This is a genomic window from Streptomyces sp. f51, from assembly GCF_037940415.1.
GTDB lineage: Bacteria > Actinomycetota > Actinomycetes > Streptomycetales > Streptomycetaceae > Streptomyces.
Genome location: NZ_CP149798.1, coordinates 684461 through 796620, shown reverse-complemented (window position 1 = coordinate 796620; position 112160 = coordinate 684461). Strand labels below are relative to the sequence as shown.

106 protein-coding genes and 1 riboswitch (2 of these 107 running past the window's edge) are annotated in these 112160 nt (G+C 71.8%); of the genes, 35 read left to right on the top strand and 71 right to left on the bottom strand.

Annotated elements, in window-relative coordinates:
- The 3 genes from purB to WJM95_RS03550 all read right to left on the bottom strand — a co-directional run.
- On the bottom strand, window positions 1–995 hold the 5' portion of the coding sequence (gene purB / locus WJM95_RS03560; protein ID WP_339127989.1) for an adenylosuccinate lyase. 448 nt of this gene lie to the left of the window's left edge; 995 of the gene's 1443 nt are visible here — the first part of the coding sequence; the start codon lies at window positions 993–995; its stop codon lies off the left edge, out of view.
- 286 nt (window positions 996–1281) lie between these two features.
- Entirely contained in the window at window positions 1282–1653 is a 372-nt protein-coding gene (locus tag WJM95_RS03555; RefSeq protein ID WP_339127988.1) for a hypothetical protein, read from the bottom strand.
- A gap of 210 nt (window positions 1654–1863) precedes the next feature.
- The gene (locus WJM95_RS03550; RefSeq protein ID WP_339127987.1) at window positions 1864–2331 is read right to left on the bottom strand and encodes a transcriptional regulator; all 468 of its coding nucleotides are present in this window, start codon (window positions 2329–2331) and stop codon (window positions 1864–1866) included.
- A 430-nt stretch (window positions 2332–2761) separates the two neighbouring features.
- Between WJM95_RS03550 and WJM95_RS03545 the strand changes: the two genes are divergently transcribed.
- Entirely contained in the window at window positions 2762–3343 is a 582-nt protein-coding gene (locus WJM95_RS03545; protein ID WP_339127986.1) for a sigma-70 family RNA polymerase sigma factor, read from the top strand.
- Window positions 3340–4857, top strand: coding sequence for a BN159_2729 family protein (locus WJM95_RS03540; RefSeq protein ID WP_339127985.1), 1518 nt, complete (start codon window positions 3340–3342; stop codon window positions 4855–4857). The genes WJM95_RS03545 and WJM95_RS03540 overlap by 4 nt, the downstream gene beginning before the upstream one ends.
- 685 nt (window positions 4858–5542) lie before the next feature.
- On the opposite strand, the gene WJM95_RS03535 is transcribed toward WJM95_RS03540, so the two are convergent.
- From WJM95_RS03535 to WJM95_RS03505, 7 genes are all read right to left on the bottom strand, one after another.
- Complete coding sequence (locus WJM95_RS03535; RefSeq protein WP_339127984.1) at window positions 5543–6340, bottom strand: SGNH/GDSL hydrolase family protein; 798 nt, start codon at window positions 6338–6340, stop codon at window positions 5543–5545.
- Window positions 6341–6795: 455 nt separating this feature from the next.
- Window positions 6796–7809, bottom strand: a complete 1014-nt coding sequence (locus WJM95_RS03530) for a hemolysin family protein (protein WP_339127983.1) — start codon at window positions 7807–7809, stop codon at window positions 6796–6798.
- Window positions 7806–9131, bottom strand: a complete 1326-nt coding sequence (locus tag WJM95_RS03525; protein WP_339127982.1) for a hemolysin family protein — start codon at window positions 9129–9131, stop codon at window positions 7806–7808. The genes WJM95_RS03530 and WJM95_RS03525 overlap by 4 nt, the downstream gene beginning before the upstream one ends.
- A gap of 222 nt (window positions 9132–9353) precedes the next feature.
- Complete coding sequence (locus WJM95_RS03520) at window positions 9354–9779, bottom strand: GNAT family N-acetyltransferase (RefSeq protein WP_339127981.1); 426 nt, start codon at window positions 9777–9779, stop codon at window positions 9354–9356.
- A gap of 57 nt (window positions 9780–9836) precedes the next feature.
- On the bottom strand, window positions 9837–10757 hold the full coding sequence (locus tag WJM95_RS03515; protein WP_339127980.1) for a TIGR03621 family F420-dependent LLM class oxidoreductase: 921 nt from the start codon (window positions 10755–10757) through the stop codon (window positions 9837–9839).
- 96 nt (window positions 10758–10853) lie between these two features.
- Window positions 10854–13418: an ABC transporter permease gene (locus WJM95_RS03510; RefSeq protein WP_339127979.1), complete on the bottom strand. Its 2565-nt coding sequence runs from the start codon at window positions 13416–13418 to the stop codon at window positions 10854–10856.
- Between the two features lie 7 nt (window positions 13419–13425).
- Window positions 13426–14373, bottom strand: a complete 948-nt coding sequence (locus WJM95_RS03505) for an ABC transporter ATP-binding protein (protein WP_339127978.1) — start codon at window positions 14371–14373, stop codon at window positions 13426–13428.
- 233 nt (window positions 14374–14606) lie between these two features.
- Here WJM95_RS03505 and WJM95_RS03500 point away from each other — a divergent pair, with 233 nt between their 5' ends.
- Together WJM95_RS03500 and WJM95_RS03495 are read left to right on the top strand one after the other, a co-directional pair.
- Window positions 14607–14846, top strand: coding sequence for a toxin-antitoxin system HicB family antitoxin (locus WJM95_RS03500; protein ID WP_339127977.1), 240 nt, complete (start codon window positions 14607–14609; stop codon window positions 14844–14846).
- A gap of 4 nt (window positions 14847–14850) precedes the next feature.
- Window positions 14851–15225 (top strand): fic family toxin-antitoxin system, toxin component, encoded by a 375-nt coding sequence (locus WJM95_RS03495; protein ID WP_339127976.1) that lies wholly within the window; start codon window positions 14851–14853, stop codon window positions 15223–15225.
- Window positions 15226–15257: 32 nt separating this feature from the next.
- Here the strand turns inward: WJM95_RS03495 and WJM95_RS03490 are convergent, their stop codons facing one another.
- From WJM95_RS03490 to bioB, 4 genes are all read right to left on the bottom strand, one after another.
- A complete protein-coding gene (locus WJM95_RS03490) occupies window positions 15258–15947 on the bottom strand; it encodes a class I SAM-dependent methyltransferase (RefSeq protein WP_339127975.1) in 690 nt (229 codons plus the stop codon).
- A gap of 205 nt (window positions 15948–16152) precedes the next feature.
- The gene (gene bioD, locus WJM95_RS03485) at window positions 16153–16869 is read right to left on the bottom strand and encodes a dethiobiotin synthase (protein ID WP_339127974.1); all 717 of its coding nucleotides are present in this window, start codon (window positions 16867–16869) and stop codon (window positions 16153–16155) included.
- Between the two features lies 1 nt (window position 16870).
- Window positions 16871–18151 carry an adenosylmethionine--8-amino-7-oxononanoate transaminase gene (locus WJM95_RS03480; RefSeq protein ID WP_339127973.1) on the bottom strand — a complete coding sequence of 427 codons (1281 nt, stop codon included), beginning with the start codon at window positions 18149–18151 and terminating at the stop codon, window positions 16871–16873.
- Window positions 18144–19394: a biotin synthase BioB gene (bioB, locus tag WJM95_RS03475; RefSeq protein ID WP_339127972.1), complete on the bottom strand. Its 1251-nt coding sequence runs from the start codon at window positions 19392–19394 to the stop codon at window positions 18144–18146. Before bioB ends, WJM95_RS03480 begins: the two co-directional genes overlap by 8 nt.
- A 170-nt stretch (window positions 19395–19564) precedes the next feature.
- On the opposite strand from bioB, the gene WJM95_RS03470 reads away from it, so the two are divergent.
- Window positions 19565–20689: an 8-amino-7-oxononanoate synthase gene (locus WJM95_RS03470; RefSeq protein ID WP_339127971.1), complete on the top strand. Its 1125-nt coding sequence runs from the start codon at window positions 19565–19567 to the stop codon at window positions 20687–20689.
- Between the two features lie 123 nt (window positions 20690–20812).
- On the opposite strand, the gene WJM95_RS03465 is transcribed toward WJM95_RS03470, so the two are convergent.
- Window positions 20813–21037: a DUF397 domain-containing protein gene (locus tag WJM95_RS03465; protein ID WP_339127970.1), complete on the bottom strand. Its 225-nt coding sequence runs from the start codon at window positions 21035–21037 to the stop codon at window positions 20813–20815.
- Between the two features lie 11 nt (window positions 21038–21048).
- Window positions 21049–21906 (bottom strand): helix-turn-helix transcriptional regulator, encoded by an 858-nt coding sequence (locus WJM95_RS03460; protein WP_339127969.1) that lies wholly within the window; start codon window positions 21904–21906, stop codon window positions 21049–21051.
- 212 nt (window positions 21907–22118) lie between these two features.
- On the opposite strand from WJM95_RS03460, the gene WJM95_RS03455 reads away from it, so the two are divergent.
- Complete coding sequence (locus tag WJM95_RS03455; RefSeq protein WP_339127968.1) at window positions 22119–22577, top strand: ATP-binding protein; 459 nt, start codon at window positions 22119–22121, stop codon at window positions 22575–22577.
- Window positions 22578–23012: 435 nt separating this feature from the next.
- Here WJM95_RS03455 and WJM95_RS03450 read toward each other — a convergent pair whose 3' ends face one another.
- The 3 genes from WJM95_RS03450 to WJM95_RS03440 form a co-directional block, all read right to left on the bottom strand.
- Entirely contained in the window at window positions 23013–23486 is a 474-nt protein-coding gene (locus tag WJM95_RS03450; RefSeq protein ID WP_339127967.1) for a C40 family peptidase, read from the bottom strand.
- Window positions 23487–23489: 3 nt separating this feature from the next.
- Window positions 23490–23686: riboswitch (cyclic di-AMP (ydaO/yuaA leader) on the bottom strand.
- A 336-nt stretch (window positions 23687–24022) separates the two neighbouring features.
- The gene (locus WJM95_RS03445; protein ID WP_037616621.1) at window positions 24023–24328 is read right to left on the bottom strand and encodes a hypothetical protein; all 306 of its coding nucleotides are present in this window, start codon (window positions 24326–24328) and stop codon (window positions 24023–24025) included.
- A 7-nt stretch (window positions 24329–24335) separates the two neighbouring features.
- Window positions 24336–24971 (bottom strand): ATP-dependent Clp protease proteolytic subunit, encoded by a 636-nt coding sequence (locus tag WJM95_RS03440; RefSeq protein ID WP_339127966.1) that lies wholly within the window; start codon window positions 24969–24971, stop codon window positions 24336–24338.
- Window positions 24972–25157: 186 nt separating this feature from the next.
- Between WJM95_RS03440 and WJM95_RS03435 the strand changes: the two genes are divergently transcribed.
- The 8 genes from WJM95_RS03435 (at window position 25158) to WJM95_RS03400 (ending at window position 32500) form a co-directional block, all read left to right on the top strand.
- Window positions 25158–25436, top strand: a complete 279-nt coding sequence (locus WJM95_RS03435; protein ID WP_339127965.1) for a type II toxin-antitoxin system Phd/YefM family antitoxin — start codon at window positions 25158–25160, stop codon at window positions 25434–25436.
- 317 nt (window positions 25437–25753) lie between these two features.
- The gene (locus WJM95_RS03430; RefSeq protein WP_103550668.1) at window positions 25754–26056 is read left to right on the top strand and encodes an urease subunit gamma; all 303 of its coding nucleotides are present in this window, start codon (window positions 25754–25756) and stop codon (window positions 26054–26056) included.
- Window positions 26057–26070: 14 nt separating this feature from the next.
- On the top strand, window positions 26071–26382 hold the full coding sequence (locus WJM95_RS03425; RefSeq protein ID WP_339127964.1) for an urease subunit beta: 312 nt from the start codon (window positions 26071–26073) through the stop codon (window positions 26380–26382).
- Window positions 26375–28096, top strand: a complete 1722-nt coding sequence (locus WJM95_RS03420) for an urease subunit alpha (RefSeq protein ID WP_339127963.1) — start codon at window positions 26375–26377, stop codon at window positions 28094–28096. Before WJM95_RS03425 ends, WJM95_RS03420 begins: the two co-directional genes overlap by 8 nt.
- Window positions 28096–28770: an urease accessory UreF family protein gene (locus tag WJM95_RS03415; protein WP_339127962.1), complete on the top strand. Its 675-nt coding sequence runs from the start codon at window positions 28096–28098 to the stop codon at window positions 28768–28770. The genes WJM95_RS03420 and WJM95_RS03415 overlap by 1 nt, the downstream gene beginning before the upstream one ends.
- A gap of 519 nt (window positions 28771–29289) precedes the next feature.
- Window positions 29290–29967 (top strand): urease accessory protein UreG, encoded by a 678-nt coding sequence (gene ureG / locus WJM95_RS03410; RefSeq protein WP_339127961.1) that lies wholly within the window; start codon window positions 29290–29292, stop codon window positions 29965–29967.
- Complete coding sequence (locus WJM95_RS03405) at window positions 29955–30722, top strand: urease accessory protein UreD (protein WP_339127960.1); 768 nt, start codon at window positions 29955–29957, stop codon at window positions 30720–30722. Before ureG ends, WJM95_RS03405 begins: the two co-directional genes overlap by 13 nt.
- 167 nt (window positions 30723–30889) lie before the next feature.
- Entirely contained in the window at window positions 30890–32500 is a 1611-nt protein-coding gene (locus WJM95_RS03400) for an alpha/beta hydrolase (RefSeq protein WP_339127959.1), read from the top strand.
- Between the two features lie 80 nt (window positions 32501–32580).
- Here WJM95_RS03400 and WJM95_RS03395 read toward each other — a convergent pair whose 3' ends face one another.
- From WJM95_RS03395 to WJM95_RS03380, 4 genes are all read right to left on the bottom strand, one after another.
- Window positions 32581–33306 (bottom strand): lysophospholipid acyltransferase family protein, encoded by a 726-nt coding sequence (locus WJM95_RS03395; protein ID WP_339127958.1) that lies wholly within the window; start codon window positions 33304–33306, stop codon window positions 32581–32583.
- 100 nt (window positions 33307–33406) lie between these two features.
- The gene (rocD, locus tag WJM95_RS03390; RefSeq protein WP_339127957.1) at window positions 33407–34657 is read right to left on the bottom strand and encodes an ornithine--oxo-acid transaminase; all 1251 of its coding nucleotides are present in this window, start codon (window positions 34655–34657) and stop codon (window positions 33407–33409) included.
- Complete coding sequence (ddaH, locus tag WJM95_RS03385; RefSeq protein ID WP_339127956.1) at window positions 34654–35466, bottom strand: dimethylargininase; 813 nt, start codon at window positions 35464–35466, stop codon at window positions 34654–34656. The genes rocD and ddaH overlap by 4 nt, the downstream gene beginning before the upstream one ends.
- Before the next feature lie 125 nt (window positions 35467–35591).
- Window positions 35592–36095 (bottom strand): Lrp/AsnC family transcriptional regulator, encoded by a 504-nt coding sequence (locus WJM95_RS03380; protein ID WP_151470518.1) that lies wholly within the window; start codon window positions 36093–36095, stop codon window positions 35592–35594.
- A 98-nt stretch (window positions 36096–36193) separates the two neighbouring features.
- On the opposite strand from WJM95_RS03380, the gene WJM95_RS03375 reads away from it, so the two are divergent.
- From WJM95_RS03375 to WJM95_RS03360, 4 genes are read left to right on the top strand one after another with little or no spacing between them, the layout of a single operon-like run.
- A complete protein-coding gene (locus WJM95_RS03375; RefSeq protein ID WP_339127955.1) occupies window positions 36194–36949 on the top strand; it encodes a response regulator transcription factor in 756 nt (251 codons plus the stop codon).
- Between the two features lie 10 nt (window positions 36950–36959).
- Window positions 36960–37316 (top strand): hypothetical protein, encoded by a 357-nt coding sequence (locus WJM95_RS03370; protein WP_339127954.1) that lies wholly within the window; start codon window positions 36960–36962, stop codon window positions 37314–37316.
- 3 nt (window positions 37317–37319) lie between these two features.
- Complete coding sequence (locus WJM95_RS03365) at window positions 37320–39080, top strand: cation acetate symporter (RefSeq protein WP_339127953.1); 1761 nt, start codon at window positions 37320–37322, stop codon at window positions 39078–39080.
- Between the two features lie 4 nt (window positions 39081–39084).
- Window positions 39085–40290, top strand: coding sequence for a histidine kinase (locus tag WJM95_RS03360; protein WP_339127952.1), 1206 nt, complete (start codon window positions 39085–39087; stop codon window positions 40288–40290).
- A gap of 59 nt (window positions 40291–40349) precedes the next feature.
- Here the strand turns inward: WJM95_RS03360 and WJM95_RS03355 are convergent, their stop codons facing one another.
- The 5 genes from WJM95_RS03355 to WJM95_RS03335 all read right to left on the bottom strand — a co-directional run bounded on the left by WJM95_RS03355 (window position 40350) and on the right by WJM95_RS03335 (window position 45011).
- The gene (locus WJM95_RS03355; protein WP_339127951.1) at window positions 40350–40508 is read right to left on the bottom strand and encodes a hypothetical protein; all 159 of its coding nucleotides are present in this window, start codon (window positions 40506–40508) and stop codon (window positions 40350–40352) included.
- A 125-nt stretch (window positions 40509–40633) separates the two neighbouring features.
- Entirely contained in the window at window positions 40634–41587 is a 954-nt protein-coding gene (locus tag WJM95_RS03350) for a cytochrome c oxidase assembly protein (protein ID WP_339127950.1), read from the bottom strand.
- A 138-nt stretch (window positions 41588–41725) separates the two neighbouring features.
- The gene (locus WJM95_RS03345; protein ID WP_339127949.1) at window positions 41726–42751 is read right to left on the bottom strand and encodes a 6-phosphofructokinase; all 1026 of its coding nucleotides are present in this window, start codon (window positions 42749–42751) and stop codon (window positions 41726–41728) included.
- Window positions 42752–43024: 273 nt separating this feature from the next.
- Complete coding sequence (locus WJM95_RS03340) at window positions 43025–43753, bottom strand: glutamine amidotransferase (RefSeq protein WP_339127948.1); 729 nt, start codon at window positions 43751–43753, stop codon at window positions 43025–43027.
- A 19-nt stretch (window positions 43754–43772) separates the two neighbouring features.
- Window positions 43773–45011, bottom strand: coding sequence for a MurT ligase domain-containing protein (locus WJM95_RS03335; protein ID WP_339127947.1), 1239 nt, complete (start codon window positions 45009–45011; stop codon window positions 43773–43775).
- A 153-nt stretch (window positions 45012–45164) separates the two neighbouring features.
- Between WJM95_RS03335 and def the strand changes: the two genes are divergently transcribed.
- Window positions 45165–45704, top strand: coding sequence for a peptide deformylase (def, locus tag WJM95_RS03330; RefSeq protein ID WP_339127946.1), 540 nt, complete (start codon window positions 45165–45167; stop codon window positions 45702–45704).
- 184 nt (window positions 45705–45888) lie between these two features.
- Here the strand turns inward: def and WJM95_RS03325 are convergent, their stop codons facing one another.
- Window positions 45889–46533 carry a TetR family transcriptional regulator gene (locus WJM95_RS03325; RefSeq protein ID WP_328556921.1) on the bottom strand — a complete coding sequence of 215 codons (645 nt, stop codon included), beginning with the start codon at window positions 46531–46533 and terminating at the stop codon, window positions 45889–45891.
- A 169-nt stretch (window positions 46534–46702) separates the two neighbouring features.
- Between WJM95_RS03325 and WJM95_RS03320 the strand changes: the two genes are divergently transcribed.
- Window positions 46703–47932 carry an acyl-CoA dehydrogenase family protein gene (locus tag WJM95_RS03320; RefSeq protein WP_339127945.1) on the top strand — a complete coding sequence of 410 codons (1230 nt, stop codon included), beginning with the start codon at window positions 46703–46705 and terminating at the stop codon, window positions 47930–47932.
- 196 nt (window positions 47933–48128) lie between these two features.
- Entirely contained in the window at window positions 48129–48824 is a 696-nt protein-coding gene (locus tag WJM95_RS03315) for a transcriptional regulator (protein ID WP_339127944.1), read from the top strand.
- 64 nt (window positions 48825–48888) lie between these two features.
- Here WJM95_RS03315 and WJM95_RS03310 read toward each other — a convergent pair whose 3' ends face one another.
- The 5 genes from WJM95_RS03310 to WJM95_RS03290 form a co-directional block, all read right to left on the bottom strand.
- Window positions 48889–49128 carry a DUF6213 family protein gene (locus WJM95_RS03310; RefSeq protein ID WP_151470505.1) on the bottom strand — a complete coding sequence of 80 codons (240 nt, stop codon included), beginning with the start codon at window positions 49126–49128 and terminating at the stop codon, window positions 48889–48891.
- Between the two features lie 25 nt (window positions 49129–49153).
- Window positions 49154–50545, bottom strand: a complete 1392-nt coding sequence (locus WJM95_RS03305; RefSeq protein WP_339127943.1) for an NADP-dependent succinic semialdehyde dehydrogenase — start codon at window positions 50543–50545, stop codon at window positions 49154–49156.
- 113 nt (window positions 50546–50658) lie between these two features.
- On the bottom strand, window positions 50659–51135 hold the full coding sequence (locus tag WJM95_RS03300; protein WP_339127942.1) for an NUDIX domain-containing protein: 477 nt from the start codon (window positions 51133–51135) through the stop codon (window positions 50659–50661).
- Window positions 51132–52670 (bottom strand): ATP-dependent DNA ligase, encoded by a 1539-nt coding sequence (locus tag WJM95_RS03295; protein WP_339127941.1) that lies wholly within the window; start codon window positions 52668–52670, stop codon window positions 51132–51134. The genes WJM95_RS03300 and WJM95_RS03295 overlap by 4 nt, the downstream gene beginning before the upstream one ends.
- A gap of 73 nt (window positions 52671–52743) precedes the next feature.
- Window positions 52744–53724: an NAD(P)/FAD-dependent oxidoreductase gene (locus WJM95_RS03290; RefSeq protein WP_339127940.1), complete on the bottom strand. Its 981-nt coding sequence runs from the start codon at window positions 53722–53724 to the stop codon at window positions 52744–52746.
- 137 nt (window positions 53725–53861) lie between these two features.
- Here WJM95_RS03290 and WJM95_RS03285 point away from each other — a divergent pair, with 137 nt between their 5' ends.
- The 5 genes from WJM95_RS03285 (at window position 53862) to WJM95_RS03265 (ending at window position 58311) form a co-directional block, all read left to right on the top strand.
- On the top strand, window positions 53862–54446 hold the full coding sequence (locus WJM95_RS03285; protein ID WP_339135334.1) for an XRE family transcriptional regulator: 585 nt from the start codon (window positions 53862–53864) through the stop codon (window positions 54444–54446).
- 175 nt (window positions 54447–54621) lie between these two features.
- Complete coding sequence (locus WJM95_RS03280) at window positions 54622–55599, top strand: NADPH:quinone oxidoreductase family protein (protein WP_339127939.1); 978 nt, start codon at window positions 54622–54624, stop codon at window positions 55597–55599.
- Window positions 55596–56786 carry an acyl-CoA dehydrogenase family protein gene (locus WJM95_RS03275; RefSeq protein WP_339127938.1) on the top strand — a complete coding sequence of 397 codons (1191 nt, stop codon included), beginning with the start codon at window positions 55596–55598 and terminating at the stop codon, window positions 56784–56786. Before WJM95_RS03280 ends, WJM95_RS03275 begins: the two co-directional genes overlap by 4 nt.
- A complete protein-coding gene (locus tag WJM95_RS03270) occupies window positions 56765–57889 on the top strand; it encodes an acyl-CoA dehydrogenase family protein (protein ID WP_339127937.1) in 1125 nt (374 codons plus the stop codon). The genes WJM95_RS03275 and WJM95_RS03270 overlap by 22 nt, the downstream gene beginning before the upstream one ends.
- A gap of 227 nt (window positions 57890–58116) precedes the next feature.
- The gene (locus tag WJM95_RS03265; RefSeq protein ID WP_339127936.1) at window positions 58117–58311 is read left to right on the top strand and encodes a hypothetical protein; all 195 of its coding nucleotides are present in this window, start codon (window positions 58117–58119) and stop codon (window positions 58309–58311) included.
- 93 nt (window positions 58312–58404) lie between these two features.
- On the opposite strand, the gene WJM95_RS03260 is transcribed toward WJM95_RS03265, so the two are convergent.
- From WJM95_RS03260 to WJM95_RS03225, 8 genes are all read right to left on the bottom strand, one after another.
- Complete coding sequence (locus WJM95_RS03260; protein WP_339127935.1) at window positions 58405–59634, bottom strand: phosphodiester glycosidase family protein; 1230 nt, start codon at window positions 59632–59634, stop codon at window positions 58405–58407.
- Between the two features lie 75 nt (window positions 59635–59709).
- Window positions 59710–60066, bottom strand: coding sequence for a DUF779 domain-containing protein (locus WJM95_RS03255; protein ID WP_339127934.1), 357 nt, complete (start codon window positions 60064–60066; stop codon window positions 59710–59712).
- 192 nt (window positions 60067–60258) lie between these two features.
- A complete protein-coding gene (gene hypE, locus WJM95_RS03250; RefSeq protein WP_339127933.1) occupies window positions 60259–61329 on the bottom strand; it encodes a hydrogenase expression/formation protein HypE in 1071 nt (356 codons plus the stop codon).
- The gene (gene hypD / locus WJM95_RS03245; RefSeq protein ID WP_339127932.1) at window positions 61322–62440 is read right to left on the bottom strand and encodes a hydrogenase formation protein HypD; all 1119 of its coding nucleotides are present in this window, start codon (window positions 62438–62440) and stop codon (window positions 61322–61324) included. The genes hypE and hypD overlap by 8 nt, the downstream gene beginning before the upstream one ends.
- Window positions 62437–62775 (bottom strand): HypC/HybG/HupF family hydrogenase formation chaperone, encoded by a 339-nt coding sequence (locus WJM95_RS03240; RefSeq protein WP_339127931.1) that lies wholly within the window; start codon window positions 62773–62775, stop codon window positions 62437–62439. The genes hypD and WJM95_RS03240 overlap by 4 nt, the downstream gene beginning before the upstream one ends.
- Window positions 62776–62810: 35 nt before the next feature.
- Window positions 62811–65171, bottom strand: coding sequence for a carbamoyltransferase HypF (gene hypF / locus WJM95_RS03235; RefSeq protein WP_339127930.1), 2361 nt, complete (start codon window positions 65169–65171; stop codon window positions 62811–62813).
- Window positions 65168–66067, bottom strand: coding sequence for a hydrogenase nickel incorporation protein HypB (gene hypB / locus WJM95_RS03230; RefSeq protein WP_339127929.1), 900 nt, complete (start codon window positions 66065–66067; stop codon window positions 65168–65170). The genes hypF and hypB overlap by 4 nt, the downstream gene beginning before the upstream one ends.
- Window positions 66051–66440, bottom strand: a complete 390-nt coding sequence (locus tag WJM95_RS03225) for a hydrogenase maturation nickel metallochaperone HypA (RefSeq protein WP_339127928.1) — start codon at window positions 66438–66440, stop codon at window positions 66051–66053. Before WJM95_RS03225 ends, hypB begins: the two co-directional genes overlap by 17 nt.
- Window positions 66441–66528: 88 nt before the next feature.
- On the opposite strand from WJM95_RS03225, the gene WJM95_RS03220 reads away from it, so the two are divergent.
- Window positions 66529–66984 (top strand): helix-turn-helix transcriptional regulator, encoded by a 456-nt coding sequence (locus WJM95_RS03220; protein WP_339127927.1) that lies wholly within the window; start codon window positions 66529–66531, stop codon window positions 66982–66984.
- Window positions 66985–67081: 97 nt separating this feature from the next.
- Here WJM95_RS03220 and WJM95_RS03215 read toward each other — a convergent pair whose 3' ends face one another.
- The 7 genes from WJM95_RS03215 to WJM95_RS03185 form a co-directional block, all read right to left on the bottom strand.
- On the bottom strand, window positions 67082–67642 hold the full coding sequence (locus tag WJM95_RS03215; protein ID WP_339127926.1) for a hydrogenase maturation protease: 561 nt from the start codon (window positions 67640–67642) through the stop codon (window positions 67082–67084).
- Window positions 67639–69075, bottom strand: coding sequence for a hypothetical protein (locus WJM95_RS03210; RefSeq protein WP_339127925.1), 1437 nt, complete (start codon window positions 69073–69075; stop codon window positions 67639–67641). Before WJM95_RS03210 ends, WJM95_RS03215 begins: the two co-directional genes overlap by 4 nt.
- Before the next feature lies 1 nt (window position 69076).
- Window positions 69077–69730 (bottom strand): DUF6084 family protein, encoded by a 654-nt coding sequence (locus WJM95_RS03205; RefSeq protein WP_339127924.1) that lies wholly within the window; start codon window positions 69728–69730, stop codon window positions 69077–69079.
- Complete coding sequence (locus WJM95_RS03200; protein ID WP_339127923.1) at window positions 69727–70416, bottom strand: DUF5947 family protein; 690 nt, start codon at window positions 70414–70416, stop codon at window positions 69727–69729. Before WJM95_RS03200 ends, WJM95_RS03205 begins: the two co-directional genes overlap by 4 nt.
- The gene (locus WJM95_RS03195; RefSeq protein WP_339127922.1) at window positions 70413–71351 is read right to left on the bottom strand and encodes a NifU family protein; all 939 of its coding nucleotides are present in this window, start codon (window positions 71349–71351) and stop codon (window positions 70413–70415) included. The genes WJM95_RS03200 and WJM95_RS03195 overlap by 4 nt, the downstream gene beginning before the upstream one ends.
- 90 nt (window positions 71352–71441) lie before the next feature.
- Window positions 71442–73223 carry a nickel-dependent hydrogenase large subunit gene (locus WJM95_RS03190; protein ID WP_339127921.1) on the bottom strand — a complete coding sequence of 594 codons (1782 nt, stop codon included), beginning with the start codon at window positions 73221–73223 and terminating at the stop codon, window positions 71442–71444.
- Between the two features lie 49 nt (window positions 73224–73272).
- Window positions 73273–74355 carry a hydrogenase expression protein HypE gene (locus WJM95_RS03185; protein WP_339127920.1) on the bottom strand — a complete coding sequence of 361 codons (1083 nt, stop codon included), beginning with the start codon at window positions 74353–74355 and terminating at the stop codon, window positions 73273–73275.
- A gap of 337 nt (window positions 74356–74692) precedes the next feature.
- Here WJM95_RS03185 and WJM95_RS03180 point away from each other — a divergent pair, with 337 nt between their 5' ends.
- Complete coding sequence (locus WJM95_RS03180; RefSeq protein WP_339127919.1) at window positions 74693–76399, top strand: subtype B tannase; 1707 nt, start codon at window positions 74693–74695, stop codon at window positions 76397–76399.
- Here WJM95_RS03180 and WJM95_RS03175 read toward each other — a convergent pair.
- Window positions 76344–78404, bottom strand: a complete 2061-nt coding sequence (locus WJM95_RS03175; RefSeq protein WP_339127918.1) for an SMI1/KNR4 family protein — start codon at window positions 78402–78404, stop codon at window positions 76344–76346. The two genes, WJM95_RS03180 and WJM95_RS03175, sit on opposite strands and share 56 nt — an antisense overlap.
- A 386-nt stretch (window positions 78405–78790) precedes the next feature.
- Between WJM95_RS03175 and WJM95_RS03170 the strand changes: the two genes are divergently transcribed.
- Entirely contained in the window at window positions 78791–80029 is a 1239-nt protein-coding gene (locus WJM95_RS03170; protein ID WP_339127917.1) for a glycoside hydrolase family 16 protein, read from the top strand.
- Between the two features lie 117 nt (window positions 80030–80146).
- Here the strand turns inward: WJM95_RS03170 and WJM95_RS03165 are convergent, their stop codons facing one another.
- The 3 genes from WJM95_RS03165 to WJM95_RS03155 all read right to left on the bottom strand — a co-directional run bounded on the left by WJM95_RS03165 (window position 80147) and on the right by WJM95_RS03155 (window position 83826).
- Window positions 80147–81124 (bottom strand): UDP-glucuronic acid decarboxylase family protein, encoded by a 978-nt coding sequence (locus WJM95_RS03165; protein WP_339127916.1) that lies wholly within the window; start codon window positions 81122–81124, stop codon window positions 80147–80149.
- Between the two features lie 17 nt (window positions 81125–81141).
- On the bottom strand, window positions 81142–82461 hold the full coding sequence (locus WJM95_RS03160) for a UDP-glucose/GDP-mannose dehydrogenase family protein (protein ID WP_339127915.1): 1320 nt from the start codon (window positions 82459–82461) through the stop codon (window positions 81142–81144).
- Window positions 82462–82593: 132 nt separating this feature from the next.
- Window positions 82594–83826: an ATP-grasp domain-containing protein gene (locus tag WJM95_RS03155; RefSeq protein ID WP_339127914.1), complete on the bottom strand. Its 1233-nt coding sequence runs from the start codon at window positions 83824–83826 to the stop codon at window positions 82594–82596.
- 140 nt (window positions 83827–83966) lie between these two features.
- On the opposite strand from WJM95_RS03155, the gene WJM95_RS03150 reads away from it, so the two are divergent.
- The 3 genes from WJM95_RS03150 (at window position 83967) to WJM95_RS03140 (ending at window position 87158) form a co-directional block, all read left to right on the top strand.
- On the top strand, window positions 83967–85022 hold the full coding sequence (locus WJM95_RS03150) for an aminoglycoside phosphotransferase family protein (RefSeq protein ID WP_339127913.1): 1056 nt from the start codon (window positions 83967–83969) through the stop codon (window positions 85020–85022).
- A gap of 109 nt (window positions 85023–85131) precedes the next feature.
- On the top strand, window positions 85132–86340 hold the full coding sequence (locus tag WJM95_RS03145; protein ID WP_339135332.1) for an FAD-dependent oxidoreductase: 1209 nt from the start codon (window positions 85132–85134) through the stop codon (window positions 86338–86340).
- Between the two features lie 23 nt (window positions 86341–86363).
- Window positions 86364–87158: a glycoside hydrolase family 16 protein gene (locus tag WJM95_RS03140; RefSeq protein ID WP_339127912.1), complete on the top strand. Its 795-nt coding sequence runs from the start codon at window positions 86364–86366 to the stop codon at window positions 87156–87158.
- A 42-nt stretch (window positions 87159–87200) separates the two neighbouring features.
- On the opposite strand, the gene WJM95_RS03135 is transcribed toward WJM95_RS03140, so the two are convergent.
- The 7 genes from WJM95_RS03135 to WJM95_RS03105 form a co-directional block, all read right to left on the bottom strand.
- Window positions 87201–88016, bottom strand: a complete 816-nt coding sequence (locus WJM95_RS03135) for a polysaccharide deacetylase family protein (RefSeq protein ID WP_339127911.1) — start codon at window positions 88014–88016, stop codon at window positions 87201–87203.
- On the bottom strand, window positions 88013–89020 hold the full coding sequence (locus tag WJM95_RS03130) for a glycosyltransferase family 2 protein (RefSeq protein ID WP_339127910.1): 1008 nt from the start codon (window positions 89018–89020) through the stop codon (window positions 88013–88015). The genes WJM95_RS03135 and WJM95_RS03130 overlap by 4 nt, the downstream gene beginning before the upstream one ends.
- Entirely contained in the window at window positions 89017–90312 is a 1296-nt protein-coding gene (locus WJM95_RS03125) for a hypothetical protein (RefSeq protein WP_339127909.1), read from the bottom strand. The genes WJM95_RS03130 and WJM95_RS03125 overlap by 4 nt, the downstream gene beginning before the upstream one ends.
- Window positions 90313–90370: 58 nt before the next feature.
- Window positions 90371–91651, bottom strand: coding sequence for a glycosyltransferase (locus tag WJM95_RS03120; protein ID WP_339127908.1), 1281 nt, complete (start codon window positions 91649–91651; stop codon window positions 90371–90373).
- On the bottom strand, window positions 91648–92430 hold the full coding sequence (locus WJM95_RS03115) for a glycosyltransferase family 2 protein (protein WP_339127907.1): 783 nt from the start codon (window positions 92428–92430) through the stop codon (window positions 91648–91650). The genes WJM95_RS03120 and WJM95_RS03115 overlap by 4 nt, the downstream gene beginning before the upstream one ends.
- Before the next feature lie 210 nt (window positions 92431–92640).
- Window positions 92641–93069, bottom strand: a complete 429-nt coding sequence (locus WJM95_RS03110) for a hypothetical protein (RefSeq protein WP_339127906.1) — start codon at window positions 93067–93069, stop codon at window positions 92641–92643.
- A gap of 7 nt (window positions 93070–93076) precedes the next feature.
- The gene (locus WJM95_RS03105; RefSeq protein WP_339127905.1) at window positions 93077–94951 is read right to left on the bottom strand and encodes a glycosyltransferase; all 1875 of its coding nucleotides are present in this window, start codon (window positions 94949–94951) and stop codon (window positions 93077–93079) included.
- Between the two features lie 515 nt (window positions 94952–95466).
- Here WJM95_RS03105 and WJM95_RS03100 point away from each other — a divergent pair.
- The gene (locus tag WJM95_RS03100; RefSeq protein ID WP_339127904.1) at window positions 95467–96186 is read left to right on the top strand and encodes an alkaline phosphatase family protein; all 720 of its coding nucleotides are present in this window, start codon (window positions 95467–95469) and stop codon (window positions 96184–96186) included.
- Between the two features lie 67 nt (window positions 96187–96253).
- On the opposite strand, the gene WJM95_RS03095 is transcribed toward WJM95_RS03100, so the two are convergent.
- Together WJM95_RS03095 and WJM95_RS03090 are read right to left on the bottom strand one after the other, a co-directional pair.
- A complete protein-coding gene (locus tag WJM95_RS03095) occupies window positions 96254–97336 on the bottom strand; it encodes a GNAT family N-acetyltransferase (protein ID WP_339127903.1) in 1083 nt (360 codons plus the stop codon).
- Window positions 97337–97557: 221 nt separating this feature from the next.
- Window positions 97558–98589: a GNAT family N-acetyltransferase gene (locus WJM95_RS03090; RefSeq protein WP_339127902.1), complete on the bottom strand. Its 1032-nt coding sequence runs from the start codon at window positions 98587–98589 to the stop codon at window positions 97558–97560.
- 310 nt (window positions 98590–98899) lie between these two features.
- On the opposite strand from WJM95_RS03090, the gene WJM95_RS03085 reads away from it, so the two are divergent.
- Window positions 98900–99637: a hypothetical protein gene (locus WJM95_RS03085; RefSeq protein WP_339127901.1), complete on the top strand. Its 738-nt coding sequence runs from the start codon at window positions 98900–98902 to the stop codon at window positions 99635–99637.
- Window positions 99638–99646: 9 nt separating this feature from the next.
- Here WJM95_RS03085 and WJM95_RS03080 read toward each other — a convergent pair whose 3' ends face one another.
- The 9 genes from WJM95_RS03080 to xylB all read right to left on the bottom strand — a co-directional run bounded on the left by WJM95_RS03080 (window position 99647) and on the right by xylB (window position 110961).
- Entirely contained in the window at window positions 99647–100867 is a 1221-nt protein-coding gene (locus WJM95_RS03080) for a metallophosphoesterase (RefSeq protein WP_339127900.1), read from the bottom strand.
- A 188-nt stretch (window positions 100868–101055) separates the two neighbouring features.
- The gene (locus WJM95_RS03075) at window positions 101056–101277 is read right to left on the bottom strand and encodes a hypothetical protein (protein ID WP_339127899.1); all 222 of its coding nucleotides are present in this window, start codon (window positions 101275–101277) and stop codon (window positions 101056–101058) included.
- A 202-nt stretch (window positions 101278–101479) separates the two neighbouring features.
- Complete coding sequence (locus WJM95_RS03070; protein WP_339127898.1) at window positions 101480–103003, bottom strand: aldehyde dehydrogenase family protein; 1524 nt, start codon at window positions 103001–103003, stop codon at window positions 101480–101482.
- A 143-nt stretch (window positions 103004–103146) separates the two neighbouring features.
- Window positions 103147–104484 carry a GAF domain-containing protein gene (locus WJM95_RS03065; protein WP_339127897.1) on the bottom strand — a complete coding sequence of 446 codons (1338 nt, stop codon included), beginning with the start codon at window positions 104482–104484 and terminating at the stop codon, window positions 103147–103149.
- Between the two features lie 97 nt (window positions 104485–104581).
- Complete coding sequence (locus WJM95_RS03060) at window positions 104582–105181, bottom strand: N-acetylmuramoyl-L-alanine amidase (RefSeq protein ID WP_339127896.1); 600 nt, start codon at window positions 105179–105181, stop codon at window positions 104582–104584.
- Between the two features lie 128 nt (window positions 105182–105309).
- A complete protein-coding gene (locus tag WJM95_RS03055; RefSeq protein ID WP_339127895.1) occupies window positions 105310–106323 on the bottom strand; it encodes an acetamidase/formamidase family protein in 1014 nt (337 codons plus the stop codon).
- A complete protein-coding gene (locus tag WJM95_RS03050) occupies window positions 106320–107804 on the bottom strand; it encodes an APC family permease (protein ID WP_339127894.1) in 1485 nt (494 codons plus the stop codon). Before WJM95_RS03050 ends, WJM95_RS03055 begins: the two co-directional genes overlap by 4 nt.
- Before the next feature lie 319 nt (window positions 107805–108123).
- Entirely contained in the window at window positions 108124–109332 is a 1209-nt protein-coding gene (locus WJM95_RS03045) for an ROK family transcriptional regulator (RefSeq protein WP_339127893.1), read from the bottom strand.
- 183 nt (window positions 109333–109515) lie between these two features.
- A complete protein-coding gene (gene xylB, locus WJM95_RS03040) occupies window positions 109516–110961 on the bottom strand; it encodes a xylulokinase (RefSeq protein ID WP_339127892.1) in 1446 nt (481 codons plus the stop codon).
- A 198-nt stretch (window positions 110962–111159) separates the two neighbouring features.
- On the opposite strand from xylB, the gene xylA reads away from it, so the two are divergent.
- Window positions 111160–112160, top strand: the 5' portion of a protein-coding gene (gene xylA, locus WJM95_RS03035) for a xylose isomerase (RefSeq protein WP_339127891.1). The gene runs 166 nt beyond the window's last position; only the first 1001 of its 1167 coding nucleotides appear in the window; its start codon is at window positions 111160–111162; the stop codon falls past the right edge of the window.

The window sequence follows — 112160 nt, the reverse complement described above, 5'->3', positions numbered from 1 at the left end:
CGGACCACCGAGCACGACACGTCGCCCTCGTTCCACTGGTCGCCGGCCAGCTCGCCGGTCATCGACGCGTAGCCGCGCAGGATGACCATCAGGCCGTTGACACGCTCGCAGGAGCGGGTGTTCATCTTGTGCGGCATCGCGGAGGAGCCGACCTGGCCGGGCTTGAAGCCCTCGGTGACCAGCTCGTGCCCGGCCATGAGCCGGATCGTCTTGGCCGTCGAGGAGGGGGCGGCCGCCAGCTGCACCAGCGCGGTCACGACGTCGTAGTCCAGGGAGCGCGGGTAGACCTGGCCGACGGAGGTGAAGGCACGCGAGAAGCCGAGGTGACCGGCGATCCGCTGCTCCAGGTCCTCCAGCTTGGCCGCGTCGCCGCCCAGCAGGTCGAGCATGTCCTGGGCCGTGCCGACCGGGCCCTTGATCCCGCGCAGTGGGTAACGGCCGAGCAGCTCCTCCAGGCGGCCGTACGCGACGAGCATCTCGTCGGCGGCGGTCGCGAAGCGCTTGCCGAGGGTGGTGGCCTGGGCGGCCACGTTGTGCGAGCGGCCGGCCATGACCAGCTCGGCGTACTCGCCGGCGAGCTTGGCCAGCCGGGCGAGGACCGCCACCGTGCGGTCACGCATCAGTTCCAGGGAGAGCCGGATCTGGAGCTGCTCGACGTTCTCGGTGAGGTCGCGGGAGGTCATGCCCTTGTGCACGTGCTCGTGCCCGGCGAGGTCGTTGAACTCCTCGATCCGTGCCTTCACGTCGTGCCGGGTGACCTTCTCGCGCTCGGCGATCGAGGCGAGGTCGACCTGGTCGAGGACACGCTCGTAGTCGGCGATCGCGGCGTCCGGTACCTCGATCCCGAGGTCCTTCTGCGCCCGCAGCACGGCGAGCCAGAGCTGACGCTCCAGTTTGACCTTCTGCTCGGGGGACCAGAGCGTGGCGAGCTCGGCGGAGGCGTAGCGTCCGGCGAGAACGTTCGGGATACGGGGCTTTGCAGGCGCGGCTGTCACGTGTACGGAGCATACCGGCTGTCCGACGAGGGTTCCGTTCTGTCCGCCGCGTCCCGGATGCGCAGGTCAGGGCGGAGCGGCACCCCCCGGCGGACCGGGGTGTGCGTGAGAGGTGCGGGGACGTGGGAGAGGTGTCGCGCTCGGCGCGCACCACAGATCACGTCGTCGCTCCTGCCGACCGCCGGTGCTCTCGGCGGATTGACGCTCAACTCCTTTGAACAGAAGGGAGTTGTTCACCGTATTGATGGGCGGATGCCGTGGTGGAACGTTTTCGCAGGGTTCGTGCTCAGGATCCCGACCGCGGGGGACGGCTTCCGTAGCCTGCCTGGGCGTGCGGATCCGGGCGGGACTGTTCGCTGCCGACCACAGCGCGCAGGGCCCCGTAGGTCTTGGAGGTGAACCGGTCGTGGGCGAGCGTGAGCTCGGCCATGATCAGCTGGTTGCGCTCGTCGTTGACTTCCTCGATCTCCTGCATGAGCCGGGAGTTCTTGGCGCGCAGTGCCGTGTTCGCGTTCCGCGCGTCGTCGAGGGCTCTGGCATGGCTGCCGAGTCTGATGGCGGTGATGGTGGCCCTGCGGGCCATGGCTTTCTCTCGTTGGGCCAGGTCCAGCTCGCGCCTGTGCATGTCCAGCTCAAGACGTCGTCGGTGCTCTGCCATGACGCTGAGATCATGCCGTGTTCGGGCGTCGGCCTGGCTCACCGTGTGGCGGAGCAGAGCAGCAAGTGCCCCGGCCACGCCCATGGTTAACAGGCCGATCCCGACTGTCGCCAACTCCCATGTATGGTGCCAGACGCCTACGCCCACGAATGTCCAGCCGGCTGTGCAGCTGGCGGCGGACGCGAATGCCAGTCTGTACGCCACGTCTTGTTACCCCCTTGCAGTGGCCCCCCGGCTGTCGTCGGCATCGAGATCCTTTTGGAGCTCGATCGCTTGGACGATGTTCCCGCTGAGCATTGTGCGGATTCTGAGATCAGTGATTCCCCATGCGTCCATGGCCTCCTCCGGGGTGAGTGTTGCTGAGGCTACCCTCCGTACCGCGGGCTGAGGCCCGTGTTCCGGCGGAAGCATGCCGCTGTTCACCAACATCTCTCGCTGGTCGAGGCCGAGTACTGACGCCCATGTCGTCAGTTGCGAGGGAAGGGGGAGGGTCTTTCCTTCCAGCGTCCTGCTGATCGTCGTGAGGCTCACTCCAATCGAGGTGGCCAGCTGAACCCGGCCGCCTGCTCGTGGGCGGACGTCGTACCCGGCCGCTGTCGCAGCGTTCGTGAGGTACTCGCCCACCCTCCTTGCGAGAGCTTGTCGCTCGTCGCGGGACTCGTGGGGGGACTCTTCCATGCTCCGCATGGTCCGGAGACTAGCGCGCGTGTATGCAACTTGCACGCGACTTGCATGCGTGCATCTTCGCAGGTCAATTGGTGTATGAGTGTCATGGCAGGCCAAGAGGGACGGCTCGCACGCCAGTTCCCAGCAAAAAGTCTCGCCGTGATACCGGCGAAGCAACTTGCGTGCATGTACGCAAGTTGCATATGTTGCATGACTGTGAGTTAGTCGCACGTATGCAAGTCCCTTTGAGGGGACCCTATTTGCACCGCCTCGGCATCGGCTCGAACAGGCACCGGAGCTGCGAGGCATCCGCGGGGGGACGCCTCGAAACGTTCGGACGCGACGACCCGGTCACCGGCGCCCGGGCCCGGCGGCCACGGCCTGAGCGGTCCGTCGCAGCACCTGCCCACCACAGTTCATCCACTCATGAACGGAGTAGGCCTTGATCGCCGAGGCTAACGCCGCCACACCGCGGTTCGACACCAGAGAACCGGCCCTTATCGCCCGCGCGCTCGCGGGAGACCGGGACGCGTTCGGGGAGCTCTACGCACTGCACCACCCCGCGGTCCTGGCCTACGTGCAGCGCCGCGTACGCAATCGGCAGGTCGCCGAGGACATCACCGGCGAGACCTTTCTCAACGCCTGGATGAAACGCGGGACTTTCACCTATCGAGGTATCGGGTTCGTGGGGTGGCTGATCACCATCGCCAGGAACAAGGTCATCGACCATTGCAAGAGTGCCCAGCGCCGCGAGTTCGTCGTCGAGGACATGCTCGGCTTCGACGAGGATCTCACGGTCAGTACCGAGGACACCGTACTGATCAGTCTGGACGAGGAGTTGCTCCGCAGGGCGCTGGAACAACTGCGGCCACCGCAACGCGAGGTCCTCACGCGCAGGTTCTTGATGGAGTTCTCGGTGCTGGAGACCGCGCGCCAGATGGAACGGTCCGAAGGCGCCGTGAAGACCTTGCAGTTCAGAGCGCTGGCCAAGCTGCGCAGTGAGTATCTGGGGGTGGCGGCATGACCACCGTGCCTGGGATGCGTTCGGCCGTCGAAGCTCATCTCGCCGAGCAACTCAGCGCCTTCGCGCGGGAGTTCGTCGCCGATCTGGAAGCGCAGGGGCGTCTGGTGGAGGCGGGCGGCGCCGGCGTCCTCGAACGGCTGCGGACGCAGGTCGAGGCCGGGCAGAACTGCCCGGAGGCCTATCACGCGGCGGTCGACACCATCGTCGAGGACTGCGGCTACCCGAGCGAGGTCGCCATGCGGATCGCCACCGCGCTCAACCGCAAGGGGCTGATCCCGGGCGACGAGGTCGAGCCGCGGCACGACGGCGAGCGGGCGTCCGCGCCGGACCGCGAGGAGCGGGACCCCGGTGCCGACGGCTCGGAACCCCGGCACGACCGCGCTCCCGCACCCGGGACGGACCACGAGGAAACCGCTCCGCGTGGCGAGGGACCCGAGCCGCGCCGCGATCACGGCCCCGCGTCCGTGCCCGAGCTCTTGGGGCCGGTTTCCGTGCGCGAGGGGGTCGAGTCCCGGCGTGATCACGGTCCGGCGTCCGTGCCCGAGCTCTTGGGGCCGGTTTCCCTGCGTGAGGGGGCCGAGGTTCGGAGTGATCACGGCCCCGCTTCCGTGCCCGACCTCGTGGGGTCCCGTTCCGGTGCTGGAGGCCCCGAGCCGCGGCGCGATCACTCACCCGCGTCCGTCCCGGAGCTCATGGGCCCGGCGTCCGGCGGCGACGCGCCCGAGTCCCGGCGCGACCATGCCGCCGCCGCGGTGCTGGACGGCACGGGACCGGGTTCCGGAGCCGAAGGCCCCGAGCCGCGGCACGACCGGACCTCTGTGGGCGCACCGCTCGTGCCGCCCGCGCGCGGTGCGATCGTCCTGCATCTCGCGGACCGCGGCGCAGGCCGGATCATGGCGGAGCACGGTGCTTCGCCGGTGCCCAAGCGCGTCGACGGCCAGGTCCCGCGGGTCCGGCCGGCCGCCGCGCGGTCGCGCGTGGTCGGCTGGGGCAGCGCCTCCGCCCGGGCGGTCTCCGTCGCCGCGAGCCTCCAGTCGGACCACCTCGCACGCCTGGAGGCCATGCAGATCACGGCGGACGGCGAGCGGGTGACGGTGGCCATCAAGGCCACGTGCCTGGACGACTGGGAGTACTGGCTCGACGCGATCGGGGCCCCCCGCAACGTGCGGACCAGGACGGCCGGACACGCGCAGGTGGCCGCGGGAACGCTCGACGGGGTCGCCGTCCACCTCACCGCGCACGGTGTCCCCGACCTCCTCCAGGAGGCGAGCGACGCGGCCTTCGATCCCTTCTACCTCTGGGGGCGGATCTACGACCTCGGGATGGGGCAGGTCGACCGGACCGACCGCATCTGGCTGTCCCTCGGCCGGCGCCAGGACGAACGCGGGATGCCTCTGCTGATCCTGCGCGGCACCGACGGTCCCCCCTACCCGCTCGCCTCGATCGTCATGGCGCACGGCCCGCTGACGGCGACACCTCTGCCCACCGGCGGAATGGCCGGGGACAGCGCCTGACCGTCGGCGGTGCGCCGCCGCGGCTGGCTGTTTCTCACGCGTGGCACCCCACCCCTCTGCATGAGGCGAACCGGGCACGCATGTCCACTTCCGGTCACGTTCCGTGTACTGCACCTGGCGCAGAGCGATATCGGCCTGTGGCAGGCGTGGTCGCGTGACGTGGCTGGTTTCCCACCTTGCCGACGGCCCGCCGCAACGGTGCCGATGGGGCACATCGGCCCTGATCGGTCCAGCGGTGGCGTGTCGGTGCCAAAAGGTACGCACCCGTCTTTGCCCCGGCCACACCGCTGAAAGGCGGAGGCAAGTTCCTCCCACGGCGCTTCGGCGCGTACTTCTCAGGCCCACGCATGAGTGCTTTGATGTTGATTCCAGCTGTAACTCGCGGCTGGCCTGTTACTTGTCATCCCGTCCAGGGTGACGAGACGGCTCCTCTCCATGCTCCGCAAAGCTGGAGGGGCCGTCGGCGGGGCCCGGCGTACGCGCCGGGCCCGGCCGTACTTCCGGGGCGTGTGCGAGCGCGGCAACGGCACTCTCGCGCTGTCGAGCGCCCCCCGTGCGCCCTGTGGCGGACGAGGGGGAACCGGTAGCGTCTGCTTCATGCGGAGCATGGGCCGCCGTGTCACTCGAGAGAGCGACACGGCGGAAGCCGTCCGGCGGGCTTCCGCCCGGCCCCGCGGCCACCAGATCAGGCGCCGCGACCGTCCGTGACCGGACCCTTGTAGGGCAGGAGCTCGGGCCGCTTCGCGGGCAGTCCGTCGCCGGACGAGCGCCCCGTCAGCCGACGCCCGATCCACGGCAGGAGATGCTGCCGGGCGAAGCGTGCGTCGGCGGTGCGCCGGGAGACCCAGCCGGGCGGCGGAGTGGGCGCCGACGGGACGTGCCAGTCCGCGTCCTCCGCCTCGTATCCGAGGGTCTGCCACACGGCCTCCGCGACGCGGCGGTGTCCGTCGGCGGTGAGGTGCAGCCGGTCCACGTCCCAGGAGCGCGGGTCGGCGAGCGAGGGCGCTCCGTAGAGGTCGACCACCAGGGCGCCGTGCCGCTTCGCGAGCTCGTCGACGACGGTGAACAGCTCCTCCATGCGGGGACGGAAGCGTTCCAGGACGGGACCGTTGCGGCCGGGGCTGCGCATCAGGACGAGCTGCTCGCAGGCCGGGGCGAGACGCTCCACGGCCTCTTCCAGCAGGCCGCGGACGCGTCCCATGTCGACCTTGGGCCGCAGGGTGTCGTTGAGACCGCCGACCAAGGTGATGACATCGGGCCGCATCGCGGCGGCCACGTCCACCTGTTCGTCGACGATCTGCCCGATCAGTTTGCCGCGCACCGCGAGATTGGCGTAGCGGAAACCGGGTGCGCGGGCCGCCATCCGGCCCGCGAGGAGGTCGGCCCATCCTCGGTAGGAGCCGTCGGGCAAGAGGTCCGACATGCCCTCGGTGAAGGAGTCGCCGACCGCGACGAGGCTGGTGTAGGAGGCATTCATCTGCATGGCGAGAAAGATGGTAACCCGAACACATACCCATCGGTCTGTCGGACCGTCCTGACCCGGGGTCCGGCCCCGGCCGGGACCCCCGAGCGACCGCCCGGACCCGGGGTCCGGCCCCGGCCGGGACCCCCGAGCGACCGCCCGGACCCGGGGTCCGGCCCCGGCCGGGACCCCCGAGCGACCGCCCGGACCCGGGGTCCGGCCCCGGCCGGGACCCCCGAGCGACCGCCCGGACCCGGGGTCCGGCCCCGGCCGGGACCCCCGAGCGACCGCCCGGACCCGGGGTCCGGCCCCGGCCGGGACCCCCGAGCGACCGCCCGGACCCGGGGTCCGGCCCCGGCCGGGACCCCCGAGCGACCGCCCGGACCCGGGGTCCGGCCCCGGCCGGGACCCCCGAGCGACCGCCCGGACCCGAGGTCCGGCCCCGGCCGGGACCCCGAAGCGGTCCCCTCCCGCGCCTACGCCGGCTGTCCGAACAGCTCTCGCAGGACGTCCTCCATCGTCACCAGTCCCGTGAGCCGGCCGTCGCTGCCCATGACCCCGGCGAGATGGGTACGGCTGCGGCGCATCGCGGTCAGCACGTCGTCCAGGGGCGTGCTCTCCCGGACACGAGCGATGGGCCGCATGTCCTCGACACGGAACGGCAGCTCCCGAGGAGCCGCGTCCAGGGCGTCCTTGACGTGCAGATACCCGACGATCCGGCGTCCGTCGTCGACGACGGGGAAGCGGGAGAACCCCGACTCGGCCGACAGCCGCTCCAGCTCCTCCGGAGTGACGCCCACGCGCGCGTAGACGACGCGTTCGACCGGGAGGACCACGTCGTGCACGGGCCGGCGGCCCAGCTCCAGGGCGTCACGCAGCCGCTCCTGGGCACGGTGGTCGATGAGCCCCGCCGCACTGGAGTCCTTCACCAGACGGGAGAGTTCGTCGTCGGAGAACGTCGCCGCGACCTCGTCCTTCGTCTCGACCCGCAGCAGCTTCAGCAGCCCGTTGGCGAAGGCGTTGACCGCGAAGATCACCGGGCGCAGCGCGCGGGACAGCGCCACCAGTGGCGGTCCGAGCACCAGCGCCGTCCGTACGGGCTCCGCGAGCGCCACGTTCTTCGGCACCATCTCGCCGAGCAGCATGTGCAGATACGTCGCCAGGGTGAGCGCGATGACGAAGGAGACGGCGTGGCCCGCGCCCGAGGGGACGCCCACCGCGTGGAACACCGGCTCCAGCAGGTGAGCGATGGCGGGTTCGGCCACGATGCCGAGCACCAGGGTGCACAGCGTGATGCCGAGCTGCGCGGTCGCGAGCAGCGCCGAGACGTGTTCGAGGCCCCAGAGCACACTGCGTGCCCGCCGGTCGCCGCGTTCGGCGTGCGGTTCGATCTGGCTGCGGCGCACCGAGATCAGTCCGAACTCGGCGCCGACGAAGAAGCCGTTCACGACGAGGGTCGCGAATCCGATCAGCAGTTGTACGGCGGTCATCGCGCGCTCTCCTCGGCGTCGTGCGGGGCGTGCAGCAGCACCCGTGCGGCCCGCCGTCCCGAGGCGTCCACGACGTCGAGCCGCCAGTCGTCGGCCTCGACGGTGTCCCCCTCGGCGGGGATGCGGCCGAGCTCGGCCGCGATGAATCCGGCCAGCGTCTCGTACGGTCCGTCCGGCACGCGCAGTCCGACCCTGGCGAGCTGGTCGGTACGGGCGAACCCGTCGGCCGAGTACAGCGCCCGGCCGTCGGCGTCCGTGCCGACCGGGGCGAGGTCGGGGGTCTCGTGCGGGTCGTGCTCGTCGCGGACCTCGCCGACGACCTCCTCCACGATGTCCTCCAGCGTGGCCACGCCGGCCGTGCCGCCGTACTCGTCGATGACCACGGCCATCGTGCGCCGGCCCGCCAGCCGGTCCAGGAGCCGGTCGACGGTCAGCGACTCCGGTACGAGCAGCGGCTCGCGCATGATCTGCGAGACGGGCGTCTGGGTGCGGTTCGCGGCGTGCACCGTCAGCACGTCCCTGATGTGCGCGACCCCGACGACCTCGTCCAGGGTCTCGTGGTAGACCGGGAACCGGGACAGGCCGGTCGCCCGGGTCGCGTTCGCCACGTCCTCGCAGGTCGCCTGGACGTCGAGCGCCATGACCTGGACGCGGGGTGTCATCACGTTCTCCGCGGTCAGGTCGGCGAGGTTCAGGGTGCGCACGAACAGTTCGGCGGTGTCCGCCTCCAGCGCGCCCTCCTTGGCGGAGTGCCGGGCCAGCGCCGCCAGCTCCTGGGGTCCACGGGCGGAGGCCAGCTCCTCGGCCGGTTCGAGGCCGAAGCGGCGTACGACGTGGTTCGCACTGTTGTTGAGATGGGCGATGAACGGGCGGAACGCGGCGCTGAACCAGCGCTGCGGGGTCGCCACCCGCTTGGCCACGGCCAGCGGTGAGGAGATCGCCCAGTTCTTGGGCACCAGTTCGCCGACGACCATCAGGAAGAGCGTCGACAGCGCCGTACCGATGACCAGGGCCACCGAGCGCGAGGCGGAGGCCGGGACGCCCAGCGACTCCAGCGGGCCCGCGATGAGCTTGGCGATCGAGGACTCGGAGAGCATGCCGACCACGAGGTTCGTCACGGTGATGCCGAGCTGGGCGCCGGACAGCTGGAACGTGAGGTTCCGTACGGCTTTCAGGGCTCCGGAGGCGCCCCGCTCGCCGCGCTCCACGGCGCGTTCCAGTTCGCTGCGCTCGACCGTGGTCAGCGAGAACTCCGCGGCCACGAAGCCGCCGCACGCCAGCGACAGCAGAACTGCGACCAGCAGGAGCAACACTTCGGTCATCGGGTCACCTCCGTCCCATGATCGGCCAGGGACGGGGGGATCGCGCGATGTCCGCTGTCGCCGTGGGAATCACGGCCGCGGGGACTGGGAGGCTCGCCCATGGGCGGACGCTCACACCTTTCGTCGGAGGGAGTACGGTCCAACAAGGGTAAAGGACAGGCAAAGCGACGCTCGCCGGTGACCGCCGCCCGCCCTCGGAGCCTCTGTCCGCGCCGGGACGGCCTATTCGGTCAGCGGCTTCACCCAGCGTCGCCAGTGCTCCTCCGGCGTGTACCCAGCGGCACGCCAGGCATGGTGGGCGGTCTCGTTCCGCTTCAGCACCATGGCGTCCCCGCGCCGCCCGCCGAGGCGTACGAACCGTTCCTCCGCCGCGGCCAGCAGCGCCGACCCGATCCCCAGGCGCCGTCGGTCCGGACGGACCGCCAGCCGGTACAGATGACAGCGCCAGCCGTCGAAGCCGGCGATCACCGTGCCCACCAGTTCCCCGTCGCGCTCCGCGAGCAGCAGGGCCCCGGGGTCCCGGGCGACGAGCCCCTCCACGCCGCCGCGGTCGTCACTGATGCTGGTGCCCTCCGCGGCCGCCTTCCAGAAGGCGAGCACGGCGTCGAGGTCCTCGGGCCGAGCGGCCCGTACGCGCAAGTCGGTCATGGTCCGATCCCACCACGGGGCCCGAACGCCGGAACGGTATTTCCGCCATGCGGACGCTCACCGGCCGCGCAGTGCGCCGACCACGGGAGCGAAGGTCTCCAGGTTCGGCTCCAGCACCGTCAGATACGAGAAGCCATGGCGCTCCCGCAGATCACGGACCTGATCGACCAGCTGCTCCACCGTCCCGATCAGGACCACCGGCAGATCGAGCGCCTCCCGCTCGGTCAGCCCGTGGAGGCGGGGCAGCCACGGCCGGACGGCGGCACTCCGGTCGTCGGTGACGGAGACGATCTGGATCAGCAGATTCAGTTCGGCCGGCTCCTCGCGGCCGACGGACGCCTTCCGGTGGAGCTCGACGCGCGCGTCGAGCTCGGTGGCCGTGAGCGGTTCCAGGGTGCCGTTCCGCCCGGTGCGCGCGCCCGTGAAGGCCACGGTGTCCGCGTGCTCCGCGGCGATGCGGAGCATCCGGTCCCCGTTGGCCCCGATCAGCAGGGGTACCCGCGGCGGCCCGCCGGACCCGGACTCGGGAGCCTTCCCTCCCGGCCACGGAGTGCCGTCCCGGAGCGATCCGTCCGGGCCGAGGAGACGCTTCAACTCCTCGACCGTGCGCAGGAGATGGTCGACGCGCTCGCGCGCCGTGCCCCAGGGCAGGCCCGCCGTCGCGTGCTCGGCCGCCATGTACCCGGTGCCCAGGCCGAGTTCGAGACGGCCGCCCGTCAGTGCGGCGGTGGTGGCCACCTCGCGCGCCAGCAACGCGGGATTCCAGAAACCCGCGTTGAGCACGAAGGTGCCGAGCCGGGGCCGCTCGGTCGCCGCCGCGGCGGCGACCAGCGAGGGGAAGGGAGCGGGCATGCCCAGATGGTCCGCCACGGTGATCACGTCGTAGCCGAGCGCCTCGGCGCGGCGGCACCTGGCGGCCCACTCGGCCGCGGTCGCCGGGGCGATCAGGCTCACACCGAAACGGAACGGGCGCGGCATCGGACATCCCTTCCTCGCTGATCCCCGGGCCCTCGGCGGACCGGGGAGAAGTGGCAGGTCACGCCCCGGGCCGGGCGGCCCGGGGCGATCTCGGGGTCACTCGTGCGCGATCGCCGCCAGCACGTTCATCCGGGACGCGCGCAGGGCCGGGAGCAGCGCCGCGACGATGCCGACGACGGCCGAGCCGATCACGACCGCGACGATCGTCGTCCACGGGATGGCCAGCGCCTTCATGCCCTGGAGCGCGAGCACCTGCTGCACGCAGACACCCCAGACGATCCCCAGCGCCAGGCCGAGGACCGCGCCGAACACGGCGATCACCACGGACTCCAGACGGATCATCCGGCGCAGCTGGCGCCGGCCGAGGCCGATGGCGCGCAGCAGCCCGATCTCACGGGTGCGCTCCACGACCGACAGGGCGAGGGTGTTCACCACACCGAGCACGGCGATGACGATGGCGAGCCCGAGCAGGGCGTACACGAGGTAGAGCAGCACGGCGATCTGGTCGTGGACGAGCTTCTTGTAGTCGGCCTGGTCGCGGACCTGGACCTGTGGATACGGCTCCAGGGTCTTCTCCAGCCGGGGGCGCAGCTTCTCCGGGGACGTGCCCGGGGCCGCGTTCACGTACAGAGCCGAGTCCTGCCCGCCGGGCACGTACTTCTCGATCGTGCCGAAGCCGAAGACGAGTCCGCCCTGTGTCCCGAACCCGCCGCCGCCCTGATCGGTGAGCGCGCCCACCGTCAGTTCGGCCGTGCGGCCCGCGGGGAACTCGACCGGAATCGTGCTGCCGATCCGCACGTCGTGGTCGTTCGCGAACTTCACGTCCATGGCGATGCGGCCCTCGCCCAGCGCCGCGGCGGTGTCGCCCCGCGTGTACGTGACGTGGGCGACGTCGTCGAGCCGCGGGTCGTAGGCCGCGGCCGTCGTCTCCACCCGCTTGCCGTCGGGCAGCTTGACCGCGACCGGCGTGAACCGCTGCCGGACGACCAGCCCGACACCGTCGGTGGCGCGCACCTTGTCCGTGACCTCGTGCGAGAACGGCACGAAGTTGGCGTTCTGGAGCACGAAGTCGGCGCCGAGCGTCCTGTCGATCTGCTGGTCGAAGGACTTGCTCATGGACGCGCTGGCCACGGACATCCCGCCGACCAGGGCGAGTCCGACCATCAGGGCGGCGGCGGTGGCGCCGGTGCGCCGCGGATTGCGCAGCGCGTTGCGCTGGCTCATCCGGCCCACCGGACCGAAGATCGCCGGGAACGCGCCGCCGAGGACCCGGATCACCGGACGGACCAGCAGCGGTCCGGCGATCACCGTCGCGATCAGTGTCAGGACGACACCGAGCCCCAGCAGCGAGGCCGCCGTCGAGGTCTTCGTCGAGGCCGCGCAGCCCGCGAGAGCCGCGGCGCCGGCCGCGCCGACGACTCCGCCCACCACGGCCCGTACCCGCAACGGCCGTCCCACGCCCGCGACTTCGGCGTCCGAGAGAGCCGCCATGGGGGAGACGCCCGCCGCGCGCCTGGCCGGCAGATAGGCCGCGATGTACGTGACGCCGACCCCGACGACGTACGCCGCCACGGGAGTCGGCCAACCGATCACCATTTCTGTCGACTTGAGGTTCATGCCGAAGGCGGTCATCAGCTTGATCAGCCCGACCGCCAGCCCGATCCCGGCCGCGAGGCCGAGCGTCGAGCCGACCAGGCCGAGGAGCAGGGCCTCGGTGAGCACCGACCGGCGCACCTGACGGCGGTCGGCGCCGAGCGCCCGCAGCAGCCCGAGTTCGCGGGTGCGCTGGGCGATCAGCATGGAGAAGGTGTTGACGATGAGGAATATCCCGACGAGCACCGCGATCCCGGCGAAGCCGAGCATCACGTACTTGATGACGTCGAGGAATCCGCCGAGTTGCTCGGCGGACGACTTCGCCTGCTCCTGCGCGGTCTTCACGTCGTAGGTGCTGTTGCCGAGTTCGGCCGAGACGCGTCGCTTGAGCTGGGCGTTGTCGACGCCCTTGGCGGCGTCCACGGAGATGCTCGTGGCGAGACCGGGGCGGCCGAGCAGCTTGGTCTGCGCGGTCGGGGTGTCCAGGAAGATCAGCGCGGCACCGGGGTTGGTGGTGGTGAAGGTGGCGATCCCGACGATCCGGACCGCGAAGGAGCCGGGCTGCGCCTGCACGGTGAGGGTGTCGCCGATGCCGAGGTGCTTCTTGTCGGCGGTGTCCGCGTCGAGCAGCGCCTCGCCGTCGCCGCTTGGCGCGTGCCCTGAGGTCAGCTTCACCGGACTGCGCTCGGTGATCTGCCAGTTGGTGACGATGGTGGGCGCGCCCGTCGTCGGCCCGACCGACTTGTTCGCGCTGTCGACGACCGGGGCGTTCTCCACGGAGGCGTCCACGTGGGTGGCGGCGACCCCCTCGACCCTCGCGAGCCGGCCGGCGAGGGAGGCCGGGACCGTTTCCGTCGCTCCAGTGGGCAGTTGGGACTTCAGGTCGTTCCTGGGTTCCACGGTCACATCGGCCGCGGTGGAGGCGAAGAGCCGGTCGAACGTACGGGTCACCGTGTCCGAGAAGATCAGGCTTCCCGCGACGAAGGCCACGGACAGCACGATGGCCAGCGCCGACAGCAGCAGCCGCCCCTTGTGCGCGAGAAAGCTACGCAGTGTCGCCTTGAGCACGACCGCCTCAGTCCTTGTCGGGGGTTACGTCGCCGGAGCCGCCGCCGGGAGAGGCGTCGCCGGAGCCGGAGCCGGAGCCGGAGCCGGAGCCGGAGCCGGAGCCGGAGCCGGAGCCGGAGTCGGAGTGGGCCGGGGCGGCGGCGGCCTTCCCGGGCACCTCCCGTCCGGCCTCGAAGGTCACCCGGGCCGTGTCGAAACGCTTCATCCGTTCCAGCACGGCTTCCGCGGAGGGACGTTCCATCTGGTCCACGATCCGCCCGTCCGCGAGGAAGAGGACCAGGTCGGAGTGGGCGGCCGCGCCGGGGTCGTGCGTGACCATGACGACGGTCTGGCCCAGCTCGTCCACGGCCTCGCGCAGGAATCCGAGGACTTCGAGGCCCGCCCGCGAGTCCAGGTTCCCGGTCGGCTCGTCGGCGAAGATCAGCTCGGGCCGGGAGGCGAGCGCCCGGGCGCAGGCGACGCGCTGCTGCTGGCCGCCGGAGAGCTGGGCGGGCCGGTGCTTGAGCCGCTCGCGCAGTCCGAGGGTGTCGATGACCTGGTCGAGCCACTTCTGGTCGGGCTTCTGGCCCGCGATGTCCATGGGCAGCGTGATGTTCTCGGCCGCGTTGAGGGTGGGGATCAGGTTGAACGACTGGAACATGAAGCCGATCCGGTCGCGCCGCAGGCGGGTCAGCTCACGGTCCTTCAGCCCGGTGATCTCGGTGTCGCCGAGCCACACCTGTCCGGCGGAGACCGTGTCCAGGCCCGCGAGACAGTGCATCAGGGTGGACTTCCCGGAGCCCGAGGGGCCCATGACGGCGGTGAACCGGCCGCGCGCGATGTCCACGTCGACCGAGTCGAGGGCCAGCACCGCGGTCTCGCCGGAACCGTACGCCTTGGTCAGGCCGCGGGCGCGGGCGGCGGTCCCGTCCCCCTCCGCGCGGCCGGGAATCTGCTCGGCAGCAGCTGTGGACAAGACCGCCTCCTCTGGAATGGATGGTCCGGACTCCTCGTCCGGCCCGAGCGTAGTGTGATCGGACGCACACCCGGTATCCCTCGTAGGTGCTGCACGGTCTCCACCCCAGGGTGTGGCCCCGATATGGATGTAAGGGGCAATCTCCACCGCGCTTCTCCACCGTGGTTCTTCATCGCGCTTCTCCGCCCCGGCTCCTCTTGCCCGCGCTAGCGATTTCGCGCTAGCTTCGAAGGATGGCGAAGACTCAGCTGAACGTCCGCGTGGACGAGGGCACCGCGAGAGCGGCCCGGGAGCGAGCCCTGGAGCGGGGGATGAGCGTGAACCGCTACATCGAGGAACTGGTCCGGCAGGACACCGGGGAAGTGGGCCACACCTTCGTGGAGGCCGCGGCCGACTTCATGAAGCAGTACGAGTCCGTCTTCGCCGAGGAGTTCGGCGCGGAGCGCGAAGGCACCAGCGAAGGTCGTCGTTGATCCCTTGAGCAGTATCAGAGTCGATCTTGCCTGGCTCCTCATGATCGCCGAACAGAAGACACCCGGAGACCCGCAGGTCACCGACTGGGGGGCGCTCGTCGCCGCGGTCAGCCGGCACGAGGCGGAGATCCTCGGCATCCCCGTCTACGACAGCCCGCACGCCCGCGCCGCCGCACTGCTCCAGCTCCTGCTGCACGTCCCGGCGCTCGAACGCTCCAACGCGATGTTCGCCTCGGCCGTCGCCTACGCCTACCTGGTCGCCAGCGGCCTGAAGGTCGTCACCTCGCCCGAACAGGTGAGGGAACTGGCCCGCCTGGTCAAGACCGGCGAGGCCACCGTGCACGACATCGCCCACGAACTGCGCCGCTGGAGTCTGTGACACCCCGGCGCGAGGTGCCGGGGGTCCACCCGTCAGTCGAGCGGCCGGCGGGCGGTGCCGAGAACGCAGTACGAGGTGGGCAGCCGCGGTCCCTTCTCGGGCAGCAACAGCCGCCGGTACGGGCCCAGTTCGAACCCCGCCTCGCGCAGCACGGCGATCGGGTCGCGGCCCACGTGGCAGCCGCCGCACAGCCGGGGCCACACCGTGGCGTCCAGGCCCCGCTGGACGGAGCGCATGACGCGCCCGCCGCCCCTGCCGTGCTCCAGGAACCGGACCGTGCCGCCGGGGCGCAGCACCCGCCGCACCTCGGCGAGTGCTCGCGGCACGTCCCGCACGCTGCACAGCACCAGGGAGAGCACCGCGGCGTCGTACGCCTCGCTCTTGACCGGCAGCGCCTCGGCGGCGCCCGGCGCCACGTCGACGGGCACCTCGCAGCGCATGGCCGCCTCCAGCGCCAACTGCCGCAGCAGCCGCTCTGGTTCGATGGCGACGACCTCCGAGACCGTGCCCGGGTAGTGGGCGAAGTTCAGGCCGTTGCCCGCGCCGATCTCGATCACCCGGCCGGACAGCCCGGCGAGCAGCCGCTCGCGCAGGCGGCCGATCCCCATGCGGGTCTCGGCCCTGGTGCTGAAGCGGGCGTAGGAGCGGGCGAACACCGGATGCTGCGCGGTCTTCGCGGGGACCTTGCCGGAGTCGGCCGGCCGGAGCGGCTTGAACGGCATCGCGGACCTCCCGGGAGACGGGCCTCACCGGAAGTGTCCCCCGGGGAGACCCGCCGCACGCGCCGAAGGCGCGGGGCCGTGCGGGGCCGTGCGGAGCGGCGGCCCGGGCCCGGACGCGTACGGCCCTCGGTGTCAGGCCGTGTGCGGCGGCTGCTGTCAGGCCGTGCGCGGAAGCCGCCGCGCAGGGCCTGTACAGCCGTCGGCGTCAGGCCGTGTGCGCCGCCGTGAAGACGCCGGCGTTCCAGCGGCCGCCCAGACGGTGGTCAAGCCAACTCGGTGACCCCGCACGGAAGTCCGCCGGGGACAGGGCCCCCGCGCCCGCCGGGACCGCGCCCAGCAGGGGCGCCCCGGAGACCGCCGGGAGGTCCGCGAGATTGCACCGCATCGCCAGATCCGGGGAGTCCGGCCAGCTGCCGATCACGACCCCCGCGAACTCCAGTTCCCGCAGCCGCAGTTGACGTGCCGTCAGTTCCGTGGTGTTGAGTGTTCCCAGTCCCGCCGAGGCGACCACCAGTACCGGCGCGTCCAGCAGTCGGGCCGCGTCCGCGAGCGTCCCGCCCTCGTCGTCGAACCGGACGAGCAGACCGCCGGCGCCCTCGACCAGCACCAGATCGTGCTCGGTCGCGAGCTTCGCCGCCGCCTCCGCCGCCGCCACCGGGGACACCGCCGCGAGACCGGCCCGCCGTGCGGCCGTCCCGGGCGCCAACGGCTCCGGATAGCGTCCCAGTTCGAGGGTCGTGACGGCACCGGCGAGCCGGGCCACCTCGTCGGCGTCGCCGCGCTCGTGCGGTCCCACACCCGTCTGCGCGGGCTTCAGGACGGCCACGGACCGTCCGGCCGCGAGGGCCGTGGCGGCGACGGCGGCCGTGACGACCGTCTTGCCCACCTCGGTGCCCGTACCCGTGATCACCAGTACCGTCATCTCAGCCCTCCCGAGCCGCCGCGCACACCGCGCGGGCGATCCGCGCCAGGTCCGTGTCCCCGGTGACGTACGGCGGCATCGTGTACACGAGGTCGCGGAACGGCCGCAGCCACACGCCCTCGCGCACCGCGGCCGCCGTCGCCGCCCTCATGTCCACCTCGTGGTCGAGCTGGACTACTCCGATCGCGCCGAGCACGCGCACGTCCCGGACGCCCGGCAGCCCGGCCGCCTCCGCGAGCCCGTCCCGCAGGCCGGTCTCGATCCGCTTCACCTCGGTCCGCCAGTCCTGCGCGAGCAACAGGTCCACCGAGGCGCAGGCGACCGCGGCGGCCAGCGGATTGCCCATGAAGGTCGGGCCGTGCGCCAGTACCGGGACGTCGCCGCGCGAGATGCCGTCGGCCACCCGCGCGGTGCACAGCGTCGCCGCCATCGTCAGATAACCGCCGGTCAGCGCCTTGCCGACACACATCACATCGGGGGTCACGCCCGCGTGGTCCGCCGCGAACAGCTCGCCCGTCCGGCCGAAACCCGTCGCGATCTCGTCGAAGACCAGCAGGACGTCGTGCTCGTCGCACGCCTCGCGCAGGACCCGCAGATACGCGGGGGAGTGGAAGCGCATCCCGCCCGCGCCCTGCACCACCGGCTCCACGATGACCGCGGCGAGCTCGTCGGCGTGCCGCCCGATCAGCTCGCGCAGCCCCTCCGCGTACGACTCCTCGTAGGCGGCCGGCGGAGCGTCGGCGAACACCTGGCGCTGGAGCACGCCCTGCCACAGCTCGTGCATCCCGCCCTCGGGGTCGCACACCGACATGGGCTGCCAGGTGTCCCCGTGGTAGCCGCCCCGCCAGGTGAGCAGCCGCTGCTTGCCCGGACGGCCGAGCGAACGCCAGTACTGGAGGCACATCTTGACCGCGACCTCGACCGACACCGAGCCGGAGTCGGCGAGGAAGACGTGCTCCAGACCCTCGGGCGAGATGTCGACCAGCCGCTTCGCCAGCCGGACGGCGGGCTCGTGGGTGAGCCCGCCGAACATCACATGGCTCATCCGGTCCAGCTGGCCGCGGGCCGCGTCGTTCAGGACGGGGTGGTTGTAGCCGTGGATGGCCGACCACCAGGACGACATCCCGTCGATCAGCTCGCCCGTGCCGTCGGCCATCCGCAGCCGGACCCCGCTCGCCGACTCCACGACCAGCGGCTCCTGGCGGCCGGGCATGGGCCCGTACGGATGCCAGACGTGCCGCCGGTCGAGGTCGAGCAGGTCCCGCACGGACAGCTCAGGCATTGGGCGCGAGGTCCGTTCCGGCACCACGGCGACGCACGGAGACCAGGTCCGTACGGGCGTCCGCGGGCGCCTCGGCCGGAGCCTCAGGCGCGGAACCGCACACACCGCCGCCCTCCTGGGACCCGCAGCCCGACCCGGCGTGGGAGCCGCATCCGGCGGCGCCGTGCGAGCCGCACCCTTCCTGCGCGTGCGAGTCGCAGCCCGCCTCGGCGTGGGAGCCGCAGCCGCCGTCGGACGGCGCGCGGTGCTCGGGCAGGGTCACCTCGCCCGCGTTCTCCACCTCGAAGCCGGCGTCCGCGATCATCTCCAGGTCGGCCTTGCCCGCCTGGCCCTCGCTGGTGAGGTAGTCACCCAGGAAGATCGAGTTGGCGAGGTGCAGGGCGAGCGGCTGGAGGGTGCGCAGATGCACCTCGCGGCCGCCGGCGATACGGACCTCGACGTCGGGGCAGACGAAGCGGACCATCGCGAGGATGCGCAGACAGCGCTGCGGGGTGAGGTTCCACTCCTTGGCCAGGGGGGTTCCCTCGAACGGGATCAGGAAGTTCACCGGAACGGAGTCGGGGTCGAGCTCGCGCAGCGCGAACACGACGTCCACGAGGTCCTCGTCCGACTCGCCCATGCCCGCGATCAGACCCGAGCAGGCGGACAGCCCCGCCGCGTGCGCCTTCTGGACCGTGTCCACCCGGTCGGCGTACGTGTGGGTGGTCGTGATCTCCCCGTACGTCCCCTCGGACGTGTTCAGGTTGTGGTTGTAGGCGTCCGCGCCCGCCTCGCGCAGCCGCTCGGCCTGACCGTCGGAGAGCAGACCGAGGCAGGCGCACACCTCGACGTTCTCGTTCTGGTCCTTGATCGCCTTGATCGTGTCGGAGACCCGGTCCACGTCACGGTCGCTCGGACCGCGCCCGCTGGCCACCAGACAGACCCGCTTGGCACCGCCGGCCAGCCCGGCCGCCGCGGCCTTGGAGGCCTCCTCGGGCTTGAGCCAGCTGTACTTGAGGATGCCGGCCGTGGAGCCGAGACGCTGCGAGCAGTACGAGCAGTCCTCCGGGCACAGGCCCGACTTCAGGTTGACGAGATAGTTCAGTTTCACCCGTCGGCCGAACCAGTGTCGGCGTACCTTTCCGGCCGCGGCCACGACGTCCAGTACATCGTCGTCGGAGGTGGCCAGTACGGCCAGCGCCTCGTCGCGGGTCGGCAGCTCGCGCCGAAGCCCCTTGTCCACCAGCGTGTTCAGCAGGTCCATGAGGTCCGATCCTGGACCATGCGACCGCTCCCGGCCAAGGAGAGTTTGCACAACAGAGATGGTTCGACGTGTGGGTATTGCCACATCATGCGCCGCCGGAGCGCCCGCTAGGGTCTGTGCACAGCCTACAAATCACCGACACCGCAGGCGTGGCGAGACCCGGAGGACACATGGCGTTCGGCTGGATCGACGAACAGGCCGAGGCGCGCCGCCGGGCCGGACTCGTGCGTACGCTGCGGCCCCGTCCCGCCCACTCGCCCCTCCTCGATCTAGCGAGCAACGACTACCTCGGGCTCGCCCGCCATCCGGAGGTCATCGAGGGAGCGGCCGAGGCCGCGCGCCGGTGGGGCGGCGGTGCGACCGGCTCGCGGCTCGTCACCGGCACCACCGAACTCCACACCGAGCTGGAACGCGAACTGGCCGACTTCTGCGGTTTCGAGTCCGCGCTCGTCCTGTCCTCGGGCTACGCGGCCAACCTCGCCGCCGTCACCGCGCTCGCGCCGCACGGCTCGCTGGTCGTCTCGGACGCCGGGAACCACGCCTCCCTGATCGACGGCTGCCGGCTCGCCCGCGGCACCACACAGGTCGTCTCCCACACGGACCCCGAGGCCGTGCGCAAGGCGCTCGGCACCCACGAAGGACCGGCCGTCACCGTCTCCGACACGGTCTTCTCGGTGGACGGCGACGCGGCCCCGCTCGCCGAACTCGCCCTCGCCTGCCGGGAGTACGGCGCCGGGCTGATCGTGGACGACGCGCACGGACTCGGTGTCCTCGGCGACGGCGGCAGGGGCGCTCCGTACGCCGCGGGGCTCGCGGGGGACCCGGACGTCGTCGTGACCGTCACGCTCTCGAAGTCGCTCGGGAGCCAGGGCGGCGCCGTCCTCGGCCCGGCCGCGGTCATCGACCATCTGATCAACGCCGCGCGCACCTTCATCTTCGACACCGGTCTGGCGCCCGCGGCGGCGGGCGCGGCGCTGTCGGCGCTGCGGCTGCTGCGCCGTGAGCCCGGGCGGGCGGCACGGGCGCGCGAGGTGGCCACGGCTCTGCACACGCGGCTGACGGCGGAGGGTCTGTCCGCGGTACGGCCGGACGCGGCGGTGGTCTCCGTGCGGGCACCGTCCCCCGAACGGGCGGTGCGATGGGCGGCCGACTGTCGCGAGGCGGGCCTCGCGGTCGGCTGTTTCCGTCCCCCGTCGGTGCCCGACGGTGTTTCGCGGCTGCGGCTGACGGCCCGCGCGGACCTCACCGAGGAGCAGATCGAGCACGCGGTGGACGTGATCAGCCGGAACCGGTGAACCGGTGAACCGGTGAATCAGTGAATCAGTGGAGCGATGGTTCGACGAGCGGGTCGAGCGCGCGGCCGGTCGTGTGCAGGGGTGGCCGGCCGGTGAGGCGGTGGAGCGGTGAACCGTGCGGGGTCAGTTCAGCCCGGTGATGAACCCCTCCCAGACGGCCGGGGTGAACAGCAGGGCGGGTCCCGCGGTGTTCTTGGAATCGCGCACGGCGACCATTCCGGACCAGGGTCCGGTGCTCGGGCGCGCGGTCTCGACGCAGTTGTTCATCCCGGTACTGCGGCTGCTGCGCAGCCATCGCACATGGCGCAGTGAAGTGCTGGAAGGTACGTACCGAGGCATTGCGGGCATGACGTGCCTCCTTACGCGGCGTCACCTATCGCGGCGATGTAGTCCGACGAGTCCTCGGGCGAAAGTGCGTGGAACTGAAGGGCGTTGAAGGCCTCGGTGTAGGCCTGGAGGTCTTCTTTCCGTTCGAGATAGAGGCTACTCGTCAAGTGGTCGAGAACAACCACATCCAGATCGGTTGTGTTCGGAAATGAGAAAATAACGAAAGGGCCGGTTACTCCGATGTGCGCCCCGGCGGCGAACGGCAGTACCTGGAGCCGTACTTGGGGCAGCGCGGCGGCCTCCCGCAGTCGGCGCAGCTGGCGTGCCATGACATCGGGACCGCCGACCTCCCGCCGCAGCACCGCCTCGTCCAGGACGGCGGACAGTTCGAGCGGCGGGTCGGCGCGCAGGACGTCCTGCCGGGCCAGACGTACCTCGACCAGGGCGTCGAGCTTGCTCTCCTCCAGGCCGTCCACCGCGGCCCGCGTCACCGCGCGGGCGTACTCCGGCGTCTGGAGCAGCCCGGGTACGACGGAGGTCTCCAGCGTGCGCATGGCGCAGGCTCCCGACTCCAGGCTGATGAAGTCGCGGTAGGCCTGGGGGAGCACGCCGCGGTAGGCGTGCCACCAGTGGTGACGGCCGTTGCCGTCGGATCCCGCCAACACGACCAGAAGCTCGCGCAGTTGCGGGTCCTCGACACCGTATGCGTGCAACAGGCGTTCCACATCGGCCGGTTTCACCCCGCTGGTGCCGGTCTCGATGCGGCTCACCTTCGACTGGTGCCAGCCGAGCAGACGGGCCGCCTCGCCGCTCGTGAGACCCGTCCCCGCGCGCAGCGCGCGCAGTTCGGCACCGAGCTTGCGGCGGCGCACCGCGGGACCGTGCTGCATGTTCGTTCTCCTTACTCCTTCCAAGTCGCCCGAATACGCTCTGTCGACGCAGAGTTCACCGCATCGAGCGACAGATATATGCATTACTCGGTGGATCGCACCCGCGACCGGCCCGGTAATGGCAGTCTGGCGCAAGCACCAGTCCGGGACCGTACTCGAACCATCCGCTCGGTGTCGGGCTCCGGTCCCGTGGGAAAGGGACGAACGTCGCCATGGCAGACCATCAGGAAGCATCCGTCACCCTGCCGAGCGAACCGGCCTCGGTTTCCGTGGCCCGGAAATTCGTCGCCGAAGTACTGACCGAATGGGGTCTGCCGCGCGACGCGGAAGTCGCCGACACCGTCCGTCTGATCGTGTCCGAACTGGCCACCAACGCCGTGCAGCACACGTTCGGGCAGTCACCCACCTTCACGGTAGGGGTACGTCTCGAACGGGAGGAGCGGCTGAACATCGGCGTCACCGACAGCCACCCCCGCTTTCCGAAGCGGCTGCCCGCGGCCGTCCAGCAGGACAACGGGCGGGGCATGGTGATCATCCGCTGGCTGACCGCCGAGTGCGGAGGCAGGCTCACCGTGCTGCCGACCCGGGAGGGCGGCAAGACGGTCTCCATCGAGCTTCCGTGGACGGTCCCGGTCCGGCCGGTGCCGGCGGGGTGGCCTCAGGAACCCTGAGAGACGCCGTCGGGGCGCCCCGCGACATCCGGTCGTCCACCGGCCTGCCGTGAGCGGCCCGGAGGGGCCGAGAGGGCGCCCCAGGGGCCGTGAGAGGCCCGCGCCGGGACCCGAAGGCGGCCGCGCCGGGGCCGGAGGGCACCCGCGCAGGGATCGGAAGGCGGCCGCGCCGGGCCGGGAAAGGCGTCCGCGCCGGGCCGGGAAAGGCGTCCGCGCCGGGCCGGGAAGGGCGTCCGCGCCGGGCCGGGAAGGGCGTCCGCGCCGGGCCGGGAAGGGCGTCCGCGCCGGGCCGGGAAGGGCGTCCGCGCCGGGCCGGGAAGGGCGTCCGCGCCGGGCCGGGAAGGGCGTCCGCGCCGGGCCGGGAAGGGCGTCCGCGCCGGGCCGGGAAAGGCGTCCGCGCTGGGGCGGCGAGGTCTTCGCCGCCCCAGGGGTGGATCAGCCGACCCTGCCGTACCAGACGCTCCTGGTCCAGATCCTCTCGAGCTTCACCACTTCCCCGGTCTTCGGGGAGTGCCAGATCTTGCCCTTACCGGCGTAGATGCCGACGTGGTAGACGTTCCGGCCCGAGTGGAAGAACACGAGGTCACCGGCCTTGCGGTGCGAGGCCGAGACATGGTGCGTCTTGTTGTACTGGGCCGCGGCCGTACGAGGCAGCGTCTTGCCCGCCTTCTTGTACGAGTAGAGCGTGAGCCCCGAACAGTCGAAGCGGTGCGGTCCGGTGGCGCCCCACTGGTAGGGGGAGCCGTGCTTCGACGCCGCGACCTGGAGTGCCCGCGTCGCGAGCGTGGCCGCCTCGGCGTCGGGTGCGACACCGGGGACCACGAGGCTGCCGCCCACCGCGGCAAGGGTGAGGGCCGAGGCCGTACCGGCCCTGGTCCACAGCGACGGGACACGATTGAGCGCAGTCATGCGCAACCCTTCGTCAGCCGCCTGTGAAGGATGACCTGTCGGATTCGGGCTGGCGAAGTTGCCCGGCCGCGGCTGCGGCTTCACCCCAAGGACCGCCCGGAACTGTTCCGGCGGCCCGTCTAGCTGGGTCCTCCACTCCTGCCGATGCACTCCTGTCGACCGGGCATCCGGGCGGCGGCAGGACTCGGCGTCCGCCCGGACCGCCCCGCCGCTGTGGCGGGGGCTTGTCGTCGGAAGGGATCTTCACTCATCAGAGTCGGAAAATCCGAGCGGAAACGGTGTTTTGTGGGCTTACTCACCAATCAGCCGTTCGAGTGAACACCCCTCTGTTCGACCACGTGTTGGGGACGCCGATGAGGCCCGCACCTGCGGGGACAGGTCTCATCCGGCCTTCGGAACCCGCGTGTTGCGCAACTCGGAGGGGTCCTGGAGAGGACCCAGGAATACGCCATCGGGGGGTACACCATCCGGTCCGTTTGAGTCGCGCGCTGGACGTCATGCCGCTTCGGCGCGCACGGCTCGTCCGTGCCGGTCCGTCAACTTCCCGATTCGGGCGGCACGGTGACCCGGGCGGCCCGCCGCTCACCGCCGAGCACGCGCAGCGCCTGGGCCAGCGTCGGGGCGTGCACCTCGCTCTCGCCCCGCTGGTGCATGAGCGCCAGGGCGTCCCGCAGGGCCTCCGCCTTGCCGACCAGCGCCTGAGCCGCCCTCAGGCCGCGATAGGTGTCTCCGGGGCGGGACGGGTTGATGCGGCCGACCAGGTCGACCACGTCGAGATAGCGGTCGATCAGCTCGGCCTCGGCGCGGGTCAGCGCGGGCAGCGGGGGCAGGTCCGGGATCATCGGCCGCTCACCTCGCGCCGGGCGTCGGGTGCGCGGACCTGCGGCCCGGGACGATCCGGTCGATCAGTCCGTAGTCCCGCGCCGCCGTGGCGTCGAGGATCCTGTCGCGCTCGATGTCCGCCGCGACGCGCTCCGGGCTCTGGCCCGTGTGGCCCGCGAGCATCTCCTCCAGGATCCCGCGGGTGCGGACCAATTCCGCGGCCCGGATGGCCACATCGCTGGTCTGCCCCTGGACCGGCTCCGTGATCGACGGCTGGCGCAGGACGACGCGCGCCCCCGGCAGGGAGAGCCGCTTGCCCGGAGTCCCTGCGGCCAGCAGCACCGCCGCGGCCGACTCCGCCCGGCCGAGGCAGATCGTCTCGACGTCGCAGGTCACGAACCGCATCGTGTCGTAGATCGCGGTCATCGCGCCGAAGGAGCCGCCGGGGGAGTTGATGTACAGCGAGATGTCCCGCTCGGGCGCCTGGTGTTCGAGGTACATGAACTGCGCCGTCACGTCGTTCGCCGCGGTCGCGTCGATCGGTGTTCCGAGGAACACGATCCGCTCGGCGAGCAGCTTCGCGTACGGATCCAGGGTCCGCATTCCCGTGCTCGTGCGTTCGGTGAACTCGGGCAGGACATGGCGGGCGGACGGGCTGTCCATGGCGCGCCTCCTCAGGTCGACGTCTGTAAAAAATGTACAGGACGTACGTCACGAGGGAAGGGGGTCATGCCCAGAGCGAAACGGCGGCCTCCCCGGACGACGGGCGGCCGAGGCGCGCCGGGTACGGCCGGCCGGGGGAATCTCGCGCCCCGCGGAGTGCCGGAGGCCCGGTCTAAGCTGGACGTCATGGCCTACGAGATTCCGGTGACGCAAGCCAGGGCTGAGCTCGCCGAACTGATCAACCGCGTCGTGTACGGCGGTGAGCGCGTCGTCGTGACGCGGCACGGGAAGCCACTCGTCGCCCTCGTCTCGGCCGCCGACCTGGAGCGCCTCGAAGACCTCCCGGAGCCCGCCGACGACCAGGTGGTCAGCTCGCTGTCCAGCGTCCGTGACGTGGCCTCCGCGCCCCGCGAGCGCCAGCGTTTCGGCATCGCCGCGGAACACCGGGGGCCCAGCGCCTCCTAGCCGCGCGCGCGAGCGGCCCGGGCTTCCCTCCGTGAGGGGGCTCCCGTGACGCGCGCCGTCCTCCGTATACGGTCCGTGCCCCGACGGCCGCACCGCGTCCCGGTGCGTCGCCGAGGCCCGCTCGGGCGGAACCGGGCAAGCGGGACGCCGTCGTGGGCCCCGACCGCTCCTCCGGGACGGCCCGGAATCGACCACGGGCCGGTTAACGTCCTCGAAACTCCGGCCAACTAGCGTGCCCATCCATGCCACCAGGGCTTTCGGTGGCCGCGGCCACCGGGCCCCGCACGGCCCGGAGCGAGGATGTGAGGTGGGACGTCGTGCAACTGACCCCGCACGAGCAGGAGAGGCTGCTGATCCACGTGGCGGCCGATGTCGCCGAGAAGCGCCGGGCCCGCGGGCTGAGACTGAACCACCCCGAGGCGGTCGCCCTGATCACCTCGCACATCCTCGAAGGCGCCCGTGACGGCCGTACCGTCGCCGAACTGATGTCCTCCGGGCGCAAGATCCTCACCCGGGACGACGTCATGACGGGCATCCCCGAGATGATCCACGACGTCCAGGTCGAGGCGACCTTCCCGGACGGCACCAAGCTGGTCACCGTCCACGACCCGATCGTCTGACGGGGGAGAACACCGTGATTCCGGGAGAGATCCTCTTCGCCGACGGGCCCGTCGTGTTCAACGAGGGCCGCGAGACCACCCGTCTGACCGTCCTGAATGCCGCCGACCGGCCCGTTCAGGTCGGCTCCCACTACCACTTCGCCGAGGCCAACCCCGGTCTGGACTTCGACCGCGGCGCCGCGCGCGGCAGGCGGCTCAACGTCGCCGCCGGCACCGCCGTGCGCTTCGAGCCCGGGATCCCCGTCGAGGTCGAACTCGTCCCGATCGCCGGCGCCCGTGTGGTGCCCGGACTGCGCGGGGAGACCGGGGGTGCCCTCGATGCCTGAGATCTCGCGTGCCGCGTACGCCGATCTGTTCGGACCGACCACCGGCGACCGGATCCGGCTCGCCGACACGGACCTCCTGATCGAGATCGAGGAGGACCGCTGCGGCGGGCCCGGTCTCGCCGGTGACGAGGCGGTCTTCGGCGGCGGCAAGGTCATCCGGGAATCCATGGGCCAGGCTCGCGCCACCCGCGCGGAGGGCACCCCGGACACGGTCGTCACCGGTGTCGTCATCGTCGACCACTGGGGGATCGTCAAGGCCGATGTCGGCATCCGCGACGGGCGGATCTCGGGCATCGGCAAGGCCGGCAACCCGGACACCATGGACGGGGTCCATCCCGACCTGGTGATCGGCCCCGAGACAGAGATCATCGCGGGCAACGGGCGGATCATGACCGCGGGCGCCATCGACGCCCACGTCCATCTGATCTGTCCGCAGATCGCCGACGAGGCCCTCGCCTCCGGCATCACCACGCTCGTCGGCGGCGGCACCGGTCCCGCCGAGGGCTCCAAGGCCACCACCGTCACTCCGGGCCCCTGGCATCTGGCCCGGATGCTGGAGGCGATGGAGGGGTATCCGGTCAACTTCGGTCTGCTCGGCAAGGGCAACACCGTCTCGCACGAGGCGATGTTCTCGCAGATCCGGGGCGGTGCCCTCGGGCTGAAGATCCACGAGGACTGGGGCTCGACGCCCGCCGCCATCGACGCCGCGCTCACCGTCGCCGACCGCACCGGCATCCAGGTCGCCATCCACACCGACACCCTGAACGAGGCCGGGTTCGTCGCCGACACCCTCGCGGCCATCGCCGGACGCGGGATCCACGCCTACCACACGGAGGGTGCGGGCGGCGGCCACGCGCCGGACATCATGTCCGTCGTCTCCGAGCCCTACGTCCTGCCCAGTTCGACCAATCCGACCCGGCCCTACACCGTCAACACCGCCGAGGAACACCTCGACATGCTGATGGTCTGCCACCACCTGAACCCGGCCGTGCCCGAGGACCTGGCCTTCGCCGAGTCCCGTATCCGGCCGTCCACCATCGGGGCCGAGGACATACTCCACGACCTCGGAGCCATCTCGATCATCTCCTCGGACTCCCAGGCGATGGGCCGCGTAGGCGAGGTCGTCATGCGGACCTGGCAGACCGCCCATGTCATGAAGCGACGCCGGGGCGCCCTGCCGGGCGACGGCCGCGCGGACAACCACCGGGTACGTCGCTATGTCGCCAAATACACGATCAACCCGGCGCTCGCGCAGGGGCTCGCCCGTGAGATCGGCTCGGTGGAGACCGGCAAGCTCGCCGACCTGGTGCTGTGGGAGCCCGCGTTCTTCGGGGTCAAACCGCACCTGGTCGTGAAGGGCGGAATGATCGCGTACGCGCAGATGGGCGACGCCAACGCCTCCATCCCGACACCCCAACCGGTGCTGCCCCGGCCGATGTTCGGGGCGATCGGGCGGGCCCCGGCCTCGAACTCCTTCAACTTCGTGGCACCGCTGGCGATTGAGGACGGGCTGCCGGAACGGCTCTCGCTCGGGAAGCGGTTCGTCGCCATCGAGTCCACGCGGGCGGTGACCAAGGCCGACATGCGGGAGAACGACGCGCGGCCCGAGGTGCGGATCGACCCCGACAGCTTCGCCGTGCACATCGACGGGGAGCTCGTCGAGGCGACTCCCGCCGCCGAACTGCCCATGGCCCAGCGTTACTTCCTCTTCTGATGTCCCGGGCGGCGCTTCTCGTGCTGGCCGACGGCCGGTTTCCCGCCGGAGGGCACGCGCACTCCGGCGGGGCCGAGGCGGCGGTCAGGGCCGGGCGGATCACCGACGGGGCGAGTCTGGAGGCCTTCTGCCGGGGGCGGTTGCACACGAGCGGACTCGTGTCGGCCTCGCTGGCCGCCGCCGGCGCGCTCGGGGCCGCTCCGGTGGCCCTGGACGCGGCTGCCGACGCCCGCACGCCCTCGCTCGCCCTGCGGGTGGCCGCGCGGCGCCTGGGCCGGCAGCTCGTCCGGGCGGCCAGGGCGACGTGGCCCTGTGCCGAACTCGACGCGCTGGCACGGGAGTTCCCCAAGGGGGCGCATCAGCCGGTCGTGCTGGGCGTGACCGCGCGGGCCGCCGGGCTCGGGCCCGTGGACGCCGCGTACTGCTCGGTGTACGAGTGTGTCAGCGGGCCCGCGTCGGCGACGGTGCGGTTGCTGAGCCTCGACCCGTTCGACGCGACGGCCGTGCTGGCACGGATCGCGCCGGAGCTGGACGTCGTCGCCCACGCGGCGGCGAGCGTGGCGCGGCGGTCCCTCGACGAGGGGGTCGGCATACTTCCCGCGGCGTCGGCGCCCCTGCTGGAGATCGGGGCCGAGGCGCATGCGGCCTGGCCGGTACGCCTCTTCGCGTCCTAACGGCCGCACACTCCCGGCCCCGCTCGCGGCGGGCCGCCGGCAACAGCCGACCGGCGGACCGGCAACCGGCGGGCGCCGACCCGCTGGAAGCATCAGCACCCGGGCCTGAACCCGGGCCTGAACCCGGGCCTGAACCCGGGCCTGAACCCGGGCCTGAACCCGGGCCTGAACCCGGGCTTGGTCCCGGGCCTGGTCCCGGGTCCGGTCCCGAGCCTGAACCCGGGCCTGGTCCCGACCCCGGGCCTGGTCCCGACCCCGGGCCTGGTCCCGACCCCGGGCCTGGTCCCGACCCCGGGCCTGGTCCCGACCCCGGGCCCGGTCCCGACCCGGACCCCGGATCCGGTCCCGACCCGGACCCCGGATCCGGTCCCGACCCGGACCCCGGATCCGGTCCCGACCCGGACCCCGGGATCGGCCGCGGCCCCGGCCCGGCGCCATCCCGACCTCGGCCACCGCCGTGGCCCCCGCACCCCATCGACCCCGCTCCCCACCCCGACCCCCACCGAATCTGGAGTCAGCGTGCATCTCGATCATCCTCATGGCGGGCCGTCCGCGGTCAGTGCCGATGCCAGGCGGCCCGACGGCAGGCGTCGTGCCCTGCGCATCGGGCTCGGCGGTCCCGTCGGTTCCGGGAAGACCGCCACCGTCGCCGCGCTCTGCCGGGCGCTGCGCGACGAACTGTCCCTCGCCGTCGTCACCAACGACATCTACACCCGCGAGGACGCCGAGTTCCTGCTGCGGGAGGCGGTCCTGCCCCCCGAACGGATCACCGCGGTGGAGACGGGGGCGTGCCCGCACACCGCGATCCGGGACGACATCTCCGCCAACCTCGAAGCCGTCGAGGACCTGGAGGACGAGGTCGGGCCGCTCGATCTCATCCTCGTGGAGTCCGGCGGCGACAACCTCACCGCCACCTTCTCCAAGGGGCTCGTCGACGCCCAGATCTTCGTGATCGACGTCGCGGGCGGCGACGACATCCCGCGCAAGGGCGGACCCGGGGTCACCACGGCCGACCTGCTCGTCGTGAACAAGACGGACCTCGCGCCGTACGTGGGCTCCGACCTGGCCCGGATGGAGGACGACGCCAAGACGCAGCGGGCCGGACTCCCCGTGGTCTTCCAGTCGTTGCGCAGCGAGCCGGGTGTCGCGGCGGTCGCCGGCTGGGTGCGGGAGCAGCTCGCGGCGTGGACCGCGTGACGACGGCGGGGGTGCGCGCGACCGCCCGCATCGAGGCCACGGCCGACGGCCGGGGCGGCACCTCGCTGCCGGTGCTGGACGGGGAGGGACCGCTGGCCCTGCGGCGTGTCCGCGGCAGCGGGCCCGAGGCGCGCGTGATGCTGGTCGGAGCGATGAGCGGACCGCTCGGCGGTGACCACCTCGCCGTCGAGGCCCGGGTCGGACCGGGCGCGCGGCTGAGGGTCGGCTCGGCCGCGGCCACCATCGCGCTGCCCGGACAGAACAAGGGGGAAGCCCGCTACGACGTGCGTCTCCACGTCGCCGACGGAGGCGAACTGTGCTGGCTGCCCGAGCAGTTGATCTCCGCCGGAGGCAGTGAACTGACCGTCTCCTCGTGCGTCGACCTCACGGGCGGTGCCCGGCTCGTCCTGCGTGAGGAGCAGGTGCTCGGGCGCGTCGGAGAGGAACCCGGACGCCTCACCAGCCGTCTCACCGTGCGCCACGACGGACGGGCCCTGCTCGACCAGGAGTTGGCCTGCGGCCCCGGTGCCCCCGGCGGCTGGGACGGGCCCGCTGTCCTGGCGGGCCACCGGGCGCTCGGGCAACTCGTCGTCGTACGACCGGAGTTCGAGGAGGACGTACCGGCGGCGCGGCCGATCGGGGAGTACGCGGCCCTCACCCCGCTCGCCGGGCCCGCCGTGCTCGTGACCGCGCTCGCCCCCGACGCGCTCCGGCTGCGACGCGTACTGGACGAGGCCCTGGGCGAACTCACATGACGTCAATTATCTTGCGGGGAACGTCACTTCACATCGCCGCACCGCTCACCGGAACACGGCATACCGGCTATCGGATTGGTAAAGAACACCGGTCGCGTCTGTTCTCAGGCACCTCACAGCCGAAAGGATCCCCGTACCAATCGCAATGATGTACGGGGAGGTCACACTTGAGGTCCAAGAGACCGACGAAACGAGTGGCAGCGTTCGGTTCGGCCGGCGTGCTCGTCACCGCGACCCTGATAGCCGGAGCCGTCGCGGCGCCGTCGGCCACCGCCGACTCGCGGCACGGACAGGGCTACGGGCAGAGCCGCGAGCAGCGCGGAGCGGCCGTCGCCGCCGAGCGTGCCGCCAAGGCCGGGATCGACTGGCAGGACTGCCCGGCCGACTGGGGCTTCGAGAAGCCGATCCAGTGCGGCTGGGTGAGCGTGCCGCTGGACTACGCGCACCCCTACGGCAAGCAGCTCAAGCTGGCCGTCGACCGCATCGGCAGCACCGGTACCAAGGAGGAGCGCCAGGGCGCGCTCGTCTACAACCCCGGCGGTCCCGGTGGCTCCGGCATGCGCTTCCCGCGCCGTGTCACGACCAAGAGCCCCCTGTGGGTGAACACCGCCAAGGCGTACGACTTCGTGGGCTTCGACCCGCGCGGTGTGGGCCACTCGGCGCCCATCTCCTGCATCGACCCGCAGGAGTTCGTCAAGGCGCCCAAGGCGGACCCGGTCCCGGACTCCGTGGCCGACAAGCTGGCCCAGCGCAAGCTGGCCGCCGAGTACGCCGACGGCTGCGCCGAGCGCACCGGCAAGGCCGTGCTGGCGCAGATGACCACGCCCAACACGGCGCGCGACCTCGACGTCATCCGGGCCGCGCTCGGTGAGAAGAAGCTCAACTACCTGGGCGTCTCGTACGGCACCTACCTGGGAGCCGTCTACGGCACGCTCTTCCCGGGTCACGTGCGCCGCATGATCGTCGACAGCGTCGTGAACCCGTCGCGCTCGAACATCTGGTACCAGGCCAACCTGGAGCAGGACATCGCGTTCGAGGGCCGCTGGAAGGACTGGGAGGACTGGGTCGCCAAGAACGACGCGTCCTTCCACCTCGGCGACACCCGCGCCAAGGTGCAGGACCAGTGGCTGAAGCTGCGCGCCACCGCGAAGAAGAGCCCGCTGGGCGGCGTCGTCGGCCCCGCCGAGCTGATCTCCTTCTTCCAGAGCGCCCCGTACTACGACTCCTCGTGGGTGCCGGTCGCCTCGGTGTTCAGCAAGTACGTCGCCGGTGACACCCAGGCGCTCGTGGACGCCGCGTCCCCCGACCTGTCGGACACCGCGGGCAACATCTCCTCGGAGAACGGCAACGCCGTCTACACGGCCGTCGAGTGCACCGACGCGCAGTGGCCCACCAGCTGGAAGAAGTGGGACCGGGACAACACGCGGCTCAACGCCCAGTACCCGTTCATGACCTGGGCCAACGCGTGGATGAACCTGCCGTGCGCGACCTGGCCGGTCAAGCAGCAGTCCCCGGTCGAGGTGAAGACCGGCAAGGGCCTGCCCGCCGTCCTCATCGTGCAGTCCACCAACGACGCCGCCACCCCGTACCCGGGCGCCGTCGAATTGCACAAGCGCTTCAAGGGCTCCCGCCTGATCACCGAGCAGGGCGCGGGCTCGCACGGAGTGACCGGTCTGGTCAACCCGTGCATCAACGGGCGGGTGGACACCTACCTGCTCACCGGCAAGACGGACGCCGCCGACGTGACGTGCACGCCGCACGCCACTCCGCAGCCGTAGTCCCGAACGTACGAGGGGGCGGCCGGTATACCGGCCGCCCCCTTCGCCGCGCACGGCGCGGGCGTCTGTGACGCGGCCCCTCAGCTCATCGGCATCTTGGGGAACCTGCGCCCCGACTCGGCCTTCCGCGCGGCCTCCTCGGCCTTGACGACGGCCGCGTACCGGTCGACGTACTCCTGCTCGGACAGGGACAGGATCGCGTACATGATCTCGTCCGTGATGGCCCGCAGAATCGCCTTCTCGCCCTCCATCCCGGCATAGCGGGAGAAGTCGAGGGGCTTGCCGAAGCGGATCACCACGGGGTGGATCCGCGGCAGCTTGCGGCCCGGCGGCTGGGCCTCGAAGGTGCCGATCATCGCGCAGGGAATCACCGGGGCCTGGGCCCGCAGCGCCATCACCGCGACGCCGACCTTGCCCTTGTAGAGCCGCCCGTCGTGCGAACGGGTGCCCTCGGGATAGATGCCGAGCAGCTCGTCCTTGCGCAGCACCCCGAGCCCCTCGCGGATCGCGGCCTGTCCCGCCTCCTTGCCGGAGCGGTCCACCGGGATCTGCCCGATGCTGCGGAAGAAGGCGGCCGTCAGCCGCCCCTTGATGCCGGGGCCGGTGAAGTACTCGGCCTTCGCGAGGAAGGTGATCCGGCGCTTCAGGATGGCGGGCATCAGGAAGTGGTCCGCGAAGGACAGATGGTTGCCCGCCACGATGGCGGGACCCGACGACGGTATGTGCTCAAGGCCCTCGATCCGAGGCCGGAAGACCAGCCTCAACAGCGGACCCAGAAGCACATATTTGAGCACGGTATAGAACACTGGGGCGCTCCTCTTTTCCCCTGGGGAGCGATCAGTGTAGGCGCGGCCGTCGCCGGGCGTAACCGCTGCGGTGTCACTCTCTGTGGCCTCTTGGCCGGTATCAGACCCCTTGCGTCAGAACTTTCTCCAGAGACCCGAGAGCCGACCGGAGTTCCTCGGCCGTGATCGTCAGCGGCGGCGCGAGGCGGATGGTCGAGCCGTGGGTGTCCTTGACCAGAATGCCCTCCTCCATCAGGCCGCGGCTGATCTCCCGTCCCGTGCCGATGGACGGGTCGATGTCGACACCCGCCCACAGGCCCCGGGACCGGAAGCCCTCGACGCCCCGGCCCACCAGAGCCGTCAGCCCCTCCCGCAGGACCACGCCGAGCTCGGCCGCCCGCCGCTGGTACTCCCCGGTCTCCAGCAGGCCCACGACCGCCGAGCCGACCGCCGCGGCCAGCGGATTGCCGCCGAACGTCGAGCCGTGCTCACCGGGCCGCAGCACTTCGAGGACGTCCCGGCGTCCGACGACCGCGGAGACCGGCACGATGCCGCCGCCGAGCGCCTTGCCGAGCAGCAGCAGGTCGGGCACGACCGACTCGTGCTCCACCGCCAGGGTGGTTCCGGTGCGGCCGAGGCCGGACTGGATCTCGTCCGCGATGAACAGGCAGCCGCCGCGCCGGGTCAGTTCGCGGACGCCGGCGAGATAGCCGTCGTCCGGGATGATCACGCCCGCCTCGCCCTGGATGGGCTCGATCAGCACGGCGGCCGTCGTCTCGTCGATCGCCGCCTCCAGCGCGGCCAGGTCGTTGTACGGCACGACCCGGAAACCGGGGGTGAAGGGCCCGAAGCCCGTCCGGGCCGTCTCGTCGGTGGAGAAGCTGACGATCGTGGTCGTCCGGCCGTGGAAGTTGTCGGCCGCCACCACGATCGTGGCCCGGTCGGGCTCGACGCCCTTCACCTCGTACGCCCATTTGCGGGCCACCTTGACGGCGCTCTCCACCGCCTCGGCGCCCGTGTTCATCGGCAGGACCATGTCCAGGCCCGTCAACGCGGCCAGGGACTCGGCGAATCCGGCCAGCTGGTCGTTGTGGAACGCTCGCGAGGTCAGGGTGAGCCGGTCGAGCTGGCGGTGGGCCGCCTCGATCAGCACCGGGTTGCGGTGGCCGAAGTTGAGGGCCGAGTAGCCCGCCAGCATGTCGAGGTAGCGGCGCCCCTCGACGTCCTCGACCCAGGTGCCCTCGGCGTGCGTGACGACCACCGGCAGCGGGTGGTAGTTGTGCGCCAGGACGGGGCCCTCGGCCCGGATCAGTTCCTCGGAGCTGCGCGCACCGGCGCCGGCGGACGCGGTCGTACGGGCGGGAGCGGTCATGAACGGATCTCCTGTGTGCAGCACTTGATGCCGCCGCCGGCCTTGTGGAACTCCGACAGGTCGACGGGGACGGGGACGTAGCCGTGGGTCACGAGCTGGTCGGCGAGGGCCTCGGCGCGGGGCGCGATGAAGACATGGCGGCCGTCCGAGACGGAGTTGAGGCCGAAGGCCAGGGCGTCCTCGCGGGTGGCGAGCACCGCGTCCGGGAACAGCCGGCCGAGCACCTCGCGGCTGCCGGGCGAGAACGCCTCCGGGTAGTACGCGATGTTGTCGTCGTCGAGGACGAACAGGGCGGTGTCCAGGTGGTAGAAGTGCGGGTCCACCAGGCGCAGGCCGATCACCGGGACGCCGAAGAACTCCTGGACCTCGCGATGGGCCTCGGGCGTGGTGCGAAAGCCCGTGCCGGCCAGGATGTGGCGGCGCGTCGGGACGAGGTCGCCCTCGCCCTCGCACACCGACTCCGGACGGTAGACGTCGAAACCGGCCGTCTTGAACCAGGTCTCGTACGCGGTGGACTCGGGGCGGCGCTCGGGCGCGTGGAAGGACGAGCCGAAGACCCGGCCCTCCAGGACGAGCGCGCAGTTCGCGGCGAAGACCATGTCGGGCAGGCCGGCGACCGGCTCGACGGTCTCGACGGAGTGGCCGTGGGCGCGATAGGCGCTCATCAGGGCCTGCCACTGGGCGCCCGCGAGATCGACGTCCACCGGGGTGTCGGGACGCATCCACGGGTTGATCGCGTACTGCACGGCGAAGTGTCTGGGTTCGCAGACGAGAAAGCGCCGGGGGCGCGGCACACGGCTTTCGGACACAGAGAGGTTCCTCCGCTTCCTGCGGTGTCATCTGGTGGGATGTCTCAACGGTAAGAAGCGGGGGACACGGCGGACAAGCGACAAGAGCTGCGCGTATACGCAGCACTGCTGCGTGATCGGCAGGGTCAGCGCACGTTTCCTGCGTCATCCGGGGCGGCGTGGGTCGCCCCGGCCTCCGGGGCCTCGGGCAGCAGATGGGACAGCACCATGTAGCTGATCGTCTTCCGGATGAACGGCTCCACCCGGATGCGTTCGAGCACCTCCTCGAAGTGCTCCACATCGACGGCCCGCACGTGCAGCAGCGCGTCCGCGCCCCCGGTCACCGTCATCGCCGCGGTGATCTCCGGATGGTTGCGCACCACCTCGGCGAGCCGCCGGGGAGGCGCCGCGCCCTCGCAGTACACCTCCACGTACGCCTCCGTGCGCCAGCCGAGCGCCGCGGGCTTCACCGTGGCCGTGAACCCGGTGATCACCCCCGTCTCGCGCAGCCGGTCGACCCGGCGCTTGACCGCCGTCGCGGACAGCCCGATCGCCGCGCCGATCTCCGCGAAGCTCGTCCGGGCATTGGCCATCAGGGCTGTGATGATCTTGCGGTCGAGCTCGTCGAACATGGCGGGCTTGCTGTTCATGGCCGCACTGTATCCAGCGGCGAGGCCCGGCCGGCCGGGCGCGACGGCCGTGTCCGGCACATGTCCAGCCGCGCGAATCACTCCTACACTCCACTCTCATGCTGCGCGCGCTCGCCGTCGACGACGAACAACCCTCCCTCGAAGAGCTGCTGTACCTCCTGAACGCCGACCCGCGGATCGGCAGCGCCGAGGGCGCGAGCGACGCGACCGAGGCGCTGCGCCGGCTCAACCGGGCCCTGGAGAGCGGCCCCGGGGGACCCGAGGCCATCGACGTCGTCTTCCTCGACATCCACATGCCGGGCCTCGACGGACTCGACCTGGCCCGGCTGCTCGGCGGGTTCGCCCGGCCGCCGCTCGTCGTGTTCGTCACCGCCCACGAGGGCTTCGCCGTACAGGCCTTCGACCTCAAGGCCCTGGACTACGTCCTGAAGCCCGTACGCCGCGAACGGCTCGCCGAGGCGGTCCGGCGGGCCGCCCAACTGCGCGACACCGCACCCCTGATCCCCGTCCACGAGCCGGACCCCGACCACATATCCGTCGAACTCGGCGGAGTGACACGGTTCGTGGCCGTCGAGGACATCACCCACGCCGAGGCCCACGGCGACTACGCGCGGCTGCACACCGCGCAGGGCAGCCATCTGGTGCGCATCCCGCTGTCCACCCTGGAGGAGCGCTGGCGCTCCCGCGGCTTCGTCCGCATCCACCGCCGCCATCTCGTCGCCCTGCGCCACATCGGCGAACTCCGCCTGGACGCCGGTACGGTGAGCGTCCTCGTCGACTCCGTCGAACTCCAGGTCAGCCGCCGGCACGCCCGCCAACTGCGCGATCTGCTGCTGCGCCGGACCACGAGCTGAGGAGCGCGGCGTGCCGCAGGACCCCACCGAACGCCGTGTGGTCGTCACCGGAGTGCCCAGGCGCACCCGCAGGACCGGCCACCACCGCCCGAGGGCCGAGATCGACGAACAGACCACACTCGGCCACACCTACGTCCGCTCCCTGATGCGCAGTCAACTCCGTGCCGCCTGCTCGACGTTCGCCGTGCTGATCCTGCTCGTCGGACCGCTGCCGCTGGTCTTCGCCGCGATGCCCGAGGGCGCCACCCTGGAATGGGCCGTCCTCGGCTTCTGCCTCTACCCGCCGCTGGTGCTGCTGGCCCGCTGGTACGTGCGGCGGGCGGAACGCAACGAGAAGGACCTCGTGCGCCTGGTCGAGGACCGCTGAGCCGTGAACGAGAACTACTCCGTTCCCGCCGTCGCGCTCGTCGTCGTCGCGACCGTCCTGGTCGGCGCGTTCGGGCTGCGTATCTCCCGTACCACCTCCGACTTCTACGTCGCCTCGCGCACCGTCGGGCCCCGGCTCAACGCGGCCGCGATCAGCGGCGAATACCTCTCCGCCGCCTCCTTCCTCGGCATCGCGGGCCTGGTGCTCGTCCAGGGACCCGACATGCTCTGGTACCCGGTCGGCTACACCGCCGGCTATCTCGTGCTGCTCCTCTTCGTCGCGGCCCCGCTGCGCCGCTCCGGCGCCTACACCCTGCCCGACTTCGCGGAGGCCCGGCTCGGCTCCCAGGCCGTCCGACGGCTCGCCGGGGCCTTCGTCGTCGGCGTCGGCTGGCTTTATCTTCTGCCCCAACTCCAGGGCGCGGGACTGACGCTGGCGGTGCTGACCAACGCGCCCGACTGGTTCGGCGGGGTCCTCGTGGCCGTCGTCGTCGTGGCCACCGTCGCCGCGGGCGGCATGCGCAGCATCACCTTCGTCCAGGCCTTCCAGTACTGGCTCAAGCTCACCGCCCTGCTCGTCCCCGCGCTCTTCCTGGTCCTCGCCTGGCAGGCGCACGGCGCACCCCGCGACGCCTTCGGGGAACCCCCGGCCTTCCGCGAACAGCGCCTCGTCCGGGTCGGCTCCACACTCGACCTGAGGCTGTCCGGGCCGCTCACCGTCACCGCCACGGGCACCGTCGACGGACGGCGCTACGAGGGCGAGCGCGTCCGGCTCCCGGGCGGCACCCACCGCATCGCCGGCGGCACCCGGCTGACCTTCGACCGGGGCGCCCGGGTCCCGGCCGCGGAACGGGGCGGCGACGACACCCTGTCGACCTCCCCGTCCGCCGGGAACGGGGAACGCCCGCTCTACGCCACCTACGGACTGATCCTCGCCACGTTCCTCGGCACGATGGGCCTGCCGCACGTCGTCGTCCGCTTCTACACCAGCCCGCACGGAGTCGCCGCCCGCCGCACCACCGTCGCCGTGCTCGGCCTGATCGGCGTCTTCTACCTCCTGCCGCCCGTCTACGGGGCGCTGGGCCGGCTGTACGCCCCCGAACTCAGCCTCACCGGCGACGCGGACGCCGCCGTGCTCCTGCTGCCCGACAGGATGATCGGCGGAGTCGGCGGCGACCTGCTCGGGGCGCTCGTCGCGGGCGGCGCCTTCGCCGCGTTCCTCTCGACGGCGTCGGGACTGACCATGGCCGTCGCCGGCGTGCTCACCCAGGACGTGCTGCCCTCCCGGGGCGTACGGCACTTCCGGCTCGGCACCGTCCTGGCCATGGCCGTGCCCCTCGCCGCGAGCGTGCTGGTCGGCGGGCTGCCCGTCGCCGACGCCGTGGGGCTCGCGTTCGCCGTGTCCGCGTCCTCCTTCTGCCCGCTGCTGGTCCTCGGCATCTGGTGGCGGCGGCTCACCCCGCCCGGGGCGGCCGCAGGGATGCTCGGCGGCGGGGGCGCGGCCCTCGTGGCCGTCGGCGCGACCATGGCCGGCTACCCGGGCACGAGCGGCCCCCTGCGCACCCTGCTCGCCTGGCCGGCGCTGTGGTCGGTGCCGCTCGGCTTCGTGACGATGGTGCTGGTGTCACTGGCCACCGCCGCTCGCGTACCGGCCGGGACGGCGGCGATCCTCGCCCGCTTCCATCTGCCGGAGGAACTCACCGACGACCAGGTCAGGGCCGCGGCGGGCGGAACCGCGGGCACGGCGTCGGGGACGGGACGGTGAGGGCGTGAGCGGGTTCGTCGCCGGGCTGTGCGTGGCCGTCCTCCCGCTGCTGGCGGCGGGATTCTGGCTCGGCCGGCGCACCGCGCGGCCCGGGAGCTCGGGAGGACTCGGCACCCCGGTCGAGCACGCCACCTTCCAGACCCTGCACACCGCCTCGCTCGCCGCGCCCCCGCTGCGCGCAGGACTGACCGAGGAGACGGCCCGCCGGTCCGCCCGGCGGCTGCGCACCCTGCTCGGCACGGACGCCCTGTGCCTCACCGACCAGGAGACGGTCCTCGCCTGGGACGGCGTCGGCGACCACCACCGTGACGAGATCATGGAACGCCTGGGCGGCCCGCTGGAGACCGGACGCGGTGAGGCCTTCCGGCTGGTGTGCGACGAGCCCGACTGCCCACTGCGCTGGGCCGTCGTGGCACCGCTCACCGTCGAGGAACGCGTGCACGGAGCGATCGTGGCCTGCGCGCCCCGCGAGTCCGCGGTCCTCGTGCGCGCCGTCGGCGAGGTGGCGCGCTGGGTCTCCGTACAGCTGGAACTGGCCGACCTCGACCGGTCGAGGACCCGGCTGATCGAGGCCGAGATCAAGGCGCTGCGAGCGCAGATATCCCCGCATTTCATCTTCAACTCGCTCGCCGTGATCGCCTCGTTCGTCCGGACCGATCCGGAGCGGGCCAGGGAGCTCCTGCTGGAGTTCGCCGACTTCACCCGCTACTCGTTCCGCAGGCACGGCGACTTCACCACCCTCGCCGACGAGCTGCACGCCATCGACCACTACCTGGCGCTCGTGCGCGCCCGCTTCGGCGAACGGCTGTCGGTCACCCTCCAGATCGCCCCCGAGGTGCTGCCGGTCGCGCTGCCCTTCCTCTGCCTCCAGCCCCTGGTGGAGAACGCCGTCAAACACGGTCTGGAGGGCAAGACCGACAAGAGCCACATCAGCATCACGGCCCGGGACGCGGGCGCCGAGGCGCTCGTGGTGATCGAGGACAACGGCGTCGGCATGGATCCCGGGCGGCTGCGCCGCATCCTGGCGGGGGAGGTCGGCCCCTCCGGGGGCATCGGCCTGTCCAACGTCGACGAGCGGCTGCGTCAGGTGTACGGCGACGATCACGGCCTGGTCATCGAGACCGCCGTGGGAGCGGGCATGAAGATCACGGCCCGGCTCCCCAAGTACCAGCCGGGCGTCCACTCCGCCGCCGGGCGCCCCCGGCAGTGAGACGCCCCGGAACAGCGCCGCAGTCGGCCGGGCCCTCCGGGGGGTCCCGCGGGCCGGGGTCAGGCGCTGCTGGAGGCCACCATCCCCAGCGTGATCAGACCGAGCACGACCCAGCCGAACCACAGCCAGCCGTTGCTGCCCAGTGCCACCGTGTAGGCCGTCACCACGACGAGCCCGCCCACGGTGAGCACCCCCATCGCCTTCGTCGAACCGGGCATCGCAGCACCCTCCTCCAGGCGGGTCCGCGACGCGGGCCGTGGCCTCTGGGGCCATTTTCACCCGGAGGGAGTCACATCGCCAGGGCCGTGCCGGTCACCGGGTCCGCCGAGAGCGGCGGCGGCCGTCAGCGGCCGCGTGTGTTGAGGGAGGCCAGATAGGCGTTGTAGGCCTCCAGCTCCTTGTCGCCGTCCCGGTCCGCGGCGCGGTCCAGACGCCTGGCCTGCCGCTGCTCGGAGTTGTACCACTGGAAGAGCAGCGCGAGCAGGACGAGGACCGAGGGGATCTCGCTGAACGCCCAGGCGATCCCGCCGGCGGCGGTCTGGTCGGCGAGGGCGTCGATGCCCAGGGAGGCCGGCGGGTTCTTGTACGACTCGACCATCGGCCCCGAGGCCATCATCAGCGAGATGCCGAAGAACGCGTGGAACGGCATCCCCGCGAACAGCTCAAGCATCCGCATCAGATAGCCGGGGCGGTGCGGGCCCGGGTCCACGCCCATGATCGGCCAGAAGAAGAACAGGCCGACGAGGAGGAAGTGGCACATCATCACGATGTGGCCGGTGGTGGAGCCCATCAGGAAGTCGAACAGCGGGGAGAAGTACAGCCCGTACAGGCTCGCGATGAACATCGGGATCGTGAACGCCGGATGCGTGACGATCTTCATGTACCGGCTGTGCAGGAACATCAGCAGCAGTTCGCGCGGCCCCTTGGCGCCGCGCTTCGCGGCTACCGGCAGCGCGCGCAGCGCCAGCGTGATCGGCGCCCCGAGCAGGATCAGGATCGGCGAGAGCATGCTGATCACCATGTGCTGGACCATGTGCACGCTGAACATGACCATGCCGTAGTCGTTCAGCCGGGTGCACATGACGAGCATCACCGTCAGCACGCCGACGACGAAGGAGGCCGTACGGCCCCACGACCACGCGTCGCCGCGCCGGGCCAGCCGTACGGCCCCCCAGCCGTACAGCCCGAGCCCGAGCAGGCACGCGACGAGGAAGAACGGGTCGGCGGACCATTCGAGCCCCCGTCCCAGCGTGAACGGCGGCAGATCCATGGTCATGCCGTGCCCGCTGTGATCCATCCGCCGGCTCCTGTTTCTGGGGGGTGCCTCCGAGGCCCTTTTAAGGCACTGGGGGAGGTTGTGCGCTGTCTGTCCGCACCAGAGTAGAACCGCCCCCGGTCGCGGTTGCGACCGGGGGCGGTTCCGACGGCGTACGGCTCAGAGCACGCACTCCGCCTCGGCGTAGCGCTCGTCCGGGACCGTCTTCAGGGTCTCCACCGCCTCGGCGAGGGAGACCATCACGATGTCGGTGCCGCGCAGCGCGGTCATCATCCCGAACTCGCCGCGGTGCACGGCCTCCACGGCGTGCCATCCGAACCGGGTCGCGAGCACGCGGTCGTACGCCGTCGGGGTGCCGCCGCGCTGCACGTGCCCGAGGATGACCGGCCGGGCCTCCTTGCCGAGCCGTTCCTCCAGCTCGATGGAGAGCTGACGGGCGATGCCCGCGAAGCGCTCGTGGCCGTAGATGTCCTTGCCGCCCTCGTCGTAGCGCATCGAGCCCTCGCGGGGCTTTGCGCCCTCGGCGGCGACGACGATGGCGAACCGCTTGCCCGCCTCGAACCGCTCGCCGACCCGCGCGGCCAGCTCCTCGATGTCGAAGGGCCGCTCCGGTACGACGATGGCGTGGGCGCCCGCGGCCATGCCGGAGTGCAGCGCGATCCAGCCGGTGTGGCGGCCCATGACCTCCACGATCAGGACGCGCTGGTGGGACTCGGCGGTGGTCTTCAGCCGGTCGAGGGCCTCGGTCGCGACCCCGACGGCCGTGTCGAAGCCGAAGGTGACGTCCGTGACCGCGATGTCGTTGTCGATGGTCTTCGGCACCCCGACGATGGGCAGACCGCCGTCCGAAAGCAGCCGGGCCGCCTTCAGCGTGCCCTCGCCGCCGATCGGGATGATCGCGTCGAGCCCGAGGTCCGCGACATGGCCCTTGGCCCGCTCCACGCCGTCACGCAGATGCGCGGGCTGGACCCGGGAGGAGCCGAGCATGGTGCCGCCGCGGGCGAGGATGCCGCTCACCGCGTCGAGGTCGAGCTTGAGGTAGTCGCACTCCAGGAGACCCTTCCAGCCGTCCCGGAAGCCGATGACCTCGTCGCCGTGGTCGACGACGGCGCGGTGTACGACCGACCGGATGACGGCGTTCAGGCCGGGGCAGTCGCCGCCGGACGTGAGGACACCAATGCGCATAGCCCGAAATACCTTCTCAACGTGGTCCGGGGACCGGACCACGTTGTCCGGCGAGGATCGGCGCCAGCCTACCGGCGGAAGGGGGCCGCGCCCTACCGTGCGTCCGCCTGCTGGACGCCCCCGCTCACCTGTGCGGATGTGGTGTCAGACGCGCTCCGGACCCGGCCGGAAGGAACCGTTCCGCTGCGAGGAAACGGTTCTTCGCCGCCCACGCAAAGAGGAACCGTTCCTCCACGAGAAACGGTTCCTCTGACCCGCCGGGGCGGGCCGGCCCTACGCGGGCTGCGTGGCGGACGCGATGCGCTCGGAGCGCAGCGCCTCGTACCAGCGGTCGTCGGTCGGCGGCAGCGCGTTGACGTCGAGGGCCAGCTTCAGCAGCAGGTCCGCGATCTGCGGGTTGCGGGCGAGGACGGGGCCGTGCATGTACGTACCGAACACGGTGTCGTTGTACGCGCCCTCGGTGCCGTCGCCCGTGCCGTTGCCCTTGCCGAGCCGCACGTTCGCGAACGGGCGGGCGGTGGGACCGAGGTGGGTGACGCCCTGGTGGTTCTCGAAGCCGGTCAGCTGGGGCAGACCGAGCCGCGGGTCGATGTCCGCGAGGACGTCGCCGACGCACCGCTCGCCCTCACCGCGCACCGAGACCACGTCGAGCAGGCCGAGGCCGGGCTCGCGCTGGCCGAGGTCGTTGATGAACTCGTGCCCGAGGATCTGGTAGCCGGCGCACACGGAGAACACGATCGCGCCGTTGCCGACCGCGCGCTCCAGACCGCCGTCGCGGCGCAGCCGCTCGGCCGCGAGCCGCTGCGGCCGGTCCTCGCCGCCGCCGATCAGGTAGATGTCGCCCGAGGTCGGGACCGGCTGGTCGCTGCGCACGTCGACACGGGCCACGTCGAGGCCGCGCTGACGCGCCCGGCGCTCCACGACGAGGGCGTTGCCCTGGTCGCCGTAGGTGCTCAGCAGGTCCGGGTAGATCCACACCAGGCGCAGGCTGTTGTCCGTCATTCTCTTCGTCCTCCGTGGCTCAGTTGCCGACACGACGCCTCAAGTCCTGGAATGCGGTGTAGTTCGCGATGACCTCGATGCGTCCGGGCGGTGCCATCTGCACGGCCTGGTCGAGGGTGTCGCAGACCTGGAACTGCTGGTTGGCGACTTCGAGACGGACGGCGAGGTCGAGCTTGCGGTCGCCGAGGACGAAGATCGGGTGTCCGGTCAGGCGGGTGTAGTCGACGTCCCACAGCCAGGAGGTGTCGGTGCCGTCGGCGCCGCGCGCGTTCACCGACAGGATGACCGGGGTCGGCGGCGGGTCGATCAGGGAGAAGGTCTCCAGCCAGCCCGCGGGGTTCTTGGCGAGGAGCAGACGCAGGTCGCGCTCCATGAACTGCACGACGTCGTAGCGTCCGGCCACGGCCTGGACCTGGTACATGCGCTCCAGGGCGACCTGCGGCGGCACGCCGAAGACGGCGGCCACGGCGGCCGAGGAGGCGGCGTTCGCCTTGTTGGCCCGGCCCGGCAGCTGGAGGTGGATCGGCCACGCGGAACCGTGCGGGTCGAGGACGTGGTCCCCGGACAGCGCCCAGGTCGGCGTCGGACGGCGGAAGCCGCACTCGCCGCAGAACCAGTCGTCGCCGGGCCGCTGCATCACGCCACCGCAGGACGGGCAGGACCAGGCGTCTTCCTTCCACATCTGGCCGGCCGCCACCCACATGACGTTCGGCGAGGAGGACGCGGCCCAGACGACCAGCGGGTCGTCCGCGTTGGCGACCACGACGGCCTTGGAGCCGGCCAGGCCCTCGCGCCAGTGCTCGGCCATCATCCGCGTCTCGGCGGCGCGGTCGAGCTGGTCGCGCGAGAGGTTCAGCAGCGCGATGCACTTCGGGTCGGTGTCACGCGCCACACCGGCGAGGTACTTCTCGTCGACCTCGATGACCGCGAACTTGGCGTCCGAGCCGCCGGCCAGCGCCGAGGTGATGCCCGCGGGCATGTTGGCGCCGAGGGCGTTGGACACGACCGGACCCGCGGCGCGCAGCGCCTCGGCGATCAGTCGGGTCGTCGTGGTCTTGCCGTTGGTCGCCGACACCAGGATCACGTCCAGGTGCGTGGCGAGCCTCGCCAGCAGGTCGGGGTCGAGCTTGAGCGCCACCCGGCCGCCGATCACCGATCCGCTGCCGCGTCCGGCGGCCCGCGAGACGGCTGCCGCCGCCTTGCCCGCCGTCACGGCCAGCTTGGCCCGCGGCGACAGCGGGTCCGAGTTGCCTGACATCGTTTCTCGATCCTCCTTGCGTACGCGCCGCGCCCCTGCCCCCGGCACATGTGGGGCTCAGCCTATCGAGATCCACTCACGGGCCCGAATCGCGGCACCACCTCGGTGCCGGCGCGACCTGCGCGCGCCTACCAGGACCGTACCCTTGCCGCCATGCGACACGGATCCATCCCGGGCACCCATGGGCGCGTCCGGCCCCTCATCCTGCTCGGTGACCCCGTCCTGCGTACAGCCTGCGAGGACGTCACCGAGTTCGGCCCCCAACTCGCGGAGCTCGTCGAGGACATGTTCGCGACGATGTACGCCGCCGAGGGCGTCGGCCTCGCCGCGAACCAGATCGGCGTCGGCCTGCGGGTCTTCGTGTACGACTGCCCGGACGACGATGATGTCCGTCATGTCGGGCATGTGGTGAATCCTCGTCTGGTCGAGGCGGACGGTGTGGTCCTGCGCGGCCCGGAGGGCTGTCTCTCGCTGCCCGGTCTGGAAGCCGGCACCGAGCGGTTCGACCACGCCCTCGTCGAGGGCCGCACGGTCACCGGCGAGCCGGTCACCGTGCACGGCACCGGCTGGTTCGCGCGATGCCTCCAGCACGAGTGCGACCACCTCGAAGGCGGGGTGTACGCGGACCGGCTCACCGGGTGGCGCAGGCGCCGTCTGCTGCGCAAGGTGGCGCGGGCCTCCTGGAGCGGCTGACGGCGGGTCCGTGGTCGCGTCGGTCTCCGGTCGCCGGGGCCGGGCCCGCTGACGGGGTGTCCGTGTGAGCCCCGGTCAGGCATCCGGCCGCGAACCCGGCCGGAACCGCGGTGGAAACCCGGCCCCGAACCCGGCCGCAACCGCGGTCGGAAACCCGGCCGCCCGATCCCGTTCGGAATCGGCGTCAGAACCCCGGGCCGCCGACCCGGTCGCCCGCCGCCGCGAGGCGGCCCCACAGCAGGTCGGCCAGGCTCCGCACCAACTCGGCGCGCGTGCAGGGGCGTTCGCCGAGCCACCAGTCGCCGGCCGCGTGCATCATGCCGACGATGCCGTGGCCCCACACCCGCGCGAGCTGCTGACTGCCGGGTCCGAGGTCCACCCGCTCCTCGATGACCTCGGCCAGTTCCTCGCCCATGCGGCGCAGCACGGGCGCGGAGTACTTGCCCACGTCGAATCCGGGGTCGCCGGGCTGGCCGCCCTCCGCCGGATGCATCAGGAAGCGGTAGACCTGCGGCCGGGCCTCGATGGCGGCCAAGTAGGTGTCGAGTGTGGCCTCGACGCGCTCACGCCGTTCGGCCGGGGCGTCCAGTGCGGCCCGCAGCGCTTCGAGGAGGGCGTCCGTGTGACGCTTGGCCAGCGCGGCGTAGAGGCCGCCCTTGTCGCCGAAGTGGCGGTACAGAATGGGCTTCGTGATGCCCGCCTCGGCGGCGATGGCGTTCATGGAGGCGCCGGGGCCGTCGCGCAGCACCACTCTGTCTGCGGCTTCCAGCAGTTCGCGCCGGCGGCGGTCGGCGGACCTCTGCTGATCGGTCCGCTGTGTGGTGTCCATGTGCTCTCCCCACCCGTGGTGATTCGGTGACGCCTGCGCAAAGTAACACTGACCGGCGTATGGGTATCGAACGGGATGCCGAGCAGGGCTCGGGAGTTGACTTTTCCTACTAGCCAGTAACACACTCCAGTTACCGCAAGTAACAGTTTAGTGCAGCGCTGGAGGGGACATGGCCGAGTTCACCATGGAGCTCAACGACGAACAGAAGGAGGTCCGGGACTGGCTGCACGGCTTCGCCGCCGATGTCATCCGCCCCGCGGCCGCCGAATGGGACGAGCGTGAGGAGACTCCCTGGCCGGTCATCCAGGAGGCCGCGAAGGTCGGCATCTACTCCCTCGACTTCTACGCCCAGCAGTACTTCGACGCCACGGGTCTCGGCATACCCATGGCGATGGAGGAGCTGTTCTGGGGCGACGCGGGCATCGCGCTGTCCATCGTCGGCACCGGCCTCGCCGCCGTGGGCGTCCTCGCCAACGGCACCGAGGAGCAGATCGGCACCTGGATCCCCCAGATGTACGGCGATGCCAACGATGTCAAGGTCGCGGCCTTCTGCTCCTCCGAGCCCGACGCCGGCTCCGACGTCGCCTCGATGCGTACGCGCGCCGTCTACGACGAGGCCAAGGACGAGTGGGTCCTGAACGGCACGAAGACCTGGGCGACCAACGGCGGCATCGCCAACGTCCACGTCGTCGTCGCGGTCGTCGACGCGGAGCTCGGCTCCAAGGGCCACGCCTCCTTCATCGTGCCCCCGAACACGCCCGGGCTGTCCCAGGGCCAGAAGTTCAAGAAGCACGGCATCCGCGCCTCGCACACCGCCGAGGTCGTCCTGGAGAACGTCAGGATCCCCGGATCCTGCCTGCTCGGCGGCAAGGAGAAGCTCGACGAGCGCCTCGCCCGGGCCCGTGAGCGCGCGAGGGCCGGAGGCGGCGAGCGCGTGAAGAACGCCGCGATGGCCACCTTCGAGGCCTCCCGTCCGGCCGTCGGCGCCATGGCGGTGGGCACCGCGCGGGCCGCGTACGAGGTGGCCCTCGACTACGCGAAGACGCGTGAGCAGTTCGGCCGTCCGATCATCGACAACCAGGGCGTCGCCTTCCAGCTCGCCGACATGCGCACCTCGATCGACGCGGCCCGGCTGCTGGTCTGGCGCGCGTCCTGGATGGCGGTCAACGGCAAGCAGTTCACCGCGGCCGAGGGCTCGATGTCGAAGCTGTTCGCCTCCGAGACGGCGAAGAAGGTCACCGGCCAGGCCATCCAGATCCTGGGCGGCAACGGGTACACGCGTGAGTACCCGGTGGAGCGGATGCACCGCGACGCGGCCATCTACACGATCTTCGAAGGCACCAGCGAGATCCAGCGCCTGGTGATCGCCCGCACCCTCTCGGGCATGCCGATCCGCTGACCCGCCCGCGCACGGCCCCGTTCCGCGCTCCACGTGGCCGGGACGCCGGTGATCACCGGCGTCCCGGGGAGCCGCGCCTGGTGCGGCGCCGTCACCCCACCGGACCTGGGACTTCGCGTCGGACCGCCGGGAACCGGGTGGGACCGTGCACTCTGGTCGCGGGGGCTCGGAGTCAGCCGGACCGAAGGAGTGCGCGATGGCGCGGACGGCCAGGGAACTGCTGGAGGGCGTCACCGGGCAACTCGCCCCCGACCCCCACGCCAACCGGCTGCTGCCCGTGATCGCTCGGGGCGCGGCCCGGCCCGAAACCCTCGCGGCCCTCGCCCTGGAACAGCGCCATGTGATCGCCGCCGACCACCGGGCCTTCCTCCACCTGGCCGAACGCTCGGCCGCCGGCACCAAGGAGTCGGCCCCCGACCCGGCGAGCGCCGCGTTCTTCGAGATGCTCGCCGAGGGCGAGGCGGTCGCGGCGGAGCGGCTCGGCGCGTTCGCCGCCGCGGTCGGAGCCGACGACGCGCGGGCGGCGGAGTACGAACCGCTCGCCGACTGCCAGGCCTATCCCGCGTACGTCGCCTGGCTCGCCCTGAACGGGGAGCCGACCGACGTGGTCCTCGCGCTCGGCGCCAACGTCGCCGCCTGGGGCGGCTACTGCGAGACCATCGCCGAGGCCCTGCGCCATCACTACGGCTTCGACGACGAGGCCTGCGGCTTCTTCGACCTCTTCGCCGCGCCCGCGCCGGACCTGGAGAACCGGGCCCTGGCCGCCGTACAGGCCGGCCTCGACGCCGACCGCGTCTCACGGGACGACGTGCTGCGGCACGGCCGGCTGCTCCAGGCCTACGAGTCGAGGTTCTGGCACGCGCTGTGGGAGCTGGACCAGCGGGTCGCCTGACCCCGACGCCGCCGGCCCGGGCCCGGCGCCGTCCGGCGGCCGGGCCGGGCATCGCCGCCCGGGTTCAGCGGCCGCTGGGACCGCTGCTGTGCGCGATGCAGGCCACGTCGATCCGGTCGGCCAGCTTGGCCAGTTCGATCGTGAGCGCGGCCACCGTGTCCTCGTCGAGGCCGTCCTGGCCGGCCTCGACCAGATGCAGCCACCGGCCGCCCACCGTGCGCAGCAGCTTGCTGACGTCGGCGGCGGCCACCTGCAACGTGCCGCGGTCGTCGACGATCAGCGGGAGGGTCACTTCGCGGTTCACACGAGGGATCGTAGCTGCGGAACGCTCACGCTCCGTGCCATACGGTGGTGATGTTGCAGAACTCGCGGATTCCGTGCCCCGACAGTTCGCGCCCGTAGCCGGACCGCTTCTCGCCGCCGAACGGGAACGCCGGGTGCGAGGCCGTCATCCCGTTGACGAACACCCCGCCCGCCTCCGAGTCGCGCACGAAACGCTCCACCTCGGCCTGATCACGGGTCCATACGTTCGAGCTCAGCCCGAACGGGGTGTCGTTGGCGAGGGCCACCGCCTCGTCCAGGTCCTCGGCGCGGTACAGCGTGGCGACCGGCCCGAACGTCTCCTCCAGGTGGATGCGCATGTCGGGCGTGATGTCGGTGAGCACGGTGGGCGCGTAGTACCAGCCGGCGCCGAAACCGTCGGGACGTTCGCCACCGCACAGCACGGTCGCGCCGTTCTCGACGGCGTCGTCCACCAGCTCCTCCAGGTCCGCGCGCCCCTGCTCGGTGGAGAGCGGTCCGATGTCGGTGTCCTCCTCCAGCGGGTCGCCGATCCTCAGGGCCCGCATGCCCGCCGTGAACCGCTCCGCGAAGGCGTCGAACACGTCCGTGTGCACGATGAACCGCTTGGCGGCGATGCACGACTGCCCGTTGTTCTGGGCACGCGCGGTGACGGCGATCGTCGCGGCGCGCTCCACGTCGGCGGACGGCATCACGACGTACGGGTCGCTGCCGCCCAGCTCCAGCACCGTCTTCTTGACCTCGTCGCCCGCGACCGAGGCGACCGCCCGGCCGGCCGGTTCGCTGCCGGTGAGGGTCGCCGCCTTGACCCGCGGGTCGCGCAGGACGCCCTCGACCGCCCCCGACCCGATCAGCAGCGTCTGGAAGCAGCCCTCGGGAAAGCCCGCACGACGGAACAGGTCCTCCAGGTACAGGGCGGTCTGCGGCACGTTCGAGGCGTGCTTGAGCAGGCCCACGTTGCCCGCCATCAGCGCGGGCGCCGCGAACCGGACCACCTGCCAGAGCGGAAAGTTCCACGGCATCACCGCGAGCACGGGGCCCAGCGGCCGGTAGCGCGCGATCACCCGGGAGGCACCGGAGTCCGCGGCGTCGGCGGGGGCGGCCAGCTCGTCGGCGAGCAGGTCCTCGGCGCGGTCGGCGTACCAGCGCATCGCCTTGGCGCACTTGGCGGCCTCCGCCCGTGCCTGCTTGACCGGCTTGCCCATCTCGGTGGTCATCACCCGGCCGATGTCGGGCACGTCCTCGTCCAGGAGAGCGGCCGCGCGGTGCATGAGCCGCGCCCGCTCGATGAACGGGGTGGTTCGATACGTGCGGAACGTCGCCTCGGCGGCAGCGAGCCTGCGCTCGATCTCCTCGGCGCCGAGGGCGTCGTACGTCTTGAGCGTCTCGCCGTTCGCCGGGTTCACCGTCGCGATGGGCATGGCCGACCTCCTGAAAGCTGACTGTTCCCCGACCCTCCCGCGCGGTGCGGCCGGGCGCAACGCGGGCGGCGGGGTTCCCTGGCGAGCCGGCGCTGGCTGCCGAACGCCGGCTCTCAGGCCGAGTGCTCCGCCAGCCGGTCGAGAAACACGCTCTGGGCGGTCACCAGCAGATCCCTGGCGCGCTCCGGGGTCATCCACTCCACCCGGTCCAGCTCGGGGAACTCCCGCCGCCGTCCCGATCCGGGCGGCCACTCCATCGTGAACGTGCCGGGGACCACGGCCGCCGGATCGAGGTCCGCCTCGATCGCCCAGGCCGTGACGACCTTGCCGTTCGCCTGGGTGACCTCGCCGAGCGCCACCGCCTCCCCGTCGGGCGGCGGAAGTCCGAGCTCCTCGCGGAACTCGCGGCGGGCGGCGTCCCAGGCCGTCTCGCCCGGCTCGTACTCGCCCTTGGGGAGGGTCCAGGCCCCGCTGTCGCGCCGCGCGAAGAACGGCCCGCCCATATGGCCGACCAGTACCTCGACGCCGTGATCGGTGTGCCGGAACAACAGCAGTCCGGCGCTCCTCTTCCCGTGCTGTCCTCCGCTCATCGCGTCACCTCCGGGTGGGCCGCCAGCAGGGTGTCGACGGTGTCGGCCTCGGCCGCCGGCTTGTCCTCGCGATAGCGCACGACCCGGGCGAAACGGAGGGTGACACCGGCCGGGTAGCGGGTGGACCGCTGGAGACCGTCGTACGCGATCTCGACGACGAGCTCGGGCCGTACGGTCACCACATGGCCGTCGTCCGCCACGGCCAGCTCCCGGAAGCGTTCCGTCTGCCAGGTGAGCATCGCGTCGGTCATGCCCTTGAACGTCTTGCCCAGCATGGCGAAGGAACCGTCGGCCGTACGGGCGCCCAGGTGCAGGTTCGAGAGCTTGCCGGTGCGCCGCCCGTGGCCCCATTCGACGGCCAGGACGACCAGGTCGAGGGTGTGCACGGGTTTGACCTTGAGCCAGGACGCACCGCGCCGGCCCGCGCTGTACGGAGCGTCGAGGGCCTTCACCACGACACCCTCGTGCCCCCGCTCCAGCGCGTCGGCGAGAAAGGTCTCGCCCCGCCCGGCGTCCTCGGGCCCCTGGACGAGCGTCCGCCGGACCCGCATCGGCTCGGGGACCAGCCGTGCCAGCTCCGCGTGCCGCTCGGTGAACGGCAGATCCAGCAGGTCCCGCCCGTCGACGGACAGGGCGTCGAAGAAGACGGGGGAGACGGGCACGGTCTCCGCGGCCGCCGCCACGTCCACACGGGACCCCACCCGGGCGGCCGTCTCCTGGAAGGAACGCGGCCGCCCGTGGTCGTCCAGGGCGATCACCTCACCGTCCAGGATGAACCGCCGTACCCGCAACTCCCTTGCGGCCAGGGTGAGTTCGGGCAGGCGGTCGGTGATGTCGTCGAGGGTGCGGGTGTAGACGCGGACCTCCTCGCCGTCCCGGTGCAGCTGCACCCGGATGCCGTCGAGCTTCTCCTCGACCGCGCAGGCGCCGAGCTTGCCGACCGCCTCGGAGACGGAGGCCGCGGAGTGCGCCAGCATCGGCAGCACCGGACGGCCGACGGTCAGCCGGAAACCCTCCAGGGCCTCCGGCCCGTCCGCCAGGAGGGCCCGCGCCACCGCCTGCAACGAGCCCGCCAGCATCACCGCCCGGCGTACGTCCCCCGCCGGCGCGCCCGTCGCCTCCGCGAGCCCCTCGACCGCCAGCGCGTCCAGCGCGCCCTGGCGCACCTCGCCGGTCAGCAGCCCGAACAGGAAACGCTGCTCGTCCTCCGTGGCCGCCGCCATCAACTCACCCACCAGACGGGCCCGTTCGGCCTGTGAGCCGGTGCCGGAGACCTCGCCGAGCGCGGTGAGCCGTGCGTCGACCTCGCGCACGGTGAGCGTTGGCTCGGCTGCGGGGGCCACCGGTGTGCTCAGCACCTTCCAGCCGACGCCGATGCGGCCCTGGGGCAGGCGGCCCGCCAGATACGGAATCACGATCGGCGCGTCCTCCGCCTCCGCGTCCCGGAACAGCCCGGCGAGCAGAGCGGTCTTCCGGGACCGCGCCGAGGTGGCGGCGACCTCCTGGGACACATGGGCGAGCCGGCTCAGCAGCATGCAGCCATCGTGCAACGACAGCGCCCGCTCCACACCCGTACGGCATCCCCGGCGTGCCCCCGTACGCCGGGATTCAGCCCCGTCCGCGCGCGATCGCCGCGTCGAGGTCGGCGAAGAGGAGCTCACCGTTGAGCGTGGCCGCCGCGCGGTATCCGCCGCTCGCCGCGTTCACCACCTGCTCGGCGAAACCGGCGGCGTTGCCCGCCGCCCAGACGCCGGGCACGCTCGTCAGACCGGTCGCATCGAGGACCGGATAGCTGCCGAACGGCGTCTCCCGCAGTTCCGCTCCCAGCCGCTCGAGCAGCCCGGTCCGGGGCACCGGTCGCGGCGCCACGAACAGCACCGAGCGGTCGTACGCGCTCCCGTCCACGAGCCGCAGGCCGGTGAGCCGGTCGTCCGTGACCAGCAGCTCCGCGACCTCGCCCGGCACCACGGCGACGCCCGCGGCGGCGAGCCGGCGCCGGTCCTCGTCGGAGAGCTCGTCCTCGGTCACCGTGTGCAGGAACAGCGTGACGTCCTTCGACCACTGGCCGACCATGAGCGCCTGGTGCACGCTCATCGGGTTCGCGGCCAGCACGCCGAAGGCCAGGTCGCGCACCTCCCAGCCGTGGCAGTACGGGCAGTGCAGCACATCGCGCCCGAAGCGCTCGGCGACGCCGGGCACCGGGGGCAGCTCGTCGGCCAGCCCCGTCGTGACGATCACCCGCCGCGCGTGGACGCCCGCCCCGGAGCCGATCGTGACGTCGAACTCCCCGGAGCCGTCCCGGACGACGTCCACCACCCGGCCCCGGACGACCTCCACCCCGTACCCCTCGACCTCGCGCCGGCCCTCGGCGAGGAACTCGGCGGGCGGCATGCCGTCGCGGGTCAGATAGCCCTGCATGTGCGCGGCGGGCGCGTTGCGCGGCTCGCCCTCGTCCACGACGAGCGTGCGGCGCCGCGCCCGTCCGAGGACCAGGGCCGCGGAGAGCCCCGCCGTGCCGCCGCCGACGACGACCACTTCGTAGGTCCCGGTGGCTGTTCCGGTCGGTGTCCCGGTCGATGTCTCGGTCATGGTGACCACCTCCACCCAGAAGGTCGCCCGGCACGCCTCGTATTGACAAATGGCTTTGCCGATTCTGCAATGGAAGGATGAGTGAAGCGGCCCGTGCGGGCGAGAGCGGTCCCGGCGGGCGTGAGGCGGCCGGCGAGGTGACGACGGACGCGGTCCTGGCCGAGGTGGGCCCGCGGCTGCGGCGGATCAGGAAGGAGCGCGGGGCGACCCTGGCGGGGCTGTCGGAGGCGACCGGCATCTCGGTGAGCACGCTCTCGCGCCTGGAGTCGGGCCTGCGCAAGCCCAGTCTGGAACTGCTGCTGCCCATCGCGCGGGCCCATCAGGTGGCCCTGGACGAGCTGGTGGGCGCCCCGCCGGTCGACGACCCCCGGGTGCGTACGGAGCCGATCGTGCGGCACGGCCGAACGTACTGGCCGCTGACCCGCCAGCCGGGGGGACTCCAGGCCTACAAGGTGCTCGAACCGAAGCGGACGGCCGAGCCCGACCCGCGCACGCACGAGGGCTACGAATGGCTGTACGTGCTCTCGGGGCGGTTGCGGGTGGTCCTCGGCGAGCACGACGTGGTCATGGAGGCCGGCGAGGCGGCCGAGTTCGACACCCGCGTGCCGCACTGGTTCGGGTCGACGGGGGAGGGCCCCGCGGAGTTCCTGAGCCTGTTCGGACCGCAGGGCGAGCGGATGCACGTACGGGCACGGCCCAAGGCGCGGTCCACGGAGGACTGAGGGCGGGCGGCCGGGAGACCGGTGGGTGTCGCGGGTGCCGACGCCGGGCGTGGCGGAGGGGGAGGGCGCCAGGCTCGGTGAAGACGACCGCCGTCCGCTGTTCCCAGGGTGGCAAGCGACCGCTTAGTATGCGAAGGACCCCGGTCAGCCGACACAGATCCCCTGGAGGCCCCGCATGCAGGCATGGCAAGTGCACCAGAACGGCGAGCCCGCGGAGGCGATGCGCCTGGTGGAGGTGGACCGGCCGACGCCCGGTGACGGCCAGGTCCTGCTCAAGGTGCGCGCCGCGAACATCAACTTCCCGGACGCGCTGATGTGCCGCGGCCAGTACCAGGTCAGGCCGCCGCTGCCGTTCACCCCGGGCGTGGAGATCTGCGGAGAGACCGAGGACGGCCGCCGGGTGATCGCCAACCCCGCGCTGCCGCACGGCGGCTTCGCCGAGTACGCGGTCGCCGACGCCGCCGCCCTGCTGCCGGCGCCCGACGCCCTCGACGACGCCGAGGCCGCCGCCCTGCACATCGGCTACCAGACCGGCTGGTTCGGCCTGCACCGCCGGGCCCGCCTGGAGGCCGGCGAGACGCTGCTCGTCCACGCGGCCGCCGGAGGGGTCGGCAGTGCCGCCGTCCAGCTCGGGAAGGCGGCCGGCGCCCGGGTCATCGGTGTCGTCGGCGGCGCCGACAAGGCGGCCGTCGCGCGCGAACTGGGCTGCGACGTCGTCGTCGACCGGCGCTCCGAGGACGTGATCGGCGCCGTCAAGGAGGCGACCGGCGGACGCGGCGCGGACGTGATCTACGACCCCGTGGGCGGCGAGGCCTACACGCAGTCCACGAAGGTCGTCGCCTTCGAGGGCCGGATCGTGGTCGTCGGCTTCGCGAGCGGCTCGATCCCGAGCCCCGCCCTGAACCACGCCCTCGTCAAGAACTACGGCGTCCTCGGCCTGCACTGGGGCCTGTACAACACCAAGAACCCGAAGCTCGTCCTGCACTGCCACGAGCAGCTCACCGAGCTCGCCGCACGGGGCGCGATCAAGCCGCTGGTGAGCGAGCGGGTGCCGCTGAGCGAGGCCGCCGCCGCCGTGCAGCGGGTCGCCGACGGAGTCACCACCGGACGGATCGCCGTGGTGCCCACACTTCAGAACGGAGCCGCCGCATGACCGACGCAGCCGAACTGCGCCGCCGCACCCAGGAGTTGCTGGCCGCCCACCCGCCCGGGGAGACGGAGCGGCTGGACTTCCTGAAGGCCCGCTTCGACGCCGGGCTCGCCTGGGTGCACTACCCCGAGGGCCTCGGGGGACTCGGCGCCCCGCGCCGCCTCCAGGCCGTCGTGGACGCCGAACTCGCGGCCGCGGGCGCGCCCGACAACGACCCCCGGCGCATCGGTATCGGCCTCGGCATGGCCGCCCCGACCATCCTCGGCTTCGGCACAGAGGAGCAGAAGCGCCGCTTCCTGCGGCCCCTCTGGGTCGGCGAGGAGGTGTGGTGCCAGCTCTTCAGCGAGCCCGGCGCCGGTTCGGACCTCGCCGCCCTCGGCACCCGCGCGGTCCGTACGGACGGCGAAGGCGGTGACTGGGTGGTCAACGGGCAGAAGGTGTGGACCTCCAGCGCCCACCTCGCCCGCTGGGCCATCCTCATCGCCCGCACCGACCCGGACGTGCCCAAGCACCGGGGCATCACCTACTTCATCTGCGACATGACGGACCCGGGCGTCGACGTGCGCCCGCTGCGCCAGATCACCGGCGAGGCGGAGTTCAACGAGGTCTTCCTCACCGACGTCCGCATCCCCGACGCCCACCGCCTCGGCGAGGTCGGCGACGGCTGGAAGGTCGCGCAGACCACCCTGATGAACGAGCGCGTCTCCATCGGAGGCATGCGCATCCCGCGTGAGGGCGGCATGATCGGCCCGGTCGCGAAGACCTGGCGCGAGCGGCCCGAACTGCGCACCCACGACACGCACCAGCGGCTGCTGAGGCTGTGGGTCGAGTCCGAGGTCGCGCGCCTCTCCGGCGAGCGGCTGCGCCAGCAGCTCGCCCTGGGCCAGCCCGGCCACGAGGGCGCCGGCATGAAGCTCGGCTTCGCCCGCCTCAACCAGGAGATCAGCGGCCTCGAAGTCGAACTCCTCGGCGAGGAAGGGCTGTTGTACGAGGACTGGACGATGCGCCGGCCCGAACTGGTCGACTTCACCGGCCGGGACGCCGGATACCGCTACCTGCGCTCCAAGGGCAACAGCATCGAGGGCGGGACCAGCGAGGTCCTGCTGAACATCGTCGCCGAACGCGTCCTGGGCCTCCCGTCCGAGCCGCGCACCGACAAGGACGTCGCATGGAAGGACCTCGCCCGATGAGCCAGGTGAGCACCGAGCCCGATCTGCTCTACACCGAGGAGGAGGAGGCGCTGCGCGCCGCCGTCCGCGACCTCCTCACCGACCGCTGCGCTGCGGCCGACGTCATCACCCGCAGCGAGTCGGCCACCCCGTACGACCCCGAGCTCTGGAAGGCCCTGGCGGCGGGCATGGGCCTCGCCGGACTGCTGGTGCCCGAGGACCGGGGCGGCCAGGGCGCCACCCACCGCGAAGCCGCCGTGGTCCTGGAGGAGCTGGGCCGCGCGGTCGCTCCCGTGCCCTATCTCACGAGCGCCGTCGTCGCGACCGAGGCCCTGCTGGCCTGCGAGGGGCCCGCCGCGGACGAACTCCTCGCCGCGCTCGCCTCCGGCCGGACCGTGGGCGTCCTGGCCGTCGCGCTGAACATCGGACCGGGCGCCGCCCACCGGGCCGTCCGTCTGGAGAACGGTTCCCTGCACGGGGAGCTGACGGGCATCGCGGACGCGGCCGCCGCCGACGTCCTGCTGGTTCCGGCCGAGGACGGCGGGCTGTACGCCGTCGACGCGGACGCGGTCACCGTCGTCCCGCAGGTCAGCCTCGACCAGACCCGGCCGCTCGCCCGGATCACCTTCGAGGCGGCGCAGGCGCGGCCGCTCACCACGGACGCGGCGGGCGCCGTACGGCGGGCGCTGAGGGCCGGGGCCGGACTGCTCGCCTCCGAGCAACTCGGCATCGCCGAGCACTCGTTGACCGAGACGGTCCGCTACCTCAAGGAGCGCAAGCAGTTCAACCGGCCGGTCGGCGGATTCCAGGCGCTCAAGCACCGGCTGGCCCAGGTGTGGCTGGAGGTCGTGGGCGTCCGCGCCGCGGCCCGGAACGCCGCCGACGCCCTGGCCACGGCCGACGCGGACGGCTACGTTGCGGTGGCCGTCGCCCAGGCGTACGCGGCACCCGTCGCCGTGCACGCCGCGGAGGAGGCGCTCCAGTTGCACGGCGGCATCGGTATGACCTGGGAGCACCCGGCGCACCTCTACCTCAAGCGCGCCAAGGCCGACTCGATCGCCTACGGCACGGCGGGAGCGCACCGCGAGGCCCTGGCCGAACTGGTCGACCTCCAGGCGCCCTGACACCGTCCCGCGAAGAGCCCGTCCCGACCCGGGGCGGGCTCCTTTCGCGCGCGGGGGCCGGTGCGCGTTCCTCCCGCCGGGGCCGGGACCTGGCCGTTCCCGGACGCCCACGGCCGGCGGCGCAACTCCACCCGTTCGGGGGACACGTCAGCCGCCCGGGTCAACCCCCCGCTACGCCACACTTACGGCCGAACGCCGCGAAGTGGACGTGGCGGAGGAGGTTGACGATGGCCATTTCCATCTCTGCTGTGCTGTTTCTCCTGGTGCTGGCGGTGATCTTCCTGCGCAACGGAGGACTGAAGATCTCCCACGCCCTGGTCTGCGCCCTGCTCGGGTTCCTGCTGGCCAGTACGAGCATGGCCCCGACCATCCACAGCGGTCTCACCGCGACGGCCGACATCGTGGGCAGCCTGGCGCCCTGACGCCCTGACGCCCTGACGCCCTGACGCCCTGACGCCCTGACGGCAGGGCGGACTGACGGCAGGGCGGACTGACGCCCTGGCCCGGCCGGGGTGTCAGCGGCCCTCGAACACCCCGATGCCGTTGGGGACGGGACGCTCGGCGCCGCCGCTCGGATGGTTGAGGACACTGACGGCGTCCGCCCCCGCCCGGCGGGCGACCATCGTGGTGGATCCACCGCCGTCCAGGCTGAAGGCGTCCTCGGACCCCAGCCGCTTCATGGCGCGGGTGACCTCGGCGATGGTGAGCCCGGCACGGAACCGGGGGGCGCCGTCCAGGGCGAGGAGCTGCATCCGGTGTCCGTGGTCGGAGAAGCCCACCGCCGTGCGTACGGCGGAGGTCCTGTCGTCCAGACCCGGCAGCGGCTTTCCGCGGGTCATCATCGGATAGCCCCCGATCGCGAACCGGTAGGGCACCCGGGAGGACCGCGCGACCAGCCGCTGCCGTACCCCCACCCGCTCGCCCACGGACAGCTCGCGCAGTTTCCGCGCCCCCGCCTCACGGCCGACCAGCACGGTCGTGCCCCGGGCGATCGGCCCCCTTCCCGGAGTGACGGCGGTGGACACGACCCGCCCGCGGCGGAGCGTCACCTCGTAGGTCTCGGTGCTGCACGGCGCGGCCCGGTCCGTGTCCGTGCCGCAGGTCGCCCGGACCCGCGAGACGGCGCCCCAGTCCGCGGTGAACTCGCCGACGGAGCCCACCGGGAGCGCGTACTGGTTGAGCCCCCCGAGCCGCCAGGTGCCGTGCGAGCTGCCGACCGAGCCTTCGAGGGCCACGTCGTCCAGCCGGGCCCGGTGGTCGACTCCCACACCGAACACCTCCTCGGTGTTCGTGCCGGGCGGCAGCTCCGGTCCGAACCGCTGGCCGACGGGGACCGCCCCCTTGAGGCCGCGGCCGCTCGCGATCGCCGGACCCACCGTCGCGCCCGTCGCCTCGACGCCCGGATGCTGCGTCTCGGTGATGTCGAAGAAGTCGCCGTTGACCCCGGCCACCGCGCCCCGGGAGTTGGCCAGTTCGGACACCGGTGCCCGTGACGCCACGGAACCGGGATGGAGCAGATCGACCCGCACCCGGGGATCGCGGAGATCGACGGTCAACACATGCGCGTGTGCCACCCCTTTGGCCCCGGGGATGTCCAACTGCGTATAGGCGACGCCGGGCGCGAGACGGGTCGCCTTCTCCGCGCCGCTGGCCGGCGCCGCCCCCGTCAGGGCCGCACCGGCCAGTGCTCCGCATGCCGTGAAGACGGTCAGTGCCGTTCGGAACCGTCTGCCAGGACGTGTCACCGTGCCCCCTGATGTCTCGTCAACTCTGCCGGGAATCAGCAGAATTGCATCAGAGACGGGGACCCGGGGCGGTGGCTAGGCGCCTACGACGCGGGAACGGATGAGAAAACGCACTCCTTCGGGTGCTTCCAGGGAGAAGCCGCTGCCACGGCCCGGCACGACGTCCACGATCAGGCGCGTGTGACTCCACAGCTCGAACTGGCTCTTCGACATCCAGAAGGACACCGGCTCCGCGACGCCCTCGACCTCCAGATCGGCCAGCAGGACGTCGGAACCGCCGGTGCGGAACTCGCCCGCCAAGTAGCACATGGGCGCGCTGCCGTCGCAGCAGCCGCCCGACTGATGGAACATCAGGGGTCCGTGCTCGGTGCGCAGCCGCCTCAGCAGTTCGGCGGCCGCGGATGTCAGCTCCACGCGCGGGACGACGTCCATCGGCTTCCCCCTCGGGTCTCGCGGCTGTCGCGGACCAGCCGACCATCCCGGACGTTGCGAGAGGGTTGCACACCCCGGGCACGCACGAGGCCGGCCCCCGGCGACGCCCGCGTGATGCGGGTCGTCACCGGGGGCCGGCCTCGGGAGCGTCGGGCCGCGGGCCCGCGCGACGGCGGCGGGCCCGGCGGTGGGTCAGCAGATGCGCGGAAGCTGCTCCCCGAGGGGCATGTCCACCACCCGGGTGCCGCCCAGACCGGTGGCCGCGACCACCATGCCGGGATGGTCGGGCACGCACTGCCCGATCGCCACGGACTCCTTGCCCAGCGGATGGGCCCGCATCGCCGCCAGCACGGCGTCGGCGTGCTCGGCCGCCACGAACGCGACCAGCTTGCCCTCGTTGGCCACGTACAGCGGGTCGAGGCCGAGGAAGGCGCAGGCGTTGGCGACCGTCTCCGGGACGGGCAGCGACCGCTCGTCGAGCCGGACGCCGACCCGGGCCGCCGCCGCGATCTCGTTCAGCGAGGTCGCCAGACCGCCGCGGGTCGGATCGCGCAGCACATGGATGTCGGGGCAGACGGCCAGCATGTCCGCGACCAGACCGGCCAGCGACGCGGTGTCGCTCTGGATCTCGACGCCGAACTCAAGACCCTCGCGCACACTCATGATCGCCACCCCGTGCACGCCGATCGGCCCGCTGACCAGCACCACGTCACCGGGGGCCGCGCGCTGCGGACGGATGTCGACGCCGTCCGGGATCAGGCCGATCCCGGCGGTGTTGATGAAGACGCCGTCGCCGTGACCGGCGTCCACGACCTTGGTGTCGCCGGTCGCGACCAGCACCCCTGCCGTCCGCGCCGCCTCGCCCATCGCCTCGGCCACGCGCCCCACGACGGAGAGCTCCACCCCCTCCTCCAGGATGAACGCGCAGGAGAGGTAGGCGGGTACCGCCCCGGCCATGGCCAGGTCGTTGACCGTGCCGTTGACGGCGAGGTCCCCGATGCTGCCGCCGGGGAAGAACAGCGGCCGTACGACGAAGGAGTCGGTGGAGAAGGCGAGCCGGGCGCCGCCCATCAGCAGATGGGCGGAGTCGCCGAGCTCGGCGAGCACCTTGTTGCCGAACGCGGGCGCGAACAGGTGCTCCACCAGCTCGGCGGAGAGCGTGCCGCCACCGCCGTGCCCCATCACGATCCTGTCGTGGTCGCGCAGCGGCGCCGGACAGGTCCAGGAGGAGAAGTCGGCGGGAGCGTAGGCCGAGTCAGCCAACGGAACTCGCCTCCTTGTCCGGGGTCTCCAGACGCCGGTAGAGGTAGTACGCGGCGCACGCGCCCTCGCTGGAGACCATGGTGGCGCCCAGCGGATTGCGCGGAGTGCACTCCTTGCCGAACGCGGCGCACTCGTGCGGCTTGATGAGCCCCTGGAGCACCTCGCCGCTGCGGCAGACCGTCGACTCCTCGGTCTCGATGCCCGTGACCGAGAAACGGTGCTCGGCGTCGAACTCGCGGTACTTGGGCGACAGCCGCCAGCCGCTCACCGGGATCATGCCGATCCCGCGCCAGGCCCGGTCGGTGACCTCGAAGACGTCGGAGAGCATGGCACGCGCCGCGGGGCTTCCCTCGGGCTGCACCGCGCGCGGATAGGCGTTCTCCACGGTGTGCTCTCCCGCCTCCAGCTGGATGACCGCACGGCGGATGCCCTCCAGGATGTCGAGCGGCTCGAAGCCCGTCACGATGATCGGAACCCGGTGCCGCTCGGCGAGTTCGGGATACTCGGTCGTGCCCATCACCGTGCAGACGTGCCCGGCGGCGAGGAACGCCTGCACCCGGCAGTCCGGCGAGTTCATGATCGCGTCGATGGCCGGGGGCACCCGGACGTGCGAGACCAACAGGCTGAAGTTGGGGATGCCCAGCTTCTTGGCCTGGTACACGGTCATCGCGTTGGGCGGGGCCGTGGTCTCGAAGCCGATGCCGAAGAACACGACCTGCCGGTCGGGGTTCTCCTGCGCGATCTTCAGCGCGTCCAGCGGCGAGTACACGACCCGCACGTCCGCGCCCTCGCTCTTGACCTTGAACAGGTCGCGGCCGCTGCCGGGCACGCGCAGCATGTCGCCGAAGGAGCAGAAGATCACGTCCGGCCGGGAGGCGATCTCCAGCGCCTTGTCGATGATCTCCAGCGGGGTGACACAGACCGGGCAGCCCGGCCCGTGGATCAACTGGATCTCCTCGGGCAGGAGCTGGTCGATGCCGTGGCGGATGATCGAGTGCGTCTGGCCGCCGCAGACCTCCATCAGGGACCAGGGCCGGGTGGTGACGGCCCTGATGTCGTCGAAGAGCCGCTTGGCGAGGACCGGATCGCTGAACTCGTCCAGATACTTCATGACCGCGCCTCCTTCTCGGCGCCCTTCAGGGGCGGAAGTCCGGTTCCCGCGGGGCGTTCGGCGCCGGCGTCCCGGGCGGCCTTGCCCCAGGCGTCGCCGAACTCCTCCTCAAGGACACCGAGGTTCTCGAACAGTTCCAGGGTCTGCTTCGCCGACTCCTCGTCCAGCCGCTGCAACGCGAACCCCACATGGACGATGGCGTAGTCACCGACCTTCATGTCCGGCACGTACTCCAGACACACGTCCTTGACGACACCGCCGAAGTCCACCTTGGCCATCCGCGTCGCGTCACGTTCCTCGATCTCCAGCACTCGGCCGGGTACGGCCAGACACATGACTCGCTCCTGCCTCACTCGTACGCTCCGCCGCGTCAGTCCAGCGACCGGGCGGCGACGGCCAGTTGGCCGAGGGCCAGACCGCCGTCGTTGGGGGGAACCCTGTGGTGCCTCAGCACGGTGAAGCCGTCCCGTTCCAGGACGGCCCCGCAGCCCTCGGTGAGCAGGGCGTTGCAGAACACCCCGCCGCTGAGGGCGACCGTGCCGATGCCGGTCCGTCTCCGTGCCACCGCGCACACCTCCAGGACCAGGTCCGTGACGGCCCGGTGGAACCGGCGGGCCACGGCACCGGCCGCGACACCGGCCCTGACGTCCGCGACGGCGGCGGCCAGGACCGGCGCCGGGTCGGCGACGATCGGCGCCCCGGGGTCCTGACGGACCGCTCTCAGCATGAACCGGTACGCGTCGTCCCGCTCGTCGTCGGCGAGCGTCCCCGAGAGATCGGCCAGCGCCGCGTTCTCCAGCTCCATCGCCGCCTGCGCCTCGTACTCCACCCGGTGACAGACGCCCGCGAGCGAGGACACCGCGTCGAAGAGGCGTCCCATGCTGGACGTGGGAACGCAGTGGAGCCCGCGTTCCAGCTGCCGTTGGAGCAGCCGCCGCTCCTCGGGCGTGGCCGCCGCAGCGCACGGCAGGTCGTCGTGCCAGGGCAGTCCCGCGGCCCGCAGATGCGACAACGCCATGCGGTAGGGGTTGCGTACGGCCGCGTCGCCGCCCGGCAGCGGGACATAGCCCAGATGGGCGAACCGCCGGTATCCGTCGTAGTCGGCGAGCAGCACCTCGCCTCCCCACACGGCACCGTCGTCGCCGTAGCCGGTCCCGTCGAAGGCGACCCCGATCACCGGCGACGAGCCGTCGAGACCGTGCTCGGCCATCGCCGAGGCGACATGGGCGTGGTGGTGCTGCACCTGGCGCAGGGGCAGCCCGCGGGCTGCGGCGGCGCGCCGCGCCCACTGGGTGGAGCGGTAGCCGGGATGCCGGTCGGCGACGAGCAGGCGCGGTGCGACGCCGGTGAGGTCCGTCAGATGGCCGGTGGCCCGCTCGAAGGCGGTCAGGGTGGCCAGGTCGTCCATGTCGCCGACGTGCGCGGACAGCCAGGCGTAGCGGCCGTCCCCGGCGCAGAAGGTGTTCTTCAGGTCACCGCCCACGGCCAGGGCCGGGAGCACCGGCACCGGGAGCGCGACCGGGAAGGGGGCGTAGCCGCGCGACCGCCGCACCGGGAGCTCGGCGCCCGCGCACACCCGTACCACCGAGTCGTCACAGGGCACATGGACGGGCCGGTCGTGGCCGAGCCAGGCGTCGGCGAGTCCCGCAAGCCGGGTCAGCGCCTCCGCGTCGTCGGTGACGATGGGCTCGCCCGAGCGGTTCCCGCTGGTCATCACGAGGACGGCGGGACCCGGCGGATCACCGGGCAGCCCGAGCAGCAGCCGGTGCAGCGGGGTGTACGGGAGCATGACGCCGAGGTCCGGGCTGCCCGGCGCGACGCCCGCCGCGATCTCGTCGCCCGCCTCCGCCCGCCGCCGCAGCAGGACCACCGGCTTGCGCGGCCCGAGGAGCAACTCCCGCTCCTCGGGCCCGACATGGGCCAGCCGCCGGACGGTGTCCAGCGAACCGGCGAGCACCGCGAAGGGCTTGCCCCCGCGGTTCTTGCGCTTGCGCAGGGTGCGTACGGCCGCGGGATCGCCCGCGTCGCACGCCAGGTGGTAGCCGCCGATCCCCTTGACCGCGACCACGGCACCCTCCGCCAGCAGCCGGCGGGCCTCGGCGAGCGCGTCCCCGTCGCGCAGCTCGCCCGGATCGTCCGCCCCGGTGCGCAGGGTGAGCCGGGGCCCGCAGGCGGGGCAGGCGATCGGCTGGGCGTGGAAGCGGCGGTCGGCCGGGTCGGTGTACTCGCGGGCGCAGTCGTCGCACATCGGGAAGCCCGCCATGGTGGTGCTGTCCCGGTCGTACGGCAGCGAGGTCACGATGGTGAACCGCGGGCCGCAGTGCGTACAGGTGATGAAGGGGTGCCGGTACCGCCGGTCGGCGGGATCGGCGAGTTCGCTCAGACAGGCGTCGCAGGTCGCGGTGTCCGGCGAGACCAGGGTGCGGCCCGGTCCGGCGGTGGAGGGGCGGATGGTGAACTCCGAGCCCTCGCCCTCCAGGGGTACGGCCTCGTGCTCCACCGACTCGACGACCGCGAGCGGAGGCGGCCGCGTGCCGATCCGCGCGCAGAACTCCGCCACGGCGTCGGCCGGGCCCTCCACCTCGGCCTCGACGCCCCGCGCGTTGTTGGTGACCCAGCCGGTCAGCCCGAGTTCGCACGCGAGGGTGTAGACGAAGGGCCGGAACCCCACTCCCTGGACCACGCCCGTGACGGTGACGTGCCGGCGCTCGCGCCCCGGGGAGCTGTTCACCGGGTCTGTCCCCGCACGCCGGGCCGCGTGGACGCGTGGACGTGTTCGCGTCCGTCGACGTGTTCGTGCCGGCCGGTGTGGTCGTGCCCGCCGGCCGGGCGGTGCTCGTCGCCGTGCGTGTGCCCGTCGCCGTGCTCGTGCCCGTCCGCCGGGGGGTGTTCGTGGCCGTGCTCGTGCCCGTTCTCGTGGCTGCGCAGATACCGCTCGTGCTCCCGCGCCAGGACCGGTACGTGCGTCTCCTCGCCGGCCGCGCAGCGCAGGACGTGCGCCAGCAGGGCGTCGACCCCCACGCCGGTACGGGCCGAGGTCTCCAGGACCGGCACCCCGGGATTGACCTGCCGTACACCCCGCAGGAACGCCTCCCGGTCGAAGCCGACGGCGTCCGCGATGTCGGTCTTGGTGATCACGACCAGCTGCGCGAGGCCGAAGGCGGTCGGGTACTTGACCGGCTTGTCCTCGCCCTCGGTCACCGACGCGAGCGCGACGCGCAGGGTCTCCCCGAGGTCGTAGGAGGCGGGGCAGACCAGATTGCCGACGTTCTCGACGAACAGCAGCCGGGTGCCCTCGGGCAGCCAGCCCTCGAGCTTCCGCCGGAGCATGCCGGCCTCAAGGTGGCACAGCCCGTCGGTGAGGATCTGCCGCACCGGCGCGCCGGAACGGGCCAGTCGGGTCGCGTCGTTCTCGGTCGCCAGATCGGCGGTGACGGCCGCGGCCGGGGTGCCGCCCGCGACGGCGCGCGTGAGCAGCTGTTCGAGCAGGGCCGTCTTGCCGCTGCCCGGACTGGACAGCAGGTTCACCGCCACCGTGCCGCGGTCACCCAGATAGCCCCGCAGGGCCAGCGCGTTCTCGTCGTTCTTGGCGAGCACGGCCTGATGCAGGTCAACGGTGCGGCACATGGCTCGCCTCCTCGTCGCGTACCTCCGGGCGACCGTCGGCCAGCGTCACCCGGACGATCTCCAGCTCACGGCCGCCGAGCAGGGTCAGCGGCGCCCCGCATCCGGCGCACCACAGCACCGGGGGCATCCCGGTCGGCGCCTCGCGGCCGCAGCCCTCGCAGCGGCCCCGTGCCTCGACAGTCTCGATCAGCAGCCGCGCACCCGCCAGCGCGGTGCCCTCGGCCGCGAGCCCGAACGAGAAGTCCAGGGCCTCGGGCACCACCCCCGCCAGCTCGCCGATCCGCAGGGTCAGCGACTCGACCGCGCGGCCCTGGTCCCGTACGGCCTCCTCGACCTGTTCGACGACCGCGACGGCGATCGACAGCTCATGCATCACCCTCACCTCCCGCCGCTCCACCGCCGCGCGGGGCCGCCTCGCCCGGATGTGAGGCGCGCGCATGGCTGGTTACCCTGAGAACACGATGACCGGGCAAGAGGTCGAGCGACGCGCTCTGCTCACCCCGGTGCTGCTCCTGTTGCTGGCCGAACGCCAAGGTCATGGCTATGAACTGGTGCAGCGCCTGGGCGCTTTCGGCTGCGGCGACGCGGACCAGGCGCATGTGTACCGGCTGCTGCGGGGCATGGAGGGCAGCGGCGAGGTCACCTCGCACTGGCACGCCTCGGAGAGCGGACCCGCGCGCCGTGTCTACGCGATCACCCAGCAGGGCGCCATGAACCTCGCCCTGTGGTTCGTACGCCTGGGTGAACTCCACGGCACCCTGCATCTCTTCCTGGAGCGGTACGTACAGCTCGAGGACGTCGGAGGCCGCGCCGGGCGCGACGGCGGCAGTCCGCGCGCCGGGGCGCGTCCACCGGATCACGCACGGCCGCCCGATCATTCACGTCCGCCGGATCACATGCGCCGCATGCGCAAGTAGCGGCGGATGTCGGAGAGGTTCCTCGCGACGCCGTAGGCCACTACGAGGCCCGCGGCCAGGCCAACCCATTGCCATTCCATCCTTGCCTCCATCGTGGTCAGCTCCGCTGGGGTACGGAGGTGGCGCGGTGTACCAGGTCGAGCACCAGGTCGGCGGCGGCGTCCACGGCACCGGCCACCGGGGGAGTCAGCCCCATGCCCTCGCCGGTGTCCTGGGGAACGCAGCCGACGACGTACACCTCCCTCGGAAGGGTGCCGCCCGCGCCGGCGTGCAGATCGTGCAGCAGGGCCAGCACGGTGGCCGGGTCCATGGCGTGGGTGTCCAGCGGGCCGGGACCGTTCCGTGCGGCGGGGGGTTCGGGGCCGACGTCGATCGTGTGGAGCGTGCCCGGCGGACCCTCGCGGGCGACGATGTCCACCAGCACGAGCGTCCGGTAGCCCTCCAGCAGTCGATAGGCGAGGTGCACCCCCCGGATCCCGGCGTCCATCAGCTCGACGCCGGGCGGCAGTTCAGGGGTCCGGGCGGCGAGCCGCCGTAGGGTCTCCACCCCGAACCCGTCGTCGCCGAGGAACACGTTGCCGACTCCGGCGACGAGCACGCGGCCCCTCCCGCGCTCCTCGGCCCCACCGGCAGGGCCGCTGCGATCGGACTCGGTCATGGCGTCTCCTCCGGGTCCGTCAGCGGGGCCACCTCGTCGGGCTTGAAGTACAGGAAGCGGCCCTGGGCCCTGCGTACGTCGGTGCCGGGGTCGTCGTCCACGACGACGGCGAGATGCGTCTCGCCGTCGAGGTCGCCGACCACGGCCTCGACCGTGGCGTGGCGGCCGTGCAGGAAGGCGTCCTGGGCGTCGGAGCGCCGGGCGCCGGGGGTGAGTCTGACCCTGCTGCCGGCGCGTACCGTCGCCCCGTCGATGACGACGACGGCGGGCACCTCGTCGGCCCCCGCGTCCTGCGCCGGGTCCCACCAGGGATGGCCCGGGCCCTGGGGCAGGCTCAGGCCGGTGTCGGGAGCGGCCGGGACCGGCTCGCCCGGCGGGTCCTCGCCGGTGATCTCGCGCAGCCCCCGGATCGCCCCGTGCAGCCGTCCGCGGACCGCGTCCGGCATGTCGTCCACCAGGTCGATCACCCCCGCGGCGCGGGCGTCCGTGCCGCGGGCCTCGCGCTTCTCGCGGTCGGTGAGCGCGGCCGTGCGCAGCGAGAGGATCTCGTCGATCTCGGTGGCGTCGTAGAGGGGCCCCGGGCTCTCCTCGGCGACGGCGGGGTGGTCCTCCAGGATGATCGGCGAGGACAGCATGACGTCGTCCGCGCCGGGCGGGCCCGCGAGCACGGGCCAGGTGCGGTCGTTGTGGCAGCTCGCCGCGGCCGGACGGGCCCACTCCGGCGGGTCCGTCAGCGACAGGAACCGTCCCCCGGGAATCCCGAGCAGCAGATGGGTGCCGATCAGGCTGTGGGCGAGCGCGGTCTCCCGGTCGGCGTCGGCCCGGTCCGGGACGGCCGTGGTGTTGTGCACGCTCACCGTGAGCCGCAGCACCCGGTAGGGCCCGGGCAACTCCTCGACACGGGGCCGCAGTTCGCCGGTCAGCCGCTGTCTGCGCCGCACGAGCCGGCCCACCGTCCGGCCCTCGGCGTCGGTCACCGGCTCGTACGCGACGGCGTCCGGGAGGTCGAACCGTACGGCGTGCCGGGATGCTTGATCGCCCGTCAGTTCTTCGAGCGTCTCATGGATCAGGACGCGTTCCTCGTGCCCCTCGTCCCAGGGGACCAGCACCCGGTCGGGAAGCTCCAGTTCGGGAACCTCCGTGTAGCCGCCGTCGGGGTCGAGCCGTTCGACGGTGCGCCGCCGCACGTGCAGGAAGCGCAGTTCGGCGTGGAGCCGGTCGCCCTTGCGGGGTTCCAGCAGACACTCGGTCCGCTGGACGGAGTGCTCGCCGGTCGTGGCGGTCCAGGCGGGCGGCACGAGCACGCCGAACTGCCAGCGCAGCTGGTTCTTGGCGGCGGAGGCGCGGTAGGGGTAGAGGACGTATCCCTCGAACAGGACGGCGTCCGCCACCGCGCGGGCCCGCTCGAAGCGGTCCTCCAGGGGATTGCCCATCTCAGTCGGCCCCCTTCGCTTCGGCCTTCGCGTCGGCGGTGGCCAGGAGTTCGTCGAAGACCCGCTCCCAGGACGGCAGGGCGCGCGCGGAGCGGTAGCGGCGCAGCGCGTCGAGCACGTCGAGACGTACGCGCAGCCAGCCCGAGTTGGGGAAGTACTGCTCGATCATGTTGCGCCACACGTCCACCGGCATCCGGTACGTCGTCTCCTTGTGCCAGGGCACCGGCTCGGCGCGGAAGCCGTCCCGGCCGGTGAACACCGTGCCGGAGAACAGCAGGAGCAGCGGCACCTCGCCCCGGGACAGCGCCCGGAAGTACGACGCGGACGCGACCTCGGTGTCGTAGGTGCAGGGCACCGGGAGATCGACCTCGGTGGAACCGGTGAACCCCGGGACGGTGATGGAGGTGTGCGCGAACTGCAACGGCTTGAGCGTGCTGTTCCAGCGGCTCGGCTCACCGAAGAGGTCGCCCAGCATGCCGACCTCCTCCGGCTCGTAGGAGCGCCCTGCCGGCTCGATGCGGATCTGGCAGCGCAGCGCGAGGGCGTGCACCGGCTGATGGTCCGTCTCCTCGATGCGCAGCCCGAACAGCAGCGTGGGCCCGGCCCCGTACGGCTCGGGCCGCACGCCGGTGCACGTGAACTGGAGATCGGTCACGGGGCGCCCCCGGACCGCGAGGCGGGGTCCCCGGCAGCCGGATGTGCCGACGGGGCGGCGGGTCCGTGGGCCGGGGGGTGCGACGGCCGGGCCGCGGCGGTGATCCGCTCCAGGAAGTCCGCGATGTCCGCGCGGGCCTCGGCGCCGCCGTCGAAACCCTTCCAGTGCAGCCGCATCCGGCCGACCAGTTCGTAGCAGACGTCCACCGGGACGAGCGTGCACGTCACCGCGCCGCTCCGTCCGCGGTGCAGCAGCAGTGCCTCCACGTCGGGTTCCAGCAGTTCGGCCAGCCGGCTGCGGCCCAGCACGGCGTCCCAGGTGGCCGGGTCGAGTTCGCTCTCGGTGGCGCCCGCGGGGCTCGGATAGAAGGCCGCGAGCCTCCCGAGCTCGGAGTTGCGGAAGAAGAAGGCGAGCGCGACCGGGATCTGGAGCCGGTTCCAGTCCGCCTCGTCCAGCTCGAATCCGGGATCGGTGAGATACCGGTCGGGGACCGCCCGGAAGCGTCCCTGGCCCGCGCCCGGCCGGGTGAAGAGCAGATGGCAGGGAGGACATGCGCACTTCAGGGACCGCCGGGAGGTGTCGACCAGATGCCGGTGCTCGGTGGGCAGCGGTTCCCCGCACAGGTCGCAGCGCTCGCCCTCGGGCGGCGGCCTGCGGGTGAACTGCCTGAGGATGTCGGTGGTCACGGCCCCGCCCCCAGCAGTTCGCCGGGCAGCGCCACCCGCACCGCCGCGCCGTCCTCCAGCAGCGGTACGGGCTCCAGGTGGCCCTCCTCGCCCCGGCCGGCCCGGCGCACGTCGAACGCGGCCCCGCAGCCCGCGCACCGCAGCAGTTCACCGTCGAGGACCGCGGGAGCCAGGTCCGCCGTGCACAGGGGGCAGCGGTCGCGGTAGGCGTACAACTGCCCCGGCAGACGCACCAGCAGCAGGGTGCGGCCGGCGACCTCGGTGATCCCGGTGGTGCCGTCGCCCACCGGCAGCGAGCGCGGGCCGAGTTCGTACCAGCGGGCCGTCCCGCCGGGCTCCGCGGACGGTGCCGTCCCGCCTGGGGCCGTCCCGCCCGGTGCCGTGCCCGGGGCGTCGTCCGGCCGGTGCGGCAGGATCTGGAGCAGCGCGGGCTGCGGGTCCTCCGCTGTCATGCCCTCGACCTCGATGTGCGCGACCTCGGGGGCGATCCGGGCGACCGCCTCCTCGATGGTCCAGCGCACGGTCTGGGTGGAGGAGGGACAGCCGTCGCAGCTGCCGCGCAGCCTGAGGCGCAGCGTCGGACCGCCGTCCGCCTCCAGGTCGAGCCCGGCCACCTCGACGTCGCCCGCGTGCGAGCCGAGGTAGGGGCGGACCTTGTCGAGGGCCCGGCCCACCCGGGTCGCGGTGTCCTCGGGGTGCAGATCGTGCAGGATCAGCAGATCGCCGACGAGTTCGTCGGCGGTCAGGACAGCGAGGGGGTCCGCGCCGGCGGGCGCGGAGCGCAGCAGGCGGACGGCCCGGGCCAGGCCCTCGCCGTAGAACTCCATGAGGCAGCGCACCAGTTCGTCCGCGACATCGCGCGCCTCGGGTCCCGCCCGCTGCGCCAGCTCGTCGAGCAGCGCGCCCATCCGCTCGCCCGTCTCCTGTCCGGCCATCGGCAAGCCCCTCTCGTGAGGCTCCTGAGGAAGGTCGCATCGCGATGAACGTCTTCGTCGGACCGCGATGGACGTCGGATCCCGGGAAGGTCAGACCGCCAGTCCGCTCAGCCCCGTCGGCATGTGCGTCTGCTCCACGGTCCGGCCGCCGCCGACGTACATGTGCACGCCGCACGGCAGACACGGGTCGAAGCTGCGGACGGCCCGCATGATGTCGATGCCCTTGAAGTTCTCGGGCGGGTTCTCCTCGAAGATGGGGGTGTTCTGCACGGCGTCCTCGTACGGGCCCGGTGTGCCGTAGCTGTCGCGCACGCTGCCGTTCCACGGGGTCGGCGGATACGGGTGGTAGTTGGCGATCTTCCCGTCCCTGATCACCATGTGGTGGGAGAGCACACCCCGGACCGCCTCGGTGAAGCCGCAGCCGATCGACTCGTCCGGCACGTCGAACTTCTCCCAGGTCTGGGTGCGTCCGGCGCGTACCTCCTCCATGGCCTGTTCGGCGAAGTACAGGGCCGCCGCGGCGGCGTACGCCTGGAAGTAGGTGCGGGCCCGGTTGCGTTCGAGGGCGTTGCTCCACCGCGGGATCGTCCACTCCAACGCCATCTCCGGCTTGGTCATCGTGCGCGGCAGGTTGATCTGCACGCTGTGCCCGGTGGCCTTGATGTAGCCGATGTCGACGAGCCCGGACAGGGCCGTGGACCACAGGCGGGCGATCGGGCCGCCGCCGGTGTCCAGTGCCAGATGGTCGGTGCCGTCGAACCAGCGCGGCGACATGACCCAGCTGTACTTGTCGTCGAAGTCCCGCTTCTGCGGGGCCGGGATGGTGTGCTGGTTCCACGGGTGCCGCTCGTCGACCGGGTTGCCCAGCGGGTCGCGCTCGACGAACTTCTCCATGCCCGACCAGTCCTCGTAGTACGAGCTGCCGAGCAGGATGCGGATGCCGAGGTTGATGTCGACGAGGCTGTTGGTGACCAGCTTGCCGTCCACGACGACGCCCGGGGTGACGAACATCCGCCGGCCCCAGTTCTCCATGTTGGCGTACTGGAAGTCGCAGTACTCCGGGTCGTTCAGGGCGCCCCAGCAGCCCAGCAGCACCCGGCGCCTGCCGACGTCCTCGTACCCGGGAAGGGCCTCGTAGAAGAAGTCGAAGAGGTCGTCGTGGAGCGGGACGACCCGCTTCATGAACTCCACGTAGCGGGTGAGCCGGGTCAGGTAGTCGGTGAAGAGCTGGATCGTGGCGACCGTGCCGACGCCGCCCGGGTAGAGCGTGGAGGGGTGCACATGGCGTCCCTCCATCAGGCAGAACATCTCCCGGGTGTAGCGGCTGACCTGGAGCGCCTCACGGTAGAACTCGCCCTCCAGGGGGTTGAGCGAGCGCATGATGTCGGCGATCGTGCGGTAGCCGTGGTCGGCCGCGTGCGGGGCCTCGGTGCGCTCGGCCAGTTCCAGCACTCCGGGGTTGGTCTCGCGGACCATCCGCTCGCAGTAGTCCACGCCGACCAGGTTCTCCTGGAAGATGTTGTGGTCGAACATGTACTCCGCGGCCTCACCGAGGTTGATGATCCACTCGCCGAGGTGCGGGGGTGCCACGCCGTACGCCATGTTCTGGGCGTACACGGAGCAGGTGGCGTGGTTGTCGCCGCAGATGCCGCAGATCCTGCTGGTGATGAAGTGCGCGTCGCGCGGGTCCTTGCCGCGCATGAACACGCTGTACCCGCGGAAGACGGACGAGGTGCTGTAGCACTCCGCGACCCGCTTCGCCTTGAAGTCGATCTTGGTGTGGATGCCGAGACTGCCGACGATGCGGGTGATCGGGTCCCACGACATCTCCGTGAGGCCGTCACCGGCCGGCTTGTTCGTCGCCGTCGCCATGGTGCCGCGCCACCTTCCTGTCGAGTGTCTGCTCAGCGGGCGACCGTGGTCACCACGGGGCCTTGTAGCCGGTCGTGAGCTCCTCGCTCCTGCCGCGCCACTTCGGTTCCTTGTCGACGGTCTTCGCGGTGATGTTCCGCAGCCGCCGGATGACGGATCCGTAGATACCGCTCGCCGTCGCGGACACATGACCGCCCGGCGGCTCGTCCATGAACGGCATGAACTTGTCGGGGAAGCCGGGCATGGTGCAGGCGATGCAGATCCCGCCGACGTTCGGGCAGCCGCCCACGCCGTTGATCCAGCCGCGCTTGGGCACGTTGCACTTGACCACCGGGCCCCAGCAGCCGAGTTTGACCAGGCACTCGGGAGATCCGTACTCCTTCGCGAACTGCCCCTGCTCGTAGTAGCCGGCGCGGTCGCAGCCCTCGTGCACCGTCGCGCCGAACAGCCAGGTCGGCCGCAGCTCCTCGTCGAGCGGGATCATCGGGGCCGCGCCCGCCGCCTGGTACAGCAGGTAGAGCAGCGTCTCGGAGGCGTTGTCCGGGTGCACGGGGCAGCCCGGGATGCAGACGATCGGGATGCCCGCCTTCGACTTCCACTCCCAGCCCAGGTAGTCGGGCACGCCCATCGCGCCGGTCGGGTTCCCGGCCATCGCGTGGATTCCGCCGTACGTCGCGCAGGTGCCGATGGCGACCACCGCGAGCGCCTTGGGCGTGAGCCGGTCGAGCCACTCACTGGTGGTGATGGGCTGGCCGGTCTCGGGGTCGTCCCCGAAGCCGCACCAGTAGCCCTCGGGCTTGACCCGCTCGTTGGGGATGGATCCCTCGACGACCAGCACGAAGGGCTCCAGCTCGCCCCGGTCCGCCTTGAAGAACCATTCGACGAAATTGTCGGCGCCCTCCACGGGCCCGCACTCGAAGTCGATCAGGGGCCAGTGCACCGCCACCTTGGGCAGTCCCGGCAGGGCGCCGAGCGCCAGTTCCTCGATGCTCGGCTGGGTCGCGGCGGTGAGCGAGACCGAATCCCCGTCACAGCTCAGCCCCGCGTTGATCCAGAGAATGTGGACGGTCGGGTCCTCCTGCGCGTCGTCCTGCGCGGCCGGGCCCGCCGTCGTCTCCGTCGGGGCGTTCATGAGCCCTCCTGGAATCAGCTCATTCAGGTCATAACTGTCCAAACAGCCTTCTCTATGGTTACCGCCCGGAAGCATCGCCGGTAAGTGCGAACGGGCCCTATCGCCACCCCGCACCCTCGGGTCACGCGATGGCTCGAAATGTTCGCAAAATTGCTGGGTATTTTGTTAACAATCTTGTAGCGTGCGTGACGCCTTGGGCCCGAGGTGTCAGTGGATCACTCGATACGCAACAAGAGGAGACCCCATGCAGTCGCTCTCGGAATCCTCCGATCGAGCAGCCTCCGCCCGCCCGGCGGGTGCGGGGAAAGGGCACGGCCGCGGGCGCCGGGTGAGGGGCGTGGCGATAGCGGGCTCACTCGCCCTGACGGCGTTCGCGGTGCCCACGTCCGCGCTCGCCGACGAGGCGCGGACCGTCTCGCACGTCCATGCCGCGGACCCGCAGGACGCGGCCCTGGCCTTCGACCCCGGCGCGTACACCACGCTCACCGTCACGATCGACGGCCAACCGGTCACGGTGCGCGCCTACAGCGAACTCTGCTACGTCGCCGCCCCGGTCGCCGCGGCCGCCCAGCAGTCCGGCATCTTCGGGACCACCACCATCGGCAACACCCGCTGCGGCTACGAGAGCATGAACGTCTTCGTGCCCGAGAGCGCCTTCGACGACCAGCGCGCGCCGATCTACTTCGCGGTGAACAACGCGGGCTGGATGGCCAGTTACATCCGAGCGAGTGTCACCGACGGCGCCTCCTACAACAGCGCGACGAGCAACGTCGGCGCGGCCCTGAAGGCCGGCTCCGTCTTCGTGGACGTCGCCAACCGCAGCCGCGGACTGACCGGCGCCGACGGCTCCTCGCCGGGCAAGGCCCCGGCCGCGGTGGTCGACGCCAAGGCCGCGGTCCGCTACCTCCGCCTCAACGACGCCGCCATGCCCGGCAGCGCCGAGCGGATCGTCGTCAACGGCACCAGTGGCGGTGGCGCGCTGTCCGCGATCCTGGGCGCCTCGGGCAACAGCCCCGCCTACGACTCCTACCTCGCCGCGATCGGCGCGGCGGGCGTCGACGCCAAGGGCCGCAGCACCCTGCGCGACGACGTGTTCGCGGTGAACGCGTACTGCCCGATCACCGACCTCGGCAACGCCGACACCGCCTACGAGTGGCTCTACAACGTCCTCGGCACCCGCGACGCGACCGGCTCGAACGCCACGCCCCAGGACGCCGCCGAGATCGCCGCCCGGTTCCCGGCGTACGAGAAGAGCCTCAAGCTCCACAACCCCGACGGTTCCCGGCTCACCGCCGACGACATGCTCGACACGATCCGGAAGGAGGTGATCCGCTCCGCGGAGACCTATATGAAGGCCGACCCGGCCCACACCGTTCCCGCGCTCGGGGCCACCTTCGACATCACGTCCGGCGGGCCCGGCGGCACCACCACCAAGTCGTACGTGAACGACTGGATCGACGTCGACAACGCCAAGGACACGGTGCTGTCGGTCGACATGGCGAAGTACCTGAAGTTCGTCGCCACCCAGGCCACCCTGAAGACGACACCCGCCTTCGACGCCGTGGGCGTGCACGGGAACACCACCAGCGGGACCGAGACCAACCTCTTCGGTCCGTACACCCAGAAGTACATGAACTACACCGAGTGGAGCTGGAACCACAACGACGTCGCCGGTGACGGCAGCGGCACGGACGACACCGGGCTGACCTGGGACCAGTACACCGCCCTGGGGAGCACGACCCTCGACGACCGGATCCATCTGATCGACCCGATGGACTTCATCGGCACGAACGCCGACACCGCGCCCAACTGGTACGTCCGCAACGGCACACGGGACCGGGACACCTCGTTCATCGTCTCGGTCAACCTGGACCGTGCGCTGGAGGCGGACCCGCAGGTCGGGAACGTCGACTACCGGCTCGCCTGGAACCAGCCGCACGCCGGCAACTACGACGTGCCGGAGGCCACGGCCTGGATCGCCGAGGTGGTCAGGAAGGCCGGCGACCCACTCGCCACCCGTCACCACCGTTCCGCGGGACATTAGCGTCCGTCCAGATCGTCATGTACCCCTCTCCCTCCCCGGGCGGTCTCGTCCAGGAGCGGGTGGTGAGCGTGTGCAGCCGCCCGCTCACGATCGCGTGACGCGGCAGCCGGGCGCCGAACTCCGCGGCCAGCGCCTCCAGCAGCGGCCGTTCGGCCTCGGCGCCGCCGTCGCCGTCGCCGAAGAACCGGTCCGGGTCCAGCGCCTCCGGTATCTCCCCGCTCCGCCGGACCTCTCCGTCCGCGAACGTGAACGCGTACTCCTCGGCGCCCTCCCGCGCCACCGACAGATGGAAGAACGGCTTGCCGTGCCGTGCCCTCAGACCGCACCACACCACCACCGCGCGGGTTCCGGCCCCGGCATCCGGGGCCGGGGAGACGAACCGCCGCCCGTCGAACGGGGCGGGGTCGCCGTCGAAGGCGAAGCTCCAGCGGCCGCCGGCCCGGCCGACCGCCATGAGCGCCCTGTCGTCGTACGAGGAGAACTCCCGTCTGCCGAGGAGTGATCCGCGGCGCGCCTCCCAGGCGGTGAGGGGCGCGCTCAACTCGGCCACGGCCCCTGCCTCGTTGGGATCCCCGGCCCTGTTCGGGCCCCCGGTTCCGGGCTCGGCGGGCTCGGCCCGGTTCGCGTCGCGGCCGGCGTTCCCGGGCGCGTCCTCGCCGTCGTTCCCCTTCTCGCGCGCGAGGCGTCCGGGCAGTTCGCGCGGCTCCACGCCCTCCACCAGGACGAAGCGGTACGACGTGCGGTCGCCGCCCCGGTCCGGTTCCGCGAGCCACGCCAGCCCCGGCGGGTCGAGGTCGGGTGTCTCGTCGGGCGCGGCACCGGCCTGTCCTGCTCTCGGCGTGGACAGCAGCTCCCGGCCGCGTTCCGGGGTCAGCAGCGGCCCGAGCAAGGGGTCGCCCACCCATCCGAGCGGTGCCAGGTGGTCAGGGCCCAGCGGCTCCCACAGGGGCAGGGCGTTCCTCAGCGTCCGCCACGCCTCGTCACCCTCTCCCCAGCGCGCCAGTTCACGCGCCCGCTCGACCGCCTCCCCGAACGGACCGGCGGGCGCGTAGCGGTAGGTGCCGTTCCTCACCTGGTCCAGCGTGGCGTGGGCGCGTGCCACCAGGGCCTCGTCCGCGCCCCGCAGGTGGAACCTCAGCGTGGAGTCGTCGCGCGCGTGCGCCGCGTGTTCGGCCACCAGGGGCGGCAGCAGCTCGCCCGCGTACCGCGGATCCGTCACCAGGTCCTCGAAATCGACACTGTGGGACTGACCCAGCAGACGCCGTATCTGGTCACCCAGCCCCGTGGCCGACGGCCTGCCGTACTCCCGCGCCTCGTCCAGCGCCGCCAGGGCCCGCTCCCAGCCGCCGCGCAGCGCTTCCAGCCGGGCCTCTTCCACCCGGGCGTCCAGCTCCCGGGTCGTGTCGTTGACGAACGCCGGCTCCCCTTCGCCGTCGCGCGACCGCAGCCGGTGGAACTCCCGGTGCATCTCCCGCATGAACTCACGGAAGTTGGCGTGCCGTTCGGGCGGTGCGGCCCGCCAGCTCGCCCAGGTGTACACGGCCCACTCGCCGTCCTCGTCCGCGTCCTCGGGATCCATGAGGACGTACGTGGCGTCGGACGTCACGTCGAGCTGGAGTCCGCGTCGCCAGATCTCCACCTCGCGCCGCTCCTCAGGACCGGCGTCCTCCTCCAGATACTCCTCGAACGAGGCCCCGAGGCCCGACGCGTCCTCGTGCCAGCTCGCGTCCCGCGTCCCCGCCAGCAGCCACACGAATCCACCGGCGTGGCGCCACCCGTCGCTGACGGAGAGGAACTCGCGGTACGACGACGGCATCCGGCGGCCCAGGCGCTCCTCCATGGCCGCGATCCGTTCCTCGGGCGCGGGCGGTAAACCCAGCCACCGCGCCTGCCGGGCACCTTGTTCGTCCTCGCCGAGCACCTCGTCCTCGGGCAGGGAGTCCGCCCACTCCTCGCTCCACCGGAGCAGGAAGGACCGCCAGTCGAATGCCATGGATTCGCTCATGAACACGATGCTGCCACCCGCCACTGACAACGGCCGTGGTGCGGCCGAGGTGCCCTGAAGGGGCTCACCGGGTGTCAGATATCGCCCGTACCGCGCCATTAGGTGGATATGACCGAATTGCCCCCAGGGTGTCGGACGTCACTGGGCCGCGCTCGGCGCGGTCAACTCGGCTGCGGGGCAAGAAGTTCCAGGACATGCGGGCGCACTTTCGCGTCGGCGGGCCACTTGCGCAACGAGTTCGCCTCGCGCAGAGTCCATCACCGTTCAGTCCGTCATTTGCTCTCTTGTTCCGCAAATGGCCCAGCTGTCGCATGGGGGCGAAAGGTCACGCGTACATGCCAATGAATTACACAACGGACAACCGGAAACACCGCCGCCCTCGCGCCATGCGAACGAAACTGGGTGCGCTCGCGGTCGCCACCGCCGCGCTCGCCGGGGGCGTGCTCACGCAAACGGATCAGGCCGAGGCCGCCACACCCGACGTGGTGGTCGACTCCCTGTCCGTGGTGTCGGCCCCGAACGGACAGTCCAAGGCCACCGCCACGGTCCACGGCGTCAAGACGATCAAGCTCCAGGCGCTGACCGTGGCCGTGCGCTCCGCCGACGGCGCCAACCGCGACTTTCCCGGAGCCGTCGCGACGACACTGGGAACCCGGTCCACCACCTTCACCTCGGGCTCCCGCGCGTTTCCCGCCGGTACCTATACGTATTACGTCGCTTACAAGTTCCACGACCACTGGCACAGTCTCTCTCCGGTGAAGTCCTTCACCGCCGGTGCCGGCACCGGCACCGCGACACCCGCGCCGACGGCCTCGGCTCCCTCGGGCACGGCCACGCCGACGCCGTCCACACCGGCACCGACGGCGACGGCGTCCACGCCCGGCTCGGCCGTACCGTCTTCCGCGCCGTCTTCTTCCGCGCCGTCCTCGACCGGTGCGGCGCCCGTCGGTATCCCCGGCACGTGGCACCCGGTGTTCGCCGACGAGTTCAACGGCGGCGCCCTTGACGCCTCCAAGTGGAACGCGAACTGGTTCGGCTGTCCCACGTGCGTCACCAGGCCGCCGAACTCCGCCGAGGGGTCCGCCTATTCGCCGTCGCAGGTCACGGTCGGCGACGGATCGCTCCATCTCAAGCTCGCCCAGCAGCCGACCACCGTCGGCGGCAAGACGTATCCCTACGTCTCCGGCCTGGTGACCAGCAACGGCAAGGCCCAGTTCACCTACGGCGCCTTCGAGGCCCGCATCTACACCCCGTCGTCCGGTTCGCAGATGGCCAACTGGCCCTCCTTCTGGGCCGACGGACAGAACTGGCCGACGGACGGCGAGCTGGACGTCCTGGAAGGGCTGGGCGGCTCCGCCTGCTACCACTTCCACTCCCCGGCGGGCGGCCCGGGAGGCTGTGCCTCCGGCACCTACTCCGGTGGCTGGCACACGTTCGGCGCCGACTGGAAGCAGGGTTCCGTCACGTACTACTACGACGGAAAGCAGGTCGGTCAGATCACCTCGGGGATCACGTCCGCCCCGATGTACCTGATCCTCAACAACGCCGTCAACCCCAGTCACAGCGGGACCAACGTGGCCCCCGCCGACATGCAGGTCGACTACGTGAGGGTCTGGCAGCACTGACCCCACGGACCCGCCGGGGCGCCGGCCGCATCGAGCGGCCGGCGCCCTCCGGGCTGTCGGCCCCCGGGCGGCCGGCACCCGTGTGACGGCGCGGTGCCCGAGGCGCGCCGTCCCGCGTCACGACGGTCCGGCCGCGACGGCCTGTTCCGGCGCCCGCCCGGATGCCTCGGCCTCCGCCACGAACCAGTCGACGGTGTTGCGAAGCCCCTCTTCCAGAGGCACCCGCGGCTGCCAGCCGAGCGTCTCCCGGGCCCGGGTGACGACCGGGCGCCTGCGGAGGGGATCGTCGACGGGCAGCGGGAGGCGGCGCAGCCCGGCGTCCGATCCGGTGATGCCCGTCACCAGTTCCGCGAGTTCCAGCACCGTGTGCTCCTCCGGATTGCCCAGGTTGATCGGACCCGGCTCGGCGGAGTCGAGCATGGCCACCAGACCTTGGACCAGGTCGTCGACGTAACAGAAGCTCCGCGTCTGGGTGCCGTCGCCGAAGATCGTCAACGGTTCGCCCCGGAGCGCCTGCCGGATGAAACTGGAGATCACCCGGCCGTCGTACGGACGCATCCGGGGGCCGTACGTGTTGAAGATCCGGACGATCCCCACATCGACCCCGCGGCTGCGCCGGTACGCCATGGAGATCGCCTCCGCGAAGCGCTTGGCCTCGTCGTAGACGCTGCGGGGGCCGATGGGATTGACGTTCCCCCAGTAGCCCTCGTCCTGCGGATGCACCGCGGGATCCCCGTAGACCTCGCTGGTGGACGCCAGGACGAAGCGGGCCTTCTGGCTCTCGGCCAGCCGCAGCATGTTCTCCGTGCCCCGGCTGCCGACCGCCAGCGTCTCCAGCGGGTGACGGTGGTAGTCCGCCGGGGAGGCGGGAGACGCGAGATGGGCGACGGCGTCGACCGTCCGGGGGAAGCGGAACCGCTCCGTGACGTCGCACGGAACGAAGTGGAAGCCCGGCAGGTTCAGCAGACGGGCGATGTTGGCCTTCCGGCCCGAGGAGAAGTTGTCCAGGCAGTAGACGGTGTCACCCCTGCGGAGCAGTTCCTCGCACAGATGGGACCCCAGAAAGCCGCTGCCACCGGACACGACGACACGCATGGGACTCGTCCTTCCGCTCAGCCGAGCCGCGGACGGCCCGGAGCGCTCAGCCGCCAGCCCGCCGAGTGCCAGGTCCGGGCGTCGAGGGTGTTGCGGGCGTCGACCATGGCCGGGCTGCGCACCACGGTGGCGAGGGCGGCGGGGTCGAGCTCCTGGTACTGGGGCCACTCGGTGAGGTGCAGGACGACGTCGGCCTGCTCGCACGCCTTGGTGACGTCCAGGGCGTATTGCAGTTCGGGGTACACGGCCCGGGCGTTGTCGATCGCCTCCGGGTCGTGCACCCGGACCCGCGCTCCGCGCAGGCGCACCGCCTCCGCGACCGCGAGCGCCGGGGAGTCCCGTACGTCGTCGCTGCCCGGCTTGAAGGCGGCCCCCAGGACCGCCACGTCACGGCCTTCGAGGCTCCCGCCGGCCATGCGCTCGGCGAGGTCGACCGTGCGCCCGCGCTGCCTTGTGTTGATCTCGTCGACCTGGCGGAGGAACGCCACCGACTCGCCCCGGCCGATCTCCTCCGCCCGCGCGGCGAAGGCCCGGATGTCCTTGGGCAGGCAGCTGCCGCCGAAGCCGAGGCCGGGGGCCAGGAAGGAGGGGCCGATGCGGGAGTCGCCGCCCATCGCCGCGGCGAGGGTGAGCACGTCGGCGCCCATGACGTCACAGATCTCGGCCATGGCGTTGATGAAGGAGATCTTGGTGGCCAGGAAGGAGTTCGAGGCCACCTTGACGAGTTCGGCGGTCACGGTGTCGGTGGCGATGAAGGGCGCGCCGGCCGCCGTCAGGGGGGCGTAGACGGCGCGCAGCCGCTCCTCGGCCCAGGCCGACCGTACGCCCGCCACGACGCGTTCCGGGCGCAGCGTGTCCTGGACCGCGGATCCCTCGCGCAGGAACTCCGGGTTCCAGGCGATCTCGGCGCCGGGAGCGTCCAGCCGCTCGGCCAGCCGGTCCGCCGTACCGACGGGCACGGTGGACTTGCCGACGACCAGGGGCCGGTCGTGGCCCGCGGCGCGCAGAGCCGGGGCCAGCGCGTCCACCACGGCCTCGACATGGCGCAGGTCGGCGGCGCCCGAGTCGGGCCGCTGCGGGGTGCCGACGCAGATGAAGTGCGTGTCGGCGAACCGGGCGGCCTCGTCCAGCGACGTGGTGAAGCGCAGTGTGCCGGCGGCCACCGTCCGCTGGAGCATCCCCGGCAGGCCGGGCTCGTGGAACGGGGGATGCCCGGCGGCGAGCGCCGTGACCCGCTCCTCGTCGACGTCGACGCCGAGCACCTCATGGCCCGTCTCCGCCATGCAGGCGGCATGGACTGCTCCGACGTACCCGGTCCCGATGACTGTGAGGCGCATGTCTCTCTCCGAGGTGTTCCGTCCGTATATTTACGACGTATACGTACATGGTCACCCCAGGACGGGCTGAGGTCAACGCGCATCGGTGAGAGGTCCGTGCACCCGGCGGTCGCACGGCGGCGGATCGGCCGGTCAGCGGCGCCCGGCCGGGCCGGAGCGCTCGGGCCGCAGCAGGCGCCACGCCACCAGCCCGGCGAACCGCATCGCCTCGGCCGCGGCCGGTACGGGGTCGTCCCAGGAGAGCCAGGCCCGCTCGGTGGCCCGCACGTGCAGCAGGTCGGAGGGCAGCCGGCGCTCATGCCGCAGCCATGCCGCCGCCGACGCGAAGTCCAGCTGGCCGGCGGCGAAGACCCGACCCTCGGCCTGGTCGCCGTCCGGCACGGCGTGGCCGGTCAGGTCGAGATGCATGGCACGGACGACGTCGATCCCGTGGACGTTCTCGAAGAGGCGGAACTGCGCGCCGGCGCGCGGATTGAAGTCGACGAGCTTGTACCGCCCGTCCCGGCGGTCGTAACGCCAGTCGAGATCCGCCAGGCCGCTGTAGCCGGTGCCGCGGCACAGCCGCTCCGCCAGACCGGCCAGCTCGGCGTTGCGCAGGGCCACCGCCCGGGCGGTCATCCCCGCGTACGGAGGCCAGGAGCGCAGCTTGAGGCCGGTGAACAGGACGCGCGGAACGCCGCCCGCACCGCAGTACAGATGGGTGATCCAGTCCTCCGCCTGCTGCCGCGGGATGTACTCCTGCACGAGTACGGGGGGCGGCGCGGCCTCGGGGAAGCGGCGGAGCAGCGCCCGTTCGGTGGGCACGACGGTGGTGGTGCCCCTGACGGCCGGGGTCCGGAGCCTGCTGAACGGCGCCAGATTCTTGAGGACCAGCGGATAGCCGAGCTCGCGGCCCGCGTCGACCAGTTCGTCACGGTTCTGCGGGGCCCGCGACGACGGCGAGGGGACGCCCGCCTCGGCGCAGATCCGGTGCAGGCTCGCCTTGCAGGCCAGCAGGCGCGGAAGATGGGCCGGCACGGGCGGAATCAGGAAACACTCCTTCAGCCGGTCCGCGTACTCCGCGAGCAGGATCGCCGCCTCGTCGTCGGTCGGCACCGCCACGCACCGGACGCCGATCGTCCGGCCTATGGACAGCAGGCCGTCCGCGAGCCGTTCCGGTTCCTCGCAGCCGGTCGTCCGCCACACGATGCCGTTCGTGAGATGGCGCGAGAGGGCGACCGGGGTGAAGCGGTCCTCGACCACGGCGTGGACCGGGACGCCGAGCCGTCCGAGCGTGCGCACCACGCCCAGACTGCCGTGGTGCAGCGGATAGTTGCCGATTCTGGCGAGGAGCACGGGTACGTCGGTGTCCAGCAAGAGGACCACTCGTCCCTCTCCGGGAAGCATTCCCCGGAAGGCACTAACATGGACAAAGCTCGTAGATCCACTCAAAAGACTTGGATCGCCCGTCATCATTATCCCCGGCAAGCAGGGGTCGTGCCGCTGACAGCCCGGCAAGGTCTGGTATGAAGACACCCGCCAAGATGTCCTCGCTCTCCGGTCTGCTGCCCCTGTACTTCCCGCGCGCTCTGGCGGGTCTGGACGACCGTCTGCGGGCTCACTGGCTCGTACGCGGCGCCGGTCCCAGGGACATCACCGTGGTCCGGCGCCCGTCCTTGCCCAAGGCGGGTCTGCTGGTGTTCGAGCTGAGGCACGGCGCGGGAAGCCTGGTGATCAAGCACCCCAGGGACGAGGCCGGCGCAGCCGTCACGGCGCGGGAGCGGGACGTCCTGCTGGAACTCGCCGAGGACACCCGGCTCGACCCGTGGCGCGCCCTCCTGCCCCGCGTCGTCGGCTCGCCCGGCCCCGAGGGCACCCTTGCCCAAACCGCGCTCCCGGGCGTGGCGGCCGAGCGGCTGGTCATGGCCCCCTCCGGTGACCCGCACACCGCCATGGCTCCCGCGATGCGGCTGCTGGCGGATCTGCGGGCCGCCACCGGGCGTCCGCGGAAGGCCGCCGACCGTGCCCCCGCCTGGTGCGAAGAGCAGCTGACGGTCCTGTTCGCCGGGATGCCCGGTTACCGTTCCGGCCGCAGAGCGGCCGAATGCGAGGCCCTGCGCCAACGGCTGGAGGCGGCCCTGACGGGTGCCGTGCTCACGGAGGGCTGGACACATGGCGACTACCACCCCGGCAACGTGCTCCTGGGCCGGGACCCGCTCCGGGTGACAGGCGTCTTCGACTGGAGCAGCGGCCGCGCCGACGGGCCGTGCGAGATCGACGCCTATTCCTTCGTCCTGGCCCTGCGCAGCACGGTCACCGGCCGCCCGCTCGGTGGCCTCGTCGCCGAGACCCTGCGCACCGGCCGGGTGCCGGACGCCGACCGGACCCTGCTCGCCCTGGCCGGTCTCGACCCGTACGACGGTGTCGTCGATCCGGTGGCGATTCCCCTGCTGAGCTGGCTGTGGCACGTGGTGAACAACGTCCGCAAGTCCCCGAGATTCGGCCACAGCTACGGATGGCTCACGCACACGGTCGCGCCCGTCCTCGGCGAATGCGTCCGCTGGGCCGGTGCGCGACCGTGACGGCCGGCACCGGCCCGACGGGACACAGGGAGCGACCATGCCCATGAACACCGGATCCGGCACTCGGCGCAGAACGGCCGGGAGCAGAGGCGTCCCCGGCTCCCGGCGGCTGCCCACCGCGGTCATCGGGGCCGGCCCCTACGGCCTTGCCACGGCCGCATGGCTGAGCACGGAGGGAGTATCACGGCGGGTGTTCGGCGAACCCATGGAGTGCTGGCGCGCCAACATGCCGGACGGCATGTACCTGAAGTCCGTCCCCGCTGCCTCCTGCATCTCCGCGCCGGAGTCCGGCTACGGTCTGGGGGACTTCCGCAGCGCACGGGGACGTGGACCGGTCGGTGACCGGTACCCCATTCCCGTCGAGGAGATGATCGCCTACGGGCAGTGGTTCCAGGAGCGCCGCGTGCCGGAGCTGGAGCGCGGGCGGGTCCGTACCGTCAGCCGTGTCGACGGGCGCTTCGGCGTCACCCTGGACTCGGGGGAGGAGTTCCTCGCCGAGAACGTGGTGATGGCGACCGGCCTCGTCCCCTTCGCCCACGAGCCCGCGGAACTGGCCGGGCCCCTCCCGGCGGAGCTGGTCTCCCACACCAGCCGGCACCACGACCTGGGCCCGTTCTCGGGGCGGCGGATCGCCGTCCTCGGCGCCGGGCAGTCGGCCCTGGAGAGCGCAGCGCTGCTGCGCGAGGCCGGGGCCCTTCCCACGGTGATCGCCCGCGCGGCCTTCGTCGCCTTCGGCGGCCCACCCGACACCGACCGGCCCTGCGACCGGCCGCGTCGGGTACGGATCGTCAAACCGGGTTCCCCGCTCGGACCGGGCTGGTCGCTGCTGGCCTGCGCCCACGGCGCCGGAGCGATCCGCCGTCTGCCGCGGGGGCTGCGGCTGCGGCTGCTGCACAACGTCCTCGGTCCGTCCGGCGCCTGGTGGCTGCGGGACCGCGTGGACGACCGGATCCCCGTGCTGTGCGGCCGTACGGTCCGCTCCGTGGAGGCCGAGGGCGGCGTGGTGCGTCTCGGGGTCACGGACGCGGAGGGGCGGGCGGAGACCGTGCGGGCCGACCATCTGCTGCTGGCCACGGGATACCGCGTCGACATCGACCGGCTCGGGCTGCTGGCACCCGAACTCCGCAGGGAGATCGAGACGTTCCGTGGCGCGCCCCGGCTGTCGTCCGGGTTCGAGTCCTCCGTACCCGGGCTGTTCTTCACCGGACTGGCCGCCGCCCCCACCTTCGGACCCGTGCTGCGGTTCGTCGCCGGAACCGGATTCGCCGCGCGCCGGCTGGCCGGCGCGGTCGCGGCCGGGACCCGCGCCCGCCCATGAGGTCACGGGGCGCGGTTCTCGGGGTGCTTCTCCTGCTGCTGGCGGTGGCATGCGGTGCCTGCGGGTCCGCGCCCGGAACGGCGACGCCCCGGCCCGTGGCACCCGGCCACTGGCGACTGGTCTTCCACGACGAGTTCGGCGGCTCACACCTCGACAAGAACCGCTGGGCCACGTGCTACGACTGGAACAAGCGGGGCTGCACCATCAGCACCAACAATGAACTGGAGTGGTACCAGCCGGGTCAAGTGGTCGTGGGCGGAGGGAAGTTGACCCTCAATGCCCAGCGCCGGGCGATCCGTGGCAGCGACGGCAAGGTTTACCCCTGGGTGTCCGGCATGATCTCCACGGGCCGCGACGACTGGTACGCCCAGCCGCGCGAGACGTTCACCTACGGCTACTTCGAGGCGGCGGTCCGTATCCCGGAACAGGGCGGGATGACACCGGAGTTCTGGATGATGCCCGCGAGCCGCTACACCCCGCCCGAGATCGACATCATGGAGTTCCTCGGCACCACGCGCACGCTGTCGATGTTCGTGCACTGGAAGAACGCCGAGGGCGCCGAGAGGAAGGAGCGCGGGACCTTCACCGCGAACGGTTTCCCCGACGGCTACCACCTCTTCGGGCTGCTCTGGGAGAAGGACAGACTCGTCTGGTACGTCGACGGGATCGAGCGGTTCCGGGTGACCCGGCCCGAGCGCATCCCCCACGTGCCCATGGAAGTCATCCTGAACCTGGCCGTCGGCCTTCCGTACCCCCCGCCCCCGGGCACCGACTCGGCACGTCTGCTCGTCGACTGGGTCCGGGTCTGGCAGCACTGACGGGCCGTGAGCGCCGCCGCCCGTCCGTGACGTCCGGTCAGATCATGCGGGCAGCGCCCGGTACGGCAGCCCGATCCGCGCCCTCGTCCGGCGGTAGGCCCGCCAGCCCCTGGTCCGAGCTCCCTCGGCGAACGGTGCCACGGGCGCTCCCTCGCCGCCGGTCCAGAGCGCGAAGCGGTCCCGGCCGGTGTCGGCCCTGACCATGAGCCGGGCGAACCGCAGCGGGTCGTCCGTCCCCGAACTGAAGGCGGAGTCCGCCCGGATGGCGGCGGCCGAGGTCCAGCCGGCCTCGCGGACCAGCGCGCGCACGGTGCGGCTGGAGTAGCCGTGCGGGTAGGCGAACGCGTCGGCGCGGTGCCCGAGCGTGTCCTCGATGTCCCGCTTGCACCCGGCCACCTCCTCCCGCACCGATGCCCGGGGCAGCGTGTCCAGTTGAGGATGCGTCACGGAGTGCCCGCCGATCTCGACCCCGGCCGCGTCCAGCTCCCTGACCTGGGCCCGGTCGAGCGTGGCCACGGACGGGAAGGGCCCGCCGCCCGACGGCCGGCCGGGGACGCCGAGGGCGCCGGTGGTCACGTAAAGAGTCGAGGGGAGTCCCCGGGCGGCGAGCAGCGGAGCCACGGTGGAGGCGAAGTCCGCGTATCCGTCGTCGAAGGTGAGCACCGCGGACCGCGGCGGCACCGCGGGACCCCCGAGCAGGGCGTCGACCAGCCGGCGCAACGGGACGACCCTCAGTCCGCCGTCGGCGATCAGGTCCAGGTGCTCCGCGAACGTACGCGGACTCACCGTGTACGGGGCCAGCCACGAGGGCGGGTCGTCCGACACCGCGTGGTAGAGGAAGACGGGGACGACGCTCATGACCCTGCCGCCACGGTCGGCTGGGCCACTCGGTGCCGACGCCGGGAGAAGACCTGGGACCCCAACGGCCGGACGGATCCGACGAGATATCCGGAGACGGTCGCGCACACACCCCCGGACAGCGCCCCGATCGTGCGCAGCGCGCCGGGTCGGCGGATCCGCGTCACGTTGCGGGCGAGGGCACGCGAGATGGTCGACCGCACGTACACGCGCTCGTTGGCCAGGGCCGGGCCGCGGCCGCAGCGCTGTGCCACCAGCGCCTTGGACAGCCCCTCGATGTAGCAGCGGTTGCGGAAGTAGGCCCAGCTCGTACGGGACTCGGGGACCCGGTGCCGTATCTCGGCGGCCGGCTCGTACAGCAGGACGGCCCGCGGGTCGCGGGCGGCGAGCCGCAGACACAGGTCCGTCTCGTCGCAGCTCGCCATCGGACGGCTGCCGACGCGTCCGAGGGCGTCGAGGAAGCCGCCGACGGTGATCAGTTCCTTTCTGCGGAACGACATGTTGGCGCCGATGAAGTTGCGGACCGGAGCGGCGTGCCGGGGCTGTCCCCGGTAGGAGCAGCCCACCACCCAGTCGAACTCAGGGGGGAACCACACCGGTCGCCCGGTCACCCACCACGGGCGCACGAACCCGCCGACGCCCACCACACGGGGGTCCCGGTAGGGCGCCAGCAGCCGGCCCGTCCAGCCGGGTTCCGCGGTGGCGTCGTCGTCGAGGAAGGCCACCACGTCGGCCCGCGACACGGAGACTCCGGTGTTGCGGCCCCCCGAAAGACCGCGGCGCCTGTCGTTGGGCACCACATGGACGCCGGGCAGCTCGCGCTCGGCGCGCTCCAGGAGTTCCGGGTTGTGGTCGACCACGAGCACGACCTCGTCGGCGGGCGGGTCCTGGGTCAGTACCGACCCGATCGCGGCCCGCAGATCGTCCCAGCGGTCCAGGGTGTAGGCACAGATGACGACCGACAGGGTGGGGACGGTGCGTTCGGTGGACGGTGCGCTGTTCATGATGACCCTTCGGCGACGGGGACGAGCCAGCGGGACCTGGACACGAGCAGGAACGCGGCGATCAGGCATTGGGTGACGAGCCAGGCGATGCCCGCGCCCACGAGGCCGACCACGGGCAGGAGCAGATGCGTGAGACCGAGCACCAGGACGCACATCGCGCCTTGCAGCCATACCGCCCAGCGGAGCCGTCGCTGCGCGCGGACGACGTCGATGGCCACGCTCAGCAGCAGGTTCGGCAGCGCGGACAGGGCCAGCAGCCGCAGCAGGGTGCTTCCTGCGGCGGCGTAGGAGGCACCGAAGATCGACAGGATCTGCGGGGCCGCGACGACCAGCACCAGGGTGATGCCGCCCAGCAGCAGACCCGAGTGGCGCAGGACGCGCCGGGAGTGCTCCACGAGACGCCCGGGCCCGCGCACGGATTCGGCGAGCAGCGACGTTCCCATGTTGCGGGCGATCAGGTAGGGCACGTACGCCACACCCCACGCGACCGAGTAGAAGGCGCTCTGCTCGGCACCGCAACTGTTCAGTACGAGCAGCGGGACCACCGTGTATCCGGCGACCCGGAACAGGGAGCCCAGATAGTCGGCCGCGGCGTATTTGAGCATGCGGGGCGGTGGCGGCGCGGTCGTCGTCTCCCGCTCGTGCCGGGGGATGCCTCTGCCCATCAGGACGGCGTTGGCGACGACCATCGAGACCACGAGGGCCCCCGCCCACGACAGGAGGATCCCCGAGAAGAAGCCCAGGGCGGCGCCGAGGCCGAGCAGCACTATCTTCACCAGGGCGAAGATCAGGTTCTCGCCCACGACCCAGCCCGGCATGCGGACCGCGGTGAGCGCGCCGTCCTGGAGGACGAAGACGGCGTAGCCGGCGGTCGCCACCACGAAGCAGGTCGCGGTGACCGGATTCAGCAGGAAGCCGAGCCTCGGTGAGATCACCGGCACCATCGCGAGGAACACCAGGGACACGACCACGCTGAAGGAGACGCTGGCCGCGTAGCAGATGAGGACCAGACGGCGGCTGCGGCGGCCCGCGGTCGGCACGAACCGCACCAGGAAGTCGTTCAGGTTGAGCTGCCCTATGCCCGTGAGCAGGAGGGACGCCATGAGTGCCGAGTAGCTGAGGCCCACGGTCCGCTCGTCGTACCAGTGGGTCGCGAAGGTCCAGAAGAAGAAGCCGAGGCCGGCGTTGACGAGGGAACTGACGGCGAGGACGTGTCCCGTGCGCAGTACGGGCTCTCCCGGCAGCACGGCTGCGACGCCGGCGCGCAGCATGCCCAGGGGCCGTCGTCGCATGCCGGCGCCTCCCGCGGCCGAGTCGGTCACCTGGCTGGTGTCCAAGCCCCTCACCCCGTCAGCGGATTCCGGTGCCGGCGCCGGACAGGCGTCCGCGGAGGTAGCCGCAGGGGCCGTAGAGCATCCCCCGCACCTCCAGGAGCGCCAGCCGCCGTGACCAGCCGGCCTCGGGATCGGCGCCGCGGGCCCGTGACCGGGTCATGGCGTAGCGGATGCCGCCGGGCAGCCTGCGCAGCAGGGCGGGCAGCCGACGGGGGTTCCTCAGCAGCGCCCCGGCGAGATAGGCGCCGAGGCCGGCGCCGTAGCCGAAGGCCTGCGCGGCCACGGCGTCCGTCGTGCGGCGATGGCAGTGCCACACGATGGCGCCCGGCTGGTAGGCGAGGGTGTGCCCGGCGGTGAGGATCTCGAAGAAGGCGAGCAGGTCGTCACCGCCCCGGCCGGGGGTCCCGGCACCGGTCGCGGTGTCGAAGCCGCCCAGGGCGCGGAGCGCCGCGGTCCGGAAGGCCATGTTGGCGCCGGAGCCGAAGCGTCCGGCGGTGAAGGGGAACAGCGGGTCCGTGGGCGGCGGATCGGACAGTGACCAGGTGCGCGGCACGTACCCTTTCGCGAAACCGCCCTGGAGCTCCAGCGCGGTCTGGGCCTCGGTCTCCAGTTCCGCGGGCACGATCAGCCCGGTGACACAGCCGATCCGCGGGTCGTGCGCGAACGTCCCGGCCAGGGCCGAGAGCCATCCGGGGTCGACGAGCGTGTCGTCGTCCGTGAAGGCGACGATCGATCCGCGTGCCCGGCCGAGCCCCAGGTTGTGGGCGCGGGCCAGACCGGCGACGGGCTCGCGGACGTAGTGGACCCGTCCGGGGAACTCCGAGCGGACCAGGACTTCGGTCGTGCGGTGCGACGGGGCGTTGTCGACGACGATGATCTCGTACGCGGGGTACGTCGAGCGCAGCAGCGAGCGCAGGCAGTGCCGCAGCTTCTCCGGCCGGTCACGCGTGGCCACGACCACGCTGATGACGGGCGCCCGCCGGGACGTGGGGTGCCGGACCGTGGGGTCCGAGGGGCCGGTCGCGTCCATGGCGCGGTGGTCGGCGAGCTGCCCGGCCAGTTCCAGGTGGGCGGTGTCGGCCAGCGCACGCCACAGTCCCTCGGGTCCCGAGGTGTCCCCGGCGCTCACCATGCCCAGGGGGCGGCCGCGCAGTCGTACGAGCGCCCGGGCCCGCCCCTGTGGCCGTGCGGGCCCCCGGTCGCCCGGCAGCCGGAACTCGCCCGGGCGGGCCAGGTCGATGTCGACGACCGTCACCGGTGGCCGGACCCGGGGGGAGCGGGCCGGGGCGTGGTTCACGACGCGCTCCGCTCGGGCCGTGCGGCGGAGGACCGGGCGGCGGACGACTTGGCGCCAGGCCGTTCGGAGAGCAGGGTGCGCAGCACCCGGCGCCCGTCGGATATGGCGTGGAGGTTCGAACAGCCGCTGCGGCGGGGGAGTTCCAGGCTGGGGACCTCGGCGATGCGCAGGCCGGAGCGCAGTGCGTGCACGATCATCTCGGCCTCGATCTCGAAGCCGACGGCGTGCAGGTCGAGTTGGTCGAGGAAGCTGCGCCGGAAGGCGCAGAAGCCGTAGCAGAGGTCGGTCAGGCTCGCGTCGTAGAGCCGGTTGGCGGCGAGCAGGAGTACGTGGTTGCCCAGCTTGCGGAAGCGGGTGATGTCGAGCGAACCGCCGCCCGCGACGAACCTGGAGCCCTTGACGAAGTCGTAGCCGTGCTCCAGGAAGTGCACGAAGTGCGGGATCTCCGCCGGTGACATGCTGCCGTCGGCGTCCATCATCACCACGTAGTCCCCCTTGGCCGCGAGGAAGCCGGTGCGCAGCGCGTTGCCCTTGCCGGGGCCGCTCTGCCGTACGTTGCGCACGGTCGGCAGGCAGTGCTGTGCCATGGGCACGGTGGCGTCGGTGGAGTCGCCGTCCACGAGGATGACCTCGTCCACGCACGCCGGGATCTGCTCGAAGACCCACGCGATGTTGCGCGCCTCGTTGAGCGCCGGGACGACCAGGCTGACGGTCGACTGCGTGGACTGGGTTCCAGCCTCGCGCTCGTCACTGATGATCGGGTCCTTGTACATGATCATGCATCTCCGAGTCGCCGCCATACGGCATATGTTTACGACGTATATCTACACCTTCACCCGATTTGCGACCGACGTCAAGCGAGCGGGAGCGGAGGGGGTGCGCCAGGGAGTGCGGGACCGCCGCGGGGCCTTCACCTGGACTGTTGCGGTACGGCGGGTGTGGCGGGGTGGCGCCTGGCGCGGAGGCCCCGGGGGTCGGCCCCGGCCGCGTCACTCGGCCGTCGGGGGCTCGGAGCGGCCTGTGCAGGCCGTCCGTGGGTCCGCGCCCGGCGCGTCCCGAGGCTCCCGGCGCGGCCCTCCGCCGGGCCGGGGCGACAGCGCCAGGGCGGATGTGAGGGCGGCGAGCACGAGCAGCGCCCGGGTGACGCTGAACGTGCCGCTCAGGAACAGGGGTTCCACGACGAGCACCGCGATCGACAGGCTGAGCGCCAGGGTCAGTACGGCGGTCTCCAGGACCGCGGTGCGCTCAGTGAGGCGCGCCGCGCCCGACCGGGCCCACCGCGACGCCGCCAGGCCGGGGCAGACGAGCACGAACACGGTCGTCACGGTGACCCGCAGGACCGTGACGTCCGCCAGGAAGGTGACCACGGCCAGCGTCACCCAGCCGGACAGCGCGAGTCCCCAGCGGAGCGGAGTCATGGCCGGCTCAGCTCTTCGCGCCCTGGTACCGGTAGACCACGGCGTCCTTGCTGCGGTAGACGGGGATGAAGCCCGGGGTCTTCGACAGGGCCGAGTCCATGCGCTGCACCGTACCGCCGGGCAGGATCCCCCGCTCGTAGAGGTCGGCGGCCTGCGCCCGGCTCAGGATGATGTAGGCGGGCTGTTGCGGGTCGGCCCGCTGGATGAACCCTTCCAGGCCCTTCACCGGGTCGTTCACCAGGCGCTCCCGGTCACGGAGGTCCTGCTCGTCCATCTGCACCTGGGGGTTCTCGTCGTAGCGCAGGTACAGGCCGGGCACGGCCGACGTCAGGGAGACGATGGTGGACCCGGGAGGCGCGGTGGCCGCGACGAAACGGCCGGCCTCGACCTCCTCCTTCGTGAAGTAGTTCGCCGATTCCTTGCCGTAGTAGCCGAACATGAGTCCCCCGAGCAGGGCGAGGAGCAGCGGATAGGCGGCCAGCGTCCGAAGGCGTGGACGTGCGCTCGGCTGTGACCGTGGGCTCGGCTGAGACCGTGCGCTCCGCTCCGGCCGTGTGCCCGGCTTCAGCAGCAGGACGGCGATCAGCAGCGAGGCCGCCGGCAGGGCGAAGAGATACGCGCGAAAGATCATCTCTCCGCCGTAGGCGTTCGCCGCCAGCAGGGGCAGCGGAGCCACGACGAGCAGCGGAAGCGCGGTGCGGCGGACCCAGGGGCGCGCCAGGAAGGCGACGGCCGCCAGGACGAAGACGGCCGCGGACAGGCCCCGGTCGACCCAGGACACCACGACCTGCCCCGGAGCCGCGGTGCCGAGGGCGGCCAGCCCGGAGACGACGTTGGTGTCCGGTTTCAGCAGGGAGTTCATGAAGTCGCCCAGGTTCTGGGAGAGATAGGGGCGGGCGACGGTGGCGTCCCACACCACGGCCAGAACCACCGTGCCGGCCAGGACGGGCAGCACGACCCGCCGGTTGCGCCGCGGGAGCGACAGCACCACCAGCGCGCTGATCAGCATGAGCGGTGTCAGCGGGTGCGAGGAGATGATGACGGCCGCGATCAGTATGACCGCCACGAAACGGCCGACGGGCCATCGGGCCGTGTGCGTGTCGCCCGACCGGTACAGCACCGAGCCGGGCAACTGCCCCATGACCAGGGCGATCACCGTGACGAACAGCAGGAACGCGAAGGCCTGGGGGGCGAAGTAGTCCTGGCCCACCCAGGAACACGAGTAGTAGATCCAGGCCGCTCCCCAGAGCAGCCGGCGGTCGCGCGTCACCGTCCGGTAGAGCAGCAGCAGGGGGCCGAGCAGCACCGCGTTGAAGACCGGCGGGGTCCACGTCGCGTAGCCGAGCGCCGAATGCACGCCGGTGGCTTGCAGGAAGAACGCGTTGAGGTCGAAGAATCCGGGCCACTGGTTGTAGATGGCGAGCTTGTCCGCGTGGGGCACCTCGCCGTGGTGGCGGATCACCGCGTCGACGACCGCGACGTGTTTCCACGCCCAGCTGTAGCGCAGAGTCGGGTAGAGCAGGGTGGGGGTCGCGTGGATGACCGCGATCAGCCCGAGGACGTATCCCGCGAACCATCCGCTGCCGGTACGCCGGTCGGCCAGTGCCAGGCAGAAGCCGAGGGCGAGCAGGCCGAGGGCGATCCAGTAGAGCACCGGCAGCACCTGGAGCAGGCCGTAGTCGCGCATTCCGGCGAGATCCACGTGGCGCAGGGACAGCAGCCAGAGGGTGAGGGCCGCGGGAAGGATCAGGCGCGTCGCCCACGTGAAGGGGGTGGTCGGGCCGGAGGGGCGCCGCTCCGCGGCAGCGGTACCGGGCCGCCGGGCCATGGCGTTGGTGAGGGACGCCACGCGCCCGCCCGTCAGCGTCTGGAGCTTGCCCATGAAGAGGTCTCCCGGGGAACCGGCGCTCCGGCGACGGCCTTCCTGACACCGAACGCCTGCTCCTCGGGACGACCGGCCGTCCTCCCGTCGCGGTCGACGGGGGCGTTGGCTCGACGCATGGGCCACCTTCCGGATCCGGCCTGTCGGTCTCCCGCCCCGGCGTCACGTTCATCGTCGGCACGGCCGTCGGCACTTCCGCTCGTCGGTCCGCGTCAGCGCCGGATGTCGACCAGTAAGAGGTATCAATACCGATTGTGACGGTATTTCCGAACGCTGCAAGTGGCAGCTCGCGGCGGTCAGGCGCGGCGGGCGTCGAGACGGTGCCCGGACGGAGAGCGGTGAAGAGACAGGTGAGAGGCGTGCGGCAGTCTCCGGGGAGAGGGCTTCTCGCCCCGGGGCGCCTTCCAGGGAGAGTCCTCCTCGCGTCGGCGGCCGTGCTGGCGACGCTCGTGACGGCAGCGGGCTGTGACGGCTCGGCGGCGCGAACAGGGCTTCCCCGCCCTGACCACATCGTCGTGGTGATCGAGGAGGACCAGTCGTACGACGCCGTCATCGGCAACGCGAATGCCCCGTACATCAACCAACTGGCCCGGCGGGGCGCGTCGCTCACGCAGTACTACGCTCTCACCCATCCCAGCCAGCCCAACTACCTGGCACTCTTCTCGGGCTCCTTCCTGGGCGTCGACGACGATTCCTGCCCGCACGCGCTCACGTCGCGCAATCTCGGTTCCCAGCTCCTCCAGGCCCATCTGACCTTCGTGGGCTACGCGCAGAGCATGCCCCGCGTCGGATTCACCGGCTGCGCCGCCGGTGCCTACGTACGCCGGCACAACCCCTGGGTGAACTTCGGCAACCTCCCCGCGTCCGTCAATCGCCCGTGGACCGACTTCCCGCGCGACTTCACCCGGCTGCCGACGATCGCGTTCGTCGTCCCCGACCTCGAACACGACATGCACGACGGGAACGTGCGGCAGGGCGACGACTGGCTGCGGAACAGCCTCGGCGGCTACGCCGACTGGGCGATGACCCACAACAGCCTGCTGGCCGTCACCTGGGACGAGGACGATTCCAGGGGGCCCAACCACATCCCCACCGTCCTCGTGGGCGAGCACGTCCGGCGGGGTGACGACGACCAGCCGAACAACCAGTTCGGACTGCTGCGCATGATGCTCGACCTGTACGGCCTGAAGCCCCTCCACCACAGCGCCGACGTGGAACCCGTCGACGTGGGATGACGACCCGAACGAGGCGCCCTCGGGGTCGTGCGGGGGCGCTCTCGGGGGCGTACAGGTCGAGGCGCTCTCAGGGATCCTGAAAGCGGATCAGGCGTTTGACGGCCGTCCGCAGCCGGCGATCGGCCGCCGAGACGGGGAGGCGTTCCCGGAGCAGGCGGGGGGAGGGGAAGCTCTCCGCCCCGAAACCCGCCTTGAACTCCGCGAGGGAGGACCCCGGGGCGGACTCTCCCATGTCGAACGTCCGGCAGGCCGCGTCGCACGCGTCCTCGATCGCGAGCCGGTACAGGAACGGGACGGCCCGGACGGGATGGGCCAGTTCCCGGTCCATGGCGCTGCGCCACATCTTGGCGTGCCCGCCGTGCCGCAGCACGATGCACGCCCCGGCGGGTTCACCGCCGCGCCAGGCCATCCAGATCGCGCACCCCTCACCGAACCGCGCGGCCACCGCCTCCAGCCGCCGCACGGGGAACTCCCGGGTTCTGCGCCACCGGGCCAACGCCAGCGGCTCGTGCTGCTGTTCGGCCCAGCGCACGATCGACTTCCGGTACAGGTCGTAGAAGACCGGAACGAGCCGGCCGGTGCGGTCCACCTCGGTCTCGACGTCCGAGCGCTCGGCCCGGCGGACCTCCCGTCGCATACGACGTCCGAACCGCCGGTCCCACACGGTGCCGAAGCCGCCGTCGAGGTTCACCATCTGGGTCATGTGGGGCTGGACGTCGAATCCGGTCGCCGCGCCGGCCCACACGGCCTGGTCCGCGGGACGCAGCCGTACGGCGACCTGGAGCGCGCGCAGCCGCGCGAGGTCGGCGAACACCGCGCGAGCCTCCGCCGCACTCACACCCTCCGGGCACACCGGCCCTCCGATGCCCCACTGGGCCGGCCAGGACTCCTCCGCGCCCAGGATCCGGGGCAGATGCCTTCGGGCCACGAGGGGGAGCACGAGCCGCCGGCCCGTCTCGAACTCGTAGAGGCGGCTCGCGTCGCGATACGGCCCGGTGGCGCACAGGCAGTCAAGCCAGAACGGGGTCTGGCTGGGGTTGGTGTCCTGGTCCTTGCCCGCCAACTCCCACCAGACGTCACGTGGAGCCGGTGTGGTGATCTGCGCGAGACCGGCCGGGGTGTCGATGAGGAGTTGAGCAGGTGCGTTCACGGGCCTCTCCCGCCGGGCGAGGGGCCCCGCGAGGACGACGCTCGCGGACCGAGGACCCACGTGCCCATGTCCGATGCTAGGCGGGGCGCCGGGGCCGGGCATCTCGGTGGGTGTCGGGTGCGACCCGGTCCGGGGTCCCGGTGGGTGTCGGGTGAGACCCGGTCCGGGGTCCCGGCGGCGCGGGGTGTCATCCGGGTCCGGCGCTCCGATGGGATCGGCCGTCACTCGTCCTTGAAGCCGATGAGACGCTTCACCGCACCGCGCAGCAGCTGATCGCCCGCCGTCAGGGGAAGCACCTCCCTGCGGTAGCCGAACGACGGATGGCCACGGGCGCCGAGCCGTTCCTTGAAGACGCTCACCGAGGAGTCCGGCGCGGAGTCGCCGAAGTGGTAGAAGCGGCAACCGGCCGCACAGGCGTCCTCGATGGCGAGCTTGTGCAGCAGCGTGGTGGCGCGGATCGGATGCGCCAGTTCCTTGATCATCCCGCTCCGCCAGTACTTGGCGTGAGGTCCGTGGTGGAGCACCATGATGGCCGCCACGGGCCGGCCCTCGTACGAGGCGAGCCACACGGCGCAGGAATCCGCGAACGTCTCGGCGACGGTCTGGAACTTGCGCAGCGGGTCGATCCGGTTCCTGCGCCAGCGGGCGAGCGCCAGCGGCTCGTTCGCCTGCTGCGCCCAACGGGCGATCGAGTGCTGGTAGAGCGCGTAGAAGGCCGGCACCAGGCGCCCGGTGCGGTCGACCTCCACCTCGACCCCCGCCTTCTCGCCCTTGCGCACCGCCGTTCTGACCGATCCCTTGAACTGGCCCCACACATCGCCGAAGCCGCCCCCGAGATCCAGGATGTACGTCGTGTGGGGCAGGGTCGTGAAGGCGGGGGGCACCGCGGAACGCCACACGGGGTCCGCGTTCGGCCCGAACCGTACGGAGACGCGATTCGCGGGCAGCCGGGCCAGGTCCTCGAAGACGGCACGCGCGTGCCGCGGGGCGGGCGCCTCGGTGGCGACCGGGGCGCCGATACCCCACTCGGAGGGCCAGGCGTCCTGCGCGATCAGACGGGCGGGCCAACCGCGTCGGCGGGCCAGCGGCACGACGAGGCCGCCCGAACCGCCGAACTCGTAGAAGCGGCTGGCGTCGTCGTAGGAATCCGTCGCGCAGATGCAGTCCAGCCAGCCAGGGGTCTGGGTGATCAGTGCCTCGTCGCTCTCGTCGACCAGGCGCTGCCACGCGCCCCGAGGCGCCGGAGTCGTCACCTGGAGAGAGTCGCGGATCGACGAGGTCCGAGGGCCCGAAATGCGCATGGCGCCAGTTCCTCACGCGTCGCGGACGGTGGGCGTTCCGAACCTTCCCCCGTTCAAGGGTCCCTTCAAGAGTCCTCCGCCGCTCAACGGGCCGCACCTCGGGCAGGGGCGCAGGTGCTTCGGTTCGGCTCGGCCCGATTGTGGGGGATTGACGTGAAAGGTACGGTTTTGTTGCTGTGGCATGGCACTTCGAGCGACCACCTATCGCCAGTCGACAGAGGTACCCGTGGACCAGTTGGCAGGAACTCAGAGCTCCACGCGCATGGTGCGCCTGCATCAGCGATTCCCCGCGCTTCGCTTCCTGCACGAGGCGCGCCGCGTGCTCGACGACGGGATCGATCTGTTCCGGCTCAAGCTCGACGCGCTGCCCGACGGCGTCTATCAGCCGGTTCCCGGTGTGCACGTGCGGAAGGCCAAACGATCCGTCGGTACGGGGTCGCGCTGGACGGCGATGGCACCCCTGGTCGAGCGGCTCGGAGTGCAGAGCGCGCTGGACGTGGGCGCGAACGTCGGCTACTTCCCGATCAGGCTCGGCCAGCGCGGGATACCCTCCGTCGCCCTGGAGGCCGACCCGAAATGCGTCCGGACGGCGATGACGGCCGTGCGCCGGAACGGACTCGCCAACGTGGCGGTGATGAGTCTCGAGTTCCGCCCCGACACGGTCGGGCTGCTGCCGGCGACGGACTGCACCCTCCTGCTGTCCCTGTGGCACCACCTCGTACGGGAGCTGGGCCTCGACACCGCCACTCAGCTGCTGCGGGAACTCTGGACCCGGACCGGCAAGGTGATGTTCTTCGACAGCGGCGAGGACGAGATGCCCGGGTCGTTCGGGCTGCCGCGCATGGTGCCCACGCCCGACGCCTGGCTCACGGAGTACCTGGAGAAGAACTGCGCGGGCGGCCGGGTCGAACACCTCGGCCGGCACCGCGCGTTCGACGCCGACGGCCTCCCCACGGACCGGGCACTCTTCGCCGTGATCCGGGAGACGCCGACCGCCTAGCGCCCGGTGCTACCGCGGTGAGACGGACGCCTGCGGGGAGCGGAGCACGAGCAGGGTGATCTCGCTGGGGGCGAAGACGCGGAACGGCGGGCCCCAGAATCCCGTGCCACGGCTGGTGTACAGGAGCGTACGGTCGCCGTGCCGGCTGAGGCCGGCGACGGTGGGCTGGTCGATGCGGACCAGGTGGTGGAAGGGCCAGATCTGGCCGCCGTGGGTGTGGCCGGAGAGCTGGAGGTCGATCCCCGCGGCCGCCGCCCGGTCGATGAACTTGGGCTGGTGCGCCAGGAGAAGGACGGGCAGCTCGGGGTCGGCGCCGTCCAGGGCTCCGTCGAGGTGGGCACGGTGGCCCGCCAGGCCCGAGGACTCGGCGGTGACGTCGTCCACACCGGCGACCACGAGGGTGTCGCCTCCGCGTTCGAGCAGCACATGGCGGTTGCGCAGCGGCTCCCAGCCCAACTCGTCCATCAGGTCGACCCAGCCCTGGGCCTCGCGGTAGTACTCGTGGTTGCCGGTGACGTACACCCGGGCCCGGGTCGCCTCGACGGTGCCGAGCGGGGCGGCCTGGGCACGACGGCGCTCGGCGGTGCCGTCCGCTATGTCGCCGGTGTGGCAGACCAGGTCGGCTTCCAGGGTGTTGACCTTCTCGCACACCCGCTCCGACCAGCGGGCGCGGTCGAGCGGGCCGTAGTGGGTGTCGGTGATGAGGACGACACGGGTGCCGTCCAGCCCGGCACCCAGCCGCGGGAGTTGCACGTCCAGGCGGCGCACGCGGGGGACGCGGCGTGCCTCGGCGTATCCCCAGGCGAGCAGGACGGCGGTGACACCGAGGACGGCCCACGTGACGATCCGGGCCCGGTCCTGGCCCTCGCCCACCCCGGCCAGGGCCAGGGCGAGCCGCAACAGGACGCTGAGCAGCACGGACCAGGTGAACAGGATCCAGCTCGCGCCCAGCAGGGTGTCACCGACGATCGCCAGCCGGTCCTGCTGACGCCGGCCGTGGCCGCGCACCATCGCGAGCGGCATGCCGACGAGACCGAGGACGAACAGGGCGGTACCGGCGAGCGTGACGGGCAGCGGCCAGTGCTGTCCGCTGTACAGCAGCACCCAGCACGGCACGGCCCACAGCAGGACGGGGGCGATCAGTGGGATGAAGCGCATCAGACGGTGCAGCCGGCTCGGCCGCTCCCGCGCCTCGCTGTCGGCGGGACGGGTGTTGCTGGTGTCGGTCACGCTTCCCCTCTCTGACCGGACGGCCGTCCCGCGCACTGTATCCGGTCACCCCGGGGCGGGCCGGACGGGTGTGCCCGGGCCGTCGGGGCGAAGGGTTCCCGCCGGGCTGCCGGGACTCCGCGGGCCCTCTTGACGGGGCGTTTGGTCTGCCCCAAGTGACGTCCGACGACGTACGGCGTCGCACGAGGTCATACCCCGCTGTCGGACGCACCGCCGGGCACGGCCGAGAGGAACGCGTCGATGTCCTGCCGCAGGTAGCGCGAGACGCCGGCCAGGACGGAGACGGCTTCCTTGAGTTCGTGAGCCGGCTCCGGGGCTGTGGCCCATGCCTCTGGCTTTCTGGTGATGACCGCGTGGAGCAGATCATCGTCGAACGAGCCGCCCTCGGCCTGCTGCACGTCTTCGGACATCGTCGGATCATCTCGCGTTCGGCTCGGCCGGATCGGCGTGGAGGAGCGCGGGTGGCCATGGCCGGCCGCACGGTGAGGGGTTCCGGATGTGCGCGAGCGTTTGCGAGAACTTCTCCCGGGTTCCCGATCAGGACTTCTCCGCACTCTGGTCATGCCGGTTGCCTGGAGTCCGGCCAAGGCTCCAGGCAACCGGCATGAGCCTCTAGAAGAAGCCCAGCTTCTTCGGTGAGTAGCTCACCAGCAGGTTCTTCGTCTGCTGGTAGTGCTCCAGCATCATCTTGTGGTTCTCCCGGCCGATGCCGGACTGCTTGTAGCCGCCGAACGCCGCATGTGCCGGATACGCGTGGTAGCAGTTGGTCCAGACGCGGCCGGCCTGGATGGAACGCCCCGCCCTGTAGGCGGTGTTGATGTCCCGCGTCCACACACCCGCGCCCAGCCCGTACAGCGTGTCGTTCGCGATCTTGATGGCGTCGTCGAAGTCGTCGAAGGACGTCACCGAGACGACCGGGCCGAAGATCTCCTCCTGGAAGATCCGCATCCGGTTGTCGCCCTCGAAGATCGTCGGCTGGACGTAGTAACCGCCCTTCAACTCCCCGTCGTGCTCGATGCGTTCACCGCCCGTGAGGACCTTGGCGCCCTCCTGCCGGCCGATGTCCAGATAGGAGAGGATCTTCTCCAACTGGTCGTTGGACGCCTGGGCGCCGATCATCGTGTCCGTGTCGAGCGGGTGACCGGGCTTGATGAGCTCGGTACGGGCGACCGCCGCCTCCATGAACTCGCGGTAGTGGCCGCGCTGGACGAGGGCACGCGAGGGGCACGTGCACACCTCGCCCTGGTTGAGCGCGAACATCGTGAAGCCCTCGAGCGCCTTGTCACGGAAGTCGTCGTTCTGCGCCCACACGTCGTCGAAGAAGATGTTCGGGGACTTCCCGCCCAGCTCCAGCGTGACCGGCTTGATGTTCTCCGAGGCGTACTGCATGATCAGCCGCCCCGTGGTGGTCTCACCCGTGAACGCGACCTTCGCCACCCGCGCGCTGGAGGCCAGCGGCTTGCCCGCCTCCACTCCGAAGCCGTTGACGATGTTCACCACACCCGGCGGGATCAGGTCCGAGATCAGGCTCATCAGGTAGTGGATGGACGCCGGTGTCTGCTCGGCCGGCTTGATGACCACCGCGTTGCCGGCCGCGAGCGCCGGAGCCAGCTTCCACACCGCCATCAGGATGGGGAAGTTCCACGGAATGATCTGCGCGACCACGCCCAGCGGCTCGTGGAAGTGGTACGCGACGGTGTCGTCGTCGACCTCGCTGAGCGCGCCCTCCTGAGCCCGGATGGCCCCCGCGAAGTAGCGGAAGTGGTCGATCGCGAGCGGGATGTCGGCCGCCAGCGTCTCGCGGACCGGCTTGCCGTTCTCCCAGGTCTCCGCGACCGCCAGCTTCTCCAGGTTCGCCTCCATCCGGTCGGCGATCTTGAGCAGGATGTCGGCGCGGGCGGTCACGGACGTGCGCCCCCACGCGGGTGCCGCCGCGTGGGCCGCGTCCAGCGCGCGCTCCACGTCCTCGGCCGTGCCTCGCGCGACCTCCGTGAACGGCTGCCCGTTCAACGGGCTCGGGTTCTCGAAGTACTGTCCGCGAGCCGGCGCCACGTACTCTCCGCCGATGAAGTGGTCGTACCGCGCCTGGTAGGAGACGATCGCGCCTTCGCTGCCGGGCGCCGCGTAACGGGTCATGCTGGTTGCCTCCCGGGGAAGCGCTGCCCGCCGTTGGGCAGCTCTCGCCGCGAGGCTAGGAACCCGGACGTTGCAACGACGTTGCGCGACCCCGCAACCGCCGCCCGCTCTGCCTCCGGAGGGCGAGGCCCGACCTCACGGCGTCAGCGCGGCCGCTGCCGGACCCGGGCCTCGCGAGCGGAGCGCGCCCATCCCACCGGTGCGCCCTGTTCGGACTCCAGCTCGGCCAGGCGCGCGTGCACGGACGCCGCCGGACGCAGCGCGGACAGCGCCCGCCAGACGACCAGATCGTCCTCGCCCCACGGCGCACGGACCCAGTCGGCCAGCAGATCGGGGTCCCGCCGGGCGATGATCGCCGTCCGCAGCCCGTCGGCGAGCCTCCGCCGCAGCCGCACCACCGCCGGTGCCGTCGAACCCGGCAGCAACGGTCCCGCGTACACCGCCGCGGCCGCCGTCACCGCGCCGGTCCCGAGCCGCCGCTCCACCACCGCCGCATCGGACTCGACCGCCCGGGTGAGTCGGTACGGACGCGAACCCAGCAGGCCAGGGCCGAGGATCCTGCGCAGCCGAGCCAGTTCGGCCCGCAGCGTCACGGGCGTCACCGACTCGTCCTCGTACAGCGCGCACTGCAACTCGTCCCCGGTCAGACCTTCGGGGTGCCGGGCCAGCAGCACGAGGATCTCGCTGTGCCTGCGGCTGAGCCTGATCTTCCGGCCGTCCGCGACCAGTTGCGCCTCGTCCCGCCCCAGGGCGGTCAGTTCAAGCGAGTCGGCCAGGGCGCGCGGCGGCGCCAGCAGCGCCAGGTGCGCCTCGGCGGCCCGCGCCACCGCCTGGACGAAGCCGAGGCTGTGCGGATGCGCGAGCCCGTCCCCGCCGGTGATGTCCACCGCACCGAGCACGCGTCCCGTCCGCGGATCGTGCACGGGCGCCGCCGCACACGTCCAGGGCTGCACACGCCGGATGAAGTGCTCGGCCGCGAACACCTGCACCGGCCGGTCGACGGCGACCGCCGTGCCCGGCGCGTTCGTGCCGACCGCCGACTCCGACCACCGCGCGCCCGGAACGAAGTTCATCCGTCCGGCCTCCCGCCGCGTTCCCGGATGGCCCTCCACCCACAGAAGCCTGCCCTGCGCGTCGCACACGGCCAGGAGGTGCTCCCCGTCCGCCGCGAACGTCCCCATGAGCTCCCGGAAGAGCGGCATCACCCGCGCGAGCGGATGCTCCGCGCGGTAGGAGCCGAGTTCCCCGTCCATGAGCTCCACCCTCGCGGCGCCCTCCGGCACGACGCCGGCCCGAGCCGACCGCCGCCACGACTCCGCCACCACGGCACGCACCGGCCGCGGCACCGTGCCGGCCTCGGCGAACGACTCGTACGCGCGGCGCAGCAGCCGACCCCGCTCGGCGGGATCGGTCCCCGGTTCCAGGGCCACCCAAGGATCGGTCAACTCGGCCTCCCGGAAGGCGATGCGACTGGGTCCCATCGTCACTCCCGGTGCGGGCCTGGACAACCCGTGTGACGCTCCCCTTCCGCCCGGTGCCTCGCGGCGCCCCGCCCGGGTCGCCACGAGGCGCCCCAGGTCAGGCGAAGTTGACGAGCCGGATGTAGCGCGTCCAGTCCCAGTTCGGCCCGGGATCGGTGTGATCGGTGCCCGGCACCTCGTAGTGACCGAGGATGTGGGCGCGGTCCTTGGGGATCCCGTACTGGTCGCAGATCGCTGCGGTGAGCTTGGCCGATTCCTCGTACAGCGCGTCGGTGAAGTACGCGGGCCGGTCCACCCAGCCCTCGTGCTCGATGCCGATGCTTCTGGTGTTGTAGTCCCAGTTGCCCGCGTGCCAGGCGACGTCGCGCTCCCTCACGCACTGGGTGACATGGCCGTCGCCCGAACGCACGAGGTAGTGGGCGGACACCTTCTTCTGCGGATTCTGGAAGATGGACAGGGTCGTGACGTACGAGGCCTGGGTGACGTGGATGACCACGTAGTCGAGTTCGTAGCTGTAGGGGCGGTCGGAGGCGGTGTAGTTGGAGCCCGTCGCCGGAATCCATTCGGCGCCCGGATAGTCGACGGCCGCCGGCTGCGCGGACGCCTTGACGTCGGGGAGCAACGCGTAGGGGAGGGCCGCGAGGGCTGCTCCCTTGAGCAGCCGGCGGCGGCTCGGGAACGACCGTGCTCGCTCCATGGAGAGTTGGCCTTTCGTAGGTGGGGGGTGGGGCCGGAGCCCGCCGTCCGGCCGCGCGGCCGCTTGGCCCCGTGGTCGTGCGGTCGGCCCGTGGTCGTGCGGTCGAGTGGGGCTGTCGGGTCGCGTGGTCAGGACCGGAGCGCCGCGGCCGTCTCGCGCAGTCGGGCGTGGAGCCCGCGATGAGTCTCACGCGCGGGCAGCCATTCCTTGCGCAGCTTGGCGACGCAGGTGTAGTTGGTGTCGCAGACGTTCGCGACGGGCGACTCGACCGTCTGCGTCGCGAACTGGTACGCGTCCAGCTCGCTGAACCCGTAGTCGCGCACCAGCCACTGCACGAGGTCGAGCTGGGATATCCGGAAGGCGTCCTCCAACGGGCGGGCCGAGCCGGTCGAGATGATGTGGGTGTCGGACTCGATGCGAGGCCAGGGAGTGACGACTCCCTTGAGGAGTTCGACGATCACCACCGTGTTCATCGCGCACTCGACCGCGACTCCACAGGTCTCGCCCTCTCCCTGACGCGCGTGCCCGTCGCCGAGGCTGAGCAGGGCGCCCTCGACATTCACCCCGAGATAGCAGGTCACCCCGGCGCGCATCTCCGGTGTGTCCATGTTCCCGCCGTGCGCGTCGGGGACCAGCGCCGAGCGCACCTCCAGGTTCGCCGGCGCGACACCCACGGTGCCGTGCATCGGATCCAACGGCAGCTCGATCCGGAGGTCGCTGTCCCGTGCGCTGAACAGGGCGGTCCGCCGGTCCCGGTCGAGCTGCCAGATCCACACCGTCTCCGGCAGCGGCGGCTGGAGGGACGCGGTGGTGTGCGTGGAGGTCAGCGCTCCGAACAGGGGGACCGTCGTCGACGCCGCCCAGTCACGGGCGGGTTCGATCGACACGAAGTGGACCGCGACCGTGTCGCCCGGCTCCGCTCCCTCGACATGGAAGGGCCCGGTCTGCGGGTTGAGGAACGGGAACTCGCAGACCTCGGAGACCAAGTCCTTCTCGGAGCGCACCCGTCCGGCGAAGCAGTCCTCGGTGTAGAGATCGAGCACCGTGCCCGGCGCGATACGTGCCACGGGCGGCGCGCCGCCGAACGTCCAGGCGAACTCGCCCGGCGTGGGGCGCACGGTCAGGATCCTGGGGTCGCTCATGACTGCACGGCTCCGCTCTGCGAGGGGGCGGGGGTAGAGGTCTCGTCGAGGTGGACACGGGCGGTCTCGGCTATGCGCTCCGGGTGGCGGCGCAGCAGGAAGATCAATATCACGGCACCGGCCGACATCCAGAGACCCACGACGGGCCCGGCGTACGACACGGGTGGAGTCAGCTCGGTCACGAAGTCGAAGGCCGGCAGACCCGCCGCCGTGAGCAGCGCGGGAACGAACGCGATGATCCCGAGCAGCGGGAACACCAGATGCCGAACGGGCTTGAACACATCGCGTCTGCGGCGCAGGAAGTAGCCCGCACAGGCGAGGTTGACCACGATGTACACACCGATCACCACGGTGACGATCACTGTCGCCAGCAGCAGGAACGCGGTCACCGGGTCGTACGCGAGGCCGAGTCCCAGCATCACGGCCACGGCCACGGCGCACTGCACGGCCACCCCGGCCGCGGGGGAGCGGTGTCTCGGGTGCACGCGCGCGAAGAGCGCGGGGAGAACCCGTATCCGGGCCAGGGCGAAGGCCGTTCGTGTCGAGACGGTGGCACACGCGTTGGCGTTGGCGATCGTCGAGTTGACCACCGCGAGGAACACGAGCACCCAGAACAGGCCGAACGAAGCCCGTGCCACCCCTTCCCACGAGGCGGCACCCGAGGCGCCGAACCCCGCGAACCGGTCGGGACCGAAGTACACCGACATGGCGTAGGTCGTCAGGACATAGACGAGACCGATGCCGAGTGCCGCGCCCAGGACGGCCCGGTGCATCGTGCGGCGCGGGTCCTTGGTCTCCTCCGCCAGAGGGGCCGCCGCCTCGAACCCGGCGAAGGCCAGGACCGTGTAGACCGACCCCGCGAACACCCCGCTGATCCCGTCGTAGCCCGAGGCCGTGTGGGAAGTCCCGAAGACCGACAGCGTGTTGTTCCCGCCGGCCCTGACGATGAGCCACACCGCGAAGACGAGGAAGACCAGCACCTCGAAGACGCCGAGGGCGGTTCCGAACCTGGCCGAGGCCCGCACCCCCCAATAGCCCGCCACCGCGATGACGACCGCTCCCGCGAGTGACCAGGGCCACCAGAGGTCGTCCGGATACGAGGACCATTCCTGGTGCAGCGTGCCCGCCGTGGTGAATCCGAGCTGAAGGAGCAGGAGGGGAGGCACGAGGGCTTCGACGAACACATAGCCCCAGCCCACGAGGAACCCGACGGAGGGATGCAGCCCCTGCGCGGTGTACGTGGCCACCGATCCCGCGGAGGGCATCTCGCGCGCCAGCTCGGCCACGCACGACGCGGTGAACAGACAGGCCACCAGCGCTATCAGCACGGCGAGCGGCAGACTGCCGCCGGCGAACGCCGCACCGGACGGGATGGACGCGGCGACCGCCGCTGCCGGCGCCATGGCAGTGATGCTCTGGAACAGGACCTCGCGCAGGCCGACCGCCTCGCGCCGCAGACCCGGAACCGCCTCCTCAGACATCTGAACCCCCCGATCCGACCCGAACACAGCCATCGGCAGGACGGCTGCGCCTCGCGTGAATTACGGTACGGCGCTTGCCGGTTGGGCAGGAAGGGCCGGGCGCGAGTCCGTGGACGGCCCCGCGAATTGTGGACAACTCGATCACCCACACGTGGGAACTCCTCCGCGCGAGCACGGACCATGGACCACGGACCACCGATCAACGGCCGCTCACCACCACCGACCACGGGCCCCGGGCCCCGACCCCGGGTCACGGGCCCCCGATCACGGACCATCGGCCACGTGCCATGGTTGGCGGTCGCGGCGGTCCGCGGACCGCTTATGACCGTCCGGCCACCGCCGCAGGGTCGTCCAGAACCGCTCGTACCACCGAATGCGCCGCACCGAGCAGCGGTCCCTCGGATCCCAGGAGGGAGACGGAAACGGGACAGGCGGGCCCCGCCGTTCGCCGCGCCAGCTCGCCCTCCAGCGAGGGGAGCAGCCAGGGTGCGAGCCCGGCCAGGGCCCCGCCCAGCACGACCGTCTCCGGGTCCAGCAGGTTGACCGCCCCGGTCAGGGCTATGCCGAGCGCGGTGCCCGCGTCGTGCAGCGCACGGCGTACCCCGGGATCGCCCTCGGCGGCGAGCCGGGACAGCAGCCCGACCCGGTCCTCGCCCGGTTCGAGGCCGGCGGCACGCAGCACGGCCTCCTCGCCCGCGTACTGTTCGAGGCATCCGCGTCCGCCGCACGGGCACTCGGGCCCGTCCGGACGCACCGGGACGTGCCCCAGCTCGCCGGCGAAGCCGCGGGTCCCGCGCAGCAGCCGCCCGTCCACGAGCACGGCGGCACCGATGCCGATCTCAGCGGACACATGCAGAAAGTCACGCGGGGTCGTCTCACGGAGCCAGAGCTCCGCGAGTCCGCCGAAGTTGGCTTCGTTGTCCACGGTCAAGGGCCACTCGGCGGGCAGGAGTTCACCGAGGTCGGTGTCGTGCCAGTCGAGGTTCGGGGCCTGGACCACGGTCCGGGCGTCGCGTGCCACCAGCCCGGGGACTGCGACGGCCAGACCGGCGGGCCACAGCCCTTCCCGGTCGGCGTCCGCGACGACCTGACGTACGAGGGCGGTCAGTTCCTCGATCACCGGCCCGGCGGGCCGGCCGCGGTTCGTGCCGTGGCGCACGGCGCGGGCCCGTACCGCACCCCGGAGATCGACGGCGCACACCGCGAGATGGTCGACCCCCACCTCCGCGCCGATCCCGGCGGGACCGTGCCCGCTGACGGCGAGCGCCGAGCCGGGCCGTCCGACTCTGCCGGGCCGCTCGGGCCCCAGTTCTTCGAGAAGCCCCATGCGGATCAGCTCGTCGACGAGGGTGGACACGGCCGCCCGGGTCAGGCCGATGTGGGAGGCGACGGCGGCACGCGACAGCGGACCCTCGTCGCTGACGGTATGCATGACTCGGGAGAGATTGCGGCGGCGCATGCCCTGCTGGTTGTCGGGCAGCCGGCGGCCGGAACCGGTCGGACGGGACTCGTGCAGCGGTGCGGTCATGCTTCCGTCAATCCTCGTCCGGCCGGTCCCGTCGGCCTGTCTCGGTGTCGGTGTCGGCCTCACGGGGCGGTCCCCCGGCGAGGGGTGGGCCCACGTCGAGCGGGCCCACCGTGCCGGCGCGGCCGGTACCGCTCGCACGGGACCGGCCGTTCGTGCGAACCGGGGCGGCACGCCTGGTCATGGTCAGTTCCTGTTCGGGTCCCGTTCGAGCAGCGGGGCCGCGTCGGAGAGTACCCCGGTGATCCGGGCGAGCGTCTCCTCGTCCCGCTCCACGGCCTCGAACACCGGCCCGTTGGCCGTGCCCCAGCGCCTGGCCACCGCCGCCGGGTCCTCGCCCGTCAGCAGGCCCGCCGCCTGGGCGGCGGCGCCGAGCGCGACCAGTTCCTTCGCCTCGGGGACCTGCACGGGCCTGCCCGAGAGCCGGCGAACCGTCTGCTGCCAGGCCTTGCCCCGCGCACCGCCGCCGATCAGCAGCAACGGCTCCGAACGGTCGGCGTCCGCGTCGAGCACGAGGTCGAGGGCGCCCAGCAGGGAGTGCACGGCGCCGTCGTACGCGGCCTGGAGCAGCTGCCCGCCTGTCGTGTCGTGCCGCAGTCCGTGCAGCAGGCCCGAGGCGTGCGGCAGGTTCGGCGTGCGCTCGCCGTCCAGGTAGGGGAGGAACGTCACCGACGAGCCGGGCTCGACGGCCTCGCGGTCGAGGCCGAGCAGCGCGGCGAACCGGTCGACGGCCAGTGTGCAGTTCAGCGTGCAGGCCAGCGGGAGCCAGTCGCCGTGCGCGTCAGCGAAACCCGCGACCGTGCCGGTCGGGTCGGCGGGACGGTGTCGCGAGACGGCGTACACGGTCCCCGAGGTGCCGAGGCTCACCACCGGGGTGCCGGGGCGCAGCCCGAGGCCGAGGGCGGCGGCCGCGTTGTCCCCCGTCCCGGCCGCGACCAGGGTGCCCCTGGAGAACGGCAGCTCACCTCTGGCGTGCACCGTGCCGGCGACCTCGCCGGGCCGGACGACGCGGGGGAGCAGGGCGGGGTCGAGGCCGATGTGGGCGAGGACCTCCTCGTCGTACGCCTCGGTCCCCGAAGCCCACCAGCCGGTGCCCGAGGCGTCGCCGCGATCGGTGGTGCCCTGTCCGGTGAGCCGCTCGGTGAGGTAGTCGTGGGGGAGTCGGACGGCGGCGGTCGCCCGGACGGCGTCCGGCTCGTGCTCGGCCAGCCAGGCCCACTTCGTGGCCGTGAACGACGCGGCCGGCACACTGCCGGTCCGCTCGGCCCAGGACTTCGGCCCGCCGAGTTCCTCGACCAGCCGACGGGCCTGCGGGGCCGAACGCACGTCGTTCCACAGCAGGGCGGGTCGTACGGGTTCGCCGTGCGCGTCGAGCGTCACGAGCCCGTGCTGCTGCCCGCCGATCGACACCGCCGCCGCCTCGTGGGCGGCGTCACCGCACTGGCGCAGCGCTTCGCAGAGCGCGTCCCACCACTGCCGGGGGTCGCTCTCGCGTCCCGGCCCGGTGGAGACGGTGTGCGGTGCCTGTCCGCTGGCCACCACCTGTCCGGTCGACGCGTCGACGACCAGGGCCTTGGTGGACTGGGTGGACGAGTCCACCCCGACGACGAGCGGACCCTCGGCTGCTGACATCGGGCTCTCCCTCTTCCGCGGCTCCGCGGGATCTGTGCCGGTCACGGGCGTTTCCGGACCGCCGTGGCCCGGGTCCCGCAGTTCGTTCCTGGACCGATGTGACCAGGTTTCCTCCTTCGTCTCTTCCCAGAGACGCGTCCGCATACTAATTTGTAAACCGCCATGACGAAATAGTCGGAGCTAACAAGGAGCCGCGGCATGAACTACCAGCCCACCCCCGAGGACAGGTTCACCTTCGGACTGTGGACCGTCGGCTGGCAGGGACGGGACCCGTTCGGCGACGCCACCCGGCCCGCCCTGGACCCGGTCGAATCCGTACAGCGCCTGGCCGAGCTCGGCGCCTACGGTGTGACCTTCCACGACGACGACCTGATCCCCTTCGGGTCCTCGGACAGCGAGCGCGAGTCGCACATCAAGCGGTTCAGGCAGACGCTGGACGCGACCGGCCTCAAGGTGCCGATGGCCACCACCAACCTGTTCACGCACCCCGTCTTCAAGGACGGCGCGTTCACCTCGAACGACCGCGACGTGCGCCGCTATGCGCTGCGCAAGGTGGTCCGCAACATCGACCTGGCGGTCGAGCTCGGCGCCGAGACGTACGTCGCCTGGGGCGGCCGCGAGGGTGCCGAGTCCGGGGCCGCCAAGGACGTACGCGTCGCCCTCGACCGAATGAAGGAGGCCTTCGACCTCCTCGGCGAGTACGTGGTCTCGCAGGGCTACGACCTCAAGTTCGCGATCGAGCCCAAGCCGAACGAGCCCCGCGGCGACATCCTGCTTCCCACGGTGGGTCACGCCCTCGCCTTCATCGAGCGCCTGGAGCGCCCGGAGATGTACGGCGTGAACCCGGAGGTCGGCCACGAGCAGATGGCCGGACTGAACTTCCCCCACGGCATCGCGCAGGCCCTGTGGGCGGGCAAGCTCTTCCACATCGACCTCAACGGTCAGTCCGGCATCAAGTACGACCAGGACCTCCGGTTCGGCGCGGGCGACCTGCGGTCCGCCTTCTGGCTGGTGGATCTCCTGGAGAGCGCCGGTTACGCGGGCCCGAAGCACTTCGACTTCAAGCCTCCGCGGACCGAGGACTTCGACGGCGTGTGGGCGTCGGCCGAGGGCTGCATGCGCAACTACCTGATCCTGCGCGAGCGCGCGACGGCCTTCCGGGCCGACCCCGAGGTCCAGGCGGCGCTGCATGCCTCGCG

What these genes read in the sequence shown, in the direction of transcription:
- WJM95_RS03555 (WP_339127988.1), bottom strand. Translation starts at nt 1,653, where the DNA reads ATGGCAGAGCACCGACGACGTCTTGAGCTGGACATGCACAGGCGCGAG.
- WJM95_RS03550 (WP_339127987.1), bottom strand. Translation starts at nt 2,331, where the DNA reads ATGGAAGAGTCCCCCCACGAGTCCCGCGACGAGCGACAAGCTCTCGCA.
- WJM95_RS03540 (WP_339127985.1), top strand. Translation starts at nt 3,340, where the DNA reads ATGACCACCGTGCCTGGGATGCGTTCGGCCGTCGAAGCTCATCTCGCC.
- WJM95_RS03535 (WP_339127984.1), bottom strand. Translation starts at nt 6,340, where the DNA reads ATGCAGATGAATGCCTCCTACACCAGCCTCGTCGCGGTCGGCGACTCC.
- WJM95_RS03530 (WP_339127983.1), bottom strand. Translation starts at nt 7,809, where the DNA reads ATGACCGCCGTACAACTGCTGATCGGATTCGCGACCCTCGTCGTGAAC.
- WJM95_RS03525 (WP_339127982.1), bottom strand. Translation starts at nt 9,131, where the DNA reads ATGACCGAAGTGTTGCTCCTGCTGGTCGCAGTTCTGCTGTCGCTGGCG.
- WJM95_RS03520 (WP_339127981.1), bottom strand. Translation starts at nt 9,779, where the DNA reads ATGACCGACTTGCGCGTACGGGCCGCTCGGCCCGAGGACCTCGACGCC.
- WJM95_RS03515 (WP_339127980.1), bottom strand. Translation starts at nt 10,757, where the DNA reads ATGCCGCGCCCGTTCCGTTTCGGTGTGAGCCTGATCGCCCCGGCGACC.
- WJM95_RS03500 (WP_339127977.1), top strand. Translation starts at nt 14,607, where the DNA reads ATGGCGAAGACTCAGCTGAACGTCCGCGTGGACGAGGGCACCGCGAGA.
- WJM95_RS03490 (WP_339127975.1), bottom strand. Translation starts at nt 15,947, where the DNA reads ATGCCGTTCAAGCCGCTCCGGCCGGCCGACTCCGGCAAGGTCCCCGCG.
- bioD (WP_339127974.1), bottom strand. Translation starts at nt 16,869, where the DNA reads ATGACGGTACTGGTGATCACGGGTACGGGCACCGAGGTGGGCAAGACG.
- WJM95_RS03480 (WP_339127973.1), bottom strand. Translation starts at nt 18,151, where the DNA reads ATGCCTGAGCTGTCCGTGCGGGACCTGCTCGACCTCGACCGGCGGCAC.
- bioB (WP_339127972.1), bottom strand. Translation starts at nt 19,394, where the DNA reads ATGGACCTGCTGAACACGCTGGTGGACAAGGGGCTTCGGCGCGAGCTG.
- WJM95_RS03470 (WP_339127971.1), top strand. Translation starts at nt 19,565, where the DNA reads ATGGCGTTCGGCTGGATCGACGAACAGGCCGAGGCGCGCCGCCGGGCC.
- WJM95_RS03465 (WP_339127970.1), bottom strand. Translation starts at nt 21,037, where the DNA reads ATGCCCGCAATGCCTCGGTACGTACCTTCCAGCACTTCACTGCGCCAT.
- WJM95_RS03460 (WP_339127969.1), bottom strand. Translation starts at nt 21,906, where the DNA reads ATGCAGCACGGTCCCGCGGTGCGCCGCCGCAAGCTCGGTGCCGAACTG.
- WJM95_RS03455 (WP_339127968.1), top strand. Translation starts at nt 22,119, where the DNA reads ATGGCAGACCATCAGGAAGCATCCGTCACCCTGCCGAGCGAACCGGCC.
- WJM95_RS03450 (WP_339127967.1), bottom strand. Translation starts at nt 23,486, where the DNA reads ATGACTGCGCTCAATCGTGTCCCGTCGCTGTGGACCAGGGCCGGTACG.
- WJM95_RS03445 (WP_037616621.1), bottom strand. Translation starts at nt 24,328, where the DNA reads ATGATCCCGGACCTGCCCCCGCTGCCCGCGCTGACCCGCGCCGAGGCC.
- WJM95_RS03440 (WP_339127966.1), bottom strand. Translation starts at nt 24,971, where the DNA reads ATGGACAGCCCGTCCGCCCGCCATGTCCTGCCCGAGTTCACCGAACGC.
- WJM95_RS03435 (WP_339127965.1), top strand. Translation starts at nt 25,158, where the DNA reads ATGGCCTACGAGATTCCGGTGACGCAAGCCAGGGCTGAGCTCGCCGAA.
- WJM95_RS03420 (WP_339127963.1), top strand. Translation starts at nt 26,375, where the DNA reads ATGCCTGAGATCTCGCGTGCCGCGTACGCCGATCTGTTCGGACCGACC.
- WJM95_RS03415 (WP_339127962.1), top strand. Translation starts at nt 28,096, where the DNA reads ATGTCCCGGGCGGCGCTTCTCGTGCTGGCCGACGGCCGGTTTCCCGCC.
- rocD (WP_339127957.1), bottom strand. Translation starts at nt 34,657, where the DNA reads ATGACCGCTCCCGCCCGTACGACCGCGTCCGCCGGCGCCGGTGCGCGC.
- WJM95_RS03380 (WP_151470518.1), bottom strand. Translation starts at nt 36,095, where the DNA reads ATGAACAGCAAGCCCGCCATGTTCGACGAGCTCGACCGCAAGATCATC.
- WJM95_RS03375 (WP_339127955.1), top strand. Translation starts at nt 36,194, where the DNA reads ATGCTGCGCGCGCTCGCCGTCGACGACGAACAACCCTCCCTCGAAGAG.
- WJM95_RS03355 (WP_339127951.1), bottom strand. Translation starts at nt 40,508, where the DNA reads ATGCCCGGTTCGACGAAGGCGATGGGGGTGCTCACCGTGGGCGGGCTC.
- WJM95_RS03350 (WP_339127950.1), bottom strand. Translation starts at nt 41,587, where the DNA reads ATGGATCACAGCGGGCACGGCATGACCATGGATCTGCCGCCGTTCACG.
- WJM95_RS03345 (WP_339127949.1), bottom strand. Translation starts at nt 42,751, where the DNA reads ATGCGCATTGGTGTCCTCACGTCCGGCGGCGACTGCCCCGGCCTGAAC.
- WJM95_RS03340 (WP_339127948.1), bottom strand. Translation starts at nt 43,753, where the DNA reads ATGACGGACAACAGCCTGCGCCTGGTGTGGATCTACCCGGACCTGCTG.
- WJM95_RS03335 (WP_339127947.1), bottom strand. Translation starts at nt 45,011, where the DNA reads ATGTCAGGCAACTCGGACCCGCTGTCGCCGCGGGCCAAGCTGGCCGTG.
- def (WP_339127946.1), top strand. Translation starts at nt 45,165, where the DNA reads ATGCGACACGGATCCATCCCGGGCACCCATGGGCGCGTCCGGCCCCTC.
- WJM95_RS03325 (WP_328556921.1), bottom strand. Translation starts at nt 46,533, where the DNA reads ATGGACACCACACAGCGGACCGATCAGCAGAGGTCCGCCGACCGCCGC.
- WJM95_RS03320 (WP_339127945.1), top strand. Translation starts at nt 46,703, where the DNA reads ATGGCCGAGTTCACCATGGAGCTCAACGACGAACAGAAGGAGGTCCGG.
- WJM95_RS03315 (WP_339127944.1), top strand. Translation starts at nt 48,129, where the DNA reads ATGGCGCGGACGGCCAGGGAACTGCTGGAGGGCGTCACCGGGCAACTC.
- WJM95_RS03305 (WP_339127943.1), bottom strand. Translation starts at nt 50,545, where the DNA reads ATGCCCATCGCGACGGTGAACCCGGCGAACGGCGAGACGCTCAAGACG.
- WJM95_RS03300 (WP_339127942.1), bottom strand. Translation starts at nt 51,135, where the DNA reads ATGAGCGGAGGACAGCACGGGAAGAGGAGCGCCGGACTGCTGTTGTTC.
- WJM95_RS03295 (WP_339127941.1), bottom strand. Translation starts at nt 52,670, where the DNA reads ATGCTGCTGAGCCGGCTCGCCCATGTGTCCCAGGAGGTCGCCGCCACC.
- WJM95_RS03290 (WP_339127940.1), bottom strand. Translation starts at nt 53,724, where the DNA reads ATGACCGAGACATCGACCGGGACACCGACCGGAACAGCCACCGGGACC.
- WJM95_RS03280 (WP_339127939.1), top strand. Translation starts at nt 54,622, where the DNA reads ATGCAGGCATGGCAAGTGCACCAGAACGGCGAGCCCGCGGAGGCGATG.
- WJM95_RS03275 (WP_339127938.1), top strand. Translation starts at nt 55,596, where the DNA reads ATGACCGACGCAGCCGAACTGCGCCGCCGCACCCAGGAGTTGCTGGCC.
- WJM95_RS03270 (WP_339127937.1), top strand. Translation starts at nt 56,765, where the DNA reads ATGGAAGGACCTCGCCCGATGAGCCAGGTGAGCACCGAGCCCGATCTG.
- WJM95_RS03265 (WP_339127936.1), top strand. Translation starts at nt 58,117, where the DNA reads ATGGCCATTTCCATCTCTGCTGTGCTGTTTCTCCTGGTGCTGGCGGTG.
- WJM95_RS03255 (WP_339127934.1), bottom strand. Translation starts at nt 60,066, where the DNA reads ATGGACGTCGTCCCGCGCGTGGAGCTGACATCCGCGGCCGCCGAACTG.
- hypD (WP_339127932.1), bottom strand. Translation starts at nt 62,440, where the DNA reads ATGAAGTATCTGGACGAGTTCAGCGATCCGGTCCTCGCCAAGCGGCTC.
- WJM95_RS03240 (WP_339127931.1), bottom strand. Translation starts at nt 62,775, where the DNA reads ATGTGTCTGGCCGTACCCGGCCGAGTGCTGGAGATCGAGGAACGTGAC.
- hypB (WP_339127929.1), bottom strand. Translation starts at nt 66,067, where the DNA reads ATGTGCCGCACCGTTGACCTGCATCAGGCCGTGCTCGCCAAGAACGAC.
- WJM95_RS03225 (WP_339127928.1), bottom strand. Translation starts at nt 66,440, where the DNA reads ATGCATGAGCTGTCGATCGCCGTCGCGGTCGTCGAACAGGTCGAGGAG.
- WJM95_RS03220 (WP_339127927.1), top strand. Translation starts at nt 66,529, where the DNA reads ATGACCGGGCAAGAGGTCGAGCGACGCGCTCTGCTCACCCCGGTGCTG.
- WJM95_RS03215 (WP_339127926.1), bottom strand. Translation starts at nt 67,642, where the DNA reads ATGACCGAGTCCGATCGCAGCGGCCCTGCCGGTGGGGCCGAGGAGCGC.
- WJM95_RS03210 (WP_339127925.1), bottom strand. Translation starts at nt 69,075, where the DNA reads ATGGGCAATCCCCTGGAGGACCGCTTCGAGCGGGCCCGCGCGGTGGCG.
- WJM95_RS03195 (WP_339127922.1), bottom strand. Translation starts at nt 71,351, where the DNA reads ATGGCCGGACAGGAGACGGGCGAGCGGATGGGCGCGCTGCTCGACGAG.
- WJM95_RS03190 (WP_339127921.1), bottom strand. Translation starts at nt 73,223, where the DNA reads ATGGCGACGGCGACGAACAAGCCGGCCGGTGACGGCCTCACGGAGATG.
- WJM95_RS03185 (WP_339127920.1), bottom strand. Translation starts at nt 74,355, where the DNA reads ATGAACGCCCCGACGGAGACGACGGCGGGCCCGGCCGCGCAGGACGAC.
- WJM95_RS03175 (WP_339127918.1), bottom strand. Translation starts at nt 78,404, where the DNA reads ATGAGCGAATCCATGGCATTCGACTGGCGGTCCTTCCTGCTCCGGTGG.
- WJM95_RS03170 (WP_339127917.1), top strand. Translation starts at nt 78,791, where the DNA reads ATGCGAACGAAACTGGGTGCGCTCGCGGTCGCCACCGCCGCGCTCGCC.
- WJM95_RS03165 (WP_339127916.1), bottom strand. Translation starts at nt 81,124, where the DNA reads ATGCGTGTCGTCGTGTCCGGTGGCAGCGGCTTTCTGGGGTCCCATCTG.
- WJM95_RS03160 (WP_339127915.1), bottom strand. Translation starts at nt 82,461, where the DNA reads ATGCGCCTCACAGTCATCGGGACCGGGTACGTCGGAGCAGTCCATGCC.
- WJM95_RS03150 (WP_339127913.1), top strand. Translation starts at nt 83,967, where the DNA reads ATGAAGACACCCGCCAAGATGTCCTCGCTCTCCGGTCTGCTGCCCCTG.
- WJM95_RS03135 (WP_339127911.1), bottom strand. Translation starts at nt 88,016, where the DNA reads ATGAGCGTCGTCCCCGTCTTCCTCTACCACGCGGTGTCGGACGACCCG.
- WJM95_RS03130 (WP_339127910.1), bottom strand. Translation starts at nt 89,020, where the DNA reads ATGAACAGCGCACCGTCCACCGAACGCACCGTCCCCACCCTGTCGGTC.
- WJM95_RS03125 (WP_339127909.1), bottom strand. Translation starts at nt 90,312, where the DNA reads ATGCGACGACGGCCCCTGGGCATGCTGCGCGCCGGCGTCGCAGCCGTG.
- WJM95_RS03115 (WP_339127907.1), bottom strand. Translation starts at nt 92,430, where the DNA reads ATGATCATGTACAAGGACCCGATCATCAGTGACGAGCGCGAGGCTGGA.
- WJM95_RS03110 (WP_339127906.1), bottom strand. Translation starts at nt 93,069, where the DNA reads ATGACTCCGCTCCGCTGGGGACTCGCGCTGTCCGGCTGGGTGACGCTG.
- WJM95_RS03105 (WP_339127905.1), bottom strand. Translation starts at nt 94,951, where the DNA reads ATGGGCAAGCTCCAGACGCTGACGGGCGGGCGCGTGGCGTCCCTCACC.
- WJM95_RS03085 (WP_339127901.1), top strand. Translation starts at nt 98,900, where the DNA reads ATGGTGCGCCTGCATCAGCGATTCCCCGCGCTTCGCTTCCTGCACGAG.
- WJM95_RS03075 (WP_339127899.1), bottom strand. Translation starts at nt 101,277, where the DNA reads ATGTCCGAAGACGTGCAGCAGGCCGAGGGCGGCTCGTTCGACGATGAT.
- WJM95_RS03070 (WP_339127898.1), bottom strand. Translation starts at nt 103,003, where the DNA reads ATGACCCGTTACGCGGCGCCCGGCAGCGAAGGCGCGATCGTCTCCTAC.
- WJM95_RS03065 (WP_339127897.1), bottom strand. Translation starts at nt 104,484, where the DNA reads ATGGGACCCAGTCGCATCGCCTTCCGGGAGGCCGAGTTGACCGATCCT.
- WJM95_RS03060 (WP_339127896.1), bottom strand. Translation starts at nt 105,181, where the DNA reads ATGGAGCGAGCACGGTCGTTCCCGAGCCGCCGCCGGCTGCTCAAGGGA.
- WJM95_RS03055 (WP_339127895.1), bottom strand. Translation starts at nt 106,323, where the DNA reads ATGAGCGACCCCAGGATCCTGACCGTGCGCCCCACGCCGGGCGAGTTC.
- WJM95_RS03050 (WP_339127894.1), bottom strand. Translation starts at nt 107,804, where the DNA reads ATGTCTGAGGAGGCGGTTCCGGGTCTGCGGCGCGAGGCGGTCGGCCTG.
- WJM95_RS03045 (WP_339127893.1), bottom strand. Translation starts at nt 109,332, where the DNA reads ATGACCGCACCGCTGCACGAGTCCCGTCCGACCGGTTCCGGCCGCCGG.
- xylB (WP_339127892.1), bottom strand. Translation starts at nt 110,961, where the DNA reads ATGTCAGCAGCCGAGGGTCCGCTCGTCGTCGGGGTGGACTCGTCCACC.